Raw genomic sequence first — 113082 nt, 5'->3', positions numbered from 1 at the left:
CGCTCGTTTTGAGACCCAGGCGCTCAATGATCGCTTCATCCGGCTCGATGGCGGCGAAATGATCGACGGCGTTGTAGACGACATCGATGCCGTCCGTGGGCACGTGGAAGACGGACGCCAATTCCTTGCGCGAGAATTCAGACACGGTGCCGATCTTCGCCGTGCGGGTCAGCACCGAGCCGAGCGCACCGTGCAGCAGGCGATAGCTGCGCTTGAAGGATTGGGGATGGCGGAAGATCGTCACGTCGTGGATGACCACGGCCTGGCGGCGATGCAGCAGCGGACCGCTGCCGCCGAAGCCGATCAGCCGGCCGCCGCGGGAATGGGCAAGCAGCGCCGTCTGTTCCCAGACATGGCCTGGACCGGAGCTGAAGGCGTCGACCGATATGGCCGAAAGCCCGATATCAACAGGCGTGTCGCGCGGCACGGCCAGCCGCCAGTTGAGGCCCTTCAACGCCGCAGGCACGGCGCCGGCGGCGATCTTGCGGTCGAGCGCCAGTGTCAGCTCGCGGGCAAAGCGCTGCACGCCCGACAGGGGCTGGCTGAGGAAACGGCCGTTGATGGTGATCGACTGCACGAAAAATGTCCCGATATCTCCAATACCGGCAATAGTTTGCGCCATTTTCTTTAGGGAAGGTTTAGCCTGATAGGAGGAATTTTAGGCAAGTGCCTCTTTACTGTCGATGATGGCGACGCCGCGTGACCGCATTTCGTTGATCGCGGCCTCAACGCCGGTCGGATCGATGCCGCGGCTGGCGTCCGCAATAAAGCGAACCGTGACGCCCGGCAGCATTTCGACTGCGTCCAGAGCCGAGAATTTGACGCAGTAATCTGTCGCAAGCCCGCAAATGTCGAGCTGGGTGACACCTTCGGCCCTGAGATGTGCAGCAAGCCCAGTGAGGGCTGCCTGGTCGTTATCGCGAAAGGCGGAATAGCTGTCGACCGCCGGATTCTGGCCCTTCTGCTGGATGAAGTCGATGCCGTCGGCATTCAGTTCCGGATGAAGCATGGCGTCTTCGGTATTCTGGACGCAATGATCCGGCCACATCATTTGCGGCTTGCCGGCAAGCATGCCCATTTCGAAAGGCTTTTTGCCGGCAGGAGCGGAGGCGAAGCTGCCGTGGCCGGCGGGATGCCAGTCCTGTGAGGCAAGGACTATATCGTATTTACCGCTGCCGATGAGTTTGTTGGCGACGGGCACCACCTGATCTCCATCTGGCACCGGCAGATTGCCGCCGGGACAGAAACCGTTCTGGATGTCGATCAGCAGCAGTGCTTTCATGGCCTGTCCTTCCGTCGTGTTGCACTGCAACGATGCCAAGCGTTGGGCTGGGGATCAAGTCTTTTGCGCGGCGTGCGATGATAGGAGGGAGCGTGATAATTTTCCAAAGGCTATGGGGCTTGCCGCTAACCTCGAAAGCGCTTGACGTGCTCGATCAGCGCGCGAAGCTTCGGCGCGGTGTTTCTGCGGCTTGGATAGTAGAGGTAGAAGCCCCCGAAATAAGGGCAATATTCCTCCAGGATCGGCATCAGCTCTCCGCGACCGATTGCGGGGCGGAAACTTTCCTCCATCCCGAACGAGATGCCGGCACCGGCGACGGCAAGTTTGATCATCAAGCCCATGTCGTTGGTCGTGATCGTCGAAGGCACCGCCACGCTGAATTCCTTGCCCGCTTCGGCGAATTCCCAGCGATAGGGTGCCGATTTCGGGGAAGGGCGCCAGCCTATGCAGGCATGCCCGGCAAGGTCTGCCGGGTGCGACGGCACGCCGAAACATTCGCGATAGGATGGGGCGCAGACGGCGAGTTGCCGCTCGAGACCCGCGAGCGGCACGGCAATCATGTTCTGCGCGATGACTTCTCCTAGCCGAACGCCCGCATCATAGCCTTCGGCGACGATGTCGAATTCCGCGTCAGTGACGGTGATGTCCAGCTCCACCTCGGGATATTTGTGAACGAAGTCGGCAAGGAGCGGTCCCGCGAGAAAACGCTCGGCAATTGAGGAGACCGCAAGCCGCAGCCGTCCGCGCGGAAGCTCTGTCAGCGCCTCGGTCTTCTCCAACGCCCTCCGCATTTCCGCAACGGCGGGAGCCACCCTCTCATAGAGCCTCTCTCCGGCTTCGGTGAGGCTGACGCTGCGCGTCGTGCGCAGCACAAGCGCGATGCCGATATTTTCCTCGAGGCGGCGGATTGTCTGACTGACGGCGGAGCGAGTCACACCGAGCCTCGTCGCCGTTGCCCGGAAGCTCCGCTCCTCCGCAACAAGCGCGAAGACGGCAAGCGCATTCAGATCGGGCTCCATTGGTTATTTTTTCTTTCCAATCTGGCAAGGAATTGACGGCTTATCGAAACAATAGCCGAGCCTTACAGTCAAGGTCTCAAGACATGGGATAGAGAAAGGATGAAGCTATGCCGATCGACAAAGTCATTCTGATTACCGGCGCTTCGAGCGGGATCGGCGAGGGTATCGCCCGAGACCTTGCCGCCGCCGGTGCAAAAGTGGCGCTGGGCGCGAGGCGTGTCGGGCGCCTGGAAGCGTTGGCTGCCGAATTGAGCGCGGCAGGCGGTGCCGTGCTCGCTCACCCCTTGGATGTGACGGATCGCCGAAGCTTCGATGCCTTCGTGAACGCTGCCCGGCAGGCATGGGGACGCGTCGACATTATCGTCAACAATGCCGGTGTGATGCCGCTATCCCTGATGGCCTCGCTGAAGGTCGAGGAATGGGACCGGATGATCGATGTCAACATCAAAGGCGTGCTTTACGGCATCGCCGCGGTTCTGCCTGAGATGGTAGCGCGCAATTCCGGCCAGATCATCAATATCGCGTCGATCGGAGCGCTCGCCGTTTCCCCGACCGCGGCAGTCTATTGCGCCACGAAATATGCAGTGCGGGCGATCTCGGACGGATTGCGCCAGGAGCATAAAACGTTGCGCGTTACCTGCATCCACCCCGGCGTGGTCGAAAGCGAGCTCGCCGATACGATCAGCGATCCTGTCGCCGCGGGGGCGATGAAGACCTATCGCGCCATCGCTCTGAAGCCAGATGCCATCGCTCGCGCAGTTCGTTTCGCGATCGAACAACCAGAGGATGTCGACGTCAACGAGATCGTCGTGCGCCCGACGGCCAATATGTAGCTGCAGATGGCCATAGCGATCCAAAGTCTCGCCTTGGCTCTTGCCGCCTGCGCCATAGTCATCGTCTCATCAGAGGTCTGCGCCACCATGAACATCAAGCCCAACGCATCTACGGCCATCCAGCAAAGCCATTCCTATGCCGGCCTGTGGGTGACCGCCGACGGCTATGTGCGCCACAATCTGCTGCCGATCGGCCGCTATGACGAAGCGCGCGGCCGGCGCGAAAGCGCCTATCAGGGGCGATATGAAGTTAGCGGCGATCACATCGACTATTGGGACGATACCGGTTTCACCGCCGATGGAGAATTCATCGACGGAGTGCTCTATCATGGCGGCATGATCCTCTACCGCCAGAAATAGCGCAGATTGTGCCGCCGCCATTTGGCTATGCCCCAAACACCGTCATCCTCGGGCTTGACCCGAGGATGACGGAGACTACGGAGATCCAGGAAATCTACAGTGACCATCTGCTCGCGACTTGTGTCAGTAAGCGACCTCTGGTCCCAAACCAGATAGTCGACCTTATCCGATCACACCCGCTCCACAAACCCATCCAACACCCGCTTTTGCCCCGCCCGATCGAAATCGATCGTCAGCTTGTTGCCCTCGATCTCCGACACATTGCCGTTGCCGAATTTGATATGGAAGACGCGGTCGCCGATCGAAAAGCGGGAGGGTTCGGTGGAGGTGGATTTGGCGACGAGTTCGCCGTCGATGGTGCGGGTTTTGGGGCCGCTTTCGCCGTAGCCAATGCGTTCGACGGCGTGACCGGAGCGGGAGCCCCAGTTGTCGCGGGTTGCGTCGGTCTTGTTGGCCTGGGCGCGTTTCCATCCCGGGGTGGAATAGGAATTGGCAAAGGGATCGGCCTTGTCGAAACGTGACTGGCCGTAGCCTCCGCGGCCGTACCCGCCATAGGACTGTTCCATTTCGGCGACTTCGACGTGCGTTTCCGGCAGTTCGTCGAGAAAGCGCGAAGGAATGGTCGATTGCCAGAGACCGTGGATGCGGCGGTTGGAGACGAACCAGATGTGGCAGCGGCGCTTGGCGCGGGTGAGGCCGACATAGGCGAGGCGGCGCTCTTCCTCCAAGCCGGCGCGGCCGCTTTCGTCGAGCGAGCGCTGGTGTGGGAATAGACCTTCCTCCCAGCCGGGCAGGAAGACGGTATCGAATTCCAACCCCTTGGCGGAGTGCAGCGTCATGATCGAGACCGCATCCAGATCCTCGTTCTGCTCGGCATCCATGACTAGGGCGACGTGTTCGAGGAAGCCGCGCATGGATTCGAAACTATCCATCGAGCGGATGAGTTCCTTAAGGTTTTCCAACCGTCCGGGTGCTTCCGCCGATTTGTCGTTCTTCCACATGTCGGTATAGCCGGACTCTTCAAGAATCTGCTCGGCAAGCTCGGTATGCGGTGTGTTTTCGAGCAGGCCCTGCCAGCGGCGGAAGGACTGCACGACGTCGAACAGCGCCTTGCGCGGCTTCGGCTTCATCTCGTCCGTCTCGATGATATCGGCTGCTGCCGCCAGCATCGGAATGTCACGTACCCGCGCATAATCGTGCAAAGCGCGCACTGTGGTGTCGCCGAGGCCGCGCTTCGGCGTATTGATGATGCGCTCGAAGGCGAGATCGTCGGCCGGCTGGCACACGAGGCGGAAATAGGCCATGGCATCGCGGATTTCGAGGCGCTCGTAGAAACGAGGGCCGCCGACGACGCGATAGTTCAGGCCGAGCGTGACGAAGCGGTCTTCGAATTCGCGCATCTGGAAGGAGGCGCGCACGAGGATCGCCATGTCATTGAGATTGTGCCTAACACCGCTGGAATCGCTGCGCTGAAGCTGCTCGATCTCTTCGCCGATTGCCCGCGCTTCCTCCTCGGAATCCCAGGAGGCGTGCACCTGCACCTTGATATCATTCGGATCGGAGCGGTCGGTGAACAGCGTCTTGCCGAGCCGTCCCTCGTTATGGGCGATGAGGTGTGCGGCGGCGCCGAGAATGTGTTCGGTGGAGCGGTAGTTGCGCTCCAGCTTGATGACCTTGGCGCCAGGAAAATCCTTTTCGAAGCGCAGGATATTGTCCACCTCAGCGCCACGCCATCCGTAGATCGACTGGTCGTCGTCGCCGACGCAGCAGACATTCTGCAGTTCGCCCTTCGGCCGCTGCGCCAGCAGACGCAGCCACATATATTGCGCGGTGTTGGTGTCCTGATATTCGTCGACAAGGATATAGCGAAAACGCTGGTGATAATCCTTCAATATATCAGGATTCTGTCGGAACATATTGATCGGATGCAGCAGGAGATCGCCGAAGTCGCAGGCGTTCAACGTCTTCAGGCGGTTTTGGTAGGCGGCATACAGCTCTCGGCCCTTGCCGTTGGCAAAGGCGCGGGAATCGCCTTCCGGAATATCGGCGGGGCCGAGACCCTTGTTCTTCCAGGTGTCGATCATCCCCGCGAATTGCTTGGCCGGCCAACGCTTGTCGTCCAGTCCCTCGGCTTGGATCAATTGCTTGATCAGGCGCACGACATCGTCGGTGTCGAGAATGGTGAAGCTGGAGGAAAGGCCGACCAGCTCGGAATGACGGCGCAGCAGCTTGACGCCGATCGAATGGAAAGTGCCGAGCCAGGGCATGCCCTCGACAGCACCGCCGACGAGCAGTGCAATACGCTCCTTCATCTCGCGCGCGGCCTTGTTGGTGAAGGTGACGGCGAGGATCTGCGAAGGGAAAGCGCGATTGGTGGAAAGGATATGAGCGATGCGGGTCGTCAGCACCCGCGTCTTGCCGGTGCCGGCGCCGGCGAGCACCAGCACGGGCCCATCCAGCGTCTCGACCGCTTCCGCCTGCTCCGGATTGAGCCCGGCGAGATAGTCGGGTCGGCGGCTATTGTCGCGCGCCGCCATGGCGCGGGCGGCAATACCGCCACCCATGCCGGGGGCAGGGGCGGGTCGACGCGGCGCCGCGTGCTCCGGCTCCTCGTCAAAGAAGGGAATGTCGTCATGTCCGATGGTCATGCGGCTCAATGTAATGATTCTGCCCTGAAAGGCAAAAGAAACGGCCGAAAAATAGAACAAAAAGTGCACATTTCTGGGTGTTCAAGCCTTTCCACAAGCCTTTCCACAAGCCGTTTCGCAGCTTTTGCCGGCCTCTACCAGCGAGCACCGAAACGTACCGTTGTTCGCGACAACATTACAACTTCGTCATAATGCAGCGCAAATCTTGCCGCTGAATGGCGAAAGATCGATATTGCTGAAAATAGGGTGGAATCGTGCGGCATATCGCCACTCCGCCCATAGCCTGGCCTCGATAAACCTGAAGAATTTTGGGGAAACCACGCTGAATTTACGACGCGATTTCATCGCCTCTGACAAACCGAGCCGGAGACGTGCATGACCGCCTGGAAGCAGCTTTTCTTATCTCTCATCCTGCTCGTGGCCGCCTGCGCCGCGGCGGTGATCTTCCTGCCCGGCACGGCCGGGTTACTGACGAAAATCGGCGTTCCCCAATCTTGGGTGGCGGCGGTTACGCCGGCCGAGGTTGGAAAGGGTGCCGAAGAGGGTAATGCCGCCGCCGGCAGCAAGCGGCGCGGCGCCAATACACCGCTGGTGGTGACCAAGGCCGTCGTCAGCGGCGTTGTCAACGATCGTCTGAGCGCCATAGGCACCGGCGATGCCATCCGTTCCGTCGTTGTCACGCCGCAGGCGACAGGCATGATCCGCGAGATCCTCATCAAGTCCGGCGACCGGGTAAAGCAGGGCCAGGTCCTGGCTCGCCTCGACAATGATGAGCAAATCATCGCCCGTGGCCAGGCAGAAGTGACGCTGAAGAGCGCGGTCGAGAAATCGCAGCTCTATCACAACATCAAATCCAGCGTGTCGCGCATGGATGTCTTCGACGCCGAGATCGCCGAACAGGGCGCAAGACTGGCGGTGCAGTCGGCCGAGCTGGCGTTGAAGCGCCGGGACATCGTTGCGCCGATCGACGGCATTGTCGGCATCGTGCCCGTCGTCATCGGCGACAACGTCACCACGAGCACCAGCATCGTCACGCTCGACGACCGTTCGGAAATCCTGGTCGACTATTGGGTGCCGGAGCGTTTCGCCAACACGGTCAAGGTCGACCAGCCGGTGGAGGCGACATCGGTGGCGCGGCCGGGCCGGCTTTTCTCCGGCGTGGTGGAGGCAGTCGACAATCGCGTCGACGGCACCAGCCGGACACTGCGTATCCGCGCCCGTATCGACAATGCGTCCGACGAACTGCGTGCCGGCATGTCCTTCAATGTCGGAATGCGTTTTGCCGGCGAGACCTATCCTTCCGTCGATCCGCTGTCGGTGCAATGGGACGCAGAAGGCTCTTATGTCTGGCGCGTCGTCGACGGCAAGTCATCCAAGGTCCGCGTCAATGTCGTGCAGCGCAATCCGGACGCGGTGCTGGTTCGTGCCGATCTTAGGAATGGCGACCTGATCGTCACCGAAGGGTTGCAGCGCGTGACCGAGGGTGGCGCGGTGCGCTTTGCCCGCGATGTCGCCGAGGCGGCGGAGGTCGTCACGCAATGATGGGGCATCAGAGCGACGCCAGCGACGTTGCCGAGGGTGGCTGGGGCAAACAGAGTTTCACCGCGCTCTTTGTGCGCCGGCCAATCCTGGCGCTGGTTTTCAATACATTGATGGTGGTTGCCGGCCTTGCCGCCTATTTCGGCGTCGAGGTACGTGAATTGCCCGATGTCGACCGCTCCGTAGTGACTGTGCGGACAATGTTTGACGGCGCTGCGCCGCAGACGGTGGACCAGGAACTGACCAAGGTCATCGAAGGCGCTGTCGCCCGTGTCAGCGGCTTGAAATCGGTGTCCTCGAACTCGTCTTTCGGCCAGAGCCGCGTGACGCTTGAATTTTCCGATGCCACCGACCTCTCCGTTGCCGCAAATGATGTGCGCGACGCCATCGGCCGCATTACCGAGCAATTGCCTGAAGAGGCGGATGCGCCGCAGATCGTCAAGGCGGATTCGGATTCGCAGCCGATCATGCGCCTTGCCGTGACCTCCAATGCGCTGACCATGGATGACCTGACACAACTGGTCGACAACGAAATCACCGACCGGCTGGCCGCGGTTGACGGTGTTGCCGATGTCGAGCTTTACGGCGACCAGGAGAAGGTATTCCGCATCGATGTCGATCAGGCTGCCCTTGCGGGTCGCGGCCTGACGATCGGCGATCTGACGACGGCACTCGCCACGGCCGCGCTCGATGTGCCGGCGGGATCGCTGAAGAGCTCGCGGCAGGATATTGTCGTGCGTGCCACGGCCGCGCTGCAGACGCCTGAGGATTTCTCGCGGCTGATCATCAAGGACCGCATCCGCCTTTCCGATGTCGCAACCGTAACGCTGGGGCCGCGCGACGGGACGACGGCGCTGCGCTCCAACGGCGTACAGGGCGTGGGGCTCGGCATCATCCGCCAAGCGCAGTCGAACACGCTGAACATTTCCAATGGCGTGAAGGCCGTGGTGGCGCAATTGTCGAAGTCGCTGCCGGAGGGAACCCGTATCGCAATCACCAGCGATGATGCCGTGTTTATTCAGGGCGCGATCCATGAGGTGGTGCTGGCGCTGGTGCTGTCGGCTCTGATCGTCACCGTCGTGATCTACCTCTTCCTTCGCGATTGGCGCGCGACGCTGATCCCGGCCGTCGCCATGCCGGTGGCGCTGACGGGCACTCTGGCGGCGCTTTATATGGTCGGTTTCTCCGTCAACATCCTGACGCTGCTGGCGATCGTGCTTGCGACCGGCCTTGTGGTCGACGACGCCATCGTTGTTCTCGAAAACATCGTACGGCGCAGATCGGAAAAAATGGGGCCGCGGGCGGCCGCCGTTCTCGGCACGCGCGAGGTCTTCTTTGCGGTCATTGCAACAACCGCGACCCTCGCCGCCGTCTTCATTCCACTGTCCTTCCTGCCGGGGCAGGTGGGTGGGCTGTTTCGCGAATTCGGCTTCGTGCTCGCCTTCTCCGTCGGTCTATCGTCCATCGTCGCTCTGACGCTGTGTCCCATGCTGGCCTCGCGCATGCTAACCAAGGAGATGCGCGAGGATCACGGCATGCTCGGTCGGTTCGGCGAGCTGTTTTCCGGTGTCTATCGCCGCACGCTCCGCGCCTGCCTGAATGCGCCGCTGGTGGTCATGGTCTTCTGCGCGATTTTTTCCGCCGCCGCGGTTCTCGCCTTCATGGGCGTCAAGAGCGAGCTGACGCCGAGCGAGGATCGCGCCATGGTCATGCTCCGGCTGACGACCCCGCAGGGCGCCAGCCTCGACTATACCAGGGACCAGTTGCAGCGCGTCGAAGAGAACCTGCAGCCATTGATGGATAGCGGCGATATCCACAATATCTATGCGATTTCCGGCCAGAACGGCGCAGCCAACAGCGGCTTCATGGTATTGACGCTCGCGCCTTGGAGCGACCGCCATCGTACGCAGACTGAAATCGTCGGCGATATCAACCGGGCGATGGCCCGTGTGCCGGCGCTGCGCGGCAACGTCATACAGTCGAACAGCCTGCGTATCCGTGGTGCTGGCAGCGGCGTGCAGATGGCACTGACCGGCAACGACGAGGCGTTGACGCAGGCGGCGCTGAAGCTTGTGCACGCTCTGGACGCCACGGGCCAGTTCGATACGCCGCGCCTGAACAACGAACCGACGCAGGCGCAGGTCTCCGTCGCGATCGATCGCGAGCGCGCCTCCGATCTCGGCATCGATATCACCGGCATGTCGACGGCGCTGCAATCGCTGCTCGAAGGACGTTCGGTCGTCGATGTCTTTGTCGCGGGCGAGGCCTATCCGGTGCTGCTGACGTCGACCATGCGGCCGATCGATGATCCGACCGATCTCGAAAACGTGTTCCTGAAAACCGGTGACGGCAAGATCGTGCCGATGTCGGTTATCGCAAGCCTGAAGGAGGGAGCGGTTGCGCCGCAGCTCACCCGCGAGCAGCAGCTTGCCTCCGTCGCCATCACTGCCGGCCTGAAACCCGGCATGTCGCTCGGCCAGGCGGTCGAGCAGGTGACGGCGATTGCCGCGCCGCTTTTGCCGCCCGGCGCGCGCTTGATCCCTCTTGCGGAGGCCGCGACGCTAGAGGAGAATTCCAGCGGCATGGCGCTGACTTTCGGCTTTGCCATCGTCATCATTTTCCTGGTGCTTGCGGCGCAATTCGAAAGCGTGCTGTCGTCGCTGATCATCATGTCGACGGTCCCGCTCGGCCTTGCATGTGCGGTCTTCGCGCTCGTCATCACCGGTTCCAGCCTCAACATCTACAGCCAGATCGGATTGGTGCTGCTTGTCGGTGTCATGGCGAAGAACGGCATCCTGATCGTGGAATTTGCCAACCAGCTTCGCGACAAGGGCGAGGGGGTGCGGGAGGCGATCGAAAGAGCCTGTGCGCTGCGTCTGCGCCCGGTCATGATGACGATGATCGCGACGATCCTTGGCGGCGTGCCGCTGGTATTCGCCCATGGCGCGGGCGCGGAAGCGCGTATCGCGCTCGGTTGGGTGATCGTCGGCGGCCTCGGCTTTGCGACTTTGGTGACGCTTTACATCACCCCCGTCGCCTACCTCCTGATTGCCCGCTTCGCCAAGCCGCAGGCACATGAGGAGCGGCGGCTGCACGACGAGATGTCGGAAGCGGCATTGCGCGCGAAGGGAGTTAAGCTCAGGGCGGCGGAGTGACCGCAACCTGAACGCGATAATCATTTTCGGGTCGAGGGGCGATCTATGGTAAATCGGCAGTTTCGATTATCGCTTTATTAAGCGTGATTGCTAATCATAGGTACCTGTAACCGCTCGAGTTCAGGCGCTGTTTTTGCCAGGCTCACCTTCGCCGACTTTGGTCGGCCCGCGTGCATGAGTGCCCGTGGCATGGTTCCAATGTCTCCTTGTACTTGTTGTGTATCGTTGTGTCCGGAGTCCGTGTGCCGTGAGTATTTTTTCGACCTTCATAAGGGTGAGTTCCCCTGTCAGTACAGCCCTTGAAGTCCTTCGAAACACGCAGGCGAATCTGAATGTCGCTCAGCGTCAGATGTCGTCCGGCTTGCGTGTGCAGACCGCGAAGGACAACGCCACCTATTGGACGATCTCGACATTGACGCGCACCGATATCGGCGCCGTCTCGGCAGTACAGGATGCGCTGGGGCTTGCAGCTGCCACGGTCAGCACCGCCTCTACGGGCATCACGAGTGCCATCGATATCGTAACTCAGATCAGGTCGAAATTGGTGACGGCCTATGAGGGCAGCGTCGACAAGACCAAGCTCAACGACGAGATCAGCGAACTCAAGGACCAGCTTCGCAGCGTCGGTCAGTCGGCGAGCTTCAACGGCGTCAACTGGGTCATGCTCCAGGACGGTGAGGATCCGACGGAGCCGCATGAGATCCCAGGTTCCCTCATCCACCACACCGATGGCACGGTCTCGATCGGCATGCTGAATTACGAGGGTGTCAGCTCGACCAGTGGGCCCATCGTATCGACGGATGCACGATACCTGATCGACGATCAGTCAAGCGGCACCGGCGGCTATGGTGTGCTGACCTCCACCGCTTTTGCGACGGAAGCGGGAGCTGCCCAAAACTATGTGCTGATCGGCAGCAAAAATGGCGACACCAGCGGGCAGGTGGAAATCTCGCTTGACGCCAATACGACACAAGGCGCCGTGACCGATATGGTCAACACCGTCACCGCCATGCTGCATCAATTGAACACCATAGGATCGGCCTTCGGCTCGTTGGAAACGCGTGTCAGCCTGCAAAACCAATTCGCCAGCAATCTCAGTGATTCGCTCACCAGCGGCGTCGGCAAGCTGGTCGATGCCGACATGGAGAAGCAATCCAGCAGGGTATTGGCGCTGCAGACGCAGCAGCAACTAGGGTTGCAATCGCTGTCGATTGCCAATGCGAGCTACGATACGGTGAGGCAGCTTTTCCAAAATCTCTGATCGCGTAAATCTCTGGATTCCAAGCGAAACAGACAGAAATCAGCGGAGACGATCCAATTTGCTCTGACCCGTTGTTTTGGTGGAAAACGCGCGGGAACAAGGGCCGGGCAGGTGGGCAGTGGGTGCGTGAAAATTCCGCTTCATGATATTGCCGCAATGCTTCATATCTCCTGGGACCATCGAACCGGAGAGCGACGATTCTATGATCAAGAAATTTGCCATCCTTGCCGTCTCGGCAACCTTTCTCAATGCATGTACGACAACCGATCCCTATACAGGCGAACAAAAAGTATCCAACACGGCAGGCGGTGCCGCGATCGGTGCCGGCGTCGGCGCGGTTGCCGGCCTTCTCATCGGCCACTCGCCGGCATCCCGCCGCAACGCGGCGCTGATCGGCGCTGGCGTCGGTGCGCTGGCAGGTGCCGGCATCGGCAACTACATGGACCAGCAGGAATCCGAGCTGCGTGCGCAGTTGCAGGGCACCGGCGTCTCGGTGACGCGCGTCGGCGACCGCATCATCCTTAATATGCCGTCGGCCATTACCTTCGATGTCGATCAGGATGCGATCAAGCCCGAATTCGATCCGACGCTGAATTCGGTCGCGATCGTGCTGCGCAAGTTCAACCGCACGCTGATCGACGTCAACGGACATACGGATTCGACCGGCAGCCTGCAGCATAACCAGGATCTGTCCGAGCGCCGCGCCGATTCGGTTGCGAGCTACCTCGGCAGCCAGGGCATCGATCAGCGCCGCATGTCTGCCATCGGCTTCGGCCCGACCCAGCCGGTTGCCACCAATGCCACGGAAGCCGGCCGTGCGCAGAACCGCCGCGTCGAAATCCAGATCGCGCCGATCACCCAGAACGGCTGATCTGACATCGACATTCAAACAAAACGGCCGGGTTTTGCGACCCGGCCGTTTTGTTTTGACCTCACGCTCTTCACGAATGCATCGTCGCGCCCTTGGTGATCTTGTCGACGATCTTCTTGTCCGCGCGCAATGCGATGCCGACCACCTTGGCATCCTCGGGCGCAAATTCGGAGAAGACGGCGCGATTGGCGACATCATGGCCGGTCGAAAACATTTCCTCGATGAAGATCGAGGAGGTGACGTTTCGCTCCAGTGATCGACGATGAATCGTGCTCATCGTTTCTTCGTCGGCGGACAGCACAATCATCGGCTGGATCGACAGCGCGTTGTAGAGATTGCCCGCGCGGTCTCGATAAGGCTCGCCGATGACATCAGGAAACTGACCGACAATGCCGCTCGATCGGAAGGCGGTCACGTTCAGTTTTTGCCAGGATGCAAGATTGCTTCGCAGAACGATCGCGATTTTGGTATTGAACATTGGTGATCTCTCTTATGCAGTCTGGGAATGAGCCTTTGCGCGAGGATGTTGCCGGCCATATCTTCGAAGGTCTTGAACGTTCGTGCACGATGCCGGAAGCAAACCGGATCGTATCCGCACCCGCTTACCCCGGTATCGAGCGCATTCAGGCGCAGTTTCGCGGTGACGCCTTCGAGCCGCACCGGCACGATACCTATGCGCTCGGCGTCACCATCCGCGGCGTGCAGACCTTCAGCTATCGCGGCCAGCGGCGCTACAGCCTGCCGGGCCGGGTGATCGTCCTGCATCCGGACGAGCTGCATGACGGCGGGGCCGCGACCGACGATGGATTGCTCTACCGCATGCTCTATCTCGAACCGTCGATGCTGATGGAAGCCGCACGCATCGGACTGCCCTTTGTCGATGATCCCGTGGTCGAGGACGACCGTCTCGCCGGCCTGTTGCTGGCGGCGCTTGGCGAACTCGATCGGGAGCTGGATGAACTCTTTGTCGATGATTTCGTCTCACGGGTCGCTGCAGGCCTCGCCTCACATGCGCGTCTGCCGCAAAAGCCGCTGGGAAGCATCGCTTGGAGCCAGGCAAAGACGGCGCGCGATTATCTGGAAGCGCATGCCATGCGCGGGGTCCGCTCGGAGGAGCTGGAGCGCATCACCGGCCTCGACCGCTTTGCGCTCTCTCGTCATTTCCGCGCCGCTTTCGCCACCAGCCCGCATCGCTTCCTGCTGATGCGGCGGCTGCAGCGGGCCAAGGCAATGATCGCCGATGGCGAGCCGATCGCCGAAGTCGCAGCCGCTACGGGATTTGCGGACCAAAGCCACCTCACGCGGCATTTCAAGAAGGCATTCGGCATGGCGCCGGGCGCTTGGATTGGAATGCTTGGGACCGCACGCGCGCCGATGCGGGATTGACCGGAGCCTTTCGCGGATATCAATGCAAGCCTAGGAACTGTTTGAGTTGCGCGTTTGCGGATTGGCGAACACCTCGCCTGAGTGTGTTTGTTTCATTCGTTATCCTTGGCTGGACAGGCTGGCTCTCTTGCCTCATACAACCCATACAGGCGAGAGAGAGGTCGGTACGGTGGCTTTGATGGGTATGATGACAGGCATGGGTCGCAAAGCCGGTATCGCACCGCTGAAGTCTCGTGCTGGTTTAAGAATGCGCCGTCTCCTCGCGGCCATCGCGTCGTCAGCCGCCGTTCTCCCAAGCAGCCCCGCCTTTTCCCTACAGGTCGAAGGCCATGAAGCCTTCATCGTCGATCGCTGCGGTGGCGACTATGATTGCAAGGATGTGAAGCTGGTAGTGCTCAATGATAAGCACGACAAGGCGGATATCTATAGCGGCAATGAGGTCAACGGCCATGAGGCTGACGGCACGGCGAGCCATGTTTCCGGCTATGCGTTCAAATACAATGGCGGGAATCTCAGCTTATCGCAGGACGGCACGCCGTCGCAGCTCAACGGTAAGCCGACCGAAGTGAAATTCAACAATGGCGTCGCGTTCGAATCGGACAAGAACTACGTCTATATCTACAGCACCTGCAATGCAGACGGAGCGACCAGCGTTGCTGGCATCACGACCTCCTGCGATCTGAACTATATCGGCGTCGACAAGAAGACGTCGAATGCCATCCAGATCGGCGGGCACTACACGCCCTTGGCTGCAACGCCGGCGGGAGGCGCCGATCTCTGCAAGGCCGGTGTTATGGCCGGGCAGTTTTCCTTTCTCAATAACGGATACGAATATCGTCTCACGAGCGACCTTTGCCCGGCGGGAAAAAGCACGCTCGCGATCGTTTCCAACAATGTGGTGAAGTCGAGTTTCGATCTGCAAGTGCGACCGCTTGCCGGGAGCAATTGAAGCGGATCGATTTGAAGTCGCCTTAGAGCCGCTGCACGGAAACCAGGCTATTTTACTGACTGGACAGCGTCCTCCTGATGTCCCATAGAACCGCGAAAAGGGTTAACATTCCCTTTTGTACTTGCGATGGGAGATCGGAAAGATGGCTCTGGCTGATGCGAAGGCGGGGATACGCAACGAGGCGGGCATTGCCGCTGTTCTCGGCATCCTGAAGCAAGCCTTCGGCGAGCGGTTTCAGACCGGCGAGAGTTTTCGGGCCCAGCATGCCCATACGACCACCTATATTCCGGCCCAGCTACCCGACGCCGTGGTTTTCGCCGAGACGAGCGAGGACGTGCAGGCCGTCGTCAGGGCCTGCGCCGAGCATAAGGTGCCGGTCATCGCCTTCGGCACGGGCTCTTCGCTCGAAGGGCAGGTGAACGCGCCGCAGGGCGGAATTTCGATCGATTTCAGCCGGATGAATCGCGTCCTTGAAGTGAATGCCGAGGATCTCGACTGCACTGTGGAGCCTGGTGTCACCCGCGAGCAGCTCAACAACTATCTGCGCGATACCGGCCTGTTCTTCCCGATCGATCCAGGCGCCAATGCCTCGATCGGCGGCATGGCCTCAACGCGCGCTTCGGGCACCAATGCGGTGCGCTACGGAACGATGAAGGACAATGTGCTCGCCGTCACCGCAGTCACTGCCAATGGTGAGGAGATCCGCACCGCCCGCCGCGCCAGGAAATCCTCCGCGGGCTATGACCTGACCCGGCTCTTTGTCGGTGCCGAGGGAACGCTCGGGGTTCTGACGTCGGTGACGCTGCGCTTGCAGGGCATTCCGCAGAAAATCGCCGGCGGCGCCTGCGCCTTTCCGAGTGTGAAGGCAGCTTGCGATGCGGTCATCATGACAATCCAGATGGGCGTTCCCGTCGCTCGCATCGAACTCCTGGATGCCGTCCAGATGCGTGCCTGCAATCGCTATTCCGGCTTGACCTACGACGAGCAGCCGACCTTGTTCCTGGAATTTCACGGCACCGACGAGACGGTCGCGCTGCAATCAGCGCAGTTTGCCGAGATCGCTGCCGAATGCGGTGGCGGAGAATTCGTCTGGACCAGTAATCTCGAAGAGCGCAACAAACTCTGGAAGGCGCGTCACGACGCCTATTGGGCGTCGCGTGCTTTGGCGCCGGAACTCGCGGCCTTATCGACGGACGTCTGCGTGCCGATATCGAGACTCGCCGAATGTGTTGCCGCGACCCAGGCCGATATCGAGGAGCACGGGTTATTGGCGCCGATCGTCGGTCACGCCGGCGATGGCAACTTCCACGTCCTGGTGCTCTTCGACGACAAGACGCCGGAAGGTATCGCCGCCGTCGAGGCTTTCGTTGCGCGGCTGAACAGACGCGCGCTGGCAATGGACGGTACCTGCACAGGCGAACATGGTATTGGTCAGGGCAAGATGTCGTTTCTCGAACAGGAGCTTGGCGGCGCCGTCGATCTGATGCGCCAGGTCAAACAGGCGCTCGATCCCGACGCGATTTTCAACCCCGGCAAGATATTCCAGACTCATTGAAAAATGGAATATTGCCAAGATCTTGGCTTGCTCCCGGCGTGAATGGCGTTAGGCTAGACCATCCCGTTTTCATATGGCGTCATGGAAAGCGGTGAAGATGCCCTAGATTTGCAGCATGATCCGAAAACTGCGATGCGGCTTTGGATGGGAAGCAGGCTTAGACTGAAATCTGGAGCGTCTTTTTCATGTCCGCTTGGCTAACGGGCGCCTTGATATCGTAATTGGAATGCAGAATGGAGACGGTGTGCATTGTTAGGTAGGGTCCTGGTTTTTCTGGGGGGAGTACTGGTAGTAGTGCTGTTCATGGCGCTGCTTGCTCCGCTCTTCATAGACTGGACCGATTTTCGCAAGAATTTCGAGGATCAGGCGAGTCGAATCATCGGCAAGAAGGTGACCGTTCATGGCACCGTTGACGCTCGCCTCCTACCTTTTCCTTCCGTGACATTGCATGATGTCCGCGTCGGGCAGGAACCCGACGGGACACCGCTTGTGCAGATCGCCCAATTCTCCATGGATGCCGAACTGGCGCCGTTCCTGTCGGGTGAAGCACTCATTTTCGACATGCGCGTTTCCGAGCCGAAAGTGCGTCTGCGGCTGTTGAAGGACGGCACGCTCGACTGGATGCGCGGCAGCCAGCCGGAAATCCCCGCCAAGTCGGTGGTCCTCGAAGGCGTGCATGTCGATGGCGGCGATATCCTCTTCATCGACGAGCAGTCCGGCCGCGCCCGGCACATTACCGGCCTCAACGCGCAAATGTCCGCCCGGTCGCTGGCAGGGCCGTGGCGAATCGATGGTGATACGGCGCTCGACGGCGAGCACGGCAATTTCAGCATCTCCAGCAGCCAGCCGGACGATAACGGCGTCTTGCGCGTCCGCACCCGGCTCCTGCCGGACCGCCATCCCCTCAATGTCGATCTTGACGGCGAATTGAAGCTGATCAACAGCAAGCCGGATTATATCGGCATGTTCACGGCGGGGATCGAGGATAAGCAGACACATAAACCCGCCGACGAGCAGGTTCAGCCGCGGGTCAAGGGTCGTTTCGAGCTTACCAACGAGCGCATACGAATTCCGGAATATCGCCTGGAGGTGGGAGCCGCGGACGATCCCTATGTGGTCACGGGCGAGGCGACGCTGGACACCGGCACCAACCCGGAATTCCTGCTGACGGCCGACGGCCAGCAGATCGACGTCAACCGGCTCGGCAACACGCAGGGAACCAACGGCAAGACAAATCGCAATCCCTCCATTTCGGCACGGCAGCGATTGAACAGCCTTATTGCCATCGCAGCCGAAATCCCGATACCGCAGGTGCCTGGCAAGGCGACTGTGAGCCTGCCGGCGATCGTTGCCGGCGATACGACCATACGCGACGTACAGCTCGACCTGGAGCCCGCCGGAACCGGCTGGAAGATCGACCATGCGATCGGCACCCTGCCGGGCCGCACCCAGATCGAGGCCAAGGGCAATTTGATGCTAGAGGGCGATCCGAATTTCATCGGCAATCTCGTCGTCGCCTCCAATCAGCCATCCGGCCTGGCATCCTGGCTGGTGGGTTCGGTCGATCCGGCCATCCGGCAATTGCGTCAGGCTGGTTTTTCCGCCGATGTCAGCCTGCGGCATGAGGAGCAGCGCTTCGAGAATCTCGAAATCGCCGTCGGCTCGGCAACGCTCAAAGGCCAGCTCGACCGGCAGGCGCCGGCCGGCAGCAAGGCGCCGAGGCTTGCCGTCGATCTCAGCGGCGACGCGCTCGATCTCGATGCCCTGAGGGCGCTGACGGGCCTCTTCACCGGTCAGGATGCCGGCGAGACCCTGCTCGATCACCGGATTACGGCGCATCTGAAATCCGATAAATTCGCCGCTTTCGGCGTGCAGGCGGACAATGTCGAGACGTCGTTTTCGATAGCCGACGGTGCGCTGACGCTCGACAAGCTTGCCGTGCGCAATGTCGCCGGTGCCGAGATTACCGCAACCGGCCGCGCCAATGGTTCGCTGCTCGACTATAAGGGTTCGGGCGAAATCACCTTCAAGGCGGCGGATCCAGGTCCCTTCTTCGAAATGCTGAGCCAGCATCTGCCGCATCACCCGGCGATGGACCGGCTCGTACGAAACGCCGCCTGGTATGGAAACACGGCGTTGCGCGGCGCGCTGACGCTCGGTGGCGATCAGGGCGATGGGCTGGCGGTAACGCTTGCCGGTGTTTCCAACGGCAGCCGCGTCAATCTCGATTATCGCATGTCCGACCTGTTGGCGCTGACCGGCAAGGGCACCACGACGCTGGAGGCGACACTCGAAAATTCGGTAACCTCGATTCTATTCGGGCAGGCGGGCCTCGATCCGCTTCCCGTCGAAGCGGATGCCAATGGCCGTCTGACGCTGAAGGTGACGGCAAGCGGTACCGATCCGGCGGATGCGGCACTGACCTTTGCCACCGACAAGACGTCATTTACCGCCAATGGCAAGGTCGACGTGCGTCCCGCCTCCTTCCTCAATGGCAAGATCGCGCTCTCGCTCGAGAGTGCGGATATCGATCCCTATTTCGTGATGAACGGCATCGGCGTACCGCAGATGGGCACGGGCTTGCCGGTCAAATTCCAGGCAAATGCCGCGCTCGATGCCGGCAAGATCGTATTGTCCGATATGAAGGGCCAGCTTGCCGACAACAATGTTTCGGGCACGCTTACCTTCGACCGCAAGGCGCAGAATATCAAGGCGACCGGCGAGCTGGCGCTCGACAAGGCCGATCTTGGCTGGCTGGGCGAAGCGATCTACGGACCGATCACGGACGCAACGACAGGCAATCTCACCAAGGCCAAGCTGGGGCTGCCGATGTTCAGCGGGCTTGATCTCAACGTCAAGCTTTCGGCCAAGCAGTTATGGCCGGGTATTTTCGGTCCGATCGCGGATTTCAGCACGAATGCTGCCTATAAGGGCGAGGAGCTGCGGCTGAACGACATTGCCGGTGCCTGGAATGGCGGCGCGCTCAGCGGCAATTTGATGTTTGCGAATTCAGACGGCACCGGGCTGATGCAGACGAAGCTCAATCTCGCCAATGGCGACCTTGCTGCCGTTGCCTGGCAACGAGATGGCGCGCCGCTCGCCAATGGCCGCTTCGGCTTGGGACTGAGCATGGAAGCCAGTGGCAAGAGCCTGGGGGAACTGGCCGCCAACGCCAGCGGCTCGGGCGAGATCACGCTTGGCGATACGCATGTCCGCGGCCTCAATCTCTCCGTCCTGCCGCCGCTGTTGTCGGCTACGGACCAGATCCAGGGTGAGATCACGGCCGACAAAGTGCTGCCGATCGTGCAGACATTGCTCAACAATGGCGAGGCGGCGCTGCCGGCAATGAGCATACCCTTCAATATTTCGACCGGTGTCATTCGTGCCGCCAATATTAGCACCGGCAACGATCTGGCAAAGCTTTCGGGCAACGCCGAAATCAGCCTGCCGGACGAGCGCATGCGCGGCTCGCTCGGGATCGATTTCAAAGCCGGCAACGAGGCGCTGACCGGCGCCGAACCGGCGCTGCGCCTCGATTTCGCCGGTCCGTTGGCGACACCGGGGCGGACGATGGACGTGACTGATATCACCAGCTTCCTCTCGCTGCGGGCCTTCGAACGCGAGCGCCAGCGTGTCGAACGGCTTCAGGCAAGTGTGTTGGAAAAGCAGCGGCTGCGGCGCGAGGTAGCACTCTATAAATACACCGCCGCCGCTCGCGAAGCCCAGCGTCAGCGCGATGCGGCCATCGAGCAGCAGCGTAGCGCCGAGGAGCAGCGCTTGAGGGAACTGGCGCGCCAAGCCGCCGCGGAAAAGGAGGCGGAAGCTGCAGCCAAGGCGAAGGCCAATGCCGAGGCTCGAGCAAAGGCGGAGGCCCAGCAATTGCCGGTTCTCAATGGACTGCCGCAGACAGGTGCGCCGCTGAATTTTAACAGCCTTCCCGGCGTCGCCCGATAGCATTCTTCTTCATCGGACCGTACGAAATCCGCCGCTTCGTCGCGGGGAGTCGGGAAGCTGTCGAGTGGAGATTAGGTGCCTTCGTCTAACGACGCTTCAGCGGCGATCCTTCAGCCATTTTAGAACATAGAGCCGAAGCGCCGAAGAAAGGTTGCTCTCCGGGTCGCGCCCGTCGTCGATTTCGGAGATCAGCGCTGCAAGTGAAGTATCGCGCGCATTGGCGATCGCCTTCAGTTCGCTCCAGAAGGCGTCTTCGAGGGAAAAGCTGGTGCGATGGCCATGCAGGGTGGCGGAATGTTTGCGGATCATCGGCGGATCGATCAAAAAGTTCGGAAACGGAAGAGGTAATTCTAAAAATGATTCAAAATGCTGGGGTAAGCGAATGATTTCGGAAGGAATTCGACTTTCAGCTCGGCACTTCAGTTGTCTGTCTTGGGCGGCTCGATATGGCCGGCCTCATGCGCTTTCGCCGCTTTATCGTTGAGTGCTTTCGTCAAGTGCTTCTCCGCCTTGGTGCGGCCGAAGGCAACGCGATTTTGCTGCGCCTGCTTTTCTTTCTCCAAGCGTGACTGTTTCTTGCGGAACTGGCGCAGATTGACGATTTCGGCACTCATCGATGTCCCTCCGCTCTCGATGTGAAAAGGGGAAGCGTGTGCTTCCCCCAATGCTATTGCTTCTTGCGGAACGCGTCGAGGGAGACGACCGATCCCGGCTTCTTCTCCTCGCCGTCCTTGGCGGGCGCGGGCTCCTCGCTTCCCTCGGCCGATACCGGATAGGCGGTGATCTCGCCGGAGGTCACTTCTTCGTCTTCGGCGAGCGGCACGTCGAATTCCAGTTCGAAATTCACGGACGGATCGTAGAATCCGCGGATCGCGTTGAACGGGATGACCAGCTTTTCGGGGACGTCGGAGAAGGAGAGCCCGATTTCGAACTGGCTCTCGGTAACCTTCAGATCCCAGAACTGATGCTGAATGACGATGGTCATCTGCTCCGGATATTTCGACTTCAGGTGCTGCGAAATACGCACGCCGGCCGCACCGGTCAGAAAGGTGATGAAGAAATGATGGTCACCGGGCAGACGGCCGGTGGTGCCGACCTCGGTCAACACCTTGCGGATGACCCCACGCAGGGCGTCCTGTGCCAAAATGTCGTAGCGGATATGATCCTGCCCCATGCTTTCCTGTCTTTCGTTGGCCATGTTTTTTCTAAGGCTTATGCCACGCCCTGCGCCGACGGGAAACCCCCGCGCGCGAGTCATCGCCTGATCATACATAATATCGAAGAGAGGGAGAAGGTGAAGGCTTCTGTTGCCAGGTGCCTTCGAACCCCGCCTAAGAGTGCGACCCCTTAGGACTTTATTTGAAGTGCCACACTGCGATTAAGCAGCGAGACGAGCTTCCGCATAGTTGTCGTTTGCAACTACAATTTTAGCCCGATTACGGTGGTACAATGCCGAGCGAAAAGTCGATCTTTACACCCTTGTCGATCCTGTTTCGCCCCCATCAAAAGCCGGTCTGAAGCCAGTCTGGCCCGGCCGGTTTTTGGTGGAGGCGCCGGGTACCGCCCCCGGGTCCAATAGGTTTATTACACCGCTCATTTATCGCCATAGCCGGCCCGAAGACCGGCATGGCTGATATAGTGTTTTCCGCGGGCGAATGGAAGGGGATTTGTCATAAATGCTTCGCCGAAACACAGGTTTGCCGCGATAAGCGACTGCGAGCGCGAGAAATGCAGGGATTGTGCTTGCCCGTAGTTGGTTTCGCGCCGACTTGCCATTAAATTGAGGAGGAATGGAATCGGCGGCGGGTGCGATGAAGCAATATCTCGATCTTTTGAAGCATGTGATGGACACCGGCATTGATCGCGGCGACCGCACCGGTAAAGGCACACGCTCGGTTTTCGGCTACCAGATGCGCTTTGACCTTTCCGACGGTTTTCCGGTGCTCACCACCAAGAAACTGCATCTGCGCTCGATCATCCATGAGCTCTTGTGGTTCCTGAAGGGCGAGACGAACATTCGCTATCTCAAGGAAAACGGCGTTTCGATCTGGGATGAGTGGGCCGATGAAAACGGCGATCTCGGGCCGGTTTACGGCCATCAATGGCGTTCCTGGCCGGCGCCGGACGGCCGACATATCGATCAGATCGCCAATCTGATCGAAGGGCTGAAGACCAACCCGAACTCCCGTCGCCATATCGTTTCGGCCTGGAATCCGGCCGAGGTGGACGAAATGGCGCTGCCGCCGTGCCATTGCCTTTTTCAGTTTTACGTGGCCGACGGCAAGCTTTCCTGCCAGCTTTACCAGCGCTCGGGCGACACTTTCCTGGGCGTCCCCTTCAACATCGCGTCCTATGCGCTGCTGACGTTGATGGTGGCGCAGGTGACGGGGCTGAAGCCTGGCGATTTCGTGCATACGCTGGGCGATACGCACATCTATTCCGACCATTTCGAACAAGCCAGATTGCAACTGACCCGCACCCCGAAAAAGCTGCCGACTATGCGCCTTAACCCAGCCGTGAAGAACATCTTTGATTTCAAGTTCGAGGATTTCACGTTGGAAGGCTATGAAGCCGACGCGAATATCAAGGCGCCGATCGCCGTCTGAGGGGGTAGATATGGCCGAACCGGTAAAAACAGTTCTCGTCGCCGTCTCGCGCAACCGCATCATCGGCCGCGACGGGGATATGCCGTGGCGGCTATCGTCCGATCTCAAGCGGTTCAAGGCGATAACGCTCGGCAAGCCGGTCATCATGGGACGCAAGACGTTCCAGTCGATCGGCAAGCCGCTGCCGGGCCGTCCGAATGTGGTGATCACCCGCGACGCAGGTTTCTCGGTCGAGGGAATAACGGTTGCGCATTCGCTTGATGAAGCGATCGGGGCGGCATCCCGTCTTGCTCAAGAGGCCAATGTCGATGAGATTTGCATCATAGGTGGCGGTGAAATCTATCGACAGGCAGTTGGTCTGGCCGACCGCTTGCTGATCACCCATGTCGAGGCGGATGTCGAAGGCGACACCTCCTTTCCCGCAGTCGACCCGGCCCTCTGGCAGGTCGAAAGCGAGCTTGCCGTGCCGGCCGGCGAGAAGGACACCTATCCGACGCGCTTTGTCAGCTATTTCAGGCGCAAAGCATAAAAGCTGCCCGCAAAAATCAACTATTTTCCAATAAATCCGACGAACTTCCTGAAGTTGCGTTGAAAGCAGATGCGCCGATACCTATAACGGGAGACAATCGCCGCTGCCTGCGAATTTCAAAGTCTGCGCGATACTGGGAGTCCATAAATAAAGAGGTTTTGATGCCCTGGAGCAATCAGAATGGCGGCGGCGGCCCTTGGGGCGGCGGCGGCGGAAATAATCAGGGGCCTTGGGGGCAGGGGCCGAACCGGCCGCGGGGAAGCGGCAGCGGCGGGCCGCCCGATCTTGAAGACATTATTCGCCGAGGGCAGGACCGCTTGAAGGGGCTCGTGCCCGGCGGCTTCAATGGCGGTGCCTTTGTCATCGTCGCGGCGATCATCGTCATTTTCTGGCTTATCCAGTGCGTCTATACGGTTCAGCCGGATGAGCGCGGCGTCGAGCTGCGCTTCGGCCAGCCGCGCGCCGAAGTATCCATGCCGGGCCTGCATTTCCATTTATGGCCGATGGATCGCGTCGAAATCGTCAAGGTTACCGAACAGCAGCGCAATATCGGCGGCCGTTCGAGCTCCGGTTCGAATGCCGGTCTGATGCTGACGGGCGATCAGAACATCGTCAACGTGCAGTTCTCGGTGCTGTACACCGTCACCAATCCGCAATCCTATCTCTTCAACCTCGAAACTCCCGACGAGACGCTGCAGCAGGTTGCCGAAAGCGCCATGCGCGAGGTGGTCGGCCGCCGTCCGGCCCAGGACATCTATCGCGACAATCGCCAGGAAATCGCGATCGAGGTGAGAAATATCATTCAGGATACGATGGATCGCTACGGTTCGGGCATTTCCATCAATGCCGTGCCGATCGAAGATGCGTCGCCGCCGCGCGAGGTGGCCGATGCGTTCGATGAAGTGCAGCGTGCCGAGCAGAACGAAGACCAACAGGTGCAAGAGGCCAATCAATACGCGAACCAGCAGCTCGGCGCAGCGCGTGGCCGCGCGGCCCAAATCCGTGAAGAGGCGGCCGCCTATAAGAGCCGTGTAGTCAAGGAAGCCGAGGGTGAGGCGCAGCGTTTCATTTCCATCTACGACGAATACGTCAAGGCGCCGGAAGTGACCCGTAAGCGGCTGTTCCTCGAAACCATGGAGTCCGTTATCGGTAACTCGAACAGCATCATCATCGACGACAAGCAGGGCGTCGTGCCCTACCTGCCGCTGAACGACCTCGGCAAGCAGTCCACGACACAGTCGGGCAAGCCCGCGACCGCACCTCAGCCGGAGGCCAAATAATGACGTCCAGCCGTTTGCCAGCCATTCTCATCGCGATCGCGGTGCTGCTGCTGATCGTTTATTCCTCCATTTTCGTGGTCAATGCCCGCGAACAGGCGATCGTTCTGCGCTTCGGCCAGATTCGTGCCGTCAAGACGGAGCCGGGTCTCTACTTCAAGCTGCCTTTCGCCTTCATGGACGCCGATCGGGTGCAGTACATCCAGGATCAGGAGCTGCGCTTCGATCTGGACAATATCCGTGTCCAGGTTTCGGGCGGCAAGTTCTATGAGGTCGATGCTTTTGTCGTCTATCGGATCACCGATGCGCGGAAATTCCGCGAGACCGTGTCTGGCGATCGCGACGCGGCGGAATCGCGCCTCAGAACCCGCCTGGACGCATCGCTGCGCCGGGTCTACGGTCTGCGCGGTTTCGAAGCTGCGCTATCCAACGAGCGCGCTTCGATGATGACGGAAGTGCGTGACGATCTGCACCGCGATGCCGAGACCCTCGGCCTGAATATCGAAGATGTTCGCATTCGCCGCACCGACCTGACCCAGGAAGTGTCGCAGCAGACCTACGACCGTATGAAGGCCGAGCGTCTGGCGGAAGCCGAGCTGATCCGCGCCCGAGGTAACACAGAAGGGCAGCGCCGCCGCGCCGTTGCCGATCGTCAGGTCGTCGAGATCGTGGCGGATGCACAGAAGGACTCGGAGGTCCTGCGCGGTCAGGGCGAAGCCGAGCGGAACGGCATCTTTGCCGATGCCTCATCGCGCGATCCGAGCTTCTACGAATTCTATCGCTCGTTGGCCGCCTATCGCACGGCGCTCGCTTCGGGCGGCAAGACGCTGGTCCTGCCGCCGAACCAGTCGGAGTTCTTCAAGTACTTCGATAGTTCGGTCGGCGCAGCTCCTGCCTCAGGGGGGCCGGCGCTGGCTGCGCCGTCGACGACGACGCCCGCGAAATAGTGTGCGACAACCCGCTGAAATCCAAGGGGCTGCCCGTCGGCGGCCCCTTGTCTTTATGCCTCGTGGCATCAATCTTACCAGGAATCGCAGGGCCGTATGGACGTGCGGGGATTTCGCAAAAAGGTGATTTCACGCTTCATCATTCCGCCTTATGTTGATGCTTATACAAGACTTCCCTTTCTTGATGAGGATGCCTGATGGCCTCGACCAATCGCCTGCCTTTCAGACGTTCGTTCACGCTCCTGGCCAGTGTGGCGCTGATTGCCGGTCCCACTCTGGCAGGTGTCGAGCGGGCGTATGCGCAGACGACGCAGACGCCTTCGACCGATGCCGTGACGCCGAATAGCGGCGCGGCTGCAGGCGCCCAGGCTCCAGCCAATTCCACCACCACAACGGAGGCGCCCGCCTCGGGTTCGGGTGCCACACCGGCGCCAGCAACCGGTTCGGCCACTGCGCCGAGCGGCGAGGTGAAGAGCGAAGCACAAGCTCCAGCTAATTCCGGGACAACAGCGCCTGCAACCACCGGCGAGGCGGGCCAGGCTCCAGCCACGGGCTCCGCCGGCGTAGCCGCGGGCAATGCCGCGTCGGGCACGCAGGTACCCGCGACCTCCAATAGCCAGACCCCAGCCACGGCGACCAATCCGGCCCAGGCGCCGATGGGTGGTTCGACTGCAACCACGACCGAGAACCCAGCGGTGGTGCCGAACAGCACGATGCCGCCTGTCACCGGCAATCCGGCGATGAATGCCGGTCCGGCCTCGGTTGCCGATTTGGCATCCGGTCTGCTGGACGCCGTGGTCAACATTTCAACGTCCCAAAAGGTCAAGGATGAGGGCGATGGCCCGGCGACACCCAAGGTGCCGGACAATTCGCCGTTCCAGGAGTTCTTCAACGACTTCTTCAAGAACCGGAACAACGAGAACAGCAACCGCAAGGTCAGCTCGCTCGGCTCCGGTTTCGTCATCGATCCATCCGGCTATATCGTCACCAACAATCACGTCATCGAAGGCGCCGACGATATCGAGGCAATCTTCCCGAACGGCACGAAGCTGAAGGCGCGGCTGATCGGCACCGACACCAAGACGGACCTTTCCGTGCTCAAGGTGGAGCCGAAGCATCCGCTGATAGCGGTGAAATTCGGCGATTCCAGCAAGATGCGGATTGGCGACTGGGTGATGGCGATCGGCAATCCCTTCGGCCTGGGGGGCTCGGTGACTGTGGGCATCGTCTCTGCCCGCGGCCGCAATATCAATGCCGGTCCCTATGACAATTTCATCCAGACGGATGCGGCGATAAACAAGGGCAACTCCGGCGGGCCGCTCTTCAACATGAAGGGCGAGGTGATCGGCATCAACACGGCGATCATTTCGCCGAGCGGCGGCTCTATCGGCATCGGCTTTGCCGTGCCGTCCGAACTGGCCGAAGGTGTCGTCAAGCAGCTCATGGATTTCGGCGAGACCCGTCGCGGCTGGCTCGGCGTGCGCATCCAGCCGGTCACCGACGATGTTGCCAACAGCCTCGGCCTCGACACTGCGAAGGGCGCGCTGGTTGCGGGGGTCATCAAGGGCGGCCCGGTCGACAACGGCTCGATCAAGGCCGGCGACGTTATCCTGAAATTCGATGGCAAGGACGTCGACGAGATGCGCGACCTGCCGCGCGTCGTCGCTGAAAGCCCCGTCGGCAAGGAAGTCGAGGTCGTGATCATGCGCGACGGCAAGCAGCAGACCGTCAAGGTCACGCTCGGCCGGCTCGAGGACAGCGACCAGGCAGCCGCAGCAAGCAGCGGCGACAGTAATCAGGACGATAAGGGCGGCGGCGACAAGCCACCTCAGCTCGCGCCCAACGACAACGGCAATGGCGGCCGCGACGGCGTCATCAATCCCGACGAGGGAGATGAAGGCGATGACGACGGAACGGACGGGCAGGACCAGGACAACAATCAGCAGCAACAAGCGCCGCAGCCGCAGGCCACCCAGGACGTGCTCGGCATGAGACTCGCGACGCTGAACGCGGAAAACCGCAAGAGCTTCGGCATCGCCGACAGTGTCGACGGTGTGGTGATCACGCAGGTCACACCCGGTTCGGCCGCAGCGGAGAAGGGACTGAAGCCCGGCGAAGTCGTCGTCGAAGTCGCGCAGGAATTCGTGCAGACGCCGACCGCTGCTTCGGAAAAGGTTGCATCGCTGAAGCGGGAAGGTCGCCGCAATGCGCAAATGATGATCGCCTCTCCGAATGGCGATCTGCGCTTCATTGCCGTGGCGCTGGAATAGGCTTATTCAATCCCGGTTAGCCTGCATCTGTTGCCGGTGCCATTCCGTCGCGCTCAGGCGATAGAGCACATGGTGCTTTAGCTGCGGATGACTGGCGGGAATATCCGGATGATCGAAGCCGCCGGCTGGATCCAGACGCATGCCGATCCTTTGCATGACGGCCAGAGCGCGGTGATTGTTGTGCACGGCGAGAGATACGATTTCGCCGAGTTTCAGCGTCTCGAAACCGTAGCGCAACAAGGCGGCCCCGGCCTCGCTGGCATGGCCTTGACGCCAATAGCGAGCTGCAAGCCGCCAGCCGATTTCGACGGTATTTTCAGGCAAGAATGGTTCGAGTTTCGGCTTCGAAAGCCCCGAGAAGCCGATCGGCTCGCCGCCCTGTTTCAATGTCAGCACAAGAAGATCGAAACCATCTTCCGGCATCACTGCGCCGATGATGTCGAAGACGGCATCGGCATCTTCCCGGCTGCGGCGGAAGGGAAAGAATTCGAGGACATCGGGATCGGAGCTCAGTTCATAAAAGAGGTCGCGATCGCTCTCCTGGCATGGGCGCAGGATGAGCCGCGGCGTCTCGATGATCGTCATTGCCGGGCGCGCCACTCGGCTACGGTTAGGCGATAGAGCACGTGACGCTGCAGGTGAGGGTAGGTATTGGGAACGCCGGGATGGTCGAAATCGCCGCCTTCGACCCGATGCATGCCGATCCGCTCCATGACCGATGTCGAGCGAATATTGTTGTGAACTGCGAAGGAAACGATCTGATCGAGACCGAGCGTTTCGAAACCGCCGGCGAGCAATGCCCGCGCCGCTTCGCTGACCAGTCCCTTGCCCCAATACCGCGCCGCCAGCCGCCAGCCGATCTCGACGGCGCCTGCCGGCACGAATGGCTCCAGATGGTTTGTCCGCGCCAGGCCGCAAAAGCCGATCGCCTCGCCGCTTGCCTTGAGTTCCAGAGCATAAAAGCCGAGCCTGGTTTCGGCGATCATGGATTGGACCCGCTCCAAAAATGCATCGGCTTCCGCCCGACTGCGGCGAAAGGGAAAGAACTCCATGACTGTCTCATCGGAGTTGATCTCGAAGGCAAGATCGCGGTCTGCATCCCGCCAGTTGCGGACGATAAGACGCTCAGTTTCGGCAATGATCATGGATCGCCTCCAGTCGTCAGCGTTTTGATGCTACGCCTTGACGAAATCAGTTTTCCGGTAGCCTTGAATGTAGAGCAGGGCGGTCAGGTCGCCGTGATCGATGCGTATCTTGGCTTGGGCGGCCACCGTTGGCTTGGCGTGCAGGGCGACGCCGGAGCCGGCGAGTTGCAGCATGCCGAGATCGTTGGCGCCGTCGCCGACGGCAATTGCGTCATCGATAGAGATGCCAAGCTTTTCGACAATCGTGTTGAGCGCGTCGACCTTCGCCTGCATGCCGAGAATGGGTTCGGCGACAAGGCCGGTCAGCACGCCGTTGTTTTCCAGCAGGACATTCGCGTGGTTCTCGTCAAAATCCAAGGCGGCCGCGATGCGGCTCGTAAAGTGGGTGAAGCCACCGGAGACGAGGGCGGCGTAGTAGCCTTTGGCTTTCATCGTGGCGATCAGCTCCGCCCCGCCGGGCGTAAGGGTAATGCGTTTGGCGATGACGTCGTCAACGACAGAGATCGGCAGGCCCTTCAGTAGGGCCACCCGCTCTCGTAACGCCGGCTCGAAGGCGATCTCGCCGTTCATGGCGCGGGCGGTGATGTCGGCGACCTTCTCCTTCAGTCCGACTTCGGCGGCCAGTTCGTCGATGCATTCCTGGCCTATCATCGTGGAATCCATGTCGGCGATCAGCAGTTTCTTTCGGCGTGTCTCGGCTTCCTGGATGGCCAGATCGATCGGCGCGCCGGCGATGACGGCGAGAATATTGGCTTCTGCGGCCTGCAGATCGGTGCCATCGCGCAGCGCAATGTCGCAGGCGATGCCGTCGGCCAGCCAATAGAGTCCCGCTGCCTGGACGGCGTCCGCCGCCTGTTCGGCAATTGCCGGGACGAGAACGGGGTTTGACGGATTGGCAATAAGCGTGGCAACGAAGGCCATGAGCAGAAACCTTATAAGCGATATCGACGCGATCCTGATAACCGGGCCGACCGCCAGCGGCAAGTCCGCGCTTGCGGTGGAATTGGCGCGCGAGCATGACGGTGTGGTCGTCAATACCGACAGCATGCAGGTCTACGACACGTTGCGCGTGCTGACGGCCCGGCCATCCGAGGAGGATATGCAGGGCATTCCGCACCATCTCTATGGCCATATACCGGCGGGGCAAGCCTATTCCACTGGCGTCTGGCTGCGCGAGGCGACCGCCTTGGTGGCGCAGTTGCGCGACGAGAAACGGATGCCCGTTTTTGTCGGCGGCACCGGGCTCTATTTCAAGGCTCTGACCGGCGGCCTTTCCGACATGCCGGATATTCCCGTTGATATTCGCAGCCGCTTGCGCGAGCGGCTGTTGACGGTAGGACCTGAGGCGCTGCATCAGGCGCTCGTCAATCGCGATCCAGCCGTAGCGGAAAGCCTTAATCCTCAGGATGGCCAGCGCATCGTACGTGCCTTGGAAGTGATCGAGGCGACGGGACAATCCATCGCCACATTTCAGGGCAGGACCGGTCCCGTCATTATCGATGCCGATCGTGCGCGAAAGATCGTCGTGCTGCCGGATCGCGCGACCTTGCATCAGCGGATCAACGGCCGCTTCGAGAAGATGCTCGCCATGGGTGCTGAAGATGAAGTGCGGGCTCTGTTGGCTTTGAAGCTGCCGGAAGAGATGCCCGTCATGAAGGCGATCGGCGTATCGCAGATCGCTGCGATGCTGCGGGGCGAGATGACGCGTGGGGAAGTTATCGAGACCGGCGCTGCCGCGACGCGGCAATATGCCAAGCGGCAGATGACTTGGTTTCGCAATCAGATGGACGAAAGCTGGGAGCGCATCAGTCCGTAGTCCGCGTCAATCCTTGTTATAGAGGCTGCTCAGCGGCTTCTTGAGAATACTGTCGCGCAAGGACAGGCCGCCTTCGCGTCGCACAGACGGCGAAAGCTCGTTCGCCGATGCGGACTGACCGCTTGCATTGTCGCCACCGCGGAATTCGCGGCGCAGTTCGGCCAGCCGGCTATCGATTGACGTCTGGGGAGCAGCGCCAAATGCTGAGGCCGCTGTCGTGCGTGGCAGCATGTCGGGCCGATAGGGCTCTATCGGCGGCGCTTCAATTCGCACCGATTGCGGCTCGGGTTTTGGGGCAGGCTGCCCGACATCCTCGTCGTTAATATCCTCGTCGATATCTTTAACCGCATCGCTCGAGACCCTGTAGCTCTGCTGAAAGGCAGAGATATCGGGACCGGAGATCGAGCGCATGCGGCTGACGATGGTGCGCAAGTCGACCGTATCGGGTGACTCCTCGCTCGTTCTTGCAATGCTGCCGCTGGCCTTCGGCAGCAGGTGTTCTTCGACGCGGGAAAAGCGCATGCGCATGGGGACGGCAATCGCTTCACCGAAGGCAATGGCTTCGCCGTTGCCGATCGAAGACAGGAAGCTCGTGGTCGAAATCGAGGAATTGGGGATTGCTGATCGTATGATGTCCTGGTCGCGGTCGTTAGCGAGGCGCATGGCGAACAACGTCGAGCATTGCGACAGGATCGTCTGGTCGAGTTCGCCCGGTCGCTGCGTGATGATGCCGAGCGACACGCCGTATTTGCGGCCCTCCTTGGCGATGCGGGCGATTGCCTGGCGCGTCGGAAAGAAACCGAGATTCGGGTCGGCGGGGATATAGCGGTGCGCCTCTTCGCAGACGACCAGCATATGGATCGCGCCCTCGCTCCAAAGCGCGAGCTCGAAGGCCATGCGGCAGAGGACCGAGGCGACGGAGTTGACAACCTCGGAGGGAATGCCGGCGAGCTGGAAGGTGCAGATCGGTCTGTCGTCGCCAGGAATACGAAAGATCTGCGCGATCGTCTCCATGATCGTGTCGCTGATCGTGTTGTTGGAGAACATGAAATGATAACGGGGATCATTAATCGCGGAGATGACGCGCATCTTTAGGGAACGCAGGTGCGGTTTTTCCTGCCGGCCTTCGAGCCGGCCGATGCGCTCGTCGATCAGGGCCAGCAGATCGGCCATGCGGTAGGGAACCGGCGTATCTGCCGTCACCGAGCTTTTTTCCGTTTGGCGGCGCATCAGCGGCGAGTCGCTGCCGCGAAAGGCACGTTTTGCCTCCGGAATAATGTCGCGCAGCATGTCCAATTCGTCGGGGATCGGCGTCCGGCCGCGGAAGACGACCTCGGCGAATTCATCGAGCCGCATCAGCCAGAAAGGCAGGTCGAGCGTATCGGTATCGACGACGACGGAATGTTTGGGAAAGGCGGCGGCGAACTCATTGTGCGGGTCTAGGATCAGCACACGCAGTTTGGGATCGGAGACAATCGCCTTGTGCAGCAGCAACGAGACGGCGGTCGATTTGCCGACGCCGGTGGAGCCGACCACGGCGAAATGCTTGGCCAGCATCGATGGAATATGGATGGCGGCGTCGATGCTCTCATCCTGCGTCAGCTTGCCGATGACGCAACTGCTGTCCTTGCCGGCATCGAAAATGCGCATGAGATCGGCAGCGCGGATGCGATGGGCGATAGCGCCGAGATAGGGATAGGCCGAGATGCCGCTGGAAAACTCCTCGCGGCCGTTTGCTCCGACGCGGACTTCGCCCAGCAGTTCCACTTCGATGCGGAAAAGATTGTCCTCTCCTTCGCCCCAGCCTGTATTGCCGGTGTTCATGGAGTAGACGAGGGCGGCAACGCGATTGGCCCCGACGCTGATGGAGATCAGTTTGCCGACGGACCAAAGCTCAGTGAGATCGGTGCCACCTTCCTCGGCGACCGCGGCGATGGTTGCCCTGGAACCACTGCACGCGACAACGCGGCCGAGGAAGCGATTTCCCGGCTTCAAATTGTCGCGACGATCAAGGTCCCCAGCTTTGCCGGACGTCTGCAAATCATTATTGAGCAAACGGCTACTCCCAGCGTTAAGGCCTGGAGCATAGGGAGGCTGGCTTAACAAAACCCTTTCGCGCCGCTCGACATTTTAAGGGGATCGCGAAAGGCCGCGATTTTTTATTGCTGAATGCGTTGACGCTTGGAAATTTTCTGTCTATCACTTCCGCCCATGAAAAACTCGACGGCTCTTATCGTGGTGGGAAAGCGCATGGGCAGGATGGTGTAACCATCCGGCGATAGCCACCCATGCGCTAGACGACAGGCTCCCCAGGAGCCTTTTTTTATGCCCGAAATCGAGATTTCACTTTTCCAAACCCTCAGCAGATAGCGGAACAAACGTATGACCGGCAAAGATAATCAGGCGAGCGGCACTCAGATGACAGGCGCGGAGATCGTGCTGCAGGCGCTCAGGGACAATGGCGTCGAACACATCTTCGGTTATCCGGGCGGCGCGGTTTTGCCGATCTACGACGAAATTTTCCAGCAGGATGATATCCAGCATATCCTCGTGCGCCACGAACAGGGCGCCGGCCATGCAGCGGAAGGTTATGCCCGCTCGACCGGCAAGGTCGGCGTCATGCTGGTTACCTCCGGTCCGGGCGCGACGAATGCCGTTACGCCGCTGCAGGACGCATTGATGGATTCGATCCCGCTGGTTTGCTTGAGCGGCCAGGTTCCGACATCACTCATCGGCTCGGACGCGTTCCAGGAATGCGACACTGTCGGCATCACGCGTCCCTGCACCAAGCACAATTGGCTGGTCAAGGATGTCAACAAGCTCGCCGCGGTCATTCATGAAGCTTTCCGCATTGCCCAGTCCGGCCGTCCGGGCCCGGTCGTCGTCGACATTCCGAAGGACGTTCAGTTCGCCACCGGCACCTACACGCCTCCGGAAGCGCATGATGTCCAGAAGAGCTATCAGCCGAAGGTTCAGGGTGATCTCAACAGGATCAAGCAGGCTATCGAACTGATGGCAAATGCGAAGCGTCCGATCATCTATTCCGGTGGCGGCGTCGTCAATTCCGGTCCGGAAGCCTCGAAACTGTTGCGCGAGCTTGTCGAGCTGACGGGCTTCCCGATCACCTCGACATTGATGGGCCTCGGCGCCTATCCGGCATCCGGCAAGAACTGGCTCGGAATGCTCGGCATGCACGGTTCTTACGAAGCCAACATGGCGATGCATGATTGCGATGTTATGGTCTGCATCGGCGCGCGCTTCGACGACCGCATTACCGGCCGCCTGAATGCCTTTTCGCCAAATTCGAAGAAGATCCACATCGACATCGATCCGTCTTCGATCAACAAGAACGTTCACGTCGATATCGGCATCCTCGGCGATGTTGGCAATGTTCTGGAAGATATGGTTCGCCTGTGGCGCGCTTTGCCGCACAAGCCGGCAACGGATCGTCTCGGCGATTGGTGGACGAATATCACGCGTTGGCGTGCACGCAACTCCTTCGCCTACAAGCCGCACGACGATGTCATCATGCCGCAATATGCGATCCAGCGTCTTTACGAGCTGACCAAGGATCGCGACACCTACATCACCACCGAAGTCGGTCAGCACCAGATGTGGGCGGCGCAGTTCTACGGCTTCGAGCAACCGAACCGCTGGATGACGTCGGGCGGTCTCGGCACCATGGGTTACGGCCTGCCAGCCGCTCTCGGCGTACAGATCGCCCATCCGGAAAGCCTGGTCATCGACATTGCCGGCGATGCCTCGATTCAGATGTGCATCCAGGAAATGTCGGCGGCGATCCAGCACGAGGCGCCGATCAAGATCTTCATCTTGAACAACCAATATATGGGCATGGTGCGCCAATGGCAGCAGTTGCTGCACGGCAACCGCTTGTCGCACTCCTATACAGAGGCAATGCCCGATTTCGTCAAGTTGGCGGAAGCCTATGGTGCCGTCGGCCTGCGCTGCGAAAAGCCCGGCGATCTCGATGCGGCGATCCAGGAAATGATCGATGTCAAGAAGCCGGTCATTTTCGATTGCCGCGTCGCCAATCTCGCCAACTGCTTCCCGATGATCCCCTCGGGCAAGGCCCATAACGAGATGCTGCTGCCGGATGAAGCCACCGACGAAGCCGTCGCCAATGCCATCGACGCCAAGGGCCGGCAGCTCGTTTGATCGGAAAGCCGGGACACGGTAGGATTGCCGTGTCCCCGGCCGGACCAATCACCATTCAAATCAGGATCGAGCTGGCATCCTGATCACAAGAACCGAGGAAACGGAACAAGGACAATGACCGCACACCTTCAACCCACGGGCTCCGCCTATTTCATCTCGCCGGAAACCGCGGCGGCCGAGAGCCATACGCTTTCGGTGCTGGTCGACAACGAGCCCGGCGTTCTCGCCCGTGTCATCGGCCTTTTCTCCGGCCGTGGCTACAACATCGAAAGCCTGACCGTTTCCGAAACCGAGCATCAGGCCCATCTGTCGCGCATCACCATCGTCACGCGCGGCACGCCGCAGGTGCTGGAGCAGATCAAGGCGCAGCTTGAACGCATCGTGCCGGTTCATCGCGTCGTCGACCTGACAGTGCGCGCCCGCGATCTCGGCCAGGAACGGCCGATCGAGCGCGAAGTGGCGCTGCTGAAGGTTACCGGAAACGGCGAAGCCCGCGCCGAAACGCTGCGGCTGGCTGATGCCTTCCATGCCAAGGTGGTGGATGCGACCGTCGAGCATTTCATTCTCGAAATCACCGGCAAGTCATCGAAGATCGATCAGTTCATCGCCATCATCAAGCCGCTCGGCCTGATCGAAGTCTGCCGCACCGGCATCGCTGCGATGAACCGCGGCCCGCAGGGAATGTGAGTAAGTCTGTCATTGATCAGCTTGCGAGCGTCGCGTAGCTTGCGCGGCGCTCTGGATGGATGATCGCGTCATCAATGGGGTCATATCGGTGGCGTTTTCTACCGTGGAGAGTTTGCCTGACATCGGCGAAAAGAGCTGGCATCCGCCTGTAGGTATGCGCCTCGGCGCCACCTTTTATGTCCGCAATGCTTTTCCTTGGCTCGGCCAATATTTCGGGTCGCAGAAAATCGCATCCACGCTATCGCCTGGCGTTGGCGGAGTGCTTTCCTGGGGCGGCCGCGCACCCGCAAAGACAGCGGCGGCGATCTCGCGGTTGCGGGGATTGCCACGCTGGAATCTCGAAGATGGTTTTCTGCGGTCGGTCGGCCTCGGCAAGGCCGGTGCAATCCCTCTTTCGATCGTGGTCGACGATCTCGGCCTGCCCGTGGACGTGAGCCGGCCGTCGCGTCTTGAGCGCCTGATCTCCAGCGCGGAAGATGCCGGAGAGCTGGGCAAGGCCATCCGCGAACAGATCGTCCGCAACAGGCTCTCCAAATACAATCATCTGCCGCATAGGGCACCCGTGATCGAGCGGACAATGAAGCGTCGCATCCTGCTGGTCGATCAGGTCGTCGGCGATATGTCGGTCGGCAAGGCGCTCGGTTCGCACGCCTCATTCGAGCGAATGCTTGCCGACGCTTTGGCAAGCGACGCTCAATGTCTGATCCGGACGCATCCGGATGTCATGGCCGGCCACCGCAAGGGATATCTGACGACGGAGGCCGCCGGCAAAGGTGGTGCGATATTTCTCGATGATGCCGTGTCGGTCGCGTCGATTCTTGATGTGGTGGATGAGGTCTGGACCGTCTCCAGTCAGTTCGGTTTCGATGCGCTGCTGCGCGGCATCCCGGTCCGTTGCTATGCGGCGCCGTTTTATGCCGGATGGGGGGTGACGGAAGATCAGTTCGGCGTCTACACGAAGGCCGTTCTCGCCGATAGACGAGCCGGGCGGCGGACCGTCGATCAAATCGCCGCGGCCGCCTTTTCGCTTTATCCGACGTATCGCGATCCGGCTGGCTGGCGGCAGATGGATGTTTTTCAAGCAATCAAGCTGATCGTCGCACAGCAGCGCGCTGATCCTCGCGGTTAGAGCATCTCCAGCGGCTTCTTGCGCGCCGGCGGCGGGAAGGAGGCGTCGAGGGTGGCCCAGTCCTCATCGGTGATATCGAGCGAGACGGCGTCGAGGTTTTCGGCAACGCGTTGCGGATTGGAGGTTTTGGGAATGGCGATAACGCCGTCGCGCTCCAGCAGAAAAGCGAGCGCAACCTGAGCCGGCGTTGCCTGATAGGTCTTGGCGATGTGGATCAGGTCCGGATGATGCGCGAGTCGACCCTGTTCGATCGGTGAATAGGCCATGATCGGAATGTTGCGCTCCTGACACCATGGTAGCAGATCGTATTCGACGCCGCGTCGGCCGAGATTGTAGAGCACTTGATTGGCGGCGACATTGCCGCCGTCGGGAACGGCCAGCAGTTCCTCCATATCGTCGACATCGAAGTTCGATACACCCCAAGCGCCGATCTTGCCTGCGGCTTTCAGGATTTCGAAGGCAGCCACGGTTTCCGCCAGCGGATACTCTCCGCGCCAATGCAGCAGATAAAGGTCGATGCGGTCGATTTTCATTCGCTTCAGGCTGCGGTCGCAAGCTTGGATAGTCCCTTTGCTGCTTGCGTTGTAAGGATAGACCTTGCTGACGACGAATACCTCGTCGCGACGCCCCTCGATCGCCTTGCCAACGATTTCCTCCGCGCCGCCTTCGCCATACATTTCGGCGGTGTCGATCAGCGTCATGCCAAGATCGAGCCCGGCCTTCAGGCTGGCGATCTCCTCGTTAGCGCGGGCAGCTTTTTCACCCATGTTCCATGTCCCCTGGCCGAGTGCGGGAACCGTGATGCCGGAGGGGAGAGTGACGGTAGGAATGGGGTCGCGCATGGCCTGTCCTCGCTGCTTGAGAGGCGAAGGATAAGGGCATTCATCGGGATTTCAATCACGCCATTCATGTCACTATGACAATCCTGTCATGGCATTCTATTCCAAGGCGAATTAGGGTCGCGCAGCATAGGCGCCGCTATGAGTGATGCGCATCGCGAGGAATGGACGCTTCGGCTGACCAAAGAGCGGCGTCCGGGGAGACTTTATGCCGCTGAACACATTTCTGGCTCTTCTGCTGTTTGCCTTCACGACATCGATCACGCCCGGGCCGAACAACATGATGCTGTTCGCATCGGGCGTGAATTTCGGTTTCCGCCGCACGATCCCGCATATGCTCGGCATCGGCGTGGGTTTTCTGTCGTTGTTGCTGGGCGTTGGTTTGGGGCTTGGAGCATTGCTGCATACGGTTCCGGTGCTCTATGCGGGCTTGAAATTCGCCGGCGGAACCTATCTCGTCTGGATCGCCTGGAAGATCGCGACGTCGCGCAGTCTCAGCGAGAAGGAAAGCGGTGTCGAGCCGATGAGTTTCCTGAGTGCCGCGGCCTTTCAATGGGTCAACCCGAAGGCCTGGGTCATGGCGGTCACGGCCATGGCGACCTACACCAATCCGCAGCTCTACCTGATCAGCGTGCTGCTCGTCGGCTTTGCCTTTGCAGCAGTCAACATTCCCAGCGTTTCGACATGGGCGGGTTTCGGCTCGGCCCTGCGCGACTGGCTTTCCGACCCTGTTCGCCTCAAATGGTTCAACATCACTATGGCAGTCCTGCTGGTGCTCAGCCTTTGGCCGATGTTAAAATAGCGACAGGGATGGCTTGTTGAGCATCAGCCAAAGGATGCCGATGACAGCGAAAAAGGCGGGGAAGCCGCAGGCAAACCACATGAAATAGAGGCGGTGGTAGGCCGCCGGCAGCGGCGTTTCGGTCGCGGATGCTGTCCGAGCGAGATTGCGCAGGCGGAGCTGTATCCAGACGACCGGCAGCCAGAAAACTCCGGTCAGCACGTAGAGCAGCAAGGACAGAGCGATCCATCCTTCTTCGAGCGACCAGCCGATCGATTGCGCAAGCAGATAGCCGGTCACCGGCTGTAGGATGACGGCCGTTGCCGTAAAGACCGTGTCGGCGATGACGACTGTGCCGGCAACATGTGCGATCAGCTTGGGATCGCCGGTGCGATGCGCCATCACCATGAAGAAGGCGATGCCTGCGCCGGTGCCGAAAAGCACGGTAGCGCCGATGACGTGCACGAGGCGAAGAAATTCCTCGGTCAGCATCAGCGCTCCTCCAACACCGCAAGCGTGGCAAATGTCAGCAGGATCGACGGGAGCACTTTGACGAATGGCCCGAGCGGATCGAGCCAAAGCGATGGTTCGAGGAATGTGCCGCCGGCAAGATAGCCGAGCGTAACGGCAAGCATTCCGAACAATGCCGACCGCGCGAAAGGCCGCACGAGAACAAATGCGCCGAGCGCTATATCGAGAAAACAGGTAATCAGGGTGAAGGCCATTGCCGAACCATCCGGCATAAAGGGCAGCAAGTGCCGGCTTGCGCCTGTCGGGGCCAGCATTGGGATGATGCCAGACAGTATCCAGAAGAGTGCCAGGCCAGAGATCATCAACGGCTTTAACAAATAGAGGCGGGCAAACCACAAATCCTGAACGCCGGAGGGATGGGTATTCAGCGTTTCGACGGCCGTCGCCAGGCGTTGACTTGGGAGGTGTTGTCCATCCCTTCGGCTGAGAACGCCTTCGGACATCACGGCCATCGCGGTCGATCGGAGCGGCGAGCGCCATCCGAGCTTGCCGGCGATATCGGCGGCCCAGGTCACCGGCCTTGCCAAGCCGGTCGGTATTGGCACGACCCGCGCCGGGGGGAGGCCGAGCCAGTTTCGATGAACAATGACGAGTTCGCCGAGCGTCGGTGCCCCACTGGCGGCAAGATCGATGTCGGTGCCCGACTGGAATTCGCCGGCAACCGCTGCCGAAACGAGTGTGGCGACATCATCGACCGAAACCGTTTCGACAGGGCTTTGTGCATGAATGAGAGGCAGGACGAAAGGCATGGCGGCAAGTGCACGTAGCAATGCCGTGCCGCCGTGGGCGTTGCGGCCAAGGACGAGCGCCGGCCTCAGGATAATATGGTTGAGATCGCTTGCCGCTAGCGCCTTGTCAGCATTGCGCTTTGTCGCGAGGAACGGCTGGTCTTGGCCCGCGCCTCCGGTGCGCGCGGAAATCTGCACGACGAGCTCGATTGCCGACTGCGCGGCTGCGGCATAGAGCGCCAGCATCGCTTTTTCCTGCGTGGCGATAAGATCGTCGGAAAGCCCATCTTGAAGGGCGCCGGCGCAGTTGATGACGATCTGATGGTGGCTCAGCATCGCATGCCAGTTTGATGGATCAGTCATTTCGGCCAGATCGGCATTGATCCAGTCAATCCAAGGGTGCTTTACGCGCGCCCGGTAAGGATTGCGAGCAAGGCCGGTGACGATATGCCCACCCCTGCGTAATCGCGCCGCGATCACAGAGCCGATGAAACCAGTTGCGCCTAGAATCAAAATCTTCATGCTGGGCAGACTAGCGAAACGCGCTGACAATGGCAGGGGGTCGCGGCATCTAATCCCGGTTGCAACCGGTGAAGAAGGCGCTTGGCGGCTCTGTGGCAAAGGCTTAGATTTGCGGCCTGTTCGAGGGGAGATACATCATGCACGATCATGACGACCACCATCACCATGATCACGACAACCACTATTCCGACATGCAGGCCCGCGTGAAGGCGCTGGAGACGCTGCTGACCGAAAAGGGCTTGATCGATCCGGCGGCGATCGATGTCATCGTCGAGACCTACGAGACCAAGGTAGGGCCGCGCAATGGGGCGCAGGTGGTGGCGAAAGCCTGGAGCGATCCGGAGTTTGCCGAATGGTTGAAGCGCGACGCGACGGCGGCGATCGCCAGCCTCGGTTTCACAGGGCGGCAGGGCGAGCATATGCGCGCGGTGTTCAATACGGCGGAGACGCACAACCTCATCGTTTGCACGCTCTGCTCCTGCTATCCCTGGTCCGTGCTCGGCCTGCCGCCGGTCTGGTACAAGGCGCCGGCCTATCGCTCCCGCGCTGTCATCGATCCACGCGGCGTATTGGCCGAATTCGGTCTGACGCTGCCTGAGGGGAAGACGATTCGCGTCTGGGATTCGACTGCAGAGCTGCGCTATCTCGTTATCCCGGAACGCCCTGATGGCACCGAGGGCATGAATGAGGCTGATCTTGCCGATCTCGTTAGCCGTGACGCGATGATTGGTACAGCAATCGCCAAGGCTCCGGAGGTGACGCTATGAACGGGCCGCACGATCTCGGCGGGCAGATGGGCTTCGGGCCGGTGGCGCCGGAACCGAACGAACCGGTCTTCCATGCGGAATGGGAAAAGCGGGCGCTCGGCATCACGCTCTCTTGCGGTGCCTTCGGCGCCTGGAGCATCGATGAAAGCCGGCATGCGCGCGAAAACATCCCTCCGGCCAAATATCTTGCCGCCAGCTATTATGAGATCTGGACGCGCGGGCTTGAGACGCTGCTGGAACGGCATGGTTTTGTAACGCACGAGGAGCTATTAACCGGCCATTCGTTGGGGGAGGGAGCGGCGCCGAAACGTGTGTTGAAGGCTGACATGGTTGCCGGTGCGCTTGCCAAGGGCGGCCCCTGTGATCGGCCGGTCGATGCCGCTCCGCTTTTTGCGGTCGGCGATCGCGTGCGGACGAAGAATATCAATCCGACGGGACATACGCGTGTGCCACGCTATGCGCGCGCCAAGGCGGGCGTGGTGGAGGCCGTGCAGGGCTCGTTCGTTTTCCCCGATGATAACGCCCATGGCAAGGGCGAGAATCCGCAATGGATCTACACGGTCGTTTTCAAGGCCCCGGAAATCTGGGGCGAGGGCGCCGATCCAACGCTTACCGTCTCCATCGATGCCTGGGAGAGTTACCTTGAGCGAGCGTGAAACAGCCTCGCTCCTGGCGCAATCGCCGCAACTGCCGAAGTCCGCGAATGGCGAGCCGGTCTTCCCCGAACCCTGGGCGGCGGAGGCTTTTGCAATGACCGTGCATTTGCACGAGAAGGGCTTGTTTAGTTGGGGCGAATGGGCGGAGCGGCTTTCTGCCGAGCTGCACAAGCCGGGCCGGGCTGAAGACGGCAGCGATTATTTCGACTGCTGGGTGGCGGCATTGTCCGGCCTGCTGGTCAGCCGCGGTATCGCCGACGCAGGCGCGATCCTCAACCTGCAGAGAAGCTGGCAGCGCGCGGCCGAAGCAACGCCGCATGGCAAACCGATCTTGCTGGAGAACGATCCGGAACGCTGAAACGCTTTAATTAGGACGAAAACTGCTTGTAGCATTCGTCCGCCACCCGTCTCAGCATGTCGCGGGAGATTTCGCCGGTGACGGCATAGCCGAGTTTGCCGTCGATCCAATAGAAGGTCTCGACCGTGCCGACGCTGGTAAAGCGGAAACTGGTTGTGGTGTTCTCCTTGTTGCTGCCGACGAGCACGGTCAGGCGCTGGCCGGTGGCGTTCTCATACATGAAGAGTGCGCCGGGTGTGCCATTGATGGGCAGCAGTCGGCCGCCGACGAGCTGAAAGCCGAGCGTGCTGAGGCTCGGCACCTTCAGGCTGGCGACATTCATGCGTTTGCCGAGCCAGGTGGCAAGATGCGCTTCCTGATCCGCGCCGACTTCGACCGGGTGGCGGACATCGCTTGCGTAGACGACGAAGGCCGATTGCGCCTGCCGCGGCAGGGCCTCGATAGCCGCCAAGCGAGGGTCCGGCTGCGTCAGAAGCGGTGGGCCGAAATGGCCGGCGGCAGCGCCGACCAGGAAGATCGCCAGGGAGGCCGCGGCCATCGGCAGCCAGCGAAGCGGACGTGATGGCTCGGCAGGCACAGAGGCCGGAACGCGTGGTGATACCAGTTCACGGTCACCTTCCTTCGAGATTGCATATGGTGCAAACAATGCCTTGATGTCGGCGTTTTGCGTCCGCCACGTGGAGATCAGGTCCGCTTGTTCGGGATTTTCGGCAAGCCAGGCTTCCAACCGGGCGTGATCGTCCGCTGGCAGCAGCCCGTCTGCAAAGGCGTGGAGATCCGCTTCGGTCACGGTCGGGTTACGTTCGTTCATTTCGGTCTCCGAAGCGTAATGACATTCTCGGCATTCATCAGATCGTTCATTTTCCGGCGTGCTCGCGACAGGCGCGACATGACGGTGCCAATCGGAATATCCAGCGTGGTGGCGACGTCCTGATAGCTGTAGCCTTCGACCACGACCAGCATCAGCACGGCGCGATAATCCTCCCCGAGGCTGTTCAGCGCCGCTTCCAATCGCGAGCGTTCCAAAGGATCGCCATCCGTCTCAGCGGCCGGCAAATCGGTACTGTCGTCAAGATCGACGAAGCGGCGGCGACCTTGCTGGCGCAGGCCGTTGCGGTAGAGATTGGTCATGATGGTGAGCACCCAGCCACGCAGGTTCAGTCCGCGCCACTGGCTGCGCCGTGCCAGCACCTTTTCGACGCAATCCTGAAGAAGATCTTCGCCGTCGGCGTCGGAGCGGGTGAGGCTGCGCGAATAGCGTCTTAACGAAGGGAGGAGCGCCAGCACCTCCGCCTCGAAACTATCGGACGCGGGGGAGGTTCCCCCCGCGTCCTCGCCGGTCCGATTACGGCCGTGCGACATCCCACACACCCTTGAAGCCATCGCCGGCAACATCACCAGCCTTGGTATCCTTGACAAAGTAATAGAGCGGCATGCCGTCCTTCGCCCATTGCTTCTTCCCGTCCTTGCGGGTGATGATCGAATATGCGCCTTCTGCCTTGGCTTTGCCATCGGCCATCAGCGGCGGCCACGCCTTCGCGCAATCATCGTTACAGTTGGAGGCTCCCTTCTTGTCGTTCTTGAAGGTATAGAGCGTCATGCCGTTTTCGCCTGTGAGAACCTTGCCCTTGGCGCTTTCGGCGGTTTTTACCGGGGCAGCGGCAAAGACCGACGTCGCTGCGGCCGATGCCATGATCAGGATCGGCAAGAATTTCGCGGCTTTCATGATGTTTCTCCTCGGAATGGTAGACCCATGGTCCAGGCCCCACGTTTTGCGTTGCCGGACATGAGACACGAATTGCTACGATTTTATTCCCAACAATTCTGGGTTTTTTACTGCTTGCTTCTGCCGGCCGAATCCTGCCAAGTCGGCCCATGCAATTTGCGCCACAACAAGACGAAGCGCTCAAGGCCGTTGCCAAATGGCTGAAGGAACGGCGCTCGCCGCTGTTTCGCCTGTTCGGCTATGCCGGCACGGGCAAGACAACGCTTGCGCGGCATTTTGCCGAGCATGTCGATGGTGACGTGCTGTTTGCGGCCTTCACCGGCAAGGCGGCGCAGGTATTGCGCTCGCGCGGTGCCAGCAACGCCAAGACCATCCATTCGCTGATCTATCGACCGCGCGGCGAGGAGGCCGTCGAGGACGAAGAGACCGGCAAGACGTCGATCGCCCCGATGTTCACGATCAACCGGCAGAGCCCCGTCGCCAAGGCAGCGCTGATTATCGTCGACGAATGTTCGATGGTGGACGAAGCGCTCGGCAAGGACCTGATGAGTTTCGGCACGCCGATTCTCGTGCTCGGCGATCCCGGTCAATTGCCGCCGGTCTCGGGCGGCGGTTTCTTTACCAATGACGAGCCGGACTATCTGCTGACGGACATTCATCGTCAGGCCCGCGACAATCCGATCATTCAACTTGCCATGCACGTGCGCGAGGGCAAGGAGATCATGCACGGCGACTACGGCACGGCGAAAGTGATTTCGAAGAACGAGGTGACGCAGCCGTTGGTACTTGAGGCGGATCAAGTCTTGGTGGGCACAAACCGCACGCGCCGGCGGTACAATCAGCGACTGCGCGAGCTCAAGGGTTTTACGGCCGAATATCCGCAATCCGGCGACAAGCTGGTCTGCCTGCGCAACGACCCCGCCAAGGCCCTGCTCAACGGTTCACTCTGGCAGGTAATGACCTCGTCCAGGGAAACCACGAAGCCCGGCATCAATCTGCTCGTGCGGCCGGAGGATGACGACATGGATCGGGGGGCGGCGAAGATCAAGCTGCTGAAGCAGGCCTTCGAGGATGTCGAAGGCGAAATCCCCTGGTCGACCCGCAAGCGCTACGATGAATTCGATTACGGCTATGCGCTTACCGTGCATAAGGCGCAGGGTTCGCAGTGGAACAATGTGGTGTTGTTCGATGAAAGCTGGGCGTTTCGCGATACGCGCGAGCGTTGGCTCTATACGGCGATCACGCGCGCCGCCGAGACCCTGACGATTGTCCGGTGAAGCTTGCTTGCTCACATCGTGATTAGATGGAGTGGCCTTTGCGCCAGACGCAAGAGATCAGATGTCCCCGCCATGAGAATGAGGGAGCTCCGCGGCGCCATCATAATCAAGGAGATCGGCAACTTTCTGCATCTGCCGATTCAATTGGGACATCTCAACGATCAGTTCGCGCTTGCGGAGGTTGAGGGCCGCGCGGAAGATGGCCTCGGCTTCATCCGGCGTTTCCGCCTCGTCAAGCTTTTCCATGACCTCCTGAATGACGGCGATCGACATGCCGGCTTCCCGGCAGACGGTGATGACGGCCATGCGCAGCACATCGTCAGTGCCGTAGATTCGCATCAACCCGTGGCGATCGGCCGAGATCAGCCTCTTTTCCTCGTAGAAGTGCAGCGTCCTGTGCGTCACGCCGAAAGCGCTGGCCATGTCCGCGATGGCAACCGACCCCTCCGGCAGGTCAGAAGGAAGTGCTGTCTCGGGCAGGAACCGGTACTTGGCGCGCGCCCGCGAAACAAGATTGGCGGTCGCAAACGGACGTTTGGAACCGTCAGAACCGTCAGACATAAGTCCCTCCATATTTCCATCCCCTTTTTGTCGCGGCGCCCCACGCCACGATCTGGTGCCTATTCTGTTGTCTGACGGAGGAGGCCGAAGCTACGCCCAACTCGCTTTTACAATGACGCGACTAACAAACGCAGATGTCGCCGATGAAAATTCTTGTTTCATAAGGACAAATTTACCGTGGGCGAACTTTGGGCCCTCTCATTCCCGGACGAATCAAAATCAGGCGCCCGATACAACGACGCTATCGGGTTTCGCCGAAATTATAAGTTGCCCGAAGGGGGTATCGTCGGACGGACGAGACGGCAAAAGAGCGGAAGACCATCAATCTTTTGCATGAGTCGATATTCGAATCTCGTTGGTCTTGCGGCGTGCAATCGCATAAAACGGATGTATTATCCTCTTTAAAAATCATGGATTTCGATCATGCCCGCCAAGCTCTCCGTGAACCTCAACGCTATCGCCATGTTGCGTAACCGGCGCGATCTTCCCTGGCCGAGCGTCACGGGGCTCGGCCGAATCGCGCTTGCCGCCGGTGCCAGTGGCCTGACTGTGCATCCGCGGCCCGATCAGCGGCACATTCGCTTCTCCGATCTGCCCGATATACGCGCATTGATCGACGACGAATTTCCGGAGGCAGAGTTCAACATCGAAGGCTATCCGACCGACGAGTTTTTCGATCTCTGCGCATCCGTGGAGCCGGAGCAGGTGACGCTGGTGCCCGACGATCCCTCGCAGGCGACGTCCGACCACGGTTGGGACTTCCGTAAAAATCGCGATCTGTTGGCTGAGGTCGTCGCCAGATACAAGAAGATCGGCTGCCGTGTGTCGCTGTTTGCGGATGGGGATGGCGATGCCGAGGCCGTGAAGATCGCTAGGGACGTTGGTGCCGACCGCATCGAGCTTTACACCGGCCCCTATGGCGGCTGCTATGAAGCACCGGAACGGGCTGCCGTCATTCTCGAGGGTCTCGGCAAGACTGCGGATGCGGCATTTGCCAACGGCCTTGCCGTTAATGCCGGCCACGATCTGACGGTCGCGAACTTGCCGGCGCTCCTGAAGCGCATCCCGGAGCTCGCCGAAGCTTCCATTGGGCACGGGCTGACTGCCGATGCGCTGGAATATGGCATGGCGGAGACGGTTCGACGGTTTTGCCGAGCTTGCGGGCAGGCGGTTTGAGCAGCGGGATCTGAGGCTGGGCAGACAAGGACGCCGTTGGCGCGCTGTAGTGCCTGGCCCCTCATCTTGGCCTTCTCCCCGCATTGCGGGGAGAAGGGACGGAGCAAACAATTGGCCAGGACGGGCTGTGTTTGGGGCGAGACACGAGGATGCGGCAAAGATAATCTCGCCTGACCATCCCATAAACTCAGCCTACCAACGCGGCCTTGTGTTCCTCGACGAAGCTGCGTAGCGTCTGCGGCTCCTTGCCGGTCAGCTTGTTGAAGTCATTCGTGAGGATATTGAAATTGCCGGCGCGGATGTTGGCGTCGAAGGAGACCAGCATGTCGACGACGAATTTCGGCAGGCCGGCGCCGGTGAGGCCAGCGGCGAGCTGTTCATCATTGACCTGCACGACTTCCAGCGGACGGCCGGTGATCTTGCTGACAACGCTCGCGACGTCCTCGATGGTGACGGCGGTCGAACCCGTCAGCGTATAGGTGGCATTTTCCGGCGTGTCGGAAGCCAAAGCGGCAGCAATGGCCAGTGCGCAGTCTTCGCGGCTGATATTGCTGACGCGGCCGCCGGCGGTCGCGGTGTACCACTTGCCGACTTCGAGACTGTGCGGCAGACCCATCAGGTAATTGTCGAAGTACCAGGCGTCCCGCAGGATCGTATGGCCGATGCCGCTTGCCTTGATGGCGTTTTCGGTGCCGAGATGGTCGGGTGCGAAGCTAACGAGCGAACCTTCCGGGGCCGGCATGGAGGTGTAGAGAATATGCTTGACGCCAGCGGACTTCGCGGCCTCGACGGCGGCAGTGTGCTGCTTTAGGCGCTGACCGGGAACGGCGAGAGAGTCGGTGCTGATGATCAGCAGGCGATCGACCCCGGCAAACGCGGTGGACAGGCTGGCGGCATCATCGAAATCGGCCTTGCGGGCGACGACGCCCTTGGCGGCGAGGTCGGCAAGCTTCTCCGGGCTGCGTGTGGCGGCAATGATGCGGCCCGGGGCGACCTTGTATGTCTCCAGCAGGTGGTGAATGACGCGTTGACCAAGCTGACCCGCGGCGCCGGTGACGAGAAGAGTGCTGCTCATATGTTTTTCCTTGTTTGACCGCCGCGGACTTGCAGGGGTTTTCTTGCTCTCAAAAAGAGACTAGCACTAGAATAGGAATTGACTTTGGCCTGTAAAGGAGGCAGTTTTTCGTTCCTACGTTACCAAAAGGGAACCAACCCGACATGAGCGCCAGCACTGTCGTCAACTTACGCAGCACAGAGGATCCGTTGCGTGTCTTCGATGTCAGCAAACTCGATTTTACGAATTGCCCGGTGCGGGATCTGATCTCGCAGATTGGCGGCAAGTGGTCGGTGTTGCTGCTGGAAGCCCTGGCGCAGCGGCCTTATCGTTTTGGTGAGCTGCGGCGCATGGTGCCCGATATTTCTCAGCGCATGCTGACCCAGACGCTGCGGGACCTCCAGCGCGACGGTTATATTGGCCGCGAGGTGTTTCCGACAAAACCGCCGAGTGTCGAATATCGCATGACTGATCTGGGCTATTCGCTCTATGTACCTTTGGCGCAGCTCTTGAACTGGGCTGAGGCCAACCACGATGCCGTACGTGCCGCGCGCGTCCGTTTCGATCAATTGCAAGACTGAGCGCATCCGGTGAAATCCCTGAAAATTGCGATCGTCGGCGCCGGACCTGCGGGACTTGCTGCTGCCTTGTTCCTCTCGCGCGCCGGCCATACGACGGAGATTATCGAGCGGTTCGATAATCCGGCGCCGGTCGGATCCGCGCTAATGCTGCAACCGACCGGCCTGACCGTGCTGGAATCGCTCGGGCTCGGTCCCGCCATTCACGCCGCCGGTAATCGCATCGACCGGCTGTTCGGCACCGAGACTAAGCGCGGCCGCATCGTTCTTGACGTGCGTTATGACAGGCTGGCCGGCGGGCGCTATGGGCTGGCTGTTCATCGCGCCGCGCTGTTCGATACGCTCTACGACGAAGTCTCCGCGCGGCGACACATTGTCTTCACCGGACGGCGGGTAACTGGCGCGCTGGAAGAGGGCAGCCAGACCTATCTCACCATCGAGGGCGGGGAGCGGCTGGGACCGTATGATCTTGTCGTCGACGCGAGTGGCGCGCGTTCTGAATTGATCGCCGCTTCTCCGGTTGCACCGCAGACGCGCAATCTTGCCTATGGTGCCTTCTGGGCGACGCTGAATTGTCCGGATGGATTGGTGGATGAGAGGGCGCTGACGCAACGCTACGACCAGGCGAAAGTGATGATCGGCGTGTTGCCGATTGGACAGCGGAAGCCGGACCTGCCCAAGCAGGCGGCGTTGTTCTGGAGCTTAAAGATCGCTGATGCCGATGAGGTGCGCAGGCAGGGGCTCGATCGCTGGAAATCGGCGGTCCGCGGCTACTGGCCGGAATGCCAACCGTTGCTCGATCAGATTATCGATTGGGATCAGTTGACGCTGGCGCGCTACACCCATCGAACCGCGGCCATGCCTTATAGTGGTCGTACAGTCTTCGTCGGCGACTCCGCACATTCGACGAGCCCGCAACTCGGGCAGGGCGCCAATATGGCGCTGCTGGATGTGGCGGCGCTTGCGCACGCGTTGGCGGGTAACGAGGATATCGGTGCAGCGCTTGCCGACTATGCCAACGCGCGGCGGATGCATGTGCGGCTTTTTCAGTTGCTATCGCTGGTGTTTACGCCGTTCTACCAGTCGAATTCGACAGCACTGGCCTGGATCCGGGATCGACTGGTTGCCACAATCGCCAAGGTTCCGCCGGGGCCGCAGATATTGGCCTCGATTGTCTCCGGCACCTTGATCGATCCCTTTGCCTCGGCCGGCCTCAGTGAATGCGACTGGCTGCGGAGTGTCGTTCCGCAGCCGTCTTGATCATTTCTGCCGTTCGGTCAGGAAGATGAGCAGCGCTACCACCGGGAAGCAGACGCCGATCCATGAGGCGAGATTCCAGCCTCCGGTGGCATAGGCCCAGCCGCCGATCGCGGAGCCGAACGCGCCGCCGGCAAAGAATGTCGCCATGTAGAGGCCGTTCAGGCGGCTGCGATGTTCGGCGCTCAATGCAAAGATGGCGCGCTGGCCGAGCACCAGATTGGTCTGCACGCCGAAATCGAGCAGGATGCCGGAGAGCGTCAATGTCACGAGCGCCAGCAGCGAGCCGCTGCCGGAAGCGTGGCCAATGAGGAAGGCGACGATGGCAAGCACCAGGGCGAAGGTCGTGGCAAGCTTCGTCCAGCCGCGATCGGCGACACGCCCGGCAATTGGCGAAGCGACCGCGCCCGCAGCACCCGCCAGCGCGAAGAGGGCAATGCCGTTCTGTGTCAGGCCGAAGGCCGGGCTTGCCAGCAGCAGCGGCGTCGTCGTCCAGAACAGGCTGAAAGCTCCGAACATGCAGGCCTGATAGAGCGCGCGGCGCTGTAGCACCGGCGTATGCAGCGCAAGATGCCCCATTGAAGAGAGCAGTTGACCATAATGCAGCTTGGTATGCGGAACGCGGGTCGGCAGGGCGATGCGAAGAATGACGGCAAGCGCGATCATGACGCAGGCTGAGAGGATGTAGACCGCATGCCAGGAGGAGAGTTGCGACAGGAAGCTTGCCGCCGGCCGGGCCAACATGATGCCGCAAAGCAGGCCGCTCATGACATTGCCGACGACTGCGCCGCGGCTCGCATCCGGCGCCATATGGGCGGCGAAAGGCACCAGCACCTGTACCGCAACCGAGGCGAGGCCGATGCAAAGGGAGGCAAGCAGGAAGAGTGACGGCGACCAAGCAAAGGCGGCGCCGACCAGCGCCACGGCTGAAAGGCCGATCAGGGTCAACACCAGCCTGCGGTTTTCCAGGAGATCACCGAGCGGTACGATCAGCAGCAGGCCGAGGCCATAGCCGATCTGTGTCAGCGTTACGATCAGACCGGTCGCTGCCGGCGTGAAGCCGAGTGCCTGGCTGATCGGGCCGGCCAGCGGCTGGCCGTAATAGAGATTGGCTGCCACGAGCCCGCAGGCGGCAGCGAACATGAAAGTCATCAACGGCGAAATGGTCTTTTCGGGGAGCGGAGCGCTCTCCCGTCTGGCTGCGGCGGTTGCAGACATATCTTGATCCTTGATGCGGGCAGGGGAACGCGTCCCCGAAAATTCGTGTGAAAAAGTCAGTTCAGTAATGTCAGGGCAGTCTCGGCGACGGCGATCATCTGTTCTCGGGTGCGGCCGGTTTTACCGATCAGGCGCATGCCTTTCGTCAGGCTGAGCAGCGTGCGAGCTGTGTCTTCCACATTAAGCCGGTCCGATACCGAGCCGTCCTCCTGTCCGAGGCTGATCAGATCGACGAGCAACTGCTCGTCGACGTCGAAGGCGAAGGCGACGCGGCTGGCGACTTCCGCGTCAAAAAGAGCGAGTTCGGTGGCACTGCCGACGACAAGGCAACCCTGGCGACCAACCTCGCCGCTGGACGATTCTGCAAAGATGATCAGGAATGCGCGCAGCTTTTCGTAGCCGTTGGGCGCGGCAGCGAGGCGTTCGTCCCTGAGCTTGCAGCGCACATTCCGGTAGCGATCGAAGGCGGCGAGGAAGATGCCGCGCTTATCCTTGAACGCCTTATAGACGCTGCCTGCGGTCAGCCCCATGGCCTCGGTCAGTTCACTGATCGAAGCGGCATGATAGCCGCGCTCGGAAAAGACGCGCAGCGCCTGATCGAGTGCCGCGTCTTTATTAAATTCCCGCGGGCGGCCGCGAAGCTTCGGGGAAATATCCAGTGTGTCTGTTGTCATGCTGCTTGTTTAGGAAATGATCGTTTCCAAATCAAGCGGAATTTTGCGACGCGACATAATTGGGATGTTTGAATGAAGATTGATCGCCACCTGCCTTGCGAGTGAAGCGAGTCTCGTCGGTTTCCGTGGCCGACCCTCGTGGTTCGAGGCCTTGTCGCCTGCGCTGACGCTCCGGCGGCAAGGCACCTCACCATGAGGGCGGATCTGGCGCCGGTACGCAACTCGCTCTGCCCTCATAAGTGTACTGCCGGAAATGCGGGGGCAGCCCAAGTATAATTACCGCTTCTTCATGGGTTCGGCGTCGGATTTGGAACCGGCGTGTAACTCGCTCCATCCTCATGGTGAGGTGCGCAGCCCGTAGGGCGGAGCCTCGAACCAGGAGGATGGCCACGGCAGGCCGTCAAAGTTCTCTCCACCTCGCCTTGAACGATTACAAATCCAGCACCCAGGTCTGGCCGTTCAATTCGGGGCCGAACATGCGGTGCTTTTCTTCCGAGACGAGCCGGAATCCAGACTGGACATAAATGCCTCGGGCGGCATCGAGAATATCGTTGGTCCAGAGCGAAAGCTGATGGTAGCCGGCGCTGCGGGCAAAACGGATGCATTCGCCGACCAGCAGCTTGCCGAGGCCGAGACCTCGCGCCGTCTTATCGACATAGAGCAGCCGGAGCTTTGCGATGCCGCCGCCGCCATCGGCGACCATGACGGAACCGACATTCAGTCCGCCCCGCTCGACGATCCAGCATTGGTCCTTCTGCGGATTGAAGTTGGCGAGAAATTTACCGGCGACTTCGGCGACCAAGCCTTCGAAGCGCAGATCCCAACCGAATTCCTCGCAATAGAAGCGCGCCTGGCTCTGGACGATCCAGCCGATATCGCCGGCGCGGTGGGTGCGGATGACGGCGGGCGGCACGGCATTGGCGCTGGGGTTGAGTGCGGTCTGGATCGTTCGCATCGCGTCGATGACACGCTCGGGCTCACCGATTGCTAGCGCGTCGAAATGCCCGGCGATTTCGGCGCGGGAGCGGCGCACGAATTCGTGGAACTGCTGTTGTCCCTTGTCGGTGACCGTGATGGTCTGGCTGCGCAGATCGTCCGGATCGGGCTTGGTTTCGATCAAGCCGTCTTCGCGAAAGCGTTTCAAAATGCGGCTGAGATAGGCGGGATCGAGATGCAGGTCGCGCGTCAGTGTGGAGGCGGCGACGCCGCCGCGTGAGCCGATTTCGAACAGCACGCGGACGTCGGTCAGCGCGTAGGGGCTGTCGAGATAGGCTCTGTTCAGAACGCCGAGGAAATTGGTGTAGAAGCGATTGAAGTCGCGAACTGCATCGATGGTCGCAGGTTCCGTCGTAACAAGCATGGACATCGTCTCCCTATAATATAGAAGACGATGTCCATCATTTATTGGACTGAGTCAAGTAAATTTGACTTGATCTATGCGGCCTGGCTGGTGCTAGTAGTTTGCCCATTAAGGGCGAAATCGACGGCTTTCTCTGCGTGGATCGTCGTGGTGTCGAAGCCCGGTAAAGTCAGCGCATTCGGATCGAGAATCAGGCAGATCTCGGTGCAGCCGAGGATGACGCTGTCAGCACCTTTGGCTTTGGCGCGTTCGATGATTGCCATCAGCTTCCGGCGCGACTCGTCCTTGACTATGCCGGCGCAGAGTTCGTTGAAGATGATGTCGTGGGTAGTCGTACGGTCTTCAGCATCCGGCACCATGACGGAGACACCGTTGCGGGCCATGCGGTCGGTGTAGAACCCATGCTCCATCGTGTAGCGCGTGGCCAACAGCAGCGGCTTGACGCGACCGGCATCCTTCAATGCAGCCGCCGTTTCGTCGATGATGTGGATCAGCGGAATGGAGACGCGCGCGGCAACTTCCGGCGCGATCAGGTGCATGGTGTTGGTGCAGATCAACACGCATTCGGCGCCGGCGGTCTGCAGACGCTGCGCCACATCGCCAAGACGGGCAGCGGCATCATCCCAACGCCCGGCCTTCTGCAAGGCAACGATGTCTTCGAAATTGACGGAGTACATCAGCACCTCGGCCGAGGCGAGGCCGCCCAGTCGGTCGCGGACCATCTCATTGATAAGACGGTAATAAACCGCGGAACTCTCGAAACTCATGCCGCCGATTAGGCCGATGGTGCGCATACTGCTGCTCTCCGTTCTTGACTATGAATAGCAGAATATTGAGGCATTTCACGCGCCGCGTGTTTGCAATCTTTGTCGTGCCTGCGATTTTATCTGCAAAATTTTGCGCCGATATCATATTATGCGCAAAAACACAGCGTCATTACGGGAGATGGCTGCACATGCTTGATGAACGCGACCGAAAGATTCTCGATCTTTTGCAGACCGATGCCGGCATTTCGGTGACCGATCTCGCCGACAGCGTGGCGCTATCGGTCTCCGCTTGCTCCCGGCGCATCCAGCGGCTGGAGGAAAGCGGTCATATCGCGAGACGTATCGTCGTGCTCGATCGCGAGAAGATGGGTGTGCCGACGACGCTCTACGCGCTGATCAAGACAGCGCATCACGCCGACGAATGGATCGAAACCTTTCGCAAGGCGATCAGTGATATTCCCGAGATTGTCGAGGCACACCGGCTGACCGGCAACCATGACTATATCCTGAAAATCGTGCTGCCGCGTGTCGAACACTATGATGTCATCTACAAGAAGATCGTGCGCCGCGTAGAACTCTTCGACGTTTCGGCGTCGATCTCGATGGAAGTGTTGAAAAGCGGCGTGACGATCCCGGTCAGCTATGCCGAGTGAAGCGATCTCGTTTGCGGAACGATGTAGCGAGTGCCGCCAGGTCTTGCGAAGCATCATTGACGGCAACTTTGCGCCGAATTTGCGGACATCGTAGGCGGATGGATGTCTCTGGCATCAAGAATTTCGGTATCAAAATTATTCATCAGAGCGATACACGGTCCATGATGGATTTCACCGCTCAGAGGCAATAGCCTAATCGCAATAAAGTCAGCCCCAAGATTTCAACAGGACGCCGCTTCGGCATGGCTGGCTGTCAGTATGTTTGAACAGGTTCTCCATGGCTCTTCTCGACGCAAATGCCGTTAATCCAATTACCCTGCCCGATGGGACTGTATATAGGGACACGGTGTATCTGAAGAACGTCATAGACCATCCGCGCATGGAGATCGGCGATTTCAGCTATTACACGCATTCTGCAAAGCCCGAAGACACTGCCGGGATTCTGGCCCCTTATCTTGGTCATAGCGTTCGCGAACGGCTGGTGATCGGCAAGTTTGTCCAGATTGCCAGAGGAAGCTATTTCATTACCAGTTCGGCTAACCATCCGATGACTGGCTTCACCACCTATCCGTTTCGCATCTTCAAACCAGAGACCTTTGGCTACAAAGACCTGCCCGTGAAGGACACGATTGTGGACCACGATGTATGGATTGGCCAAAACGCGGCAATTATGCCGGGTGTCCACATAGGTGCGGGTGCGATTGTCGCTGCCGCATCGGTCGTTGCTCGCGACGTACCGCCCTACGCAGTTGTCGGAGGAAATCCGGCATCTATTATCCGAATGCGTTATTCCAGCGAAGTCATCAGCGAGCTTCTTCGTCTTACTTGGTGGGACTGGCCAATAGATAAAATCGAAGCCAACCTAACGGCACTCAGCAGCGGCGACTTGGCCACACTCAGGCTGGCTTGAACGATAAGCGCCCAGCATCTCTCGCGTCCGCTTCGGGTCGAAAGCTGCTACTGGTGGCATCTGCCACCAAAGTCCAGTCATTCGGTTCGCGCCCCGCACAGGTGCCATGCATAAAAGGCGGTTGCCCACCATCGTCCTCAACCCTACGTTCGCAGGTGTAAAACAGATACGGGGTGTCATCGTGCAGGATCATCACGTTGTCGTCGTTGGGGGTGGGTTTGGCGGCTTGCAGCTCGTCAACGATCTCAAGGGAGCTCCGGTCCGCGTCACGCTGATCGACCGGCGCAATCATCACCTATTCCAGCCGCTGCTTTATCAAGTCGCCACCACCTTGCTCTCCACCGCCGAGATCGCCTGGCCGATCCGTAGTCTTTTCCGAGATCGGCCGGAAGTGACGACACTGCTGGCGGAGGTCGTCGGCGTTGACAGTAAGGCGCATGTGATAACGCTGAAGGGTGGCACCACGATCGCATATGACACGCTTGTGCTGGCGACGGGTGCGACGCATGCCTATTTCGGACATGACGAATGGGAACCGGTGGCGCCAGGATTGAAGACGCTGGAGGACGCAACGACGATCCGTCGCCGCGTTCTGCTGGCCTTCGAACGGGCCGAAATGGAGAGCGATCCCGCCGCGCGCGATGCTCTGCTGACTTTCACCATCGTTGGCGCCGGGCCAACCGGCGTCGAGCTTGCCGGCATTATCGCCGAGCTGGCCAGAACGACGCTGCCGAAGGAGTTCCGCAACATAGACACGACCAAGGCCAGGATCATTCTTGTCGAAGCCGGTCCGCGTGTTCTCCCAAGTTTTGACGAAGGCTTGTCTTCCTACGCCCACAAGGCGCTGGAAAACTTGGGCGTCGAAGTTCGTACTGGAAAACCCGTCACATCCTGCACAACGGAGGGCGTAACGATCGGCGAGACCTTCGTGCCGAGCCGGACGATCGTCTGGGCCGCTGGCGTGCAGGCTTCGCCCGCGGCTGAATGGCTCGGCGTCCCGGCCGACCGCGCCGGCCGCGTCATGGTCGACAAGGAGTTGAGAGCACCCGGCGAGGCGGATATCTTCGTTATCGGCGACACCGCGGCGGTAATGCGCGACGATGGCAGCCCCGTGCCGGGCATCGCGCCGGCCGCCAAGCAGCAGGGTGCCTACATCGCCAAGTTGATACGGGCAAAGCTATCCGGACAGTCGGCGCCGGGGCCATTTCATTATCGTCATCAGGGAAGTCTTGCCACGATCGGCAAGAGTGCCGCGATCATCGATTTCGGCTGGATCAAACTCAGGGGATGGATCGCCTGGTGGATCTGGGGCCTTGCGCATATCTATTTCCTGATCGGCACGCGCTGGCGCATTGCGGTCGCCTGGAGCTGGCTGTGGGTCTATATCAGCCGCCAGCACAGCGCGCGGCTGATCACGCAAAGGGAAGCGATGCGTGAGGAATGAGAAAAGGGCAGCGCCGGTGGCTGCCCTTTTCTGTAAGTCTTGTGTCGTAGCGCTTAATGCATGTCGCGCAAAAGTGTGCGGCGGTTTTGCGAAAACGACATGCAAAAACAAGGAGCTAAGCGTGGGAGCGAATCTGAAAGATCGTGACGAGCTTTAGGCCAGCGAGGCGATATCGATGACGAAGCGGTAGCGGACGTCGCTCTTCAGCACGCGCTCATAGGCTTCGTTGACCTGATCGATATTGATCACCTCTATTTCCGAGGCAATGTTGTGCTTGCCGCAGAAATCGAGCATTTCCTGGGTTTCCTTGATCGAGCCGATCATCGAACCGGAAAGGCTGCGTCGGCCGGGAATCAGCGAGAAGGCATGAACCGGAACCGGATGCTCGGGCGCACCGACGACGACCATGCTCCCATCGACCTTCAGCAGGCCTAGATAGGCGTTCCAGTCGACGGCGATACCAACCGTCATGATGATGAGGTCGAATGTGCCGGCGAGCGTCTTGAATGTGTCGGCGTCGCTCGTGGCGTAGTAGTGATCAGCGCCGAGGCGGAGACCGTCTTCCTTCTTCGACAGCGTCTGGCTGAGAACGGTGACGTCTGCGCCCATGGCGTGGGCAATCTTGACGCCCATATGGCCGAGTCCGCCCATGCCGACGATGGCGACCTTTTTGCCGGGGCCGGCCTTCCAGTGGTGCAGCGGCGAGTAAAGCGTGATGCCGGCGCAGAGCAGCGGGGCCGCAGCGTCGAGTGGAAGATTGTCGGGGATGGAAAGGACATAGCCTTCCTTGACGACGATCGAGTCCGAATAGCCGCCATAGGTCGGCGTTTCGCCGTCGGCTTCGACGTCATTGTAGGTCTGGACCACGCCCGGCATGTAATGTTCGAGGTCGAGATCGCGGGTGGCGCAACTCGTGCACGAATTGACGAAGCAGCCGACGCCAACGCGGTCACCGACCTTGAATTTGGTTACTTTCGAGCCGACTGCGCTGACGATGCCGGCGATCTCGTGACCCGGTACCATGGGATATTTGGCGTTGCCCCATTCGTTGCGAGCCTGATGAATGTCGGAATGGCAGATGCCGGAGAATTTGATCGCGATAACGACATCGTCCTCGTTCGGATCACGGCGTTCGAAGGTGAACGGAGTGAGCGGCTTGGACGCGTCGGTTGCTGCATAACCCTTTGCGATAGGCATGGGAGGTTCCTTATCTGTGGGATGGGTTGGGAGTGGAATTGAGACGCTGGACTATGCATCGGGACGGGGCGACTGCGTTAGAGCGATCCTGCAAGCTTTATGTACGATCCTGCGAATCTAAATTGACGGCGGCTCTTTTTCAGCGAGAGGGGTTCACCTAGATAAGCCTCTACACGCTCTCAAAAACAATCGGTTGCGCATGACACTGGCTTTCAACCCCAATCAGGAACTCGCCTCCATCGTTGCCCGTTTCGCCACGGGGGATGGGGAACATCGCACGCCGATCGAAGGTCTCAACCTCTACCGGCAGTCGGCGGTCACCGTGTGGCAACATGGGGCTTACCGTCCCTCCTATGCCGTTGTGGTTCAGGGGCGGAAAAGCCTGACGGTCGGTGCCGATACCTACCACTACGGCGTCGGCGAGTATATTCTGACCGCGCTCGACCTGCCTGTATCGACACAGGTCACCAATGTCCGTAATGACACTCCCTATCTTTGCTTCTCCATGGTGCTCGACAGCGAGCGGCTGAAGGAGCTGCTGTCGCGCGTCAATGTTCCGCGCCAAGCAATGATGGCGGAGCCTATGCGCGGCCTTGCCGTCAATGCGGCATCGCCGGAACTGCTCGATGCCTCGCTGCGACTGCTCAGACTGCTCGACCGGCCGGAGGATATTCCCGCCATGGCGCCGTTGATCGAGCAGGAGATCCTTTATCGCCTGCTGACCGGTCCGAACGGTCCTCGGCTGCTGCAGGTGGCAATGGCCGAGAGCCAGAGCAACAGAGTGGCGCGTGCCGTTGCCTGGATACGCGGCAACTTCGCCCAACCGTTGCGCATCGAGGAACTGGCGGAGCGCGTCGGCATGAGCGTTTCGTCGCTGCACCATCATTTCAAGGCGGTGACGGCCATGTCGCCGATGCAATATCAGAAGCAGCTTCGGCTCCACGAAGCGCGGCGGCTGATGATCGTCGAGCAGCTTGATGTCGGTTCGGCCGGCCATCGCGTCGGCTATCAGAGCCCTTCGCAGTTCAGCCGCGAATATAGTCGCCTCTATGGACTTCCGCCCTTGAAGGATGTCGAGGCCATGCGGAGCCCGATCGCAGCGGAATAATTTCCTTCCTGTTATTGACGCGGTGCAGCAACGATTTGCGCTTGACGCTTGCTTTCCCCTCAGTCATAACGGCCACGAACCGTACCGTACGGTACGCATTTGGGAGTGGCCATCGTGCTTAGCGAAGCAGGACAGTCGAGCGAGTTTTCGCCGCGCCAGAACGCCGTTCTGGAACAGGCGCTGCGTTTGCTTGTCGATGGCGGCGAAAAGGCGCTGACGACCTCGGGTGTTGCGCGCGCTGCCAATTGCTCCAAGGAAAGTCTCTATAAGTGGTTCGGCGACCGCGATGGTCTGTTGTCGGCGATGATCGCCTATCAGGCGAGCAAGGTGCGCACCTTTGAGCGCAACGGCGAACGGCTGACCGTAGCGAGCCTGCACGACCATCTCGTCATTTTCGCCCGCGATCTGCTGGAGGTCTTGGCGGGCGACGTTTCACTGGCGTTGAATCGTCTGGCGATCGGTCAATCGAACCGCGATGGCTCGAAACTCGGCAAACTGCTGCTCGAGCGCGGGCGGCGCCAGATCGACCGGCGCGCCAGCGGGCTGATCGACGCCGGCAAGCGGGCAGGGCTGTTGCGCTTTACCGACGCCGATGAGGCATATCACACGTTCTACGGGCTCATCGTTTCCGATCTGCATGTACGCATGCTGCTCGGCGAGCCCGGTTTGAAGGACACCAGCCGCCAGGCGGAGAAGGCGGTCAGTGCTTTCCTCCGGCTTTACGGCACGGAAAAGGTATTGGCGGAAGCAGCAGCGACCGTCTGACTATTTAGAATCTGCACCCAGACAAGCAAAGGGAAGGACAAACAATGCGCGTCTATTACGATCGTGATGCCGATCTCAACCTCATCAAGTCGAAGAAGGTCGCCGTCATCGGCTACGGCTCCCAGGGCCGCGCTCACGCGCTCAACCTGAAGGACAGCGGCGCACAGAACCTTGTGATCGCGCTGAAGGCCGGTTCGCCGACCGTCAAGAAGGCTGAAGCCGATGGCTTCAAGGTCATGACCGTTGCCGAAGCTGCGGCCTGGGCCGACCTGATGATGATGGCGACCCCGGACGAACTGCAGGCCGACATCTACAAGTCTGAAATTGCTCCGAACATCCGCGACGGCGCTGCGATCGCTTTCGCCCACGGCCTCAACGTTCACTTCGGCCTCATCGAGCCGAAGGCTTCGGTCGACGTCGTCATGATCGCTCCGAAGGGCCCGGGCCATACGGTTCGCGGCGAATACCAGAAGGGCGGCGGCGTTCCCTGCCTCGTTGCCGTTCATCAGAACGCTTCCGGCAACGCCCTTGAACTCGCGCTCTCCTACGCCTGCGGCGTCGGCGGCGGCCGTTCGGGCATCATCGAAACGAACTTCCGCGAAGAGTGCGAAACCGACCTCTTTGGCGAACAGGTCGTTCTTTGCGGCGGTCTCGTCGAGCTCATCCGCGCCGGTTTCGAAACGCTGGTCGAGGCTGGCTACGCTCCGGAAATGGCCTATTTCGAGTGCCTGCACGAAGTAAAGCTGATCGTCGACCTGATCTATGAAGGCGGCATCGCCAACATGAACTACTCGATCTCGAACACGGCCGAGTGGGGCGAATACGTCACCGGCCCGCGCATCATCACCGAAGAGACCAAGGCTGAGATGAAGCGCGTCCTGAAGGACATTCAGACCGGCAAGTTCACGTCCGAGTGGATGCAGGAATACCGTTCGGGCGCTGCCCGCTTCAAGGGTATCCGCCGCAACAACGACAGCCACCAGATCGAAGAAGTCGGCGCCAAGCTGCGCGGCATGATGCCCTGGATCGGCAAGAACAAGCTGGTCGACAAGAGCGTCAACTAAGCTTCTTCGGGCCTATATCCAATGAGAAGGGCCGGGGAGGGAGACTTCCCCGGCCCTGATCGTTTCAAGGTGTGCTTAAGGCTTCGGTAGCTGGCCGAATACCTTTGCTGGCCTTCATCCGCAGCCATTTCGTCGGTTTGCCATCGTAGCCGGTACCGTCGGTTTCACTGAGTGAAATGTCGTCCCACTCGGCCGAAATCAGCAGATCGTTCAGCCAGACGGCCGAGAGGTAGTTGTAATACCGGCCGAAGCTGTCGTAACCCTCAGTGTCTCCAGCTTTGAAACTGGCGTGAAATATGCCGCCGTTCTTCAGGGCTTTGTGAACGCGGTTGAATATCGCTGGAAGATCCGATCGCTGCACATGCAGCAGGGATGCTTCGGCCCAAATGCCGTCATAAGCGTGATCATCGTCCAGCTCTTCGAACCTGCGAACGATCACCGGCTTTCCAAGCAACTTTTCGGCCTGCTTGGCCATTTCCGCCGAACCATCCATGGGCGTCACGTTGAAGCCCTGCGCGATCATATAGGCCGCATCCTGACCGCCGCCGCAACCAAGCTCGAGAATCGACGCGCCGGCGGGGAGGGCATTCAGAAAGGCGTCGAGCCGACGCTGCGGAAGGCTGCGTTCGCGCATTGCGTAAGTGGCAGCGTTCTTGTCGTAGAATGAGGATGTGCGGTCGCCGTTTGTCACATCAGTCCACCGTCTTCGAAATGTAGATTACGTTTTCCAGTTCCTTGAAATGCCCATCACATGTCAGGACATCGGCGTCGTGGTGAAGAGCGGTCGCATAGATGATCGCATCGGCGGTTGCGAGTTTATGCTGCATCGATATTTCGGCCGCGCGGCGGGCGATGACTGCATCCAGCTCAACAACGTTGCATGACATTGTGTAGGCAATGAAGTTGTTTACGGCGTCTTCGCCTTGTTCGCGGAGAAGCCATTTCGAAAGCTCAAGCTGAACTATTGTCGGGACGATGCAGTCTCGCGGTTCTGGAATTTGACCGGAAAGTCGCTGTCCGATCGGGCTATCGAGAATCCACTCTATCCATGAGGAACTATCGACCACACGCATCAGAAACGGTCGTCTCGGTCACGGTAGTTCTCAGGATTCGCGTCGCGCGCCATGCCTTTGAGGTCTTCTAATGTCGGAACGGGAATGAGCAGCACGCCTTTACCTTTCGGGATGAATACGAACTCCTGGCCCGCGCTCCAGTGCTGCTGATCGCGAACTTCTTTCGGGATCGATATCTGAAATTTTGAGGAAAGTGTCGCAGTGGCCATTCTTACGTTTTTCCCATCGATGCATATAGTGTAAGAATAACATCTGAATGGAGAGATGTGTAGGTCCTGTGGGACGGAGAATTTCTGCGCTTTGGCCGACACACCAACTTGAGGAATTGTTTGTCACCGTCACAAACAAAATAGGTCAGCATTATTGACTTATCTTTTGTTGCGTGATCTTGTGGTGCAAAGACCAAAAATTACGAGGAAACCCCATGTTGAATTGGGAAAATATCTTTGCGACGCGTTCGAGCCGTATGCGCGCCTCCGAAATCCGCGAACTGTTGAAGCTGCTGGAGCGTCCGGATATCATCTCGTTCGCGGGCGGCATTCCTGATCCGGCATTGTTTCCGGATCAGGAATTCAAGCAGGCTTATGCGGACATCTTTTCGGGTCCGGCCGTCAACGCAGCGCTGCAATATTCGGTCAGCGAAGGCTACAAGCCGCTGCGCGAATGGCTGGTCAGCCAGATGGTTGCGCTTGGCGTTCCCTGCGAGCTCGAAAACGTCTTCATCGTTTCCGGTTCGCAACAGGGTCTCGATTATCTCGGCAAGCTTTTCCTGTCGCCGAAGGATACGGCACTCGTCACCGCGCCGACCTATCTTGGTGCGCTTCAGGCCTTCAATGCCTACGAGCCGACCTATGATCAGCTCACCCCGAACGGCAACCGCACGCCGGCCTCCTACCGCGCTGCGGCCGAGCAGGCGGGTGGCAAGGTGAAGTTCGCCTATCTCTCCGCCGATTTCGCCAATCCAACCGGCGAAACCGTCGATCTCGCTTCCCGGGAACAGCTGATCGATCTCGCCGACGAGATGGATATCGCCATTATCGAAGATGCCGCCTATCAGTCCCTGCGCTATGACGGCGAGGCGATACCGCCGATCCTGGCGCTGGAAATTGCCCGCAAAGGCAATATCAACGATACGCGGACGATCTATTGCGGCAGTTTTTCCAAGACCTTAGCGCCGGGTCTTCGCGTTGGTTTCGTCGTTGCCAACGCGCCGGTCATTCGCAAATTGGTCCTGATGAAGCAGGCGGCCGATCTGCACTCCTCGACCATCAACCAGATCGCCATCCATCAGGTCGCCGAGCGCGGCTTCGATGCGCAGGTCGCGAAGGTCCGCAAGACCTACAGCCACCGCCGCGATTGCATGCTGGCGGCACTTGCGAAATACATGCCTGAGGGTACGAGCTGGACGAAACCCCAGGGTGGCATGTTCGTCTGGATCACTCTGCCGAAGGGTATGGACGGCGCCAAGCTGCTGGCAAAATCGCTGGAGACCGCGAAAGTCGCCTTCGTGCCGGGACAGGCCTTCTTTGCCGACGGCTCCGGCCCGAACACCTTCCGCGTCAGCTTTTCCTGCGCCAACGACCAGATGATCGATGAAGGCATCTCGCGGCTCGGCAAGCTGATTGCAAGCGAGATCGAAGCGATGGCGGCTTAGTCTTTACTTCAATTTTTACCTTCTCCCCAGCGGAGAGAAGGTCGAGCGAAGCTCGGGTTGAGGGGGCGTTGCACCGTAAGGGATGTCTTTCGCTCGCCGCTCAAGACTCACCCCGCGATGCGAGGTGCCCCCCTCATCCGACCTCTCGCGATTTCGTTTCACGCAATGGCTCCAGCCCACCTTCTCTCCGCGGGAGAGAAGGTGTTTTATTTTCCTCACTTCGCCAAATGAGGCGCAATCAGTGAAAGGTCGGCCTCGCTGAGCCGGTCGCTTGCCGTATTGCGTTGGTGCCAGTAGGGATAGAGCAGAGGCGGCAGGCTGACGTCGTCGAGGCGCTTGCGCTCTTCTTCGGTCAGCTTCAGCTCGGCGCTGGCGAGATTGTCCTTGAATTGCGCGTCCGTGCGCCCGCCGATGATGACGGATGTGACACCCTTGCGGCCGATCAGCCAGGCCAGTGCCACCTGTGCGGCCGAGACGCCGCGACCGTCGGCGATCTCCACCAGCGTATCGACGATGTTCCACAGGCGGTTTTCGTCGCGGATTGGCGGTTCGGTCCAGCCGGCGAACTGGCGCGTACCCTCCGGTGTCGCCTGGTTGCGGCGATGCTTGCCGGAGAGGAGGCCGCCGGCGATCGGGCTCCAGACAAGGACGCCGAGCCCTTGATCGATGCTGACCGGCAGCAGCTCGTATTCGGCGTCACGCGCTTCCAGCGTGTAGTGGATCTGCTGGCTGACGAAACGCTCGCGCTTGTCGCGCTCGCTGACCCCCAGCGCCTTCATGATGTGCCAGCCGGAAAAATTCGAGCAGCCGATGTAACGCACCTTGCCCTGACGGACGAGCGTATCGAGCGCCTCCATCGTTTCTTCGAGCGGCGTCTGGCCGTCCCATTCATGCAACTGATAGAGATCGATGACGTCGGTCTTCATCCGCTTCAGGCTGGCTTCGCAGGCCTGGATCAGATGCTGGCGCGAGGAGCCGGCATCGTTGACGCCCGGACCCATCGGGAAACGGGCCTTGGTGGCGATCAAGACGCCGTTCTTGCGTGGGCCACCGATGATCTCGCCGAGGATTTCTTCGGAAGCCCCTTGAGAGTAGACATCGGCTGTGTCGATCAGGTTGACGCCGGCATCGAGGCACATATCGACAAGCCGCTTCGCCTCGCCGACGCCGAGATCGCCGACGGTCTTCGCCCAGCCGACGCCGCCGAAGGTCATGGTGCCCATGGTGATGGTGGAAACTTTGAGGCCGGAGCGGCCAAGCAGACGGTATTCCATAGATTATCCTCCAAAAATCGTAGCTGAAACTCGCGCGCTAGCAGATAGTGCAGGGCGCTTATGGTCAAGGTCGAATGATAGTATGAACGGTTCGGTTCACGATTGCGGATTGTCACAATCATGTTAACCACCCTCGCTAAGGAACCCTTCTCATCACCCAGCCGAGGACGCTTCATGAAGACGTTTGTTTCCGCTCTCGCCGGCATGCTGGCCGTCGCCCTTTTCTCCGGCTCGGCTGCGGCCGCCGACCTCGTCCTCTACACCAGCCAGCCGAACGAGGATGCGCAGGCAACCGTCGATGGCTTCATGGCTGCCAATCCCGGCATCAAGGTCGATTGGGTGCGCGACGGTACCCCGCAGATCATTGCCAAGCTGCAGGCGGAAATCCAGGCCGGCGCTCCGGTCGCCGACGTGCTCCTGATCGCCGATACGGTGACGCTGGAGCGGCTGAAGGAAGCCGGCAAGCTGCTCGCCTATAAGTCGCCCGAAGCTGCAAATTACGATTCGTCGCTCTACGATGCGGGCGGCTACTATTATTCCACCAAGCTGATCACGACCGGCATCGTTTACAACACTGCCGCCTCGATGAAGCCGACGAGCTGGCAGGATCTGGCCAAGCCGGAAGCCAAGGGTCTCGTAGCCATGCCGAGCCCGCTCGCTTCGGGTGCGGCTCTCATTCATGCGCAGACGCTTGCCGGCGTCGGCAGCCTCGGCTGGGATTACTACAAGAACCTTGCCGCGAACGGCGCAATCGCTTCCGGCGGCAATGGCGCGGTGCTCAAGGCCGTTGCTTCCGGCGAAAAGGCCTACGGCATGGTCGTCGACTACATGCCGATCCGCGAAAAGGCCAAGGGTGCGCCGCTGGAATTCGTTTTCCCGACCGAAGGTGTTTCGGCCGTGACCGAGCCGGTCGGCATCCTCGCCAGTGCCAAGCATGTCGACGCCGCCAAGAAGTTCGTCGATTACGTGCTGTCGGAAAAGGGGCAGCAAGGCTTCCTGAAGCTCGGCTATATCCCCGCCCGCAACGGCATGTCGCTGCCTGCCGGTTTCCCGGCACGTGACAGTATCAAGGTTTTGCCGTTGAATGCCGCCGAAGCTCTGAAGAACACCGACCAGGATCTGAAGACCTTCTCTTCCTATTACGGATCGAAGTGATCCAATCTGGACGGTCGATGTACGGATATGTGCGTAAGGGAAACAGCCAGCCAACCTGGCTGTTTCCTTTTGTTGTTGTCATCGTGATGCTCTTGAGCGCGCTGCCACTGGCGCGGCTGGTGGAGGTCGGCATCGAGGCGCTGCTGCACGGCGGGGCCTATGAACTGATCACCGATCCCGCTCTTTGGCGCTCGGCCTGGTATACGATCGAGACCGCGGTGTTCGGTACGGTCATTTCCGTGCTGCTCGGCTGTCTCTTTGCCTTCCTGCTGACATTGACCGACATTCCCGGCAGGGGGCCGCTCGGTTTTCTTTTCGTCCTGCCGATGATGATCCCGCCGCAGGTGACGGCGCTCGCCTGGGTGCAGATGTCCGGCCCATCCAGCCCCTTGTTAAAGGCGCTGCATATTGCACCGCCGCTTGGCTCGCCGCAGCCGCTTTATTCCGTCGGCGGCATTGCGCTGCTTTATGGCGTGCAGCACGCGCCGCTGGTCTATCTCGCGCTCCGGGCTGGCCTTATGGCGCTGCCGCGTGACGGCGTCGAGGCGGCCAGGCTGTCGGGCGCTTCCGGATTTCGTGTATTCCGCGACATCATTCTGCCGCTGTCACTGCCCGGTGTCATCGCTGGCGCTGCCATCGCCTTCGTCTCTTCGATCGGCAATTTCGGTATCCCGGCGATCCTCGGCATTCCCGCTTCGATCTTCACCTTGTCGACCCTGATCTTCACCAAATTCTCCAGTTTCGGCCCCCGCACCTTCGGCGACATCGCTCTGCTGTCGACGATGATCGCAGTGATTTCGGTTGCCGGGCTTGCTGTACAGGGCAAGGCGCTGAAAGGGCGGGATTATCGGGTTATCGGCCTTTCGGGTGCCTCAGCAGCGTTCGCGCTCGGCCGTTGGCGTCTTGCGGCCGTGCCGCTGCTTTGGGCGATCCTGTTTATCATGCTGGTTGCGCCGTTCTTCGCGCTGGTCGCCGGCGCGCTGGTACCGGCCTATGGCGTGCCGCTGACCTTCAAGACGGCATCGTTGCATGCCTTCACCGAAATCCTGTTTCGGCAGGCGGTGACGCGCGTCGCTTTCTCCAATTCCTTGTTCCTTTCCAGCATGACGGCGCTTGGTCTCCTTGCGGTGACTGTGCTGGCGGCCTACTCCCTGACGCGGCGCAAGGATATGCTGAGCCGGATCGTCGGTGCGCTGATCGAGATTCCCTATTCGCTGCCGGGAATCATCGTCGCCGTCTGCTTCATCCTGGTTTTCGCCGCGCCGTTGCCGGTTCTCAACATCACGCTTTACGGCACGATCTGGATCATTCTGCTCGCCTATTTCTCGGCCTATTTCGCCGTCAGCCTCAAGCCGGTGATGAGCGCCTTTCTGCAGCTCGATCCGGCGCTGGAGGAGGCAGCGCGCCTCTCGGGCGCCGGCTTCGTCCGCCGTCTGGCCGATATCATCGTACCGTTGATCGCACCGGCAGCGGGCGCTTCGGTGATCCTGGTTTTTCTCATCGCCTGCAACGAGCTCACCGTTTCCGCCTTGCTCTGGTCGGCGGGCACTCAGACGCTAGGCGTCGTCATCTACAATCTCGATGATGGCGGCAGCGCCGATCTCGCCTCCGCCATGTCCGTCATCGTCATCGCCATGGTGGTCACCATGATGCTGCTGCTGGAAATCTTGGCCAAACGCCTGCCGAAGGGGGTGGTGCCATGGCGAAGCTGATCCTCAATCACGTCAGCAAGGATTTTGGCACAGGCGGCCGCCCGGCGGTCAAGGCGCTGTCGCTGGAGGTCCGCGAAGGTGGTTTTCTGGCACTGCTCGGCCCCTCCGGCTGCGGCAAGACGACGGTGCTGAGAATGATCGCCGGCTTCGAGCAGCCGACGGATGGTTCGATTTATTTGGGCGAACGCCTACTTGCCGATGCCGCGAACATGTTGCCGCCGGAGCGGCGCAACATGGCGATGGTGTTCCAATCCTACGCGCTGTGGCCGCATATGAACGTTGCCGACAATGTCGGCTATCCGCTGAAAGTGCGGGGCATTTCCGGCGAGCGCTATCGTCGGAAGGTGCGCGAGGCTTTGTCGACCGTATGGCTGGAAGACTATGCGAACGGCGGCCCGCGGATCTTTCCGGCGGCCAGCGTCAGCGTGTGGCGCTGGCGCGCTGCCTGGTGACATCGCCCGATGTCGTGCTGCTGGACGAGCCGCTTGCCAATCTCGATCGTCATCTCAAGAAGGAGATGGAGGAGACCTTCCGCGAATTCCATCAGCGCTCGGGCGCCACCATGGTCTATGTCACCCATGATCAGAGCGAGGCGATGGCGCTGGCGACAGATGTCGCCGTCATGTCCGAGGGACGGTTGCTGCAGGTCGCAGCGCCGGCGGAAATCTATGCGCGGCCGGAGGGCCGGCTGGTCGGCGGATTGGTGGGGCAGGGTGCAATCCTATCACTCGCCATTCCGGATGGTAAGCCGCGGCTTATCGATTGGCCGGCACTGAAGGCGATTTGGAGTGAGCAGCAGGATAAGACCCCGCGCGCCGATGTTCTCGTTCGACCCGAGGACGTCGTCGCCGATGCCGAGGGCATCTCCTGCAGGGTGGAATCCGTGCTTTACGAAGGCGAGCGCTACGCGTTGCGGCTATCGCTGCCGGATGGTCAGATATTGAGAGCCCATAGCCGCGAGGCGATAAAACCGGGCGATGTCTATGCGGTCGCTGTTCGCTCAGCATGGCGGCTGTGATCGGCGTCGTGACAGAAGACAATACGGTTGTCGGCAGCTTTTACCTGTGCTTGAGTTGTCCGATGTCACGAATGGGAGTCGCGCCATGTCCGACCAAAACTTCCCGATTTTCGATCTCGGCGCCTTCGAGGCGGCCGGCGAAGGGGAGAAGAGGCGGCTTGGTGTCGAGGTCGACGAGATCTGCCGTTCGACGGGCTTTCTGGCGATTGCCAACCATGGCGTCGACGAGGCTGTGATTGGAGCCATATGGGCCAAGACACACGCTTTTTTTGATCGGCCCGCCGACGTCAAGCAACGCGCGAAAGCGCCTTATGCCGGCTATCCCTATGGCTACCTAGGCCCAGGCACCGAAGCACTGGCGAAATCGCGCAATGTCGACACGCCGCCTGATCTCAAGGAAAGTTTCAACGGCGGACCGCTGGCCGTGCCGGCGGGGATGACCGACCCGGAAGCGCTCGGATTCTGCTATGCCGCCACCATTTGGCCGGATGGCCCGGAAGGCTTTGCGGATGCATGGAAGCCTTATTACCGATCGATGGAGGATCTGGCGGCGCGGATCATGCGCGTCTTTGCCATCGCACTCGGTCTCGACGAGCACTTCTTCGACAGCTACGTCGACCCACCGATTAGCGCACTCAGGGCGCTGAATTATCCCGAGCAGCGTATTGCGCCGCAGCCGGGCCAGTTGCGCGCCGGAGCGCACACCGATTACGGTAGCCTGACGATCCTGCTGCCGCAGCCGGGTTCCAAGGGACTGGAGATCGTTGCGCCGGACGGCCAATGGACGCCGGTGCCTCCGGTGCCCGGCGCCTTCATCATCAATATCGGTGACCTGATGGCGCTTTGGACCAATGATCGCTGGGTCTCGACGGTGCACCGCGTCGTCAATCCGCCACCGGAAGAAGGCGGCATGCAACGACGGCAGTCACTGGCGTTTTTCCATCAGCCGAACTGGTTCGCCGAGATCGCTTGCCTGCCATCCTGTCTTTCGCCGGGTGAGGAGCCGAAATACGCCCCGGTTCTCTCCGGCCCCTATCTCATGGGCAAGTTCAAATCGACCGTCACGGCTAAGGCCAATTAGCTAGGGTGAGCGAGAAGGCTCACATATCCACAAATCGGAATGCCAGATGTCCCTGCGCCTTGCCACGTTCAACGTCGAAAACCTGCTGACCCGCTTCGATTACACCGGTTTCCGCAATCAGTTGCGCCAGGACCGCGTGCTGAAGCTGTTCGACGTGCAGAACGAAGCCATCTACCAGCAATTGGAAGCGGCGCGCGTGGTGGCCGCCACCGATGATACGAGGCAGATGACGGCGCTTGCGATCGCCGATGCGGATGCCGACATCATTTGCCTGCAGGAAGTCGACAACATGGCAGCCTTGCAGGCTTTTGAATACGGCTATCTCTATCGCATGGTCGGCAATGGCTACCGGCAGAAATTCCTGATCGAGGGCAATGATGTCAGGGGTATCGATGTCGCCGTGATGATGCGCGAAGAAACGCGTGACGGACAGCCGATCGTGCTCAGGGACATCAGAAGTCACGCCATGGTGACTTATCGCGATTTCGGCTTTTTCAACGATGAACTTGCAGCGCTTGGCCTTCATCTGGACGACAAGGTCTTCAAACGTGATTGCGTTGAGCTTGATTTGACCATCGGCGGCGTGCCGCTTTCCCTCTATGTGGTGCATCTGAAATCGATGGGACCGGCGCGGGAAGGCATCGATGGCCACGATTCGACCATGCCGGTGCGCCGTGCCGAGACGCTCGCCGTGCGGCGCATCATCGAGAACCGTTTTGGCGCCGGTCATACGGCGACGAAGAATTTCGCCATTTGCGGCGATATGAACGACTATCAGGAACGCGTCGATGTCATCGGCACGCGTCACACCGGTTATCGCTTCAAGCATCAGGATGAAAAGACCAGCGCGCTCGATGTCTTCAGCAAGGACGGTTTTGTTGAAAATGTCATGCGCCGGCGCGATGCGTTGGACCGCTGGACATTGTATCACGCTCGCGGACCGCAGGAGCAGTGGCTTTGCCAGCTCGACTATATCTGGCTGTCTCCGGCCCTGGCGCGCACCAATGCGGCCCGTTTGCCTGAGGTCGTCCGCTCAGGTCAGCCTTTTCGTACCATATTTCCGCCCGGACAAGAGGTAGAACGTTATCCGCGCACCGGTTGGGACAGGCCGAAAGCCTCCGATCATTGCCCCGTCGTCATGACATTGGATCTGATATGAGTCACGCTTTCAAAGTGCAAAACGATGCGGCCGCCTGGCCGCCTGAAAAGACCGTATTTCCGGTCGCCCACATCGATCTCGCCGTTATTCCCGGCGATCACCCGTTTCACCTCAGCAATGCCGAAGCCGCGCAGGAAAACTGGCAAAGGGAGATCGCCGCCAATCCGGCACTTTACGATGGGCGGATGATTTTTCAGCATAGTTTGTCGGTCAGCGAGCAGGCTGTGCAGGGCGAGGCGTATGTTACGTCCTTCTCCACATTCCTATGGTGGCGCAAACAAAAGGAACGCAGCGGCGGCTTTCATGTCTTCGCCTTTCCGGTCGCCGTCTCCTCGGACGGCGCGATCATTGCCATCCGCATGGCTGAGCATACCGCCAATCCCGGCCAGGTCTATTGTGCCGCAGGCTCGATGGACGAAAGCGATATCGTCGACGGGCGCTGCGATATCGAGGGCAATATGCGGCGCGAAGTCATGGAGGAAACCGGGCTCGACCTTGCTGACGCCGTCGCCGAGCCGGGCTACTACGCCACGCATGCGAACCTTTCCGTGACCTTGTTCCGCGTCTTCCGCTTTCCCTGGACGGCAGAAGAGATGCTGGAGCGGATCCGCGCGCACATGCTGGTGGACCACGAAAAGGAGATCGACGACGCGATTGCCATTCGCTCGGCCGATCCTACGGCGCATCATTACAGTGCGGCGATGCCGGCTATTCTCGCATGGTTCTTCGCTCGTCGGGAATAGCTTTAGCTTGCGCTCACATGTGTTGCCGTTATGTATGGTTGAGCTGGGTTCTACAGTCTAGAGTCATGTGATGGAGGTAGGGGTGGCCCGCAGCTTCTGTGTCTATGATGTATTCACCGACAGCAAACTCGCGGGCAATCCGCTGGCCGTCATCTTCGACGCCGAAGGGTTGAGCGATGAAGCCATGCAGGCGATCGCCAAGGAGATGAATCTCTCCGAAACGGTGTTCGTTCTGCCGCCGCAGAACCCGGCGCATACGGCAAGCCTGCGCATCTTCACGCCGGGCCGCGAACTGCCCTTTGCCGGCCATCCGACCGTTGGCACCGCAATCGCGCTGGCGGAGCGGGCGCATGCCAGCCATGGCGGCGATGTCGATCTGGTTTCGGTTTTGGACGAGCGGGTGGGGCCGGTGCGCTGCGCCGTGAGATTGCGGCAGAGAAGCGCGAGTTTTGCCGAGTTCGACCTGCCGCGGAAGTCACAGCAAATCATGTTGCCGCTCGACAAAGCCGATATAGCCAACGCGCTCAGCTTGAAGGTCACCGAGATCGGGTTCGAGAATCATGTACCGTCCATCTGGAGCGCCGGCGTGCCGTTCTTGCTGGTGCCGGTGCACGATGTCGGGGCCGCCGAGCGGATGGAATTCGATCCGCAGCTCTGGGAAAAAACCGTGCCCTTTGTCGACGGGGCGCTCGCCTCGGCCTTCATCTACTGTCGCGGCGCGCTCAATCACACAGCCAAGTTTCATGCCCGCATGTTCCCGGTCGGCATGGGCATTCTCGAGGATCCGGCAACAGGCTCGGCAGTGGCTGCGCTTTCCGGCGCCATCAACCAATTCGACCGGCTTCCGGATGGTCACCATCCCGTCATCGTCGAGCAGGGTGTCGAGATGGGCCGCCCCTCCTTCATCCATCTCCATATCGACATCGACGGCGGCGATATCGCCAATGCGCGGATCGGCGGCCAGGCTATCCGTGTCGCGACGGGAATTCTTGAGCTTTGATTTCGTAGGGTTTTTGGGGCTCTTCGAAATTTTTTTGACGATTAACCAAAGAAAATTCATCTGGCCGCTGGACAATCAAACCGATCCTATTTATATGCCCGGTCACACCGCGAGCGAGCGGTTACGGGTGATTAGCTCAGTTGGTAGAGCAGCTGACTCTTAATCAGCGGGTCGTAGGTTCGAGCCCTACATCACCCACCAAAAACCTCTTTTATTCCAATGGCATAAGAGGTTTTCGATGTTAGTTGCGAAATCACGCAGCTACCGGTAGATCACGATTGTATCACATCGCAGGAGCATATTGATAGTTGTTCCTTTTCTGTTCCTTTCGACATCTGAAGACTTAAACCTGTGGATAACCGTGGTCTGGGACGGCGATTTGGTGTGGCCTCTTCCGAGAGGGTAATTCCGAGGCATCTGCGTTTGGTTCGTACTCGCCTCAAGGGTGTCTGATTGTCACAATAGGCCGACGCTCGACTTATGCTTGATGATTTGGTGTCAGGCGTGCGGGATGGCACACAACGCTTCTATTGTGTTGCATAAACCAGCTCAAAAATATGTGACGTACAAAACAAGCAAAGGGGATTGCGTCCTCGGTTTGACCCAAAGCCGTTGCCGGATCGCACGACAATCACTAAATCTTGGCGAGATTTTACAAGATTGGGCCATTACAATGCTTGAATTGCTGGGAGACACGTGGATCGCCATTAATACATATTCTGGCGGCGTTAGCGCTGTGGTTGCAGCCATTACGGCTATTGGTGGTTCGGTTGCTTGGGTAATCCGCTTGCGACGAAAATCGCACGACGAAATGCCGCTTGGACGTGGAGGTCAAGGGGGCAACGCAAGCGTTAGCGGCGATGGTTCAGCAATTGGCGGCCGAGGAGGTCGGGGAGGCTTGCACGGCGGCGGGGGTAATGGTGGTAGCGCGAATGTTGCTGGCGATGGAATGGCAATTGGTGGTGATGGTGGTGATGCGGGTGTTTCTTGGCGGCCTACATTGGGTGCACCGTCGGTGTTAGAACATCAACTGGAGCTTGGCCAGCAAATCTGGTCTGGTCATGAAAGAGATGGCTTTGGCTTTTTCGTTGTAGGAAGGGGAGGGCATGCAGGCGATCTCTCTGCCGGTGTGACGGTAGATGGGTATCGCTATCCACTTCTACCCTTGCTCCAACTTCTTCGCCTTTGGGCTCCAACTGTACTCAATGCAGCTGATGAAACCCGACCAGAAGGGCCGCAAGCGTTCTGGGACACTGTCACGAAGCTTGATGCGGAGGTGGCGCGGGCGGCCGAAGCGCATACACGTTACTGCTTAGAGGTTGCTATGCCAAAGGGCCTTCCTGCGCCCGATCCATACAGTTATCGGCGAAATCTAGGTCCAGTGAAACGAGGCTCGTCGTCAAACTGAGGAATTTTTCTGAGGGAGTGTCTAAGTTCCTTCGCGCAGCAATGTCCCCGATGGGTGCTGCCGGTTTGACGGGCAATGCGTACGATCTTTCCGAGTCAATCTTCGCCATCGCGAGAGGATATCAGGTCGGATACTCGGCGGGCTTTTCTTTTTGTGTAGTCGTGAGCAAAATACGCCCACAACGGGAATCAGCCGAGTGAGCGATTACAAGAAGCAGGACATACTTCTTAAGATCCGGCAAGTTGCGGCTGATAACGGCGGCAAATCGCCGGGCATGCGAAGTTCGAAGCGGAGACGGGAATTAAGCGTCACGAGTGGCAGGGAAAGATTTGGCGAAACTGGAGTGATGCCGTTGCTGAGGCAGGACTGGCACCGAATGAACTTCAGGTCGCATGGAGCGAAGACGCTCTCTTGGAGCTGGTGATGGACATTGCTAAAGCACTAGGCCGCTTCCCGACGACTTCCGACCTCGATTTTGAATTTCATCACCGTCCTAACAGTCCCGATCGGAAAACCTTGTTGAAACGTTGGGGCGTGGCCGAATTGGCGACAGCCCTTGCAGAGCACGCTGACCGAGCTGGTGAGGTAGAGGTCGCTTCGTTCGCGCGGGCATACATTCCGCGCCGTCAGAACGTCGACTACGACCGTGACAATGCGGCCACTTTAGTCGGCTACGTCTACATGCAGCGCCACGGCACGGATTACAAGATCGGCTTCACGACCTCACTCAATAAGCGCGGTCGGCAAATCCAGATCGAGCTTCCTCAGGAAATCGAGCTTGTCCATTCGATCTTAACCGACGATCCGGCAGGCATTGAAGCGTATTGGCATAAACGCTTTGCCGCGAAGCGGACACGTGGGGAATGGTTCAAGCTGACGAAGGCTGACGTTGCTGCCTTCAAACGATGGTCAAAAATTTGGTGAGGCACTGAGCATGGATTGGGTTTTGCCGCTAATCGGTGGCCTTGGTATCGGATCGCTACTGAAGTCGGTTATCGACAATTTCAATAGTCGCAGGGCAGTGATGAAAGACCGCCTGTATCAGGAGAAGCGGGAAGCCTATCTAGGACTTCTCGGAGCGCTCCATAAAGCAGCGGTGCAACCTTCAGACGAAAACTCAAAGGATTTTGCTCTTTGGCAAACCCGCTGCCAGCTTTTCGGGTCGCCGGACGCAGCGCGTTTCGCCCAGGCCATCGTGGAAACAAACGATAGGCCACGGTCTGAACGGGAGTCGGCGTTCAGCGGACTGATAGAATCAATGCGAGATGACCTTCGTCGATGAAGATCGGCAGGCTTATTGCTACAATAACTCAATCCGCGTTCAGGGTAGACGGCGATGGCAGAAGAGGTTGACCTGGCTACAGCGGTAGCTGTCGAAGTTGCAAAGCAGATTCCAGTCAAAGACGCCTATGACGATGCAGTAAAACCCGGTGCTCGGCAGGTCGGAAATATTGTAGAGGATATTACGAAGACAGTTCTTCTTACCCTCGCGCCTATACAGTATGCCGCCGCGCTGCAGGACCGATATAGAAACTTCCTCGATAAGTCCGTTCGCCGCGTTCCAGAAGATAACCGACTTCCACCTCCTCCGCAGGTGTTAGGACCGGTCCTTGAAGGAATACGGTATGAACCCGAGGATAGCCCGATATCTGAGATGTTCTCACAGCTTCTGAGCAGTAGCATGGACCAGACGCGCGTTCATAATGCGCATCCCGCTTTCTCTCAGATCGTCAGGCAACTATCGGCAGATGAGGCGACATTACTTAGCGCCATGTGGACTCTCTGGAAACAAGAACGCCAGTCCTTCCGTCAGCGGTTTACACAAGATTACGACCGAAGTTCAAATACCTTCAGCAACATAAAGATGGAGCTGGATGAGATACCGCGCGCTAACCTCATGTTTCCCGAAAACGTCGAATTCTACGGACAGCATTTATATGCTTTGGGCGTCACCGCATTCTTCGATAGCGCTCAACAGGAGCCGCTTTATGATGAGAACCAGATACAAAATGGTATCCGCGTCTTTAAGGAACTACGGTTCACGGATGTCGGACGCAAATTTATGGAGGCGGTAAGCCTGTAGCTTCGCTCTTGCGAGCAGCTTTCGATGCGGGTTATATGCTCTTGCAATCTAGAACAGAATGTATCCCGTGACGGCGTTACAAAGAGTGGAAATTATCGTTTAAAATCAACGACTTATACGATTTTGAATCTCTCTACTCCGACCAGTCGTGAGTCTTTGTTATCCCGAGATAATTCACGCTTTTCCGAACTGGCATGAGCATGATCGCTTCGGCCTCGTCATCGACGAGACGTTTGGAGGAATTGGCGCTACCCACCTCCTTCAACTCGCAACGACGGCATATTACGACGTGAAAGCGTCGCGTCGGACGACGGTGACGGTCTATCCCGAAATCTATGCCTTTCACATCGGCAGAGGCTACGGCGCTCACGCCCACTACGACTTCTGGCCAGCGAGGCGCGAAGTAATCCTGAAGACGTCCGATCACCGCGAGATTCTGGATGCCATTAACGACCGAGGCATCACGCGGCTGGCTGTTCCTGACCGGCCGATGCGCGACGTGGAGCATCGTCCGAAGGAGGAGGACGCCGCATTCGATCGGATCGCGTCCGCATTCGTCTACAATGCTTCGGGCCGCGTCTCGGATGGCGATCTCGCAATTGCCGGAAACGACAAACGCACTGAACATAATCCTCGCCAGACCCTTCGGCCCTTGGCCGAGCTAAGCCAGAACCGCATTTCCTCGGCGACCGGCCGGCCGATCAAGGAGGCGGACGACGCCTTCCTTCATTGGATCAGGGAGAGGGAGACTGACGTCACCGACGACGACCGAGTTCGCGTGCAGGCGCGTCGTGATGCGCTGAAGATCGACGGCCTGGTTGAGGAAACCTATCGCCGGGTATCGGTTGCAGAGGCGCTCAAGCGCCTGGCGTCGGCCGGGCGCACGGGGCCGAGTTGACCCATCGCTGAGATTCTGCTCATGGGAGAGGAGATGGAGGCACCACACGCAATAAGATTGTATTCGTCTCCATTCGATCGTTAGTAACACGATGTGAAGCGAGGACGACCTCCGCCCGCGCTTGCTGCTGTTGTTGTTAACACATCCTACTGGAGGCTTTGCGAAGGAACGAGCGGATTGCTTGCTCCAATGGTCGCGCCCGGCTTGTACCGGCTGATCGCCAGTCCATTGGCGTCGATTTCCGGAACCCTGCCGCTGACGAGATCGCTGACCACGCGTGCAGATCCGGAACTCATCGTCCACCCAAGGGTACCGTGCCCCGTGTTCAGATAGAGGCCTGCAATCTTCGTCGGGCCGATCACCGGAGTGCCGTCGGGTGTCATCGGCCGGAGACCAGACCAGAAGCTCGCCTTGGAGGCGTCGCCGCCAGGGAATAGGTCGGTCACGGAATGTTCGAGCGTCGCGCGGCGCTTCTGGCCGAGATCGTTCGTGTATCCGGAGATTTCAGCCATGCCGCCGACACGAATGCGGTCACCCAGACGCGTGATGGCGATCTTGTACGTCTCGTCCATCACGGTCGACTCCGGCGCTCTCGAAGCATCCGTGATTGGGATGGTCAGCGAGTATCCCTTCACCGGATAGACGGGAAGCTTGATTCCGAACGGCTTCAGCAGCAGCGGAGAATAGCTTCCAAGCGCCACGACAACCGCGTCGGCGGAAATCCTGCCGTTCTCGGTCACGACGCCGCGCACGCGTCCGGCCTCGACGTCCAGCCCTTTGATCGAGGTCCCGTACGAGAAGAGCACGCCAAGTTCCTCGGCCTTCTTTGAGAGGGCGTTCGTGAACTTGAAGCAGTCCCCGGTCTCATCCTTGGGCGTCAGGAGGCCGCCAGCGATCTTATCGCGAACGTGGGCGAGGGCGGGTTCGTGCCGAATGCAGCCATCACGCTCGAGGACTTCATACGGGATACCGTCTGCTGCCAGAGCCTTCACGTCCTTGGCGGATGCATCTAGCTGCGCCTGCGTCCGGAAGAGCTGAAGCGTGCCCTGCATGCGCTCGTCATATGCGATCCCGGTTTCGGCCCGGAGATCGGCAAGCGCGATCCTGCTGTAGTCGGCGAGGCGGAGCATGCGGCTCTTGTTGAGCGCGTACCGTTCCGACGTACAATTCAAGAGCATCTTCGCCATCCAGGACAGCATCGCGGCGTCGAGCTTCGGGCGAAGGATCAGCGGAGCGTGCTCCATGAAGATCCACTTCAAGGCCTTTTGTGGGATGCCGGGAGCAGCCCACGGCGAGCAGTAGCCGAAGGAAACCTCACCCGCGTTGGCGAAGCTCGTCTCAAGCGCGGGGCCTGCCTGGCGGTCGACGACCACGACTTCATGTCCGGCCTTTGCTAACTGGTATGCGGAGGTGACGCCAACGATGCCTGCGCCCAGGACTGCGACTTTCATGATACCCTCTTCCGAATGCGGCTCTTCCGGCCGTTAGCGATATTGACGATGATAGCGATGACCGAGTCCGGTCAGGATTTCGTACGAGATCGTTCCCGCCTCGCGGGCGACGTCTTCGAGCGTTCGATTGGGACCGATCACTTCGACGAGGCTCCCCAGCCGGATTGCGCCCTCGGGCAGCGCGCTGATGTCGATGGTGATGCTGTCCATGGATACGCGTCCGACGATCGGGAGACGAACGCCGTCGAAGTACACCGCACCACGGTCGCTGAGGCTGCGTGGCAGACCGTCCGCATATCCCGCCGCGATGGTGGCGAGCCGGGTCTCCCTGCTTGCGACGTGAACTCCGCCGTATCCAATCTTGGTGCCGGCGGGCACAGTTCGCGTCTGCACGACGGCGACATCCAGGCGCACCACGGCATCCATCGGGCTCGGCAAAGCAGATGGCGCGCCTCCATAGAGGGCGATGCCGGGGCGCGCGAGGCCGATGCGATAGGGTTTGCCAAGGAACAGGCCGCCGGAATTTGCGAAGGAAAGCTCGTGGCCGGGGAATTCAAAGGCGATCTTACGAAGCTCTTCAAGCTGCTCCCAGTTCTGAATGCTCTCGTCGTCATCAGCCGAAGCGAGATGGCTCATAAGGAACAGGATTTCGACATCAGACCCGAGGGCGATCTCCTCGGCAAGGAGACGGCGTTCTTCCGGGGGAAGTCCGAGGCGCGACATCCCGGTGTCGAACTGTACGGCGGCGGGCAATCTGCGTCCGAGCTTGCGCGCCGTTCTCGCCCAGTTCTTCCATTGCTCGATGGAATTGATGACCGGGATAATGTTCTCGTAGGCGCAGATGTCCTCGTTGCCAGGCTGCAGGCCGTTCAGAACAAATACGTGCGCATCCTGCGGCAGAGCCGGGCGGAGTCTTGCCGCTTCCACGAACTGCGCGACGAAGAAATGGCGGCAGCCATTCTCATAGACAGTCTTTGCAACTCGTTCGGCCCCGAGACCGTAGGCGTCGGCCTTGACGACAGCCGCCGCACGACCTGGCGCTGCCTTGGCGGCAAGTGCCTGGTAATTTCGACTGAGCGCCGCGAGATCGATCGTGAGATAGCCTGACGCACCCTCTACACCGCCGACTTCATCGACGTGCAGTTCGTCCAACCTGACCGTTTGCATATTCGACCCTCCGCTCCTGGCACACTTGGGATTTTATTGAAACAATCGTCGAATTTCCCATCAAAGAGTGTTCGATTATTCGAAAATGGCGTATCTGGAAGAGGAAAAGACGAAAAATTAGAGGATTCCATCATGCCGTCTCTGGATGCGATCGATCGCAACATCATTCGCCTTCTGCGCCTCGATGCCAGAACGTCGAACGCCAAGCTGGCTGAGGACGTCGGCCTCTCACCGTCCGCCTGCATGCGGCGTATCAAGATTATGGAAGAGTCGGGCGTAATTCGCGGCTATACGGCTCTCGTTGACACCTCGAACGTCGAGACGAGCATCGCCGTGATCATCAACATAACGCTCGAGCGTCAGACCGAGGATCATCTCGATCGCTTCGAGGCCGCCGTGAGACGATATCCTGAAATCCGCGAGTGCTTTCTGATGACTGGCGGTTCGGATTACCTGCTTCGCGTGGAGGTCGCCAATGCGGGAGACTTCGAACGAATCCACAAGGAAATCCTCTCGACGCTGCCCGGCGTACTCCGAATCCACTCGAGCTTCTCGATCCGGAACGTGCTGGCGACGAAGCCAAAGCGAGGCACCAGGGCGTCGGACGGCGCCTAGCCGACCTTGGCGCCGAGAATCGCGGCAACATCGAGCATTCTGCTCGCAAAACCGTATTCGTTGTCGTACCAGCCGAACACGCGCAGCAGTCCTCCGGGCGACATGGAGATCTCGGGGCCGGAGACGACAAGCGATTCAGGCCGGGCGCGCATGTCGACCGAGACCAAGGGACGTTCGATCCATCCCATCACTGGCGATGCCTGTACAGCATTCCGCAACAGGGTTCGGGCATCGGACAGGGTCGGTTCGATCCTGAGCGAGACCGTCAGGTCGATGGCGGATACGCTGGCCGTCGGAACTCTTATGGCGCGCGCCTCGATCTTCCCCGCAAGCCCCGGGAGGATGCTGCCCAGCAGTCTGTGTGCACTCGTCGAAGTCGGGACCATTGACAGGGCTGCTGCCCGGCTTCGCGCCGGATCGCCCTTTGGCTGATCGACCGTTGGCTGGCTGCCCGTATAGCAGTGGACCGTCGTCATCTGCCCGCCCACAATACCGTAGGCGTCGTCTATGACCCTTAACAGAGGAGCGAGTGCATTGGTGGTGCACGAGGCGTTGGAGACGATATTGTGGTCGCCGATCATTTCCTCATTCGCACCCAAAACCACAGTAACATCGGCGGCCTCGGCGGGGCCGGAGACTAGAACCCGCTTTGCACCGGCTCCTAGCGCGCGGGAAATGAACTCGCGCGTATAGGGCTGCCCGGTGCATTCGAGGAATACATCGGCCCCTGTCAGATCCAGGAATCGAACGTCGCGGACATTATGGAAAGGGAAGACCCTCGGGCCGATCTGCAGAGCCTGATCGAGAGCTTCGACTTCCTCCGGCCATGGACCGAAGACGCTGTCGTACTGAAACAGATACGCGCAGCTCTCCAGCGGGGCGACATCGTTGATGAGGACGAGCTCGAAATCCTGGCGGTTGTTCAGGAGAATCCGCAGGATAGTCCGGCCTATGCGACCGAAGCCGTTGATTGCGATGCGGACCTTCTTCCTCGTCATCTCATCCCTCAGCCTCAGGCAGCCCGCTTCAGGGCGTCGCCGATCCTGGAAACGATCAGGTCGATTTCGCTCTTCTCCACGATGAGCGGCGGCGACAATGCGATGATGTCTCCGGTCACACGGATGAGCAGACCCTTGTTGAAGCAATCCACGAAGACGTCGTAGGCGCGCGTGCCGGGTGCTCCGTCACGGGGCGCGAGTTCGATTGCGCCGACTAGACCGAGATTGCGGATATCGACCACGTGCGGATGGCCCTTCAGCGAGTGGAGCGCTTCCTGCCAATGATCGGCGACTTCCGCGGCACGGGTGAGAAGCCCTTCCTCCTCATAGATCTCGAGTGTGGCGATGCCCGCGGCGCACGCAACGGGATGGCCAGAGTAGGTATAGCCGTGGAACAGCTCGATCGCGTTCTCTGGGCCGACCATCAGGCCGTCGTAGACCTTCCGGCTGGCGAAGACCGCGCCCATCGGAATGGTGCCATTGGTGAGCCCTTTCGCCGTCGTCACGAGGTCGGGAACGACGCCGAAATAATCGCTCGCGAACGGAGTGCCGAGACGTCCGAAGCCCGTGATGACTTCGTCGAAGATCAGCAGGATGCCATATTTGTCGGCCGTGGCGCGCAGCTTCTCCAGATAACCCTTGGGCGGCAGGACGACGCCAGCCGACCCGGACATCGGTTCGACGATGACGGCGGCAATCGTTTCGGCACCATGAAGCTGAACGAGCCGTTCGAGATCGTCGGCAAGCTCGACACCGTGCTGCGGCAGGCCCTTGGAGAACGCATTGCGCTCGATGTCGAGAGTATGGCGCATGTGGTCGGCAGGGATCTGCGGGAATACGCGGCGATTGTTGACCAGGCCGCCGACGGAGATGCCGCCGAAGCCGACGCCATGATAGCCCTTCTCGCGGCCGATGATGCGTGTGCGGGTGCCCTGTCCGATTGCACGCTGGTAGGCGATAGCGATCTTAAGTGCGGTGTCGACGGACTCGGAACCGGACCCGGTGTAGAAGACCCGGTCGAGCTTGGCATCGGGACCGCCCGGAGCGATCTTAGCCAGCTTTGCGGCGAAGTCGAAGGCGATGGGATGGCCCATCTGGAAGGTCGGAGCGTAATCCATGGTCGAGAGCTGGCGCTCGACCGCCTGGGAAATTTTCTTGCGGCCATGTCCTGCGTTGCAGCACCAGAGACCAGCCGTGCCATCGAGAACGCGATTCCCGTCGACGTCGGTGTAGTACATGCCCTCGGCGGATGCGAGCAGGCGAGGAGCCGACTTGAACTGGCGATTCGCCGTGAACGGCATCCAGAAATTGTCGAGTGCGGGTTCGTTCTTCATCGGGATCTGGTCCATCGTGTCCTCCATAAATCTGGATGAGACTTCCGGTATTTTCCAAGATCAAACAAGTCCTTTTCTGCACTTTATTAACTCGTTGAAATCGTGAAAATCTCGTCTATGGTTTTAGCTATCTTGAACAACACCAACAGCCGCCATGACCTTCGACATCGGAAGCCGACTCCGGTACGTGCGAACCGCTCACAACCTGTCCCAGCGAGAACTCGCCAAGAAGACGGGTGTACCGAACTCGACAATCTCGCTCATTGAATCCAACAGCTCGAATCCATCCGTCGGCGCGCTGAAGCGCATTCTCGATGGCATCCCGGTCGGGCTGGCGGAGTTCTTCGCCCTTGAGCCCGAAACGCCGAAGAAGGCGTTCTACGCAGCCGAGGAACTGGTCGAGATCGGGAAGGGAGGCATCTCCTATCGCCAGGTGGGTGAGAGCATGTTCGGGCGCAGCCTGCAGATGCTGAAGGAGGTCTATCAGCCGGGATCCGATACCGGAAAGGTTCCGCTCGTGCACGAAGGGGAGGAGAGCGGCATCGTCCTTTCCGGAAGGCTCGAAGTCACGGTGGACGACGAGCGGCGGATCCTTGGTCCGGGTGATGCCTACTACTTCGAGAGCCGACGTCCTCATCGGTTCCGGTGTGTCGGTGCCGTGCCTTGCGAAGTGATCAGCGCCTGCACGCCGCCGACGTTCTGATTTTCAACCCGACAGCCTCGCAATTGGTTCCCAGTCAGTTCGAGAAGGCTGCAGGCCAACCCGTAGCTGCCGGTTGAGGTGCGCACCTCGACGGCAAGGGAATTTCCGCGTGCAGGGCTAACGGTATCTAAAGATTCTCCTTGAGAAGAACCTCGATCCTGATGCGCTCCTGTTCGGCGAGCGGCTCGCGGGAGTCCGCACGGGCCCGCATGATGCGGATCGCGCTGCGTACGGCGTGACCGGGATCCTGGGCGATAACGGCATCTATGCGGCCGTCGCGCAACGCTTCTTCGCTGAAAGGGGTACGCTCATGGACGACCACCGAGAGATTGACGAGATCAATGTTAGCCGCCGTTGCCGCCAACGGCATGCGCGCTTCGGAGCTCAATACGTAGACGCCAATGATGTCCTTGTTGTTTTCAAGGACGCGGGCGATGATCTGGTTTGCGCGCTTTTCGTCAGCATGCGTCTCTATGGATGGAAGAGACCTAAGATACGGAAATCGCTCATTGATGATCGTATCAAAGCCATGCCTGCGCTGAATGCTATCGAGTGATTGCATCGTGTCCGCGACAACCATCACCTTGCCCGGCGCCCGGCAGACAAAGGTGCCTATCAGCTTTCCGGCGGTCGCCCCCGCCGCGAAGTTGTCCACGCCAACGAAATCGGCCGCTGGGAGCTTTTCCTGACCCGATAGAAATTGCACGACCTTGATGTCTCTTTCGAGAAGCCGCGCCAAGGCATCGCGCACTTGAGGCGACTCAGGCGCCATGAGGGCTACGCCGTCGACTTCGTCCTCGCTTATTCCGGCGAGGTACTTTGCAACGCCATGCGCGTCTTCCGTCGGGATTTGAACATAGTCGATATCCGTTAGGTCGCCCTTGAGGACTGCCCCCAAATCCTCCACTCGCCGTAAAAGCTCGCGCAGATAAAGATCTCCAGACTTGGGCAGGACAAACCTGAAGCGGTAGCTTTTATTGCGTGCCAGGCTGACGGCAGCGGGATTGCGAATAAAGCCAATGCGTTCAATGGCTTCGTGGACGCTGCGAACCGCTTTCTTGCTCACATTCGGACGGTCGTTCAGGACGCGATCCACGGTCGCGAGGCTGACGCCGGCCGCTTCCGCGAGGTCTTTTGCTGTTGGCCGCATGTAGGCTCCAATCGATTTTAAGTCAGCCACATTTCCTCCAAAAAATTGAAAAATGCAAGAATTGATGTGCGGACCTCAAAATTTGCTTGCATTGAGGTCCGCACCTCAGTTATTAATTTGTTGTGACGGCCTCGGTGGCCAGAAACTGAAAAGGAAGTCGGAGAAACCGGCAGGGGAATGCGTTTCGCAACGCCCTTGCCGCAACGCTTTCATTTACCCTCTCGATGGAGGTCGAGAGGTTCAACGGGAGGATCCCAGTTATGAAGTCTCTATTGATGAACTCGGCACTCGCTGCCGGGATGTATATCGCTGTGTCTGCAGGTACGGCTTCGCATGCGCAGGCCGCAGACCTTACCCTGTGCTGGGCAGCCTGGGATCCCGCCAATGCGCTCGTGGAGCTTAGCAAGGATTTCGAGAAGAAGACCGGCAACAAGATGCATTACGAATTCGTGCCGTGGCCGAACTTCGCAGACCGCATGCTCAACGAATTGAATTCCAGCGGCAAGCTCTGCGACCTGCTGATCGGCGACAGCCAGTGGATCGGCGGCGCGGCGGAAAACGGGCAATACGTGAAGCTCAACGATTTCTTCGACAAAGAAGGAATCAAGATGGACGACTTCATCCCGGCGACCGTGGTCGGATACGCCGAGTGGCCGAAGAACACGCCGAACTATTGGGCAATGCCGGCATTCGCGGATGTCGTCGGATGGACCTATCGCAAGGACTGGTTCTCACGCCCAGAAATTCAGGCCGAGTTCAAGAAGAAGTTTGGCCGTGATCTCGCCGTTCCGAAGAATTGGGACGAACTGGTCGACATCGCCGCGTTCTTCCAGGGGCGCGAAATCGACGGCAAGAAAGTCTACGGCGCGGCAATCTACACGGAGCGCGGTTCCGAAGGCATCACCATGGGTGCGATGAATGCACTCTATAGCTACGGTTTCCAGTACCAGAATCCGAAGAAGCCCTATGATCTCGAGGGTTTCGTGAACTCGGCCGGAGCAGTCGCGGGTCTCGAAAAATACAAGCAGCTCTACGATTGCTGCACGCCGCCCGGCCATTCCGACGCCTACATGACCGAAGACGTCGATGCCTACAAATCCGGCCAGGTCGCCCTGCAGATGAACTTCACCTTCACCTGGCCGGGCATCAACGCCGACGCGAACGTCGGTGGCAACAAGACTGGTTACTTCCCTAATCCAGCCGGCCCAAATGGTGCACAGTTCGCCCAGCTTGGGGGGCAGGGTATTTCCGTGGTGGCCACCTCTGACAAGAAGACGGAAGCGCTTGAGTATATCAAATGGTTCGGCCAGCCCGAGATCCAGCAGAAATGGTGGAAGCTTGGCGGTTATTCAGCGTTGAAGGCGGTCGTCGACGACCCGAGCTTTGCCTCCAGTCAGCCCTACGCCAAGCCGTTCCTCGATTCCATGGCAATCGTGGAAGATTTCTGGGCCGAACCGTCCTACGCATCTCTCCTGCAGGCATCCCAGAAACGCTTCCACGACTATGTGGTCGCAAACCAGGGTAGCGCGAAAAACGCGCTCGACGGCCTCGTGAAGGATTGGAAGGGCGTCTTCCAGGACGACGGAAAATACTGACGCTGACATCCGCTTCCTCCCAGCAGTGAGCGTCGCGCAGGGCCGGCTGCGCGGACCAAGCCGGCCCCGCCTATTATTATCTTCATACCAAGGAGACGGACATGCTCCACTCACCGATCGATCGCATAGCCAGTGCGACTCCGCCTGCAATCGCGACCCGTGTCAGGGGCCTATCTGATCGCGCCATAGCCTGGCTCTTCGTAGCGCCGTCGATCGTGTTGCTGCTTGCCATCAACATCTTTCCATTGATCTGGACGATCCGGCTCAGTTTTACGAACTTCCGGGTGAACCGACCTAACGCGCCAATTGAGTTTGTGGGTTTGCGGAACTACCTGAACATCCTAACCGATAGCGATATCTGGCAGAGCATGCAGGCCACCGCGCATTTCCTGATCTGGACTATCGTCCTGCAGGTTCTGATCGGCTTTTCGCTCGCCTATCTGATCAACAAGAAGTTTCGCGGCAACGACCTTTGGACGACGATCATCGTCCTTCCGATGATGCTGAGCCCCGCGGTTGTCGGCAATTTCTGGACCTTCCTGTACCAGCCGCAAATCGGTCTCTTCAACTATGTGGTCGGCTTCCTGACGGGGCAAGATCCCTCCAGCTTCTCAATGATCGCGAGCACCTCGCTGGCGCCGTGGGCGATCGTCATCGTGGACACCTGGATGTGGACGCCCTTCGTAATGCTGATTTGCCTTGCGGGACTGCGTTCCATTCCAAACAGCATCTACGAGGCGGCCGAATGTGACCGCGCGAGCAAGTGGCGGCAATTCTGGACTATTACCATCCCGATGGTGCTACCGTTCCTGATGCTGGCCGTCCTCTTCCGCGGCATCGAGAATTTCAAGATGTTCGACCTGGTGGTGCAACTGACCGGTGGCGGTCCGGGATCGATCACCGAACTGACGTCGATCAACCTGAAGCGCGCCGCTTTCGAGCAATGGCGCACCGGCTATGCATCCGCCTATGCGGTCATTCTTTTCGTCACCGTCTTCGGCCTCGCGTCGATCTACGTCAAAGCTCTGAACAAGGTGAAACAACGATGAGCAGCTATTCCGTAACCGAGCCGTCCGGGCGTCAGAAGTGGTTTGCCGGTATTCTGGTCGTCCTCTATTCCGTCATCACGCTTCTTCCGCTGTTGTGGATCATCGCGACCGGCTTCAAATCGCCGGCCGACGCGATTGCCTATCCGCCGAAGCTAGTTTTCCAGCCGACGGTGGAGGGATACGTCAATCTCTTCACCACCCGTACCCGTGTGCCGGAAGATCAGCTCGAGGCACTCGGCGAGCCTACGACATGGTATGACAAGCTGGTGCGCAAGGACGGGGTGATCATTACCGGCGCCTCGCGCTTTGCAGAGCGGTTCTACAATTCCGTCATCATCGGTTTCGGCTCGACGGTCCTATGCATCGTGCTCGGTACAGCAGCGGCTTATGCCTTCTCGCGCTTCAAGGTGCCGCTGAAGGATGACCTGCTGTTCTTCATTCTTTCAACCCGCATGATGCCGCCGATTGCCGTCGCGATCCCGATCTTCCTGATGTTCCGATCGCTCGGCCTCAGCGATACGCATGCCGGCATGATCCTGCTCTACACCGCCGTCAACCTGTCTCTCTCGGTGTGGCTGCTCAAGGGTTTCATCGATGAAATCCCGATCGAATACGAGGAGGCTGCGTTGATCGACGGCTACACGCGCTTCCAGGCTTTCTACAAGGTCGTACTGCCGCAAGCCGTCACCGGCATCGCATCGACGGCGATCTTCTGCCTGATCTTCGCCTGGAACGAATATGCTTTTGCGGTGCTGCTCACATCGGGCAATGCGCAGACGGCGCCGCCGTTCATTCCGACGATCATCGGGGTCAGCGGCCAGGACTGGCCAGCCGTCGCCGCAGGTGCAACCATCTTCCTGGTTCCGGTCATGGTCTTCACGATCCTGCTTCGTAAACATCTCCTGCGCGGCATTACCTTCGGAGCGGTACGCAAATGACGACCTTTCTCAATCGCCTATTCCGCTTGCGCCGCGACGCATGGGAAATGCTGGCGTCAGTCCTGATCGCGCTCGGCGTCGTCATGCTGATGCAGCCCCTGTCGCTATCGCTCTACTCCTACTCTTTCCTCGTGACGCTGGTCGGAACGGTCATGTTCATCATCGTCAGCCACTTTCCGGAGTGAACCATGGCACAGATCAGAATTCAGAATGTGCGCAAGGATTTTGGGGCTTTCAATGCGGTCAAATCCTCGACCTTCACCGTTGAAGATGGCGAATTCTTCATGCTTCTCGGACCGTCCGGATGCGGCAAGACGACGACGCTCCGGATGATGGCCGGTCTCGAGCTTCCAACCAGCGGTGAAATCTACATCGGTGGCGAAGAGGTGGGTATGAAGAGGGCGAGCGAGCGCGACATCGCCTTCGTCTTCCAGATGTTCGCTCTTTATCCGCACATGAACGTCCGCAAGAACATTTCCTATCCGCTGGTCAGCCAGGGCATGAGAAAGGCGGAGGTCGCGATGCGGGTGGCGGAAGTCGCAAAGATCCTGAGGATCGAAAACATCCTCGACAAACCGGTTGGTGGCCTCTCCGGTGGCGACCGGCAGCGTGTCGCGCTTGGCCGCGCCATCGTGCGCAATCCAAAAGCCTTCTTCATGGACGAGCCTTTGGGCGCTCTCGACGCCGAGTTCCGCGAGCACATGGCGGAAGAGTTGCGGGCTTTGCATGATCGCATGGGCGCCACCACGGTCTATGTGACCCATGACCAGTTGGAAGCCATGCAGATGGGCGATAAGATTGTGGTGATGAACCATGGGGTTGTCGAACAGTTCGGCAAGCCCCAGCAGATCTACGATTGGCCGGCAACGAAATTCGTCGCAAAGTTCATCGGCTCGCCGCCGATGAATTTCCTGGAATTCGAGGGTTCGGTCACGGCAGGCAGCAACTTCGTGAGCCTCTCAGGGCACAGGGTCAAGGTGCCGGAATCTCGTGATGAACGTCTAGGCAAACTGGCGCTCGGCGTCAGGCCTGAGCACATCAGGTTTAATGACGATTCAATTTACCGGGGCCGGGTTGTGGCCGTCGAATATCTCGGCACGACGCAAATCGTCACGATCGATACGCCGCATGGCGAAATCAAGGCCCGTACACCGTCCAACCAATCCGCACGCGTCGACGATCTGATCGGTCTGGATTTTGATTCCAGAAACCTGACGATCTTTGACTCTGCGACCGGAAACGCGCTTGTTTCCGAGGCCAACGAGGGAGTGTTGCGTCATGGCTGAGGTCATCCTGAAAAACATCACCAAATCCTTTGCCGGCCATCGGGCACTTGATGAGGTCTCGATGATCGTCCCCAACGGGTCGTTCGTGGTTCTTCTTGGACCGACGGGCGCCGGCAAGACGACGACTTTGCGGATGGTGTCAGGGCTCGATAATCCCGATGTCGGCGAGGTGATGATCGGTGGGCGGTCCATGCGTGGGTTGACGCCGGCGCAGCGCAATGTTGCGATGGTGTTCCAGCAATACTCGCTCTATCCGCACCTGTCGGTCCGTCAGAACCTGGAATTCCCCCTGAAGTCGCCGTTGCTGAAGACGCCGCAACGGACGATCGACGAGAAAGTGAACGCGATCGCGGAAATCCTCCAGATCTCCCACAAGCTCGACAACAAGGCGACGGCGCTTTCCGGCGGCGAGATGCAGCGTGTGTCGATCGGACGCGCGCTGGTCAGAAACCCGCAGATCTATCTGATGGATGAGCCGCTAAGCTCGCTCGATGCGAAACTGCGCGCCGATCTGCGCGTCGAACTCAAAAGCATTCAGGCCAAGTCCGGTGCAACGCTGCTTTATGTCACCCACGATCAAGTCGAGGCGATGACCATGGCGACCCATGTCGGCGTTCTGCATGAAGGCCGGCTCGTGCAGTTCGGTTCTCCGCGCGAAATCTACGAACAGCCGGTGAGCATTTATGCCGCGACGCGCCTCGGGCAGCCACGCATAAACGTGGTTCCGGCGGAGTTGTTTCCCGATGCTCCCGCGAGGGCCAAATCAATAGGTTTGCGCCCGGAACATATCAATCAAGGCGATGGACAGGAGGCGACTGTCACCCGCGTCGAGCATCTCGGCGATCAGACCCGCCTGCATCTTTCGTTCAAGAAACACAATCTGATCACCGTCACCGACGCCCATACCAGGCTCAAGGGTGGCGAAACCATTAAGATTCAGCCGAACAAGCCGCTCTACTTCGACGCGGCCGGCATGCGCTTAGTTTAAGGGAGGCGATAATGTCACAGTTCCTCAACAGCAAAGAAAACGCGGTCACCGAAGCAATCGACGGTCTTCTGGCCGCATCTGGCGGCGCACTCAGCCGTCTCGATGGCTATCCGCATATCCGCGTCGTCGTCCGTTCCGATTGGGACAAGAGCAAGGTGGCGATCGTCTCTGGCGGCGGCTCGGGTCACGAGCCCGCGCACGCGGGTTTCGTCGGCAAGGGGATGCTCACCGCGGCGGTATGTGGGGATGTCTTTGCCTCTCCGAGTGTCGATGCGATCCTTGCCGGTATCCTGGCGGTCACCGGACCGGCCGGCTGCCTGCTGATCGTGAAGAACTATACCGGCGACCGCCTCAACTTCGGCCTGGCGGCAGAGCGCGCCCGCGCCTTTGGTATGAACGTCAGCATGGTCATCGTCGATGATGACATCGCGTTGCCGGATCTCCCGCAGTCCCGTGGCGTGGCCGGAACGCTCTTCGTCCATAAGATTGCGGGTGCCGTGGCCGAAAGCGGCGCTGATCTTGAGACCGTTGCCGACGCCGCTCGCAAGGTCATCGCCGCCATCAGCTCGATCGGCATGTCGCTCGACACCTGCACGGTGCCGGGCTCTCCGAAAGAGAACCGGATTCCCGCAGGCCGCGCCGAACTCGGTCTCGGCATTCATGGCGAGGCCGGTGTCGAGCAGGTTGAGTATTCCGGTGTGAGAGCTGCGGTTGCCGCAATGGTCGAGCGTCTCGCCGCAACGATGGACGACAGACCCCATGTCGTCCTCGTGAACAATCTCGGCGGCACCTCGATTCTGGAAATGTCGGTCATCGTCCATGAACTCGCGCAATCGGCTATCGCGGAAAAGGTTTCGCACATTATCGGACCGGCTGCGATGATGACGTCGCTCGACATGCAAGGGTTCTCTATTTCGGTCTTTCCGGCCGACAAGACGGAACTGGCGCTTTTGTCTAAGCCGGTTGCGCTTCCGGCCTGGCCGGGCGTGACCGCTATCAAACCGGTTGGCGTCCTTTCGCTCCCCGACGGGTTGACACCAATCGCTCCACTTGCGTCCAGGCACGAACCCACCCGCCGGTTTCTGACGGATTGCTGCAATCTGCTCATCGAGGCGGAGAGGGATCTGAACGCGCTCGATGCAAAGTCGGGCGACGGCGATACCGGTTCGACCTTGGCCGGTGCGGCCCGTGCGTTAATCGAGGCACTCGATCGTCTCCCACTCTCCGATCACACGCAGCTTTTCCGCGCCATGGGGCAGGAACTTAGCCAGACCATGGGAGGCTCCTCGGGCGTATTGCTCGCGATCTTCTTTGCCGCAGCCGGCGACGGCGCGTCCAGCGGGCTGACCATTCGAGAAGCACTGAAAGCGGGTCTTTCGCGAATGCAGGAGATCGGTGGTGCGCGTCTGGGGGATCGCACAATGGTCGATGCTCTCTCGCCCGCACTGGATGCCCTCGACGAAGGCTTCGCTGCAGCAGCAGAAGCGGCTCGCGCGGGCGCGAACCTGACCGCCACACTCGTTCATGCCAAGGCAGGACGCGCCGCCTACATCAATGCCAAGCAACTCGAAGGTCACATCGATCCCGGTGCAGAAGCTGTGGCGCGGCTGTTCGAATATCTGGCTCTCCGTCCCGATGCAGCCGGGCAGCGCTCGGATGATCAAGTGGCTGGCCTGCGCATCAGGGGCTAAATGTCGACCACGACGATCACGCCAGACCTCGAACTTGGCGCCCAAAGAAGACGTCGTGATGCGTGTCGTTCGATCCAGCCCTACATGGGAACTCGTTCGAAGCGCACTATTCCCGCGACGAGCCGGTTCTGACCAAGGCTTCCGCCACGCCTTCGACCGCGCGATTATTTCTGCTTTCCGGCAGCAACCAGGTCGCAATCTTCAAGCCCAGTGGAACGGTTTTTTTGAAGGGTGCGACGAGGGCGCCGCTTTCGAGGTGCTGGCGGATAAGACTACGGCGCCCAATTAATACGCCGGCGCCGAGAAGAGCTTGCTGAACTGCAACTGAGTAAAGCGAAAAGCCAGGTCCGTGCGGAGAGAAAGGCTGATCCGGCATGGCGGCGGCTGCCCAGACTTTCCAGTCCTCCCAGACAACATCGGCAATGCATCGAGTGGAAGAAAGATCGCTCGGATGACGAAGCTGCTCGGCCAGCGATGGGATACATACGGGTTCGAGCTCTTCCTCCTCAACCAGTCGATAACCCTTTTCGAGGCGATCGATGTAGAAAAGGCAGATATCGAAGGCGCTGCGTTTCAGGTTCGGCGGCTCCTCGACAGCCGTCACCGAAATATCGATGCTTCCCAGTGAGGCGGCGAGTTCGGGAACTCGCGGACCGAGCCAGAGTTCGGCAAGCGCTGGCGAAGTGACAATATGTACTTTATGCGGAGCTGCCTGACGTCGAAGATTGCGTGCGGCGGCCTCAATCGCGTCGAAAGCCAGCGTCAAATCGGTTTTGACGCTCTCTCCGAGCGGCGTTAGCCGCACGCCTTTGGCATGGCGTTCGAACAATGCCGCTCCATACTCTGCTTCCAAGATCTTGATCTGGGCCGCCACAGCTCCTGGGGTGACCAGCAATTCACCTGCGGCTTGGGCAAAACCTCCAAGCCGCGCGGACGCTTCCAATGCGCGCAGCGCGTTGAGATGAAGAGTGTTCCGGATTTGCGGATTGACCGACACATCGAGCCTCAGATTTTCTGGGGCTGATATTTCAGAAATCTCGGTTGTGACAAGGGCTGCCCTGGTGAAATGTTCCTGAACGCGCAGAGCGTTTCGCAAGAAAGTTTTTCGATCAGACAACCCTCGCCACAGGAAGCAAGATGAAGATCGCCGCCATCGAACTCTACGAATACAAGCTGACCTATTCGCATGGCACCTATGTCATGTCGAAAGGGCGTGCGGCCAAACAACAGCCGTCGAATCTTGTGCGGATCATCACCGACAACGGGATTGAAGGGTGGGGTGAGGCCGCGATCTTGTCCGGCAACTATCTGCCGCTCTTTGCAGGAGGGACCCGCGAGGCGCTTCGCGAGCTTGCGCCTTACCTGATCGGTGAAGACCCGCGTGCGCTCAACCGCATCCAGAATATCATGTCCAGCGTTCTCACCGGCCAGAACAACGCAAAGAGCGCCTTCGACGTTGCCTGCTGGGATATCTTCGGCAGGTCTGTCGATCTTCCGATTTCGGCCCTTCTCGGTGGTGTTCTCAGCACCGATCTTCCGATCTTCGAATCCATTCCGCTTGCCTCCACGGAGGACGGCATCGCGTTCATGAAAAGCCGCAGCGGCACTGAAGAGGGCGGCGGCACGGGCTTCAGCTCTTCGGAAGACGAAGATGCGAGTTGGACCGGCGAGGCCCTGGCCTTCCCGCGTATCCAAGGCGCCGATTGTTGCGCCCTATCGTTGCCGTGGGTAACGGAGTGGACGCGGCCCGCATTGGCGAGCGGGTGATCGTGCGCAATCTTCTGCGCACCTATGTCGACGACCGTGCTTTTGAATGTTGGACCTTCGGTTCCGAACGCGACGGCGGCTTTGCCCAATATGCGAAGGCTCCGTCGCGCGAGACCTTCAAGGTCGATTGCGACTGGTCGGACGCGGAACTGGCCGAGGGCTCGGTATTCGCGATCTGAAGACTCTGGATAGCAAGCTGCTGCTGTGTCTGCAGGGCAGTCACGCGCGCGGAAGTCTCTTCCATGTGTTGAAAATCATGGCTCTTTGCGGTTCTTTGTTTTCATGCGCTGCCGTGCGTGTTCACCAGAGCGCACGGTTGTGGGACAGGACAACATGCGCGTCGGTGTGCCCGGCGTGTCAGTCTTTTCTGAATCTCAGTTAGGCACGAATTGTGGTTGAACACGTAAAAAGTTTGGTAGAGCCGATTCCGGCTTTGCCTTGAATACAGCGGGTTTTTGGGGATTTCTTGAACACGATCTACTCAGGGCGGGTATTGAACACTCGCATTTAGTCTGCCGTGCGACTATGTGAGCAGGCGCGCCTTCATTGCACATGATTGATTGCATAAGGCGATGCTGGAAGGCGATTTGAGTAATCAGCATCCGGCGCAACCAGCGTCGCGATGATCAGAATGCAACCCATCGCGATGACGGCTCCAGCGTAAAGAATGAGCGCAAGGTGGCTTTCGTGCATGGCCGTGCCCAAATCCATAACTCCTCCTGATCTAACCGCTGGTCTTCAAGGAAGTTCCATATGTTGGAATGGACGGTTGTCTCGCTTTGTCCGTCGTTCAACGGCTCGCGAAACGGGCGGTCGCGACAACGCCATTTCGGCGTTTCTCTGATATGCATGCAGCGACTGGCCGCGCACTTATCCCCGCGCCCACTCCCGGCGGTCGCGCCGCAGCATTTGGTTAATGTGATTAATTACCACCAGTAACGTGAGCGCTCATTTTCAGCGGCGCTTCTTCCCATCAGGTAGCCTATTCCAAAAATGATCGCCCCGATCCCCAGGATCAGTGCTGACGTCGTTTGGTGTTCTTGAGCTCCCGTAGCGACGGCTTGGGCTTCCCGCTTGGCCAGGGAAGTTGCCGACTTCATGACCCTCTTCACCCCCTCGGGCTGCTCTACCGGGCTTCCTGTGAAACCTGCATTCAATTCCTCTGGCATCGCGTTCTCCTTTTTTCAAAAAAGAGTAACTGCGGAAAAACCGAACTGTTCCGCAAACCGCGCTCCTCGAACGATCTGTCGATCGATTTCCGAGCAGGATCAAACCTGTGAATTGAAGCAGGGGAAAGGGGGGACGAGCAGCGGACGCGCACCGAACCTTCAATCAGCCATCAATGGGCATCGGGAAAATTACGCTATGGCACAGAGGGGCTTTGCTAATGCCTTTTATGGCCGCCGCCTTCCATCACGCTGAATACGAAAATGGCCGCGAGAACCAGAACCAGCATATAGTCGAATGGGGTGAGCAGGTGGAGTAGTTCCATGATGTTTCTCCTCCCAGAGAACATGTATCAGAACAATCGGCAGTATGTGCCTTTGTTCCGTATATGCCAAGATTTTCGCATCCTGCGGTGCAATAACGCTGTTGTGCGCGGCACAACCAACTACTTGTTTGTGCAGGTGATATCGAAGCTGATGGCCGTTGAAACCGCCGGCTTGGCAACGGCATCGTATTGTCAATAAAATTTATAGAGTATATTCCTGTGCTCAGGGGCATACTCCGATGCCGTCGGCGAATTGTTCCGTGCAATCGATCGATCTGGAAGGATTTGACGATGACCACTTGTTCTCACGAATCGCGCGATCGGCCTGTCATCGCAATCATTGGCGGCGGCGTTTCGGGGACGGCAGTGGCCTTTCATTTGCTCCGGTCGCAAGCGTTGCAGCCTGGGCAGCTTTTCATTTTCGAACCCCGAACGAGGCTTGGGGCGGGCCTTGCTTATGATACACACGACCCCGCGCATCGCATCAATGTGCCGGCGGCGAAGATGAGTCTGTTTCCTGACGATCCCGAGCATTTCCAGCGGTGGCTTCAGGAAGGCAATGCGCTGGAGGGCGACCGGACGGCGGTCGCGGCGAATGGCGGTCTGTTTCCGCGGCGTGGGCTTTTTGGTCGCTATATCGGTAGCATGGTGCAGCCGTTTATCGATAGCGGCGCCATCACCCATGTGGCCGAGAGGGCTGTGGATGTTCGGCGCCTGGATGGCGGCTGGGTGATTGCGGGCGAGGCTGGGCGGCGTGTGGAGGCGGATATTCTCGTCATCGCCACAAGCCATCCATCGCCGCTGCCGCCACAGGCGTTGCAAAATGCGCTTGCCGATCATCCGCGTTTCGTTGTGGATCCGACGCGGCCGGATGCCCTGGATGCCATCCGCGCCGGGGATCGTGTGCTGGTGGTCGGAAATGGCCTGACCTCCGCCGACGTCATCGCCTCGCTCGATCTGCGTGGTCATAAAGGACCGATCACCGCAATTTCCCGACGCGGCCTGCGCTCGCGCGGGCATGCGCCGATAAAGCAGGAGCTGTTCGGCGATTTCGTCAGTCATCCGTCGCGGACGGCGGTTGATCTTCTGAGGCGTGTGCGTGCGGCCATTCGCGAAGCGGAAGGCGAGGGGCGGAGTTGGCATGCCGTGATCGATCAGGTGCGCGCGCAGGGACAGCATCTGTGGCGGGCAATGCCGGTCAACGAGCGGCGTCGCGTGGTGCGGCATTTGCGACCCTTCTGGGATGTGCACCGCTTCCGCGTCGCGCCGCAGGTGGAGACGGTCAGCGAGGAGGCGATTCGCGCCGGCAGGCTTAAGGTTTTCGCCGCCTCCGTCGCATCCGTAGAGGCGAAGGGCGAGGTGATCGACTGTACGCTGCGGCTCAGTCGCTCGGGTGAGATTCTCAATTGCGAATTCGATGCCGTCGTGGTGACGACCGGACCGGGCCATCGCGGCATTCTGAGCTCACAGGGCTGGATCGGCGCGCTTGCGGATGCGGGCTATCTCGCCATCGATGCCACAGGGCTCGGCCTTGCCTGCAACATGGTATCGCAGGCGCTCGGAGCGGGTGGCAAAGCGGCACCGTCGCTGTTCATTTCGGGACCTTTGGCACGCGGCACTTTCGGCGAACTTATGGGTCTGCCCGAAGTGATCGAGCATGCCGTTTTCGTTGCCGCGCAGGTGGCGTCGGAAGTTGCCGACTATACCAAGCGCAAGCAAGGCAAGCCAAAACTCGATAGCAGTGCCGCGTAAAGCTACAAAAAACTGCGAAATCGTTGCTTAAGCGATACATTTGCCTAAATTTACTCATATAAACTATACAATTTGTGAGTTATTGTCTTGTTCCTACGAAGCAACGGGATTACTTCCGTAGTTAATAACGAACAGGTCAGGCCGGTTGAGTTTCGATCGAATCATACCGGGCTTCAACAATCGACTTTGCAGTAAAGCGGATAGCGATGCTCACCAAAAAAGGAAAATACGGGTTGAAGGCACTGGTGGACCTGGCTCGTCTCGGGCCGGGCGAGACTGCCTTTATCAACGACATCGCGTCCCGCAACAATATCCCGAAGAAATTCCTCGACACTATCCTGTTGGAGCTGCGCAATGCCGGCGTGCTGCGCTCGAAGAAGGGGCCCGGCGGCGGTTATTCGCTGTCGCGCCCTGCCTCCGACATTCGCATCGGCCATGTCATCCGCACGCTTGACGGCCCCCTTGCGCCGATTCGCTGCGCCAGCCGCACCGCCTACGAAGCCTGTGACGATTGCGCCGATCCGGAGCGCTGTCATGTGCGCCGTTCCATGACGGAAGTCCGCGACGCGATCGCGGCTATTCTCGACAATATGACGCTGGAACAATTCGTCGCCGGCAGCGGGCCGGGGATCGAAATCGAAGAGCAGGAAGACTATCGCGCTTCGAATATCGGCTGATCCCTAGCTCGCCCGCCAAGGGCAAGTAGGTCCTCGAGTTTTCCGCTTTTCATAACGTCCAGTTCTTCGGCGGCGCCATGCCATTGAGATGGTAATTGCCGACGATATGATATTTCCCGCGTACCGGGTCGTGCAACGTGTGGGTTCGGGCGTTGCGCCAATGACGGTCGAGATTGAGGCCGATGCGCGTGGCGGAGCTACCGGCGAGCTCGAACAGCGTATTCGAGGCTTCGATAGCTATTTCCGTCGTCAGGGTTTTTGCAGCGGCCACGGCAAGCGTGGCCTCGATCACATCGTCTTCGGTTGGGTTGATCTGGGCGATATCGATCTTCTTGCCGGCACGTTCCAGCATGGCGGCGGCTGCCTCGATGCGAATGGCGATCTGACCGATCCTCGCGATGGTCAGCGGATCATCGGCAGCTCGCTCGACGCCGCTGTCCATCCAGGGACGTGCCTGCGTTTTTACAAGCTCGACGGTCTCGGCAAAAGCGGCCCGGGCGATGCCGAGATCGATGCCGGCATGAATGATTTGGCCGACCGAACCGATGGTGGTCGCCCGCTCGAAACCTTTGTGATGCAAAACGACGGCGTCGGCGTTGACGTAGACATTGTGCAAAATGGTCGTGCCGCTGCCGGATGTGCGCTGGCCGAAACCATCCCAGTCATCGATAATCTGGATGCCCTCGGAACCACGTGGAACAAGCGACATGGTAAGGTCGTCCTGCGCGTTCAGCGCAAAAATGGCGATCCAGTCGGCGAAAAGCACGCCGGTCGAATAGAATTTGCGGCCGTTGAGACGATAGCCCAACCCGTCCGATGTCAGGCGCGTATTGTATTGACCAGCCGTGGTGGTGCCGAGTTCGGAGAAGGCATTGCCGAAGCGGTCACCGGCCAATGCCTTCGCAAAGAAGAAATTCTTCTGTTCTTCGCTGCCGTCGATGCGCAGCGCTTCTAGAATGTAGAAATGGCTTTGCGGAATCTGTGCGATCGAAGGATCGGCTTCGGCCAGGATGGCGATGATTTCGGCGAGAACAGAGTTGGAGATATCGAGGCCGCCATAGTCTGACGGAGTGGTGATGCCGAGCAGGCCGGATTGCGAAAGGGCCTCCAATTCCTCGTAGGGTAAGACGCGGTTGATATCGCGGTCGCTTGCCTGCTGTGCGAATTGTGCGGCTAAGGATCGCGCGGTCTCCAGCGCTTCTTCATCGCTTTGAATGCGGTGTGCGGGCGGTCTGATGCGCTCGTGCAACTGTGAAACAGTTCCCATTCATGACCCCATCACGGTTGGCATTTCAACGATTTAGCGGTGCGAAAGCGGTATGATCGTAATTTCTATAGATCTACTATACAATAGATTTTCTTTGCTTATCGAAATTTCGCTGTCCGGCATAATAGGCATCGAATGGAGAAATTGTAAGCAGGCGGCTCATTGCAGCCGCCGCTGGCATCCAGGAGAGCGCCATGGTCGCGACACTGATCCTTCCGGGTTTAAACGGCTCCGCCGAGGGCCATTGGCAGCGCCATTGGGCGCGAGACCAAGCCTCGGCGACCATCGTCCGGCAGGTCTCCTGGTCGACGCCGGTGCTGGGCCATTGGCTGGCGGTGCTGGAAAGCGAGTTGGAGAGGGTGGGAGAGGCGTGGCTCGTCACCCATAGTCTTGGATGTCTGCTTGCTGCGAACCTTGCTGATCGGCCTGGCGCCCAGCATGTAAAAGGCGCCTTTCTCGTTGCTCCCTGCGATCTCGACCGGACGGAGAGACTGCATCCCGGCGCCATCGATTTTGGCAGCATGCCGACCAAAACCCTGCCATTTCCAAGCTTGGTCGTCGGCAGCCGTAATGATCCTTATATGGATTTCGCCGAGCTTCGCCGCCATGCGGCACAATGGGGCAGTGCGCTTCATGATCTTGGCCATGCCGGACACATCAACATCGCCAGCGGTTTTGGTCGATGGGAGCAGGGCTATCACCTATTTTCCGCGTTCATTGGAAGGGTCTGGGACCGCCAGACCAGGCCAGCGAAACCGCCGCTGCACAGCATCCTAGGCGAGGCCATTTCGTAGAGGCGATCCACCGTAAAAAAGCCGATCGCAAGAAAGCGCTTGCTCCCGGCGGATTTTCGCGCTTTCATATACGACTAAATAAGTAGACAATAGCAACAATTACATCTCTCGTGCCGCCGACAGGCTCGATATGTGCAGATGTTGACGAAGGGAAATGGGTTCCTAGTTGCGTGGGAACCCGCCCAGAGCATCCCGTTTCAGGCGGAACACCAAACGGAGAGGATGCCCTGAGTTCAAAGAACCGGAGCGGCCATTGCGCGTTTAAGGAGGCGCGGCGGCTCCAGCGGCCAGGCGCTCAATGGCCGTGAGCTGTGTGCGGTTTACAGGCAACGCAGCAATATGCCCTTAGAAAAGCATGATCGACCACCTCTTTGCCCCAGGAGTTGATATGACGGTTCAGGGACTTTTTTCCGCCAGGGCAAATGCCTTGGCACAGGCTTATGAAATGCCGCGTATCGCCGTCGTCGGTCGCGGCTTTTCCGGCATGATGATGGCGATCGCCTTAATGAAGACGGTTCGGACGCCGTTTCATCTGCAGCTTTTCGATCCCAATTCCAGCGTCAGCGGCGGCCAGGCTCTCGCGTCCGGCCATAGCAGCGAAATCCTGAACAGCCGTGTGCGCGATCTTTCGGTTGCCGCGGGCGACCCCGATGATTTCAACGATTGGCTCTGTAGCAATGCGACCTTCCGCAGTGCCGTGCCGGCTGCAATACCAGGATTTTTGCAGATCTTCGTCCCCAAGAGCATTTTCAGCGACTATGTCTATCAGCGCTTTTCCCAGGCACTGTCCTCGCGGCGGGACATTACGGTGCAAGTCAGCGGCGAGGCGGTGATCAGCGTGCACCGCAGCCATGGTGACCGCTTTGTGGTGGAGAGCGCCGGCGCTGCCAATCCGCCGTTCGACACGGTGGTGCTTGCGACCGGCTACGGCATTGCCGATCACGAGCCGCAGAGCGGTCAACCCGTCGTGACGCCGACGACGGTCCGCGCCCGCCGCCTGGTGTCGCGCCCGCATACGGTATTGCTCGGCAGCGGTCTGCGCGTCGTCGACCGGCTGCTGCAGATGCGCGACAACGGCTACAATGGCCAGATCACCATCATTTCGAGACACGGTTTCCTGCCGCAGAGCCACACCCGCAGCAATGCCGATCCCGTCTTTCCGGCGGAGGCTATGCCCGGCAGTCTCAGCGAGATCGTGCGCTTTATCCGGCAGGCTTGCGAGAATGCCGAGGCGAACGGGCAAAGCTGGCAATCCGTCATGAACGGCCTGCGCAAACACGCGCGCTCGCTCTGGCGCTCGCTGCCGGCGGGACAGAAGCAGCAATTCAACCGCCATCTGCGCGCGCTTTACGACAGCCATCGCAACCGCCTGCCGGAGGCTCTGTATGTGCGGCTGAAACAGGAGCTGGCAGAAGGCAATACGCTCTCGCGCCGCGGGCAGTTTCTCCGGCGCACCCCCACCGGTTTGATGCTAAAGCCGGCTGGCGAGCAGGGCTTGGAGCAGATCTATGCCGATGAGGTGATCGACTGCCGCTGTCAGGAACCCGATCTCGACACGCCATTGATGCGGAGCCTGATCGACGCAGGCCTTGCCATACCGGACGAACTCGGTCTTGGCCTCGCTGTCGAAGCGGCGGGCGCGCTCTCCGTGGATGGGCGAACAACCGAGGGGTTTTTTGCCATAGGGCCGCTCGGACTCGGGAGCTTGCCGGACATCGATCTCGTGCCCGAGATCGTGACGCAGGCCTATGCTGCCGCCGAGGGGGTGGCTGCGCGGTTCTATCCCCAGTGTAAGGCGGTGTGATTAGGATTTTATCTCGGCCATCTCTTGGGTGAGATCATGCCGCGGTCGCCATCGTTTGGTGAATACGTTTCAGCCTGTCCTTGCAGTCTCAGTTTTTGATTGCAATATGTAACGTAATAACATATCAAACCTACGTGCCAAACACGCCAACCTGACTCCGGGACAAGTGCAGACATCGATGACACCACCATTGCTCGTTTCGATTTTCTATGAGATGAACGTTGCCGATGGTGCTGCCGCCGGAATCATCCGGAGGGCGGCTGAAAAGGGAACACGGTGCGGATTACCCATCAGGGGCCAAAACCGTGGCTGCCCCCGCAACTGTAAGCGGAGAGCGCGTTCGCGACATGCCACTGGCTTCATGCCGGGAAGGTGCGAATGGGCTGTGACCCGTGAGCCAGGAGACCTGCCATCGATAACGTCAACCGCAACGGACGGGGTGTTCCGATGGAAATTCAGTGGTTGGGCGAGGGCGTATGCGCGTCCGCAAGCCCTATCTTGACTTTGCCTCCGGCGAGATCTCCGGGAGGCTTTTCATGGACAAAGCGAAAGAGCAGACGCATCGGATCACCGTATGCACGAGTTGCCGTCACGTCGGCGCACCATGCCGTCCCGGTCTCGATCTGCTGAAGCATCTACAGGCGGCTATTGCCGAGGCTGGTGCGGCACTTTCCGACGATTTCAGTCTGGAGGGCAGTGTCTGCATGGCTGGCTGCGAGAGGCCATGCACCGTCGCCTTCCAGGCGTCGGCAAAGGCGACGTACCTCTTCGGTGACATTGCTGATGAGGCCGATATCGGGGCGCTGGTCTCCTTCGCCGAGCTTTACCGCGATCGGCCCGATGGCCTGACGCGGGAAGGCGAACGCCCGAAAATGTTGGGCGGCAAGACGTTGGCGCGCATTCCGGCCGCCATCGTTTCAGCCGAGCGCCACGCAACGCTGTTGCAGTAGGAGGGGCGTATGCTGGAAAAATGCTTGCGACTGGAAGCTGACGGCGTCACCTGGGCGCCACCTAAAGGCAAGCCCATCATCCGCGACATCAGCCTGTCCATCAAAGCCGGTGATCGGCTGGCGATTATCGGCCCGAACGGGGCCGGCAAATCGACCCTGCTGCGCTGCCTCTACCGCGGTATCCGGCCGCAACGGGGTTCGGTGCGTCTCGACGGCATCGATCTCTGGTCGATCGGCCCGCGCGAGACGGCGCAGCGCATTGCCGTCGTCCTGCAGGAGACGCCGGGCGATTTTCCCTTCAGCGTTCGCGACGTCGTGATGATGGGGCGCATTCCCCATCGCAAGGGCATGGCGCGTTGGAGCGAGGAGGACCATGCGGCGACTGCGGCAGCACTTGTCCGCCTGGAACTCAAGCATCTGGCGCTCCGGCAGTTCGCGTCGCTTTCGGGCGGCGAGAAACAGCGGGTGTTGATTGCCCGCGCGCTGGCACAGCAGCCGGAGCTGATCATCCTGGATGAGCCGACCAATCACCTCGATATCCGCCATCAGCTCGAAATACTGGAGCTTTTGAAAGGCCTTGGTCTGACGATCATCACCACACTCCACGACATCAATCACGCCGCCGATTTTGCGACGCATGTTGCTGTGCTCGATTCCGGCCGTCTGACCGGTCACGGCTTGCCGTCAGACGTTCTGACCGCCGAGCGCATCTCATCCGCGTTTCGTGTCGAAGCGAGGCATCAGATCGCGGGCGACACATCTCACCGTTTCAGTTTTTCTCTTCGATAATTTGGAGCCGTTTATGTCTTTCCGCATGTCCTTGTCCGCCACCGCCTTGCTGCTCGGCACACTCTTTGCCGGCGCTGCTCTGGCTGAGCCTGTCACTGTGCGTAGCTGCAATCGCGATGTCACCTTCGACAAGGCGCCATCGCGCGCTGTTTCCAACGACGTCAATCTCACCGAAATGATGCTCGCATTGAAGCTAAGGGATCGTATGGTCGGCTATACCGGCGTTTCCGGGTGGAAGACGCTAGACGAGAAACTTAGGGACGGCATCCAGGAAATGCCGGAACTGTCGCCAAAGTATCCGACCAAGGAGGTGTTGCTCGGCGCCAATGCCGACTTTTATTTCGCCGGCTGGAACTACGGCATGAAAGTGGGCGGCGAAGTGACGCCCGAGACCATGGCGCCCTTTGGCATCAAGGTCTATGAGCTCACCGAATCCTGCATTTTCGTCATGCAGAAGAACAAGCCGACCATGGACGACATGTTCGTCGACCTGCTGAATCTCGGCAAGATTTTCCGTGTCGAGGATAGGGCCGAGGCCCTGGTTGCCGGCTATCGCAGGCAGCTTAGCGATATCCAGTCGAAGATCAGTCACGTCGACAGGCCCACTCGCGTCTTTGTCTATGATTCCGGCGAGGAAAAGCCTTTCACCTCCGGCCGTTACGGCATTCCGACGGCAATGATCGAAGCGGCTGGCGGCACCAATGTCATGGACGATGTCGAAAAGAGCTGGACGGAGGTTTCCTGGGAGCCGGTAATCGAGAAGAACCCGGAAGTCATCGTCATCGTCGACTATGGCCAGGTCACCGCGGCCCAGAAAATCGCATTTCTGAAGAGCAATCCGGCCTTCAAGAATATCGAAGCGGTGAAGAACGATCGCTTCGTCGTGCTACCCTATGTCGAGGCTACGCCGGGACCGCGCAACATCGAGGCCATCGCCACGCTGGCAAAGGCCTTCCATCCGGAAGCGATGTAACGAACGACAATGCCGATCCGTCCAGTTGATCACCGGACGGATCGCCTCGTGGATTTTCGCATGCGTCTTGGCCTTCCCATTCTGATCCTTCTCCTTGCTGCTTTCCTCGTCATGTCGATCACGGCGGGCGTCTCGTTTGGCGCGGCGCCGATCCCGTTTGCGACCGTCTGGTCGATCGTCGGCAACAAGCTGCATGCCGGGTTGTTTCGCATCACCTGGTCAGGCGGACAGGAAAGCATCGTTTGGGATGTCCGTTTTCCGCGCGTCTTGCTGGCTTTGCTGGTGGGTGCCGGGCTTGCGGTCACCGGAGCGGTGCTGCAGGCCCTGACGCGAAATCCGCTGGCTGATCCGCATCTTCTCGGCGTTTCCTCAGGCGCCGCTTTCGGCGCTATATTGGCGCTCCTGCACACGGGGCTCATCTTTGGGCTGTTGACTGTCCCGTTGTTTTCCTTTGGCGGCGCGCTGCTCGCCATTGCCGCCGTGGCGCTGGTAACGCGGCTGACGCGTTCACATTCGGCCGACCGACTGGTGCTATCGGGCGTCGCCGTCGCCTTTGTCTTTACCGCGCTCGGCAACCTCCTGATTTTTCTCGGCGACCCCAGGGCAGCAAATACCGTCGTGTTCTGGTTGCTCGGCGGCTTGGGGCTGGCGCAGTGGCAGCATCTGATCTACCCGGCCGGCGTGCTCCTCGTCTGCCTTTCCCTGCTGATGCTGAAATCGCGAGAGCTGAACGCCCTTGCCATGGGCGACGAGACGGCAGCGACGCTCGGCATCGCCGTATCGCAATTCCGCCTCCTGCTGTTCGTCGTCACGGCGCTACTGACGGGCGTCATGGTCGCCTTTTCGGGGGCGATCGGCTTTGTCGGATTGATGGTTCCGCATTTCGTCCGGCTGCTCGCCGGCGGCGACAACGTCCGTGTCGTGCCGCTGAGCGCCGCCTTCGGAGCACTGACACTGGTCTGGGCCGATATGGCCGCGCGGCTTATCATGGCGCCGGAGGACATGCCGATCGGCATCGTCACGGGTCTGGCCGGCGGCATCGCCTTCATTCTGATCCTGCGAAAAAGCTGAGCGGCTAGCGTTCCCCATTGCCGGAGGCCGGTCGTGGACCTATCTCCGGGCGGGCATGCCGGGAGGAAGGGAATGGCCGCAGATACGATTGTTTGTACGCCAGAAGAAGTGCTGAGCTTCTGGTTCGAGGAGTGCACGAGCGAGGATTGGTTTCGCTCAACCATTGCTCTCGACGAAGAAATGCGCCGTCGGTTTCGCGACACGCATCTGGCACTGGCGGCCGGCGTCCCGGATTCCTGGCGGACTACGCCCGAACGCCGGCTTGCAGCGGTTATTGTCCTCGATCAGTTCGCCCGCAACATTTATCGCGGCACACCGCTGGCCTTTGCCACGGATGGTTTGGCATTGCAGGAAGCGAAAGCGGCTTTGGAGGTCGGCGCCGATCAAGGAATGCCGGCCGAACGGCGGATATTCTTCTACATGCCGTTCGAACATGCCGAACACCTTGCCGAACAGGACCGAGCCGTTGCGCTTTTCCGTTCGCTCGGCCTTGAAGAGCAGATCGACTATGCGCTTCGCCATCACGCCGTCATTGCCGCCTACGGCCGCTTCCCGCATCGCAATGTCTTTCTGGGGCGGACGTCGACAGAGGCCGAGAAAGACTATCTTGCCCAGCCGGAAGCAGGATTCTGAGGGAATAAAGGTGTAAATGCCTTTGTGTCGCCTTTCTTTGCCTTACAAGGCGTACGCGTAGGGAATATGAAATTCGCAATCACAGTATGGGAAGATCCCGTTCTTCCATTGTTTCGTGCGGCGAATCCGTTTGCTCAGCCGCCGGCGATTTAATCTGCGACGAGGAGCTTTGCTTGCGCCTGCTGAAACACCGTCTCCGTTTTTTGCCCGTGCTGCTTTTGGGACTGAGCGCAGTCATGGTTGCCGGCTCTTCGCCGGGCGGGCACGCTTTTGCGCAGAATCAGCAACAGGTACAGCCTGCGCAGCAACCCGCGGCTCAAGCGCCGCAGTCGGCGCAACTCGCCAACGGTTTGCTGGAGGCTGCGGTTGGCGACCTCAGCAAGGCAAAGAAGGACTTTGCCTCGATCGAAGGTGACTCCAAAGAGGAAGGCGCCGATGACAATGCGCTGGTGGCCCTTTCCGGCAAGGCGGATGAACTCAATCGTTCCGTAGCGGCGATTTCGGCGCGGTTGAAGCCACGCACTGCCGAGATCGACGCGCGCCTGACACAGCTCGGTCCGCCGCCCAAGGAGGGGCAGCCGCCGGAAGCAGCGATCGTCACCCAGGAGCGTGATCGTCTCAACGCCGAACGTTCGCAAATCAGCGCCGTGACCGTCGATGCCGACAACCTGGTTGCTGCGAGCAACCGGCTTGTGATGCAGCTTGTCGAAGTGCGCCGCAAGTTGTTTGCCGAGACGCTGTTCAAGCGTACAGGCGTTTCCGCTGCAACATTCGAGGATGCGGGGACGGCCTTCGTCAACGAGGGCGTAGAGTTCAGCACGGCCGTAACGAGCTGGATCGGCTTCGTCCTGAAGGCCAAGCTCGGTTCGTTGCTGGCCGCTCTCTTCCTGTCGCTTGGCGCGGCGCTGATTTTCCTTTCCGGCGGCTACCGCTTGTTCCGCAGGTATTATGTGCGGGACGAAAACATCGAAAATCCGCCCTATATCAGCCGCCTCTCGGTCGCCTTCTGGTCGACGCTGATCCGCACCCTGTCGTTGGTCGCGTTCCTCGTTACATCCTTTTTCTTCCTGTCGAATTTCAACGTGCTGCGACCCGATATCGCGCCGGTGCTGGCCGCTCTCTTCGGCTTCATCGGACTGGTCTATTTCGTCGGCCGCCTGGCTAACGCCGTTTTTGCGCCCGCCCGGCCGCATTGGCGGCTGGTCAAGCTGTCCAACAAAGGGGCTCGCTCGCTAAGCTGGTGCATGCAGGCCATGGCCGTCGTCAATGGTCTCGATTACGTCTTCGACCGCATCAGCGAATCCATGGGTTCGCCCGTTGTCGTCACCGTCGCGAAGAGTTTCTTTGCGGCGCTGCTGATCGGCCTCATCCTGATTGCCGCCTCCTTCGGGTCGCCGATCCTTTCAAAGAACGGCAATCCCGACGCTCCCGGTCGGCGTTGGCCACACGGCATGGCGATCATTCTTCGCGTGCTTGGTACGTTGCTGATCTTCACGGCTGTTATCGGCTATGTCGGTCTGGCGCGCTTCATCGCAACACAGTTGATCGTCACCAGTGCCGTTGTGGCGACGATGTATCTCGGCTTCCAGCTGGGCAAATCGGTGTCGAGGCAGGGCGTCTTTGCCGAGACGATCATCGGGCGTTTCCTCGAAAATCGTTTCGCGCTGGGCGATGTCGCGCTCGATCAGGCTGGTCTAGGGGCGGGTCTTGCAACCTATGCCGTTGCGCTTATGACCGGCATTCCGTTGATCCTGCTGTCCTGGGGATTTCATATCCAGGATCTGGAGCTGATCGCCTATCGGCTGTTCACCGAAATCCGCATCGGCAACATCTCGATTTCGCTGGTCGGCATCTTCGCCGGCGTCCTGCTCTTTGCCGGCGGTTACCTGGTGACGCGCTGGTTCCAGCGCTGGCTCGATAGCAATGTCATGGCGCGCGGGCAAGTGGACTTGGGTGTCCGCAACTCGGTGAAGACCGGTATCGGCTATCTCGGCGTGGCGGTAGCGTCTATTATCGCCATTTCGGCTGCCGGCATCGACCTGTCGAGCCTGGCGCTCGTTGCCAGCGCGCTCTCGGTCGGTATCGGTTTCGGCCTGCAGAATATCGTGTCGAACTTCGTCTCAGGCCTGATCCTGCTGGTCGAGCGGCCCTTCAAAGTTGGCGACTGGATCGTCTCGGGTACGTCGGAAGGCATCGTCAAGCGCATCTCGGTGCGCGCGACCGAGATCGAAACCTTCCGCAAGCAGTCGATCATCGTGCCGAACTCGGAGCTGATCAACGGCTCGGTCGGCAACTGGACGCACCGCAACCGCCTGGCGCGCTCGGAAATTCCGGTGTCCGTCAGTTTCGAGGCCGATCCGAAGAGGGTGATGGATATTCTGCTGGAGCTGGTGCGCGACGTCCCGAAGGTGCTCAGAAATCCCGAGCCGCATGTCGAATTCCTGCGCATCGGTCCATCCTCGCTCGATTTCGAGATGCGTTTCTATCTCTCCGATCTCTCCGACGGCATGGATATCCGCAACAATCTGCGCATCGATATCCTGAAGCGTTTTCGCGAGGAGGGGATTGCCATTCCCTATCCGCATCAGGAGCTGCATATCGTTCGCGACGGCAAACGCGGCAAGCAGGCCGATCTGTTAGCGAGCACCAAACTCGCCGACTCCGCAGACGGGCCGGAAGTCGTGAATGAAGACATTGTGAAAGACATCGCTCCACAGGTTGAAGAGGAGTTGCCGCAGCCGCTGGAGGTCAGGAGCGGTGTCCGGCGTCGTGGCAAGGCGTCGGCCCAATGACGCGTGATATCTGAGGTTCAGAGTATAATAAATGAGAAGGCCGCCGGCGGTCGCCTTTCATTTGTGGGAAACCAGTCGACTTAATAAATATTCAAGTGCTTTGCTGTAGAGAATTGGGACGGGGACGATTTTCTATTAACAGGTTTAATCATGCCATTTTTGGGTATTTCGGGAATGCAGTATTCCGGCGGCTCGCTTGCTGGGGCGCGTATTCTTCTCGCCGAGGATTCGAATGTCTTTACCTCGATGATCAGCACGAAGCTGAAGGAACTCTTCGATATCGACATTGAAATCTGCAGGAACTTCGAAGAATTGCAGTTTGCCTATGACAAGTCGTCCGAGCCGATCCGGTTGGCAATTTCCAATATCAATCTGCCGGGGGCGGAGAAGGGCGAGGCGCTCGAATATCTTATCGATCTCAGCATCCCGACGATCGTTTTCACCGGCACGTTCCAGGAAGGCATGCGCGACGCGCTGATCGCCAAGGATGTCGTCGACTATATTCTCAAGGATAATATCTTTGCCGTCGATCTGCTGGCAGAATCGATCTGTCGCTTTCTCACCAATCATCGTCATCACGTGCTGATCGTCGACGACAGCGCCACGGCGCGTGCGCTGCTATCCAGCCGCCTGAAGCGCTATAATTTCCGCGTCAGCGTCGCCGAGAACGGCACAAAGGCATTGGAGATTTTGAAGGCCAATCGCGACATCGGCCTGATGGTCACCGACTACAACATGCCTGATATAGACGGCTTCGAACTGACGCGCCGTATCCGGGCTAGCATCGGCTCACATGAACTGCGCATCATCGGCGTCTCGTCCTCGACCAACCGGCTCCTGTCGGCGCGTTTTCTAAAGGCTGGCGGTAATGATTTCATCCTGCGGCCGTTCATCGACGAAGAATTCTATTGCCGTGTGAACCAGAATCTCGACACGTTGCTGCAGATCCAGTCAGTGCGACAGGTAAGATTGAGTGCGTGACATATCGGAAGAAGAAGCCGATCGATACTCGACACGTGAAAAAATGAAGAAAATTCATCTTTTGTGCGATATTTCTGCAATCTCCGGTTTCAATTTCTTCACGAATCCTGTTCACGATGGAGTTGAGGGGCAAGGTCGTTTTCGCTTGCGATAGGCAACAGCGATCAGCGCATGCCGGGGGGTCTGGGAGGACGTAAAGGCAAATGGTGTTCCGCGTGGATTTCCTCAGCGATGGCCGCAGCCATCGCCGCGGCAGCCAGAAGATACTTCTGGTTGAGGATTCGCGTATGTTTTCTTCTGTCCTGTCCCATCGATTTCAAACCGAACTCGGCCTGAATGTTACCCATTGCGCCTCACTGAAGACGCTGAATGAAGCGCTGGCGGTGGACGGGCACGGCTTCACCATGGCTGTCGTCGATCTCAATCTGCCGGATGCACCCCATGGCGAGGCGCTGGATGTTACCATCGCCCGCCGTATCCCCACCATCGTCTTTACCGCGTCGTTCGACATGGAAATGCGCAACCGCATCATGGAGCGCAGCATTGTCGATTATGTTCTGAAGGACAATGAATTTGCCCTCGACAATCTCGTTTCCACCGTAAGGCGCGCCATATCCAACCGCGGCACGCGGGTGCTGGTGGTGGACGACCTGCCGTCGGCACGGCGTGTGCTGGTCGAGCTTCTGGAGGCGCAGCAGTTCAAGGTTGCCGAAGCCGGCACCGGCGTCGAAGCTTTGGCAGCGCTCGACGAATATGGCGACATCGAAGTGGTGGTGACCGACCATCACATGCCTGATATGGACGGTTATGAACTGACCCGGCGTATTCGCCATCGCTACGGTTCGGATCGGATGCGGGTCGTCGGCATCTCCTCTTCGAACGACCGTCTGTTGTCGGCGATGTTCCTGAAGGCCGGCGCCAGCGATTTCATCTATCGTCCGTTCGTGGCTGAAGAGCTGCAATGCCGTATTGCACACAATGTCGAAACGTTGATGCAGCTCAAGCAGTTGCGCGCCGCCGCGGCAAGCGACTATCTGACAGGGCTCTATAATAGACGCTATTTCTACGATCACGGGCCGCGGATCGTCAACGAATGCCTGCGCCATCATCGGCCGACCTCGGTTGCGATTCTCGACATCGACCATTTCAAGCATCTGAACGACACCTATGGTCATGAGATCGGCGACCAGGTGTTGAAGGCTGTTGCCGGCCGGCTTCATTCGCTGTTCGAAGGCAGCGAGAATCTGCTCTCCCGTCTCGGCGGCGAGGAGTTTGCCATTCTGTTCACCGAGATGGATTCACGCGCGGCAACGGCGCTCTGCGACGAGGTGCGCGTCAATCTCGCCAATTTGAAGGTGAATGCGGACGACGAGGAACTATCGGTGACCGTGTCGATCGGCGTCGCCGAAATTGCCGGGCATGAGGCGTTCGAGAACTATCTAAACGCCGCCGACCAGTTTCTTTATATGGCCAAGCACAAGGGCCGCAATCAGGTCTATTCCGATGTCAAGATGACGGAGGAGGCGGCGGAATAGCCGCCTCCATCGGTCAGAACTCAAACGACGATGCCGGTACGGTTGCTCGACATGGTGAGCTTGCGTTCGGCGCGCTCCTGCTGCGGCGAGCGGTTATAGAGTTCGCGATAACACTTGGAGAAGTGAGAGGCGGAAACGAACCCGCAGGCAACCGCCACCTCCACGACCGGCATCGAGGACTGCACCAGCAGGTGACGTGCGCGGTCGAGGCGGATCTCCAGATAATAACGCGCAGGCGAGCGTCCCATTTCCTGACGGAAGAGGCGCTCGATCTGACGGCGCGAAAGGCCGGCATCATCGGCGATTTCCAGCAGCGACAGCGGCTCGGCGAGATTGCTTTCCATCAACTCGATAATCGATAGCACCTTGGCGTTCTGAACGCCCAGGCGAGCGCGCAGCGGCAGGCGCTGGCGGTCGTGCGGGCTGCGGACACGGTCGGTGAGCTGCTGCTCGCAGACGCGATTGACGAGGTTTTCGCCAAAATCCTGGCCGATCAGGTTCAGCATCATGTCGAGCGAAGCGGTACCGCCGGCGCAGGTATAGATATTGCTGTCGACCTCGTAGAGATCGGCGTAGACTTCGGCCTGGGGGAAATTCTCGGCAAAGCCGGGGAGATTTTCCCAGTGAATAGCGCAGCGCTTGCCGTTCAGCAGACCGGCCTGGGCCAACACATGTGCGCCCGTACAGAGGCTGCCGACGGCGACGCCACGATTGTAGGTCTCGCGCAGCCATGCGTTGACCGACTTGTTGTGGAACTCTTCGACGTAAATGCCCGAACAGACGAGCACCATGTTGGGCCTGTTCTCGCCGCCGAGATTGCGGCGCTCGTCGGCCAGCGACGTATTGACTTCGAGACCGATGCCGCTGGAGGAATAAACCTTCTGGCCGTCGATCGAGGCCAGCCTCCATGTGTATGCGGGATAACCAAGCATGCGATTCGCAATCCGCAGCGTCTCGACCGCGGCGGAAAACGGCAGCATGGTAAAGTGGGGAACGAGGAAGAAAACCAGGGAACGCGTCTTAATCGGAGTCTTGCTCATATCAGGAAAATCCATCCTCCAGGACCATCCCGTATTCCTTGCGTCAAATGCGTCGGCTCGATGGTCCAATAGCGACATTGGCATGGATAATAGCGGCCGCAAAGAGATATTTGTGCAAGCTCACTAAAATTGACGCTTCAAATAAAGCGGGCGAGACGACAAAGCAATTTACTGGAA

Annotated in this window: 103 protein-coding genes, 1 tRNA gene, 1 other RNA gene, 3 pseudogenes and 1 riboswitch (1 of these 109 only partly in view); of the genes and pseudogenes, 68 read left to right on the top strand and 40 right to left on the bottom strand. The window is 59.5% G+C overall.

Going from position 1 to position 113082, the window contains the following annotated elements; translation table 11 throughout:
- The 3 genes from K290_RS0113180 to K290_RS0113170 form a co-directional block, all read right to left on the bottom strand.
- Positions 1–577 carry the 5' portion of a glycosyltransferase family 4 protein gene (locus tag K290_RS0113180; RefSeq protein WP_028752364.1) on the bottom strand. It extends 509 nt beyond the left edge of the window, so only the first 577 of its 1086 coding nucleotides appear in the window; its start codon is at positions 575–577; its stop codon lies beyond the left edge, outside the window.
- Positions 578–658: 81 nt separating this feature from the next.
- Positions 659–1282 carry a bifunctional nicotinamidase/pyrazinamidase gene (pncA, locus tag K290_RS0113175; protein ID WP_028752363.1) on the bottom strand — a complete coding sequence of 208 codons (624 nt, stop codon included), beginning with the start codon at positions 1280–1282 and terminating at the stop codon, positions 659–661.
- Between the two features lie 125 nt (positions 1283–1407).
- Positions 1408–2301 carry a LysR family transcriptional regulator gene (locus K290_RS0113170; protein ID WP_028752362.1) on the bottom strand — a complete coding sequence of 298 codons (894 nt, stop codon included), beginning with the start codon at positions 2299–2301 and terminating at the stop codon, positions 1408–1410.
- A 107-nt stretch (positions 2302–2408) separates the two neighbouring features.
- Between K290_RS0113170 and K290_RS0113165 the strand changes: the two genes are divergently transcribed.
- A complete protein-coding gene (locus tag K290_RS0113165) occupies positions 2409–3134 on the top strand; it encodes an SDR family oxidoreductase (protein ID WP_028752361.1) in 726 nt (241 codons plus the stop codon).
- A gap of 87 nt (positions 3135–3221) precedes the next feature.
- On the top strand, positions 3222–3494 hold the full coding sequence (locus K290_RS0113160; RefSeq protein WP_425337593.1) for an Atu4866 domain-containing protein: 273 nt from the start codon (positions 3222–3224) through the stop codon (positions 3492–3494).
- 170 nt (positions 3495–3664) lie between these two features.
- On the opposite strand, the gene K290_RS0113155 is transcribed toward K290_RS0113160, so the two are convergent.
- Positions 3665–6142 carry an ATP-dependent helicase gene (locus K290_RS0113155; protein WP_028752359.1) on the bottom strand — a complete coding sequence of 826 codons (2478 nt, stop codon included), beginning with the start codon at positions 6140–6142 and terminating at the stop codon, positions 3665–3667.
- Positions 6143–6517: 375 nt separating this feature from the next.
- On the opposite strand from K290_RS0113155, the gene K290_RS0113150 reads away from it, so the two are divergent.
- From K290_RS0113150 to K290_RS0113135, 4 genes are all read left to right on the top strand, one after another.
- Positions 6518–7684 carry an efflux RND transporter periplasmic adaptor subunit gene (locus tag K290_RS0113150; protein WP_028752358.1) on the top strand — a complete coding sequence of 389 codons (1167 nt, stop codon included), beginning with the start codon at positions 6518–6520 and terminating at the stop codon, positions 7682–7684.
- On the top strand, positions 7681–10836 hold the full coding sequence (locus K290_RS0113145) for an efflux RND transporter permease subunit (protein WP_028752357.1): 3156 nt from the start codon (positions 7681–7683) through the stop codon (positions 10834–10836). The genes K290_RS0113150 and K290_RS0113145 overlap by 4 nt, the downstream gene beginning before the upstream one ends.
- A gap of 247 nt (positions 10837–11083) precedes the next feature.
- A complete protein-coding gene (locus tag K290_RS0113140) occupies positions 11084–12097 on the top strand; it encodes a flagellin N-terminal helical domain-containing protein (protein ID WP_028752356.1) in 1014 nt (337 codons plus the stop codon).
- A 202-nt stretch (positions 12098–12299) separates the two neighbouring features.
- The gene (locus tag K290_RS0113135; RefSeq protein WP_028752355.1) at positions 12300–12968 is read left to right on the top strand and encodes a YiaD family glycine zipper/OmpA-like lipoprotein; all 669 of its coding nucleotides are present in this window, start codon (positions 12300–12302) and stop codon (positions 12966–12968) included.
- Positions 12969–13038: 70 nt separating this feature from the next.
- On the opposite strand, the gene K290_RS0113130 is transcribed toward K290_RS0113135, so the two are convergent.
- Positions 13039–13446: a DUF2000 family protein gene (locus K290_RS0113130; RefSeq protein ID WP_028752354.1), complete on the bottom strand. Its 408-nt coding sequence runs from the start codon at positions 13444–13446 to the stop codon at positions 13039–13041.
- A gap of 14 nt (positions 13447–13460) precedes the next feature.
- On the opposite strand from K290_RS0113130, the gene K290_RS0113125 reads away from it, so the two are divergent.
- The 4 genes from K290_RS0113125 (at position 13461) to K290_RS0113105 (ending at position 20812) form a co-directional block, all read left to right on the top strand.
- Positions 13461–14354 (top strand): AraC family transcriptional regulator, encoded by an 894-nt coding sequence (locus K290_RS0113125; protein WP_028752353.1) that lies wholly within the window; start codon positions 13461–13463, stop codon positions 14352–14354.
- 178 nt (positions 14355–14532) lie between these two features.
- Positions 14533–15303 (top strand): hypothetical protein, encoded by a 771-nt coding sequence (locus tag K290_RS0113120; RefSeq protein WP_028752352.1) that lies wholly within the window; start codon positions 14533–14535, stop codon positions 15301–15303.
- A gap of 142 nt (positions 15304–15445) precedes the next feature.
- A complete protein-coding gene (locus K290_RS0113115; protein WP_028752351.1) occupies positions 15446–16858 on the top strand; it encodes an FAD-binding oxidoreductase in 1413 nt (470 codons plus the stop codon).
- A gap of 249 nt (positions 16859–17107) precedes the next feature.
- The gene (locus K290_RS0113105; protein WP_028752350.1) at positions 17108–20812 is read left to right on the top strand and encodes an AsmA family protein; all 3705 of its coding nucleotides are present in this window, start codon (positions 17108–17110) and stop codon (positions 20810–20812) included.
- Positions 20813–20908: 96 nt separating this feature from the next.
- On the opposite strand, the gene K290_RS0113100 is transcribed toward K290_RS0113105, so the two are convergent.
- From K290_RS0113100 to ssrA, 4 genes are all read right to left on the bottom strand, one after another.
- Positions 20909–21121, bottom strand: coding sequence for a ribbon-helix-helix domain-containing protein (locus K290_RS0113100; RefSeq protein ID WP_028752349.1), 213 nt, complete (start codon positions 21119–21121; stop codon positions 20909–20911).
- Positions 21122–21231: 110 nt separating this feature from the next.
- Positions 21232–21426, bottom strand: a complete 195-nt coding sequence (locus K290_RS0113095; protein WP_028752348.1) for a DUF4169 family protein — start codon at positions 21424–21426, stop codon at positions 21232–21234.
- A gap of 53 nt (positions 21427–21479) precedes the next feature.
- Entirely contained in the window at positions 21480–21986 is a 507-nt protein-coding gene (locus K290_RS0113090) for an SspB family protein (RefSeq protein WP_028752347.1), read from the bottom strand.
- Between the two features lie 119 nt (positions 21987–22105).
- Positions 22106–22477: a transfer-messenger RNA gene (gene ssrA / locus K290_RS36200) on the bottom strand.
- A 146-nt stretch (positions 22478–22623) separates the two neighbouring features.
- Between ssrA and K290_RS0113080 the strand changes: the two genes are divergently transcribed.
- The 5 genes from K290_RS0113080 (at position 22624) to K290_RS0113055 (ending at position 28441) form a co-directional block, all read left to right on the top strand.
- On the top strand, positions 22624–23418 hold the full coding sequence (locus K290_RS0113080) for a thymidylate synthase (protein WP_028752345.1): 795 nt from the start codon (positions 22624–22626) through the stop codon (positions 23416–23418).
- 10 nt (positions 23419–23428) lie between these two features.
- Complete coding sequence (locus K290_RS0113075; protein WP_028752344.1) at positions 23429–23947, top strand: dihydrofolate reductase; 519 nt, start codon at positions 23429–23431, stop codon at positions 23945–23947.
- A 161-nt stretch (positions 23948–24108) separates the two neighbouring features.
- A complete protein-coding gene (gene hflK / locus K290_RS0113070; protein WP_028752343.1) occupies positions 24109–25227 on the top strand; it encodes an FtsH protease activity modulator HflK in 1119 nt (372 codons plus the stop codon).
- Positions 25227–26171: a protease modulator HflC gene (gene hflC, locus K290_RS0113065; RefSeq protein ID WP_028752342.1), complete on the top strand. Its 945-nt coding sequence runs from the start codon at positions 25227–25229 to the stop codon at positions 26169–26171. The genes hflK and hflC overlap by 1 nt, the downstream gene beginning before the upstream one ends.
- A 197-nt stretch (positions 26172–26368) precedes the next feature.
- Positions 26369–28441: a Do family serine endopeptidase gene (locus tag K290_RS0113055; protein WP_028752341.1), complete on the top strand. Its 2073-nt coding sequence runs from the start codon at positions 26369–26371 to the stop codon at positions 28439–28441.
- Between the two features lie 6 nt (positions 28442–28447).
- Here the strand turns inward: K290_RS0113055 and K290_RS0113050 are convergent, their stop codons facing one another.
- From K290_RS0113050 to serB, 3 genes are read right to left on the bottom strand one after another with little or no spacing between them, the layout of a single operon-like run.
- Positions 28448–29026 carry a GNAT family N-acetyltransferase gene (locus K290_RS0113050; RefSeq protein ID WP_028752340.1) on the bottom strand — a complete coding sequence of 193 codons (579 nt, stop codon included), beginning with the start codon at positions 29024–29026 and terminating at the stop codon, positions 28448–28450.
- The gene (locus tag K290_RS0113045) at positions 29023–29586 is read right to left on the bottom strand and encodes a GNAT family N-acetyltransferase (RefSeq protein WP_028752339.1); all 564 of its coding nucleotides are present in this window, start codon (positions 29584–29586) and stop codon (positions 29023–29025) included. Before K290_RS0113045 ends, K290_RS0113050 begins: the two co-directional genes overlap by 4 nt.
- Before the next feature lie 30 nt (positions 29587–29616).
- A complete protein-coding gene (gene serB / locus K290_RS0113040; RefSeq protein WP_028752338.1) occupies positions 29617–30507 on the bottom strand; it encodes a phosphoserine phosphatase SerB in 891 nt (296 codons plus the stop codon).
- Between serB and miaA the strand changes: the two genes are divergently transcribed.
- Positions 30506–31402, top strand: a complete 897-nt coding sequence (miaA, locus tag K290_RS0113035) for a tRNA (adenosine(37)-N6)-dimethylallyltransferase MiaA (protein WP_028752337.1) — start codon at positions 30506–30508, stop codon at positions 31400–31402. The genes serB and miaA overlap by 2 nt on opposite strands.
- Before the next feature lie 6 nt (positions 31403–31408).
- Here miaA and K290_RS0113030 read toward each other — a convergent pair whose 3' ends face one another.
- A complete protein-coding gene (locus K290_RS0113030) occupies positions 31409–33457 on the bottom strand; it encodes an ATP-binding protein (RefSeq protein WP_028752336.1) in 2049 nt (682 codons plus the stop codon).
- A 327-nt stretch (positions 33458–33784) separates the two neighbouring features.
- Here K290_RS0113030 and K290_RS0113025 point away from each other — a divergent pair, with 327 nt between their 5' ends.
- The 3 genes from K290_RS0113025 (at position 33785) to K290_RS0113015 (ending at position 37394) form a co-directional block, all read left to right on the top strand.
- Positions 33785–35578 (top strand): acetolactate synthase 3 large subunit, encoded by a 1794-nt coding sequence (locus tag K290_RS0113025; protein WP_028752335.1) that lies wholly within the window; start codon positions 33785–33787, stop codon positions 35576–35578.
- 114 nt (positions 35579–35692) lie between these two features.
- Positions 35693–36265 (top strand): acetolactate synthase small subunit, encoded by a 573-nt coding sequence (gene ilvN, locus K290_RS0113020; RefSeq protein WP_028752334.1) that lies wholly within the window; start codon positions 35693–35695, stop codon positions 36263–36265.
- Positions 36266–36320: 55 nt separating this feature from the next.
- Positions 36321–37394 carry a capsular polysaccharide export protein, LipB/KpsS family gene (locus K290_RS0113015; RefSeq protein WP_245276528.1) on the top strand — a complete coding sequence of 358 codons (1074 nt, stop codon included), beginning with the start codon at positions 36321–36323 and terminating at the stop codon, positions 37392–37394.
- Here K290_RS0113015 and K290_RS0113010 read toward each other — a convergent pair.
- Positions 37391–38236 (bottom strand): aldo/keto reductase, encoded by an 846-nt coding sequence (locus K290_RS0113010; protein ID WP_028752332.1) that lies wholly within the window; start codon positions 38234–38236, stop codon positions 37391–37393. The genes K290_RS0113015 and K290_RS0113010 overlap by 4 nt on opposite strands.
- A gap of 205 nt (positions 38237–38441) precedes the next feature.
- Between K290_RS0113010 and K290_RS0113005 the strand changes: the two genes are divergently transcribed.
- On the top strand, positions 38442–39035 hold the full coding sequence (locus K290_RS0113005) for a LysE family translocator (RefSeq protein ID WP_028752331.1): 594 nt from the start codon (positions 38442–38444) through the stop codon (positions 39033–39035).
- Here K290_RS0113005 and K290_RS0113000 read toward each other — a convergent pair.
- Both K290_RS0113000 and K290_RS0112995 read right to left on the bottom strand, forming a co-directional pair.
- On the bottom strand, positions 39027–39503 hold the full coding sequence (locus K290_RS0113000) for a DUF2269 family protein (protein WP_028752330.1): 477 nt from the start codon (positions 39501–39503) through the stop codon (positions 39027–39029). The genes K290_RS0113005 and K290_RS0113000 overlap by 9 nt on opposite strands.
- Before the next feature lie 2 nt (positions 39504–39505).
- The gene (locus K290_RS0112995; protein WP_028752329.1) at positions 39506–40795 is read right to left on the bottom strand and encodes an SDR family oxidoreductase; all 1290 of its coding nucleotides are present in this window, start codon (positions 40793–40795) and stop codon (positions 39506–39508) included.
- A 137-nt stretch (positions 40796–40932) separates the two neighbouring features.
- Here K290_RS0112995 and nthA point away from each other — a divergent pair, with 137 nt between their 5' ends.
- From nthA to K290_RS0112980, 3 genes are read left to right on the top strand one after another with little or no spacing between them, the layout of a single operon-like run.
- Positions 40933–41562, top strand: coding sequence for a nitrile hydratase subunit alpha (gene nthA / locus K290_RS0112990; RefSeq protein ID WP_028752328.1), 630 nt, complete (start codon positions 40933–40935; stop codon positions 41560–41562).
- On the top strand, positions 41559–42218 hold the full coding sequence (nthB, locus tag K290_RS0112985; protein WP_028752327.1) for a nitrile hydratase subunit beta: 660 nt from the start codon (positions 41559–41561) through the stop codon (positions 42216–42218). The genes nthA and nthB overlap by 4 nt, the downstream gene beginning before the upstream one ends.
- Positions 42205–42576 carry a nitrile hydratase accessory protein gene (locus tag K290_RS0112980; protein WP_028752326.1) on the top strand — a complete coding sequence of 124 codons (372 nt, stop codon included), beginning with the start codon at positions 42205–42207 and terminating at the stop codon, positions 42574–42576. Before nthB ends, K290_RS0112980 begins: the two co-directional genes overlap by 14 nt.
- 10 nt (positions 42577–42586) lie before the next feature.
- Here the strand turns inward: K290_RS0112980 and K290_RS0112975 are convergent, their stop codons facing one another.
- The 3 genes from K290_RS0112975 to K290_RS0112965 are packed head-to-tail and all read right to left on the bottom strand — an operon-like array spanning position 42587 to position 44302.
- On the bottom strand, positions 42587–43387 hold the full coding sequence (locus tag K290_RS0112975; RefSeq protein WP_028752325.1) for an anti-sigma factor family protein: 801 nt from the start codon (positions 43385–43387) through the stop codon (positions 42587–42589).
- Positions 43384–43938, bottom strand: coding sequence for an RNA polymerase sigma factor (locus K290_RS0112970; RefSeq protein ID WP_028752324.1), 555 nt, complete (start codon positions 43936–43938; stop codon positions 43384–43386). The genes K290_RS0112975 and K290_RS0112970 overlap by 4 nt, the downstream gene beginning before the upstream one ends.
- Entirely contained in the window at positions 43922–44302 is a 381-nt protein-coding gene (locus K290_RS0112965; RefSeq protein ID WP_028752323.1) for a COG4315 family predicted lipoprotein, read from the bottom strand. Before K290_RS0112965 ends, K290_RS0112970 begins: the two co-directional genes overlap by 17 nt.
- Positions 44303–44451: 149 nt before the next feature.
- Between K290_RS0112965 and K290_RS0112960 the strand changes: the two genes are divergently transcribed.
- A complete protein-coding gene (locus K290_RS0112960; RefSeq protein WP_028752322.1) occupies positions 44452–45579 on the top strand; it encodes an ATP-dependent DNA helicase in 1128 nt (375 codons plus the stop codon).
- Between the two features lie 81 nt (positions 45580–45660).
- On the opposite strand, the pseudogene K290_RS34185 reads toward K290_RS0112960, so the two are convergent.
- A pseudogene (locus K290_RS34185) lies at positions 45661–46140 on the bottom strand (MerR family transcriptional regulator); the annotation flags it as partial.
- A gap of 423 nt (positions 46141–46563) precedes the next feature.
- On the opposite strand from K290_RS34185, the gene K290_RS0112950 reads away from it, so the two are divergent.
- On the top strand, positions 46564–47316 hold the full coding sequence (locus K290_RS0112950) for a pyridoxine 5'-phosphate synthase (protein WP_028752321.1): 753 nt from the start codon (positions 46564–46566) through the stop codon (positions 47314–47316).
- Between the two features lie 187 nt (positions 47317–47503).
- Here the strand turns inward: K290_RS0112950 and K290_RS0112945 are convergent, their stop codons facing one another.
- Entirely contained in the window at positions 47504–48391 is an 888-nt protein-coding gene (locus K290_RS0112945; RefSeq protein WP_028752320.1) for an SDR family oxidoreductase, read from the bottom strand.
- Positions 48392–48534: 143 nt separating this feature from the next.
- Here K290_RS0112945 and K290_RS0112940 point away from each other — a divergent pair, with 143 nt between their 5' ends.
- Positions 48535–48951, top strand: a complete 417-nt coding sequence (locus K290_RS0112940; RefSeq protein WP_028752319.1) for a winged helix-turn-helix transcriptional regulator — start codon at positions 48535–48537, stop codon at positions 48949–48951.
- A 9-nt stretch (positions 48952–48960) separates the two neighbouring features.
- A complete protein-coding gene (locus K290_RS0112935) occupies positions 48961–50208 on the top strand; it encodes an FAD-dependent oxidoreductase (protein WP_028752318.1) in 1248 nt (415 codons plus the stop codon).
- Here K290_RS0112935 and K290_RS0112930 read toward each other — a convergent pair whose 3' ends face one another.
- The 4 genes from K290_RS0112930 to K290_RS0112915 form a co-directional block, all read right to left on the bottom strand.
- Positions 50209–51423, bottom strand: coding sequence for an MFS transporter (locus tag K290_RS0112930; protein ID WP_028752317.1), 1215 nt, complete (start codon positions 51421–51423; stop codon positions 50209–50211).
- Positions 51424–51479: 56 nt separating this feature from the next.
- Positions 51480–52097 (bottom strand): TetR/AcrR family transcriptional regulator, encoded by a 618-nt coding sequence (locus K290_RS0112925; protein ID WP_028752316.1) that lies wholly within the window; start codon positions 52095–52097, stop codon positions 51480–51482.
- A gap of 430 nt (positions 52098–52527) precedes the next feature.
- Positions 52528–53457 (bottom strand): bifunctional helix-turn-helix transcriptional regulator/GNAT family N-acetyltransferase, encoded by a 930-nt coding sequence (locus K290_RS0112920; RefSeq protein ID WP_028752315.1) that lies wholly within the window; start codon positions 53455–53457, stop codon positions 52528–52530.
- 74 nt (positions 53458–53531) lie between these two features.
- Entirely contained in the window at positions 53532–54251 is a 720-nt protein-coding gene (locus K290_RS0112915; protein ID WP_028752314.1) for an aspartate/glutamate racemase family protein, read from the bottom strand.
- Positions 54252–54412: 161 nt separating this feature from the next.
- On the opposite strand from K290_RS0112915, the gene K290_RS0112910 reads away from it, so the two are divergent.
- From K290_RS0112910 to K290_RS0112900, 3 genes are all read left to right on the top strand, one after another.
- Complete coding sequence (locus tag K290_RS0112910) at positions 54413–54877, top strand: Lrp/AsnC family transcriptional regulator (protein ID WP_028752313.1); 465 nt, start codon at positions 54413–54415, stop codon at positions 54875–54877.
- Between the two features lie 277 nt (positions 54878–55154).
- A complete protein-coding gene (locus K290_RS0112905) occupies positions 55155–55787 on the top strand; it encodes a CatB-related O-acetyltransferase (RefSeq protein WP_028752312.1) in 633 nt (210 codons plus the stop codon).
- Positions 55788–55968: 181 nt separating this feature from the next.
- Positions 55969–57231, top strand: a complete 1263-nt coding sequence (locus K290_RS0112900; RefSeq protein WP_028752311.1) for an NAD(P)/FAD-dependent oxidoreductase — start codon at positions 55969–55971, stop codon at positions 57229–57231.
- Positions 57232–57384: 153 nt separating this feature from the next.
- On the opposite strand, the gene K290_RS0112895 is transcribed toward K290_RS0112900, so the two are convergent.
- Complete coding sequence (locus K290_RS0112895; RefSeq protein WP_028752310.1) at positions 57385–58428, bottom strand: NAD(P)-dependent alcohol dehydrogenase; 1044 nt, start codon at positions 58426–58428, stop codon at positions 57385–57387.
- A 199-nt stretch (positions 58429–58627) separates the two neighbouring features.
- Between K290_RS0112895 and K290_RS0112890 the strand changes: the two genes are divergently transcribed.
- From K290_RS0112890 to ilvC, 3 genes are all read left to right on the top strand, one after another.
- Complete coding sequence (locus tag K290_RS0112890) at positions 58628–59536, top strand: AraC family transcriptional regulator (RefSeq protein WP_028752309.1); 909 nt, start codon at positions 58628–58630, stop codon at positions 59534–59536.
- A 114-nt stretch (positions 59537–59650) separates the two neighbouring features.
- Positions 59651–60301, top strand: coding sequence for a TetR/AcrR family transcriptional regulator C-terminal domain-containing protein (locus K290_RS0112885; RefSeq protein ID WP_028752308.1), 651 nt, complete (start codon positions 59651–59653; stop codon positions 60299–60301).
- A 44-nt stretch (positions 60302–60345) separates the two neighbouring features.
- The gene (ilvC, locus tag K290_RS0112880; RefSeq protein ID WP_028752307.1) at positions 60346–61365 is read left to right on the top strand and encodes a ketol-acid reductoisomerase; all 1020 of its coding nucleotides are present in this window, start codon (positions 60346–60348) and stop codon (positions 61363–61365) included.
- Between the two features lie 64 nt (positions 61366–61429).
- Here ilvC and K290_RS34180 read toward each other — a convergent pair whose 3' ends face one another.
- Genes K290_RS34180 through K290_RS0112865 form a run of 3 tightly spaced genes read right to left on the bottom strand, consistent with a single transcriptional unit; the run spans position 61430 to position 62647 of the window.
- Entirely contained in the window at positions 61430–61999 is a 570-nt protein-coding gene (locus K290_RS34180) for a class I SAM-dependent DNA methyltransferase (RefSeq protein WP_172831016.1), read from the bottom strand.
- A 58-nt stretch (positions 62000–62057) separates the two neighbouring features.
- Positions 62058–62438 carry a type II toxin-antitoxin system VapC family toxin gene (locus tag K290_RS0112870; protein WP_028752306.1) on the bottom strand — a complete coding sequence of 127 codons (381 nt, stop codon included), beginning with the start codon at positions 62436–62438 and terminating at the stop codon, positions 62058–62060.
- Positions 62438–62647 (bottom strand): AbrB/MazE/SpoVT family DNA-binding domain-containing protein, encoded by a 210-nt coding sequence (locus K290_RS0112865; RefSeq protein WP_028752305.1) that lies wholly within the window; start codon positions 62645–62647, stop codon positions 62438–62440. Before K290_RS0112865 ends, K290_RS0112870 begins: the two co-directional genes overlap by 1 nt.
- Positions 62648–62862: 215 nt before the next feature.
- Between K290_RS0112865 and K290_RS0112860 the strand changes: the two genes are divergently transcribed.
- Positions 62863–64092 carry an aminotransferase-like domain-containing protein gene (locus tag K290_RS0112860; protein WP_028752304.1) on the top strand — a complete coding sequence of 410 codons (1230 nt, stop codon included), beginning with the start codon at positions 62863–62865 and terminating at the stop codon, positions 64090–64092.
- A 215-nt stretch (positions 64093–64307) separates the two neighbouring features.
- On the opposite strand, the gene K290_RS0112855 is transcribed toward K290_RS0112860, so the two are convergent.
- The gene (locus K290_RS0112855) at positions 64308–65366 is read right to left on the bottom strand and encodes an aldo/keto reductase (protein ID WP_028752303.1); all 1059 of its coding nucleotides are present in this window, start codon (positions 65364–65366) and stop codon (positions 64308–64310) included.
- Positions 65367–65540: 174 nt separating this feature from the next.
- On the opposite strand from K290_RS0112855, the gene K290_RS0112850 reads away from it, so the two are divergent.
- The 12 genes and pseudogenes from K290_RS0112850 (at position 65541) to K290_RS0112785 (ending at position 77623) form a co-directional block, all read left to right on the top strand.
- The gene (locus K290_RS0112850; RefSeq protein WP_028752302.1) at positions 65541–66521 is read left to right on the top strand and encodes an ABC transporter substrate-binding protein; all 981 of its coding nucleotides are present in this window, start codon (positions 65541–65543) and stop codon (positions 66519–66521) included.
- Positions 66522–66538: 17 nt separating this feature from the next.
- Positions 66539–68233 carry an ABC transporter permease gene (locus tag K290_RS0112845; protein WP_028752301.1) on the top strand — a complete coding sequence of 565 codons (1695 nt, stop codon included), beginning with the start codon at positions 66539–66541 and terminating at the stop codon, positions 68231–68233.
- Positions 68221–69251 (top strand): annotated as a pseudogene (locus tag K290_RS34175) (ABC transporter ATP-binding protein). Before K290_RS0112845 ends, K290_RS34175 begins: the two are co-directional and overlap by 13 nt.
- Positions 69252–69336: 85 nt before the next feature.
- Entirely contained in the window at positions 69337–70332 is a 996-nt protein-coding gene (locus tag K290_RS0112835) for an isopenicillin N synthase family dioxygenase (RefSeq protein ID WP_028752300.1), read from the top strand.
- Positions 70333–70378: 46 nt separating this feature from the next.
- Positions 70379–71491 carry an endonuclease/exonuclease/phosphatase family protein gene (locus tag K290_RS0112830; RefSeq protein WP_028752299.1) on the top strand — a complete coding sequence of 371 codons (1113 nt, stop codon included), beginning with the start codon at positions 70379–70381 and terminating at the stop codon, positions 71489–71491.
- Positions 71488–72234 (top strand): DNA mismatch repair protein MutT, encoded by a 747-nt coding sequence (locus K290_RS0112825; protein WP_028752298.1) that lies wholly within the window; start codon positions 71488–71490, stop codon positions 72232–72234. The genes K290_RS0112830 and K290_RS0112825 overlap by 4 nt, the downstream gene beginning before the upstream one ends.
- Positions 72235–72316: 82 nt before the next feature.
- On the top strand, positions 72317–73234 hold the full coding sequence (locus K290_RS0112820) for a PhzF family phenazine biosynthesis protein (RefSeq protein WP_028752297.1): 918 nt from the start codon (positions 72317–72319) through the stop codon (positions 73232–73234).
- Positions 73235–73359: 125 nt separating this feature from the next.
- Positions 73360–73435: transfer RNA gene (locus K290_RS0112815), tRNA-Lys, on the top strand.
- Positions 73436–73745: 310 nt separating this feature from the next.
- Positions 73746–74642: a hypothetical protein gene (locus K290_RS37265; protein ID WP_154668595.1), complete on the top strand. Its 897-nt coding sequence runs from the start codon at positions 73746–73748 to the stop codon at positions 74640–74642.
- Positions 74643–75065: 423 nt separating this feature from the next.
- The gene (locus tag K290_RS0112800; RefSeq protein WP_081670294.1) at positions 75066–75566 is read left to right on the top strand and encodes a GIY-YIG nuclease family protein; all 501 of its coding nucleotides are present in this window, start codon (positions 75066–75068) and stop codon (positions 75564–75566) included.
- Between the two features lie 412 nt (positions 75567–75978).
- Positions 75979–76725 (top strand): DUF4393 domain-containing protein, encoded by a 747-nt coding sequence (locus tag K290_RS0112790; protein WP_028752293.1) that lies wholly within the window; start codon positions 75979–75981, stop codon positions 76723–76725.
- Positions 76726–76873: 148 nt separating this feature from the next.
- Positions 76874–77623, top strand: coding sequence for a hypothetical protein (locus K290_RS0112785; RefSeq protein WP_028752292.1), 750 nt, complete (start codon positions 76874–76876; stop codon positions 77621–77623).
- A gap of 146 nt (positions 77624–77769) precedes the next feature.
- Here the strand turns inward: K290_RS0112785 and K290_RS34170 are convergent, their stop codons facing one another.
- Together K290_RS34170 and alr are read right to left on the bottom strand one after the other, a co-directional pair.
- On the bottom strand, positions 77770–79074 hold the full coding sequence (locus K290_RS34170) for a D-amino acid dehydrogenase (RefSeq protein ID WP_051264045.1): 1305 nt from the start codon (positions 79072–79074) through the stop codon (positions 77770–77772).
- A 33-nt stretch (positions 79075–79107) separates the two neighbouring features.
- Complete coding sequence (alr, locus tag K290_RS0112775; protein ID WP_051264043.1) at positions 79108–80241, bottom strand: alanine racemase; 1134 nt, start codon at positions 80239–80241, stop codon at positions 79108–79110.
- Positions 80242–80373: 132 nt separating this feature from the next.
- On the opposite strand from alr, the gene K290_RS0112770 reads away from it, so the two are divergent.
- A complete protein-coding gene (locus K290_RS0112770; protein WP_028752290.1) occupies positions 80374–80856 on the top strand; it encodes an Lrp/AsnC family transcriptional regulator in 483 nt (160 codons plus the stop codon).
- On the opposite strand, the gene K290_RS0112765 is transcribed toward K290_RS0112770, so the two are convergent.
- Together K290_RS0112765 and aptA are read right to left on the bottom strand one after the other, a co-directional pair.
- On the bottom strand, positions 80853–81854 hold the full coding sequence (locus tag K290_RS0112765) for a type I glyceraldehyde-3-phosphate dehydrogenase (RefSeq protein WP_028752289.1): 1002 nt from the start codon (positions 81852–81854) through the stop codon (positions 80853–80855). The genes K290_RS0112770 and K290_RS0112765 overlap by 4 nt on opposite strands.
- Positions 81855–81868: 14 nt before the next feature.
- Positions 81869–83203, bottom strand: coding sequence for an omega-aminotransferase AptA (gene aptA, locus K290_RS0112760; protein WP_028752288.1), 1335 nt, complete (start codon positions 83201–83203; stop codon positions 81869–81871).
- Between the two features lie 139 nt (positions 83204–83342).
- Between aptA and K290_RS0112755 the strand changes: the two genes are divergently transcribed.
- Positions 83343–83891 (top strand): cupin domain-containing protein, encoded by a 549-nt coding sequence (locus K290_RS0112755; protein WP_028752287.1) that lies wholly within the window; start codon positions 83343–83345, stop codon positions 83889–83891.
- A 127-nt stretch (positions 83892–84018) separates the two neighbouring features.
- Here K290_RS0112755 and K290_RS0112750 read toward each other — a convergent pair whose 3' ends face one another.
- A complete protein-coding gene (locus K290_RS0112750) occupies positions 84019–85041 on the bottom strand; it encodes a LacI family DNA-binding transcriptional regulator (protein WP_028752286.1) in 1023 nt (340 codons plus the stop codon).
- 260 nt (positions 85042–85301) lie between these two features.
- Here K290_RS0112750 and K290_RS0112745 point away from each other — a divergent pair, with 260 nt between their 5' ends.
- The 7 genes from K290_RS0112745 (at position 85302) to K290_RS0112715 (ending at position 92588) form a co-directional block, all read left to right on the top strand.
- Positions 85302–86636, top strand: coding sequence for an ABC transporter substrate-binding protein (locus K290_RS0112745; protein WP_028752285.1), 1335 nt, complete (start codon positions 85302–85304; stop codon positions 86634–86636).
- Between the two features lie 101 nt (positions 86637–86737).
- Positions 86738–87685, top strand: coding sequence for a carbohydrate ABC transporter permease (locus K290_RS0112740; protein ID WP_028752284.1), 948 nt, complete (start codon positions 86738–86740; stop codon positions 87683–87685).
- Positions 87682–88623, top strand: a complete 942-nt coding sequence (locus tag K290_RS0112735; RefSeq protein WP_028752283.1) for a carbohydrate ABC transporter permease — start codon at positions 87682–87684, stop codon at positions 88621–88623. Before K290_RS0112740 ends, K290_RS0112735 begins: the two co-directional genes overlap by 4 nt.
- Positions 88620–88808 (top strand): hypothetical protein, encoded by a 189-nt coding sequence (locus K290_RS0112730; RefSeq protein WP_028752282.1) that lies wholly within the window; start codon positions 88620–88622, stop codon positions 88806–88808. The genes K290_RS0112735 and K290_RS0112730 overlap by 4 nt, the downstream gene beginning before the upstream one ends.
- 3 nt (positions 88809–88811) lie before the next feature.
- Positions 88812–89909: an ABC transporter ATP-binding protein gene (locus K290_RS0112725; protein ID WP_028752281.1), complete on the top strand. Its 1098-nt coding sequence runs from the start codon at positions 88812–88814 to the stop codon at positions 89907–89909.
- Complete coding sequence (locus K290_RS0112720) at positions 89902–90897, top strand: ABC transporter ATP-binding protein (protein WP_028752280.1); 996 nt, start codon at positions 89902–89904, stop codon at positions 90895–90897. The genes K290_RS0112725 and K290_RS0112720 overlap by 8 nt, the downstream gene beginning before the upstream one ends.
- A gap of 11 nt (positions 90898–90908) precedes the next feature.
- On the top strand, positions 90909–92588 hold the full coding sequence (locus K290_RS0112715) for a dihydroxyacetone kinase subunit DhaK (RefSeq protein ID WP_028752279.1): 1680 nt from the start codon (positions 90909–90911) through the stop codon (positions 92586–92588).
- Between the two features lie 106 nt (positions 92589–92694).
- Here the strand turns inward: K290_RS0112715 and K290_RS0112710 are convergent, their stop codons facing one another.
- A complete protein-coding gene (locus tag K290_RS0112710) occupies positions 92695–93585 on the bottom strand; it encodes a LysR family transcriptional regulator (RefSeq protein WP_028752278.1) in 891 nt (296 codons plus the stop codon).
- A gap of 140 nt (positions 93586–93725) precedes the next feature.
- Between K290_RS0112710 and K290_RS38935 the strand changes: the two are divergent.
- Positions 93726–94510 (top strand): annotated as a pseudogene (locus tag K290_RS38935) (alcohol dehydrogenase catalytic domain-containing protein); the annotation flags it as partial.
- 388 nt (positions 94511–94898) lie between these two features.
- Here the strand turns inward: K290_RS38935 and K290_RS37255 are convergent.
- Positions 94899–95066, bottom strand: coding sequence for a hypothetical protein (locus K290_RS37255; protein ID WP_154668594.1), 168 nt, complete (start codon positions 95064–95066; stop codon positions 94899–94901).
- 215 nt (positions 95067–95281) lie between these two features.
- The gene (locus K290_RS0112690) at positions 95282–95524 is read right to left on the bottom strand and encodes a hypothetical protein (RefSeq protein WP_028752276.1); all 243 of its coding nucleotides are present in this window, start codon (positions 95522–95524) and stop codon (positions 95282–95284) included.
- Between the two features lie 614 nt (positions 95525–96138).
- Between K290_RS0112690 and K290_RS0112675 the strand changes: the two genes are divergently transcribed.
- Entirely contained in the window at positions 96139–97599 is a 1461-nt protein-coding gene (locus K290_RS0112675; protein WP_028752274.1) for an FAD/NAD(P)-binding protein, read from the top strand.
- 206 nt (positions 97600–97805) lie between these two features.
- The gene (locus K290_RS0112670) at positions 97806–98276 is read left to right on the top strand and encodes an RrF2 family transcriptional regulator (RefSeq protein ID WP_028752273.1); all 471 of its coding nucleotides are present in this window, start codon (positions 97806–97808) and stop codon (positions 98274–98276) included.
- Positions 98277–98325: 49 nt separating this feature from the next.
- Here K290_RS0112670 and K290_RS0112665 read toward each other — a convergent pair whose 3' ends face one another.
- On the bottom strand, positions 98326–99543 hold the full coding sequence (locus K290_RS0112665; protein ID WP_028752272.1) for an SfnB family sulfur acquisition oxidoreductase: 1218 nt from the start codon (positions 99541–99543) through the stop codon (positions 98326–98328).
- Between the two features lie 194 nt (positions 99544–99737).
- Here K290_RS0112665 and K290_RS0112660 point away from each other — a divergent pair, with 194 nt between their 5' ends.
- From K290_RS0112660 to K290_RS0112610, 10 genes are all read left to right on the top strand, one after another.
- Positions 99738–100337, top strand: coding sequence for an RBBP9/YdeN family alpha/beta hydrolase (locus K290_RS0112660; RefSeq protein ID WP_028752271.1), 600 nt, complete (start codon positions 99738–99740; stop codon positions 100335–100337).
- Positions 100338–100725: 388 nt separating this feature from the next.
- Positions 100726–102141 carry an FAD/NAD(P)-binding protein gene (locus tag K290_RS0112655; protein ID WP_028752270.1) on the top strand — a complete coding sequence of 472 codons (1416 nt, stop codon included), beginning with the start codon at positions 100726–100728 and terminating at the stop codon, positions 102139–102141.
- Between the two features lie 211 nt (positions 102142–102352).
- Positions 102353–102569: riboswitch (cobalamin riboswitch) on the top strand.
- A gap of 108 nt (positions 102570–102677) precedes the next feature.
- On the top strand, positions 102678–103091 hold the full coding sequence (locus K290_RS34160) for a DUF1636 family protein (protein ID WP_037135378.1): 414 nt from the start codon (positions 102678–102680) through the stop codon (positions 103089–103091).
- A gap of 9 nt (positions 103092–103100) precedes the next feature.
- A complete protein-coding gene (locus K290_RS0112640; protein WP_037135346.1) occupies positions 103101–103880 on the top strand; it encodes an ABC transporter ATP-binding protein in 780 nt (259 codons plus the stop codon).
- 13 nt (positions 103881–103893) lie between these two features.
- Positions 103894–104853 (top strand): ABC transporter substrate-binding protein, encoded by a 960-nt coding sequence (locus K290_RS0112635; RefSeq protein WP_037135338.1) that lies wholly within the window; start codon positions 103894–103896, stop codon positions 104851–104853.
- A 60-nt stretch (positions 104854–104913) separates the two neighbouring features.
- Positions 104914–105924 carry a FecCD family ABC transporter permease gene (locus K290_RS0112630; RefSeq protein ID WP_037135376.1) on the top strand — a complete coding sequence of 337 codons (1011 nt, stop codon included), beginning with the start codon at positions 104914–104916 and terminating at the stop codon, positions 105922–105924.
- A gap of 72 nt (positions 105925–105996) precedes the next feature.
- Positions 105997–106557: a DUF924 family protein gene (locus K290_RS0112625; RefSeq protein WP_028752265.1), complete on the top strand. Its 561-nt coding sequence runs from the start codon at positions 105997–105999 to the stop codon at positions 106555–106557.
- Positions 106558–106730: 173 nt separating this feature from the next.
- On the top strand, positions 106731–109349 hold the full coding sequence (locus tag K290_RS0112620; RefSeq protein WP_028752264.1) for a mechanosensitive ion channel family protein: 2619 nt from the start codon (positions 106731–106733) through the stop codon (positions 109347–109349).
- 150 nt (positions 109350–109499) lie between these two features.
- Complete coding sequence (locus K290_RS0112615; protein WP_028752263.1) at positions 109500–110330, top strand: response regulator; 831 nt, start codon at positions 109500–109502, stop codon at positions 110328–110330.
- A 203-nt stretch (positions 110331–110533) separates the two neighbouring features.
- Positions 110534–111865 (top strand): diguanylate cyclase, encoded by a 1332-nt coding sequence (locus tag K290_RS0112610; protein ID WP_028752262.1) that lies wholly within the window; start codon positions 110534–110536, stop codon positions 111863–111865.
- 20 nt (positions 111866–111885) lie between these two features.
- Here the strand turns inward: K290_RS0112610 and K290_RS0112605 are convergent, their stop codons facing one another.
- A complete protein-coding gene (locus K290_RS0112605; RefSeq protein WP_425337592.1) occupies positions 111886–112905 on the bottom strand; it encodes a GlxA family transcriptional regulator in 1020 nt (339 codons plus the stop codon).
- Positions 112906–113082 lie beyond the last annotated feature (177 nt).

It is taken from the genome of Rhizobium leucaenae USDA 9039 (genome assembly GCF_000426285.1).
Lineage (GTDB): Bacteria > Pseudomonadota > Alphaproteobacteria > Rhizobiales > Rhizobiaceae > Rhizobium > Rhizobium leucaenae.
The sequence above is the reverse complement of the archived record's forward strand: the minus strand, read 5'-3'. Positions and strand labels throughout refer to the sequence as shown.

What these genes read in the sequence shown, in the direction of transcription:
- pncA (WP_028752363.1), bottom strand. Translation starts at nt 1,282, where the DNA reads ATGAAAGCACTGCTGCTGATCGACATCCAGAACGGTTTCTGTCCCGGC.
- K290_RS0113170 (WP_028752362.1), bottom strand. Translation starts at nt 2,301, where the DNA reads ATGGAGCCCGATCTGAATGCGCTTGCCGTCTTCGCGCTTGTTGCGGAG.
- K290_RS0113165 (WP_028752361.1), top strand. Translation starts at nt 2,409, where the DNA reads ATGCCGATCGACAAAGTCATTCTGATTACCGGCGCTTCGAGCGGGATC.
- K290_RS0113160 (WP_425337593.1), top strand. Translation starts at nt 3,222, where the DNA reads ATGAACATCAAGCCCAACGCATCTACGGCCATCCAGCAAAGCCATTCC.
- K290_RS0113155 (WP_028752359.1), bottom strand. Translation starts at nt 6,142, where the DNA reads ATGACCATCGGACATGACGACATTCCCTTCTTTGACGAGGAGCCGGAG.
- K290_RS0113150 (WP_028752358.1), top strand. Translation starts at nt 6,518, where the DNA reads ATGACCGCCTGGAAGCAGCTTTTCTTATCTCTCATCCTGCTCGTGGCC.
- K290_RS0113145 (WP_028752357.1), top strand. Translation starts at nt 7,681, where the DNA reads ATGATGGGGCATCAGAGCGACGCCAGCGACGTTGCCGAGGGTGGCTGG.
- K290_RS0113135 (WP_028752355.1), top strand. Translation starts at nt 12,300, where the DNA reads ATGATCAAGAAATTTGCCATCCTTGCCGTCTCGGCAACCTTTCTCAAT.
- K290_RS0113130 (WP_028752354.1), bottom strand. Translation starts at nt 13,446, where the DNA reads ATGTTCAATACCAAAATCGCGATCGTTCTGCGAAGCAATCTTGCATCC.
- K290_RS0113125 (WP_028752353.1), top strand. Translation starts at nt 13,461, where the DNA reads ATGCAGTCTGGGAATGAGCCTTTGCGCGAGGATGTTGCCGGCCATATC.
- K290_RS0113120 (WP_028752352.1), top strand. Translation starts at nt 14,533, where the DNA reads ATGGGTATGATGACAGGCATGGGTCGCAAAGCCGGTATCGCACCGCTG.
- K290_RS0113115 (WP_028752351.1), top strand. Translation starts at nt 15,446, where the DNA reads ATGGCTCTGGCTGATGCGAAGGCGGGGATACGCAACGAGGCGGGCATT.
- K290_RS0113100 (WP_028752349.1), bottom strand. Translation starts at nt 21,121, where the DNA reads ATGATCCGCAAACATTCCGCCACCCTGCATGGCCATCGCACCAGCTTT.
- K290_RS0113095 (WP_028752348.1), bottom strand. Translation starts at nt 21,426, where the DNA reads ATGAGTGCCGAAATCGTCAATCTGCGCCAGTTCCGCAAGAAACAGTCA.
- K290_RS0113090 (WP_028752347.1), bottom strand. Translation starts at nt 21,986, where the DNA reads ATGGGGCAGGATCATATCCGCTACGACATTTTGGCACAGGACGCCCTG.
- K290_RS0113080 (WP_028752345.1), top strand. Translation starts at nt 22,624, where the DNA reads ATGAAGCAATATCTCGATCTTTTGAAGCATGTGATGGACACCGGCATT.
- K290_RS0113075 (WP_028752344.1), top strand. Translation starts at nt 23,429, where the DNA reads ATGGCCGAACCGGTAAAAACAGTTCTCGTCGCCGTCTCGCGCAACCGC.
- hflK (WP_028752343.1), top strand. Translation starts at nt 24,109, where the DNA reads ATGCCCTGGAGCAATCAGAATGGCGGCGGCGGCCCTTGGGGCGGCGGC.
- hflC (WP_028752342.1), top strand. Translation starts at nt 25,227, where the DNA reads ATGACGTCCAGCCGTTTGCCAGCCATTCTCATCGCGATCGCGGTGCTG.
- K290_RS0113055 (WP_028752341.1), top strand. Translation starts at nt 26,369, where the DNA reads ATGGCCTCGACCAATCGCCTGCCTTTCAGACGTTCGTTCACGCTCCTG.
- K290_RS0113050 (WP_028752340.1), bottom strand. Translation starts at nt 29,026, where the DNA reads ATGACGATCATCGAGACGCCGCGGCTCATCCTGCGCCCATGCCAGGAG.
- K290_RS0113045 (WP_028752339.1), bottom strand. Translation starts at nt 29,586, where the DNA reads ATGATCATTGCCGAAACTGAGCGTCTTATCGTCCGCAACTGGCGGGAT.
- miaA (WP_028752337.1), top strand. Translation starts at nt 30,506, where the DNA reads ATGAGCAGAAACCTTATAAGCGATATCGACGCGATCCTGATAACCGGG.
- serB (WP_028752338.1), bottom strand. Translation starts at nt 30,507, where the DNA reads ATGGCCTTCGTTGCCACGCTTATTGCCAATCCGTCAAACCCCGTTCTC.
- K290_RS0113025 (WP_028752335.1), top strand. Translation starts at nt 33,785, where the DNA reads ATGACCGGCAAAGATAATCAGGCGAGCGGCACTCAGATGACAGGCGCG.
- ilvN (WP_028752334.1), top strand. Translation starts at nt 35,693, where the DNA reads ATGACCGCACACCTTCAACCCACGGGCTCCGCCTATTTCATCTCGCCG.
- K290_RS0113015 (WP_245276528.1), top strand. Translation starts at nt 36,321, where the DNA reads ATGGATGATCGCGTCATCAATGGGGTCATATCGGTGGCGTTTTCTACC.
- K290_RS0113010 (WP_028752332.1), bottom strand. Translation starts at nt 38,236, where the DNA reads ATGCGCGACCCCATTCCTACCGTCACTCTCCCCTCCGGCATCACGGTT.
- K290_RS0113005 (WP_028752331.1), top strand. Translation starts at nt 38,442, where the DNA reads ATGCCGCTGAACACATTTCTGGCTCTTCTGCTGTTTGCCTTCACGACA.
- K290_RS0112995 (WP_028752329.1), bottom strand. Translation starts at nt 40,795, where the DNA reads ATGAAGATTTTGATTCTAGGCGCAACTGGTTTCATCGGCTCTGTGATC.
- nthA (WP_028752328.1), top strand. Translation starts at nt 40,933, where the DNA reads ATGCACGATCATGACGACCACCATCACCATGATCACGACAACCACTAT.
- nthB (WP_028752327.1), top strand. Translation starts at nt 41,559, where the DNA reads ATGAACGGGCCGCACGATCTCGGCGGGCAGATGGGCTTCGGGCCGGTG.
- K290_RS0112975 (WP_028752325.1), bottom strand. Translation starts at nt 43,387, where the DNA reads ATGAACGAACGTAACCCGACCGTGACCGAAGCGGATCTCCACGCCTTT.
- K290_RS0112970 (WP_028752324.1), bottom strand. Translation starts at nt 43,938, where the DNA reads ATGTCGCACGGCCGTAATCGGACCGGCGAGGACGCGGGGGGAACCTCC.
- K290_RS0112965 (WP_028752323.1), bottom strand. Translation starts at nt 44,302, where the DNA reads ATGAAAGCCGCGAAATTCTTGCCGATCCTGATCATGGCATCGGCCGCA.
- K290_RS0112960 (WP_028752322.1), top strand. Translation starts at nt 44,452, where the DNA reads ATGCAATTTGCGCCACAACAAGACGAAGCGCTCAAGGCCGTTGCCAAA.
- K290_RS0112950 (WP_028752321.1), top strand. Translation starts at nt 46,564, where the DNA reads ATGCCCGCCAAGCTCTCCGTGAACCTCAACGCTATCGCCATGTTGCGT.
- K290_RS0112945 (WP_028752320.1), bottom strand. Translation starts at nt 48,391, where the DNA reads ATGAGCAGCACTCTTCTCGTCACCGGCGCCGCGGGTCAGCTTGGTCAA.
- K290_RS0112940 (WP_028752319.1), top strand. Translation starts at nt 48,535, where the DNA reads ATGAGCGCCAGCACTGTCGTCAACTTACGCAGCACAGAGGATCCGTTG.
- K290_RS0112930 (WP_028752317.1), bottom strand. Translation starts at nt 51,423, where the DNA reads ATGTCTGCAACCGCCGCAGCCAGACGGGAGAGCGCTCCGCTCCCCGAA.
- K290_RS0112925 (WP_028752316.1), bottom strand. Translation starts at nt 52,097, where the DNA reads ATGACAACAGACACACTGGATATTTCCCCGAAGCTTCGCGGCCGCCCG.
- K290_RS0112920 (WP_028752315.1), bottom strand. Translation starts at nt 53,457, where the DNA reads ATGCTTGTTACGACGGAACCTGCGACCATCGATGCAGTTCGCGACTTC.
- K290_RS0112915 (WP_028752314.1), bottom strand. Translation starts at nt 54,251, where the DNA reads ATGCGCACCATCGGCCTAATCGGCGGCATGAGTTTCGAGAGTTCCGCG.
- K290_RS0112910 (WP_028752313.1), top strand. Translation starts at nt 54,413, where the DNA reads ATGCTTGATGAACGCGACCGAAAGATTCTCGATCTTTTGCAGACCGAT.
- K290_RS0112905 (WP_028752312.1), top strand. Translation starts at nt 55,155, where the DNA reads ATGGCTCTTCTCGACGCAAATGCCGTTAATCCAATTACCCTGCCCGAT.
- K290_RS0112895 (WP_028752310.1), bottom strand. Translation starts at nt 58,428, where the DNA reads ATGCCTATCGCAAAGGGTTATGCAGCAACCGACGCGTCCAAGCCGCTC.
- K290_RS0112890 (WP_028752309.1), top strand. Translation starts at nt 58,628, where the DNA reads ATGACACTGGCTTTCAACCCCAATCAGGAACTCGCCTCCATCGTTGCC.
- ilvC (WP_028752307.1), top strand. Translation starts at nt 60,346, where the DNA reads ATGCGCGTCTATTACGATCGTGATGCCGATCTCAACCTCATCAAGTCG.
- K290_RS34180 (WP_172831016.1), bottom strand. Translation starts at nt 61,999, where the DNA reads ATGCGCGAACGCAGCCTTCCGCAGCGTCGGCTCGACGCCTTTCTGAAT.
- K290_RS0112870 (WP_028752306.1), bottom strand. Translation starts at nt 62,438, where the DNA reads ATGCGTGTGGTCGATAGTTCCTCATGGATAGAGTGGATTCTCGATAGC.
- K290_RS0112865 (WP_028752305.1), bottom strand. Translation starts at nt 62,647, where the DNA reads ATGGCCACTGCGACACTTTCCTCAAAATTTCAGATATCGATCCCGAAA.
- K290_RS0112860 (WP_028752304.1), top strand. Translation starts at nt 62,863, where the DNA reads ATGTTGAATTGGGAAAATATCTTTGCGACGCGTTCGAGCCGTATGCGC.
- K290_RS0112855 (WP_028752303.1), bottom strand. Translation starts at nt 65,366, where the DNA reads ATGGAATACCGTCTGCTTGGCCGCTCCGGCCTCAAAGTTTCCACCATC.
- K290_RS0112850 (WP_028752302.1), top strand. Translation starts at nt 65,541, where the DNA reads ATGAAGACGTTTGTTTCCGCTCTCGCCGGCATGCTGGCCGTCGCCCTT.
- K290_RS0112845 (WP_028752301.1), top strand. Translation starts at nt 66,539, where the DNA reads ATGTACGGATATGTGCGTAAGGGAAACAGCCAGCCAACCTGGCTGTTT.
- K290_RS0112835 (WP_028752300.1), top strand. Translation starts at nt 69,337, where the DNA reads ATGTCCGACCAAAACTTCCCGATTTTCGATCTCGGCGCCTTCGAGGCG.
- K290_RS0112830 (WP_028752299.1), top strand. Translation starts at nt 70,379, where the DNA reads ATGTCCCTGCGCCTTGCCACGTTCAACGTCGAAAACCTGCTGACCCGC.
- K290_RS0112825 (WP_028752298.1), top strand. Translation starts at nt 71,488, where the DNA reads ATGAGTCACGCTTTCAAAGTGCAAAACGATGCGGCCGCCTGGCCGCCT.
- K290_RS37265 (WP_154668595.1), top strand. Translation starts at nt 73,746, where the DNA reads ATGGCACACAACGCTTCTATTGTGTTGCATAAACCAGCTCAAAAATAT.
- K290_RS0112800 (WP_081670294.1), top strand. Translation starts at nt 75,066, where the DNA reads ATGGACATTGCTAAAGCACTAGGCCGCTTCCCGACGACTTCCGACCTC.
- K290_RS0112790 (WP_028752293.1), top strand. Translation starts at nt 75,979, where the DNA reads ATGGCAGAAGAGGTTGACCTGGCTACAGCGGTAGCTGTCGAAGTTGCA.
- K290_RS34170 (WP_051264045.1), bottom strand. Translation starts at nt 79,074, where the DNA reads ATGAAAGTCGCAGTCCTGGGCGCAGGCATCGTTGGCGTCACCTCCGCA.
- alr (WP_051264043.1), bottom strand. Translation starts at nt 80,241, where the DNA reads ATGCAAACGGTCAGGTTGGACGAACTGCACGTCGATGAAGTCGGCGGT.
- K290_RS0112770 (WP_028752290.1), top strand. Translation starts at nt 80,374, where the DNA reads ATGCCGTCTCTGGATGCGATCGATCGCAACATCATTCGCCTTCTGCGC.
- K290_RS0112765 (WP_028752289.1), bottom strand. Translation starts at nt 81,854, where the DNA reads ATGACGAGGAAGAAGGTCCGCATCGCAATCAACGGCTTCGGTCGCATA.
- aptA (WP_028752288.1), bottom strand. Translation starts at nt 83,203, where the DNA reads ATGGACCAGATCCCGATGAAGAACGAACCCGCACTCGACAATTTCTGG.
- K290_RS0112755 (WP_028752287.1), top strand. Translation starts at nt 83,343, where the DNA reads ATGACCTTCGACATCGGAAGCCGACTCCGGTACGTGCGAACCGCTCAC.
- K290_RS0112750 (WP_028752286.1), bottom strand. Translation starts at nt 85,041, where the DNA reads ATGCGGCCAACAGCAAAAGACCTCGCGGAAGCGGCCGGCGTCAGCCTC.
- K290_RS0112745 (WP_028752285.1), top strand. Translation starts at nt 85,302, where the DNA reads ATGAAGTCTCTATTGATGAACTCGGCACTCGCTGCCGGGATGTATATC.
- K290_RS0112740 (WP_028752284.1), top strand. Translation starts at nt 86,738, where the DNA reads ATGCTCCACTCACCGATCGATCGCATAGCCAGTGCGACTCCGCCTGCA.
- K290_RS0112735 (WP_028752283.1), top strand. Translation starts at nt 87,682, where the DNA reads ATGAGCAGCTATTCCGTAACCGAGCCGTCCGGGCGTCAGAAGTGGTTT.
- K290_RS0112730 (WP_028752282.1), top strand. Translation starts at nt 88,620, where the DNA reads ATGACGACCTTTCTCAATCGCCTATTCCGCTTGCGCCGCGACGCATGG.
- K290_RS0112725 (WP_028752281.1), top strand. Translation starts at nt 88,812, where the DNA reads ATGGCACAGATCAGAATTCAGAATGTGCGCAAGGATTTTGGGGCTTTC.
- K290_RS0112720 (WP_028752280.1), top strand. Translation starts at nt 89,902, where the DNA reads ATGGCTGAGGTCATCCTGAAAAACATCACCAAATCCTTTGCCGGCCAT.
- K290_RS0112715 (WP_028752279.1), top strand. Translation starts at nt 90,909, where the DNA reads ATGTCACAGTTCCTCAACAGCAAAGAAAACGCGGTCACCGAAGCAATC.
- K290_RS37255 (WP_154668594.1), bottom strand. Translation starts at nt 95,066, where the DNA reads ATGGATTTGGGCACGGCCATGCACGAAAGCCACCTTGCGCTCATTCTT.
- K290_RS0112690 (WP_028752276.1), bottom strand. Translation starts at nt 95,524, where the DNA reads ATGCCAGAGGAATTGAATGCAGGTTTCACAGGAAGCCCGGTAGAGCAG.
- K290_RS0112675 (WP_028752274.1), top strand. Translation starts at nt 96,139, where the DNA reads ATGACCACTTGTTCTCACGAATCGCGCGATCGGCCTGTCATCGCAATC.
- K290_RS0112670 (WP_028752273.1), top strand. Translation starts at nt 97,806, where the DNA reads ATGCTCACCAAAAAAGGAAAATACGGGTTGAAGGCACTGGTGGACCTG.
- K290_RS0112665 (WP_028752272.1), bottom strand. Translation starts at nt 99,543, where the DNA reads ATGGGAACTGTTTCACAGTTGCACGAGCGCATCAGACCGCCCGCACAC.
- K290_RS0112660 (WP_028752271.1), top strand. Translation starts at nt 99,738, where the DNA reads ATGGTCGCGACACTGATCCTTCCGGGTTTAAACGGCTCCGCCGAGGGC.
- K290_RS0112655 (WP_028752270.1), top strand. Translation starts at nt 100,726, where the DNA reads ATGACGGTTCAGGGACTTTTTTCCGCCAGGGCAAATGCCTTGGCACAG.
- K290_RS34160 (WP_037135378.1), top strand. Translation starts at nt 102,678, where the DNA reads ATGGACAAAGCGAAAGAGCAGACGCATCGGATCACCGTATGCACGAGT.
- K290_RS0112640 (WP_037135346.1), top strand. Translation starts at nt 103,101, where the DNA reads ATGCTGGAAAAATGCTTGCGACTGGAAGCTGACGGCGTCACCTGGGCG.
- K290_RS0112635 (WP_037135338.1), top strand. Translation starts at nt 103,894, where the DNA reads ATGTCTTTCCGCATGTCCTTGTCCGCCACCGCCTTGCTGCTCGGCACA.
- K290_RS0112630 (WP_037135376.1), top strand. Translation starts at nt 104,914, where the DNA reads ATGCGTCTTGGCCTTCCCATTCTGATCCTTCTCCTTGCTGCTTTCCTC.
- K290_RS0112625 (WP_028752265.1), top strand. Translation starts at nt 105,997, where the DNA reads ATGGCCGCAGATACGATTGTTTGTACGCCAGAAGAAGTGCTGAGCTTC.
- K290_RS0112615 (WP_028752263.1), top strand. Translation starts at nt 109,500, where the DNA reads ATGCCATTTTTGGGTATTTCGGGAATGCAGTATTCCGGCGGCTCGCTT.
- K290_RS0112610 (WP_028752262.1), top strand. Translation starts at nt 110,534, where the DNA reads ATGGTGTTCCGCGTGGATTTCCTCAGCGATGGCCGCAGCCATCGCCGC.
- K290_RS0112605 (WP_425337592.1), bottom strand. Translation starts at nt 112,905, where the DNA reads ATGAGCAAGACTCCGATTAAGACGCGTTCCCTGGTTTTCTTCCTCGTT.